99 protein-coding genes, 2 pseudogenes and 1 riboswitch (2 of these 102 only partly in view) are annotated in these 112,873 nt (G+C 75.1%); of the genes and pseudogenes, 62 read left to right on the top strand and 39 right to left on the bottom strand.

The window, feature by feature from the left end; translation table 11 throughout:
• Window positions 1-548 carry the 5' portion of an ArsR/SmtB family transcription factor gene (locus ACZ6PY_RS17975; RefSeq protein ID WP_466073482.1) on the bottom strand. Its footprint begins 442 nt before the window's first position, so only the first 548 of its 990 coding nucleotides appear in the window; it begins with the start codon at window positions 546-548; the stop codon falls past the left edge of the window.
• A gap of 74 nt (window positions 549-622) precedes the next feature.
• On the opposite strand from ACZ6PY_RS17975, the gene ACZ6PY_RS17970 reads away from it, so the two are divergent.
• A complete protein-coding gene (locus ACZ6PY_RS17970; protein WP_466073480.1) occupies window positions 623-1,129 on the top strand; it encodes a tetratricopeptide repeat protein in 507 nt (168 codons plus the stop codon).
• 53 nt (window positions 1,130-1,182) lie between these two features.
• On the opposite strand, the gene ACZ6PY_RS17965 is transcribed toward ACZ6PY_RS17970, so the two are convergent.
• On the bottom strand, window positions 1,183-2,556 hold the full coding sequence (locus tag ACZ6PY_RS17965; RefSeq protein ID WP_466073478.1) for an MFS transporter: 1,374 nt from the start codon (window positions 2,554-2,556) through the stop codon (window positions 1,183-1,185).
• Window positions 2,553-2,900, bottom strand: coding sequence for a nuclear transport factor 2 family protein (locus ACZ6PY_RS17960; protein ID WP_466073476.1), 348 nt, complete (start codon window positions 2,898-2,900; stop codon window positions 2,553-2,555). The genes ACZ6PY_RS17965 and ACZ6PY_RS17960 overlap by 4 nt, the downstream gene beginning before the upstream one ends.
• Before the next feature lie 77 nt (window positions 2,901-2,977).
• Here ACZ6PY_RS17960 and ACZ6PY_RS17955 point away from each other — a divergent pair, with 77 nt between their 5' ends.
• The 7 genes from ACZ6PY_RS17955 to ACZ6PY_RS17925 all read left to right on the top strand — a co-directional run bounded on the left by ACZ6PY_RS17955 (window position 2,978) and on the right by ACZ6PY_RS17925 (window position 14,771).
• Window positions 2,978-5,593, top strand: a complete 2,616-nt coding sequence (locus ACZ6PY_RS17955) for a helix-turn-helix transcriptional regulator (protein WP_466073474.1) — start codon at window positions 2,978-2,980, stop codon at window positions 5,591-5,593.
• Window positions 5,594-5,734: 141 nt separating this feature from the next.
• Entirely contained in the window at window positions 5,735-6,187 is a 453-nt protein-coding gene (locus tag ACZ6PY_RS17950; protein ID WP_466073472.1) for a Fur family transcriptional regulator, read from the top strand.
• Window positions 6,187-8,466: a catalase/peroxidase HPI gene (katG, locus tag ACZ6PY_RS17945; RefSeq protein WP_466073470.1), complete on the top strand. Its 2,280-nt coding sequence runs from the start codon at window positions 6,187-6,189 to the stop codon at window positions 8,464-8,466. Before ACZ6PY_RS17950 ends, katG begins: the two co-directional genes overlap by 1 nt.
• 217 nt (window positions 8,467-8,683) lie before the next feature.
• A complete protein-coding gene (locus tag ACZ6PY_RS17940; RefSeq protein ID WP_466073468.1) occupies window positions 8,684-9,136 on the top strand; it encodes an iron chaperone in 453 nt (150 codons plus the stop codon).
• 87 nt (window positions 9,137-9,223) lie between these two features.
• Window positions 9,224-12,043: an AfsR/SARP family transcriptional regulator gene (locus ACZ6PY_RS17935; protein ID WP_466073466.1), complete on the top strand. Its 2,820-nt coding sequence runs from the start codon at window positions 9,224-9,226 to the stop codon at window positions 12,041-12,043.
• 114 nt (window positions 12,044-12,157) lie between these two features.
• A complete protein-coding gene (locus ACZ6PY_RS17930; RefSeq protein ID WP_466073464.1) occupies window positions 12,158-12,682 on the top strand; it encodes a sigma-70 family RNA polymerase sigma factor in 525 nt (174 codons plus the stop codon).
• Window positions 12,683-12,770: 88 nt separating this feature from the next.
• Window positions 12,771-14,771: an AfsR/SARP family transcriptional regulator gene (locus ACZ6PY_RS17925; protein ID WP_466073462.1), complete on the top strand. Its 2,001-nt coding sequence runs from the start codon at window positions 12,771-12,773 to the stop codon at window positions 14,769-14,771.
• On the opposite strand, the gene ACZ6PY_RS17920 is transcribed toward ACZ6PY_RS17925, so the two are convergent.
• Complete coding sequence (locus ACZ6PY_RS17920; RefSeq protein WP_466073460.1) at window positions 14,759-18,097, bottom strand: S8 family serine peptidase; 3,339 nt, start codon at window positions 18,095-18,097, stop codon at window positions 14,759-14,761. The genes ACZ6PY_RS17925 and ACZ6PY_RS17920 overlap by 13 nt on opposite strands.
• 117 nt (window positions 18,098-18,214) lie before the next feature.
• Between ACZ6PY_RS17920 and ACZ6PY_RS17915 the strand changes: the two genes are divergently transcribed.
• Entirely contained in the window at window positions 18,215-19,309 is a 1,095-nt protein-coding gene (locus ACZ6PY_RS17915) for a nucleotide disphospho-sugar-binding domain-containing protein (protein WP_466073458.1), read from the top strand.
• Between the two features lie 40 nt (window positions 19,310-19,349).
• On the opposite strand, the gene ACZ6PY_RS17910 is transcribed toward ACZ6PY_RS17915, so the two are convergent.
• Together ACZ6PY_RS17910 and ACZ6PY_RS17905 are read right to left on the bottom strand one after the other, a co-directional pair.
• A complete protein-coding gene (locus tag ACZ6PY_RS17910) occupies window positions 19,350-20,084 on the bottom strand; it encodes an alpha/beta fold hydrolase (protein WP_466073456.1) in 735 nt (244 codons plus the stop codon).
• A gap of 26 nt (window positions 20,085-20,110) precedes the next feature.
• Entirely contained in the window at window positions 20,111-20,464 is a 354-nt protein-coding gene (locus ACZ6PY_RS17905; RefSeq protein ID WP_466073454.1) for a cupin domain-containing protein, read from the bottom strand.
• Between the two features lie 157 nt (window positions 20,465-20,621).
• Between ACZ6PY_RS17905 and ACZ6PY_RS17900 the strand changes: the two genes are divergently transcribed.
• Window positions 20,622-21,812, top strand: a complete 1,191-nt coding sequence (locus tag ACZ6PY_RS17900) for a spore photoproduct lyase family protein (RefSeq protein WP_466073452.1) — start codon at window positions 20,622-20,624, stop codon at window positions 21,810-21,812.
• A 62-nt stretch (window positions 21,813-21,874) separates the two neighbouring features.
• Here ACZ6PY_RS17900 and ACZ6PY_RS17895 read toward each other — a convergent pair whose 3' ends face one another.
• The 3 genes from ACZ6PY_RS17895 to ACZ6PY_RS17885 are packed head-to-tail and all read right to left on the bottom strand — an operon-like array spanning window position 21,875 to window position 23,176.
• A complete protein-coding gene (locus ACZ6PY_RS17895; protein ID WP_466073450.1) occupies window positions 21,875-22,354 on the bottom strand; it encodes an SRPBCC family protein in 480 nt (159 codons plus the stop codon).
• Window positions 22,351-22,674: an ArsR/SmtB family transcription factor gene (locus tag ACZ6PY_RS17890; RefSeq protein WP_466073448.1), complete on the bottom strand. Its 324-nt coding sequence runs from the start codon at window positions 22,672-22,674 to the stop codon at window positions 22,351-22,353. The genes ACZ6PY_RS17895 and ACZ6PY_RS17890 overlap by 4 nt, the downstream gene beginning before the upstream one ends.
• A 31-nt stretch (window positions 22,675-22,705) precedes the next feature.
• Window positions 22,706-23,176, bottom strand: a complete 471-nt coding sequence (locus ACZ6PY_RS17885; protein WP_466073446.1) for an RrF2 family transcriptional regulator — start codon at window positions 23,174-23,176, stop codon at window positions 22,706-22,708.
• 125 nt (window positions 23,177-23,301) lie between these two features.
• Here ACZ6PY_RS17885 and ACZ6PY_RS17880 point away from each other — a divergent pair, with 125 nt between their 5' ends.
• A complete protein-coding gene (locus ACZ6PY_RS17880; protein WP_466073444.1) occupies window positions 23,302-24,042 on the top strand; it encodes an SDR family oxidoreductase in 741 nt (246 codons plus the stop codon).
• A gap of 14 nt (window positions 24,043-24,056) precedes the next feature.
• Here ACZ6PY_RS17880 and ACZ6PY_RS17875 read toward each other — a convergent pair whose 3' ends face one another.
• The 3 genes from ACZ6PY_RS17875 to ACZ6PY_RS17865 form a co-directional block, all read right to left on the bottom strand.
• A complete protein-coding gene (locus ACZ6PY_RS17875) occupies window positions 24,057-26,306 on the bottom strand; it encodes a hypothetical protein (RefSeq protein WP_466073442.1) in 2,250 nt (749 codons plus the stop codon).
• Between the two features lie 126 nt (window positions 26,307-26,432).
• On the bottom strand, window positions 26,433-29,594 hold the full coding sequence (locus ACZ6PY_RS17870) for a hypothetical protein (RefSeq protein ID WP_466073440.1): 3,162 nt from the start codon (window positions 29,592-29,594) through the stop codon (window positions 26,433-26,435).
• Window positions 29,591-30,880, bottom strand: a complete 1,290-nt coding sequence (locus ACZ6PY_RS17865; RefSeq protein ID WP_466073438.1) for an MFS transporter — start codon at window positions 30,878-30,880, stop codon at window positions 29,591-29,593. The genes ACZ6PY_RS17870 and ACZ6PY_RS17865 overlap by 4 nt, the downstream gene beginning before the upstream one ends.
• A 131-nt stretch (window positions 30,881-31,011) precedes the next feature.
• Between ACZ6PY_RS17865 and ACZ6PY_RS17860 the strand changes: the two genes are divergently transcribed.
• From ACZ6PY_RS17860 to ACZ6PY_RS17835, 6 genes are all read left to right on the top strand, one after another.
• A complete protein-coding gene (locus ACZ6PY_RS17860; RefSeq protein ID WP_466073436.1) occupies window positions 31,012-33,804 on the top strand; it encodes an ATP-binding protein in 2,793 nt (930 codons plus the stop codon).
• An 80-nt stretch (window positions 33,805-33,884) separates the two neighbouring features.
• Window positions 33,885-34,346 (top strand): SRPBCC family protein, encoded by a 462-nt coding sequence (locus ACZ6PY_RS17855; RefSeq protein WP_466073434.1) that lies wholly within the window; start codon window positions 33,885-33,887, stop codon window positions 34,344-34,346.
• Window positions 34,343-34,693 (top strand): ArsR/SmtB family transcription factor, encoded by a 351-nt coding sequence (locus tag ACZ6PY_RS17850; RefSeq protein ID WP_466073432.1) that lies wholly within the window; start codon window positions 34,343-34,345, stop codon window positions 34,691-34,693. Before ACZ6PY_RS17855 ends, ACZ6PY_RS17850 begins: the two co-directional genes overlap by 4 nt.
• Window positions 34,694-34,716: 23 nt before the next feature.
• Window positions 34,717-35,160 (top strand): SRPBCC family protein, encoded by a 444-nt coding sequence (locus ACZ6PY_RS17845; RefSeq protein ID WP_466073430.1) that lies wholly within the window; start codon window positions 34,717-34,719, stop codon window positions 35,158-35,160.
• A 128-nt stretch (window positions 35,161-35,288) separates the two neighbouring features.
• The gene (locus ACZ6PY_RS17840; protein ID WP_466073428.1) at window positions 35,289-35,879 is read left to right on the top strand and encodes an NADPH-dependent FMN reductase; all 591 of its coding nucleotides are present in this window, start codon (window positions 35,289-35,291) and stop codon (window positions 35,877-35,879) included.
• A 94-nt stretch (window positions 35,880-35,973) separates the two neighbouring features.
• The gene (locus ACZ6PY_RS17835) at window positions 35,974-36,585 is read left to right on the top strand and encodes a dihydrofolate reductase family protein (protein WP_466073426.1); all 612 of its coding nucleotides are present in this window, start codon (window positions 35,974-35,976) and stop codon (window positions 36,583-36,585) included.
• A gap of 20 nt (window positions 36,586-36,605) precedes the next feature.
• Here the strand turns inward: ACZ6PY_RS17835 and ACZ6PY_RS17830 are convergent, their stop codons facing one another.
• Window positions 36,606-37,067 (bottom strand): VOC family protein, encoded by a 462-nt coding sequence (locus tag ACZ6PY_RS17830; RefSeq protein ID WP_466073424.1) that lies wholly within the window; start codon window positions 37,065-37,067, stop codon window positions 36,606-36,608.
• Between the two features lie 100 nt (window positions 37,068-37,167).
• Between ACZ6PY_RS17830 and ACZ6PY_RS17825 the strand changes: the two genes are divergently transcribed.
• Window positions 37,168-38,166, top strand: a complete 999-nt coding sequence (locus ACZ6PY_RS17825) for a helix-turn-helix transcriptional regulator (RefSeq protein WP_466073422.1) — start codon at window positions 37,168-37,170, stop codon at window positions 38,164-38,166.
• 30 nt (window positions 38,167-38,196) lie between these two features.
• Here ACZ6PY_RS17825 and ACZ6PY_RS17820 read toward each other — a convergent pair whose 3' ends face one another.
• Window positions 38,197-40,431, bottom strand: coding sequence for a hypothetical protein (locus ACZ6PY_RS17820; protein ID WP_466073420.1), 2,235 nt, complete (start codon window positions 40,429-40,431; stop codon window positions 38,197-38,199).
• A gap of 210 nt (window positions 40,432-40,641) precedes the next feature.
• Between ACZ6PY_RS17820 and ACZ6PY_RS17815 the strand changes: the two genes are divergently transcribed.
• A complete protein-coding gene (locus ACZ6PY_RS17815) occupies window positions 40,642-41,259 on the top strand; it encodes a VOC family protein (protein ID WP_466073418.1) in 618 nt (205 codons plus the stop codon).
• A gap of 10 nt (window positions 41,260-41,269) precedes the next feature.
• On the opposite strand, the gene ACZ6PY_RS17810 is transcribed toward ACZ6PY_RS17815, so the two are convergent.
• Complete coding sequence (locus ACZ6PY_RS17810) at window positions 41,270-42,844, bottom strand: FMN-binding glutamate synthase family protein (protein ID WP_466073416.1); 1,575 nt, start codon at window positions 42,842-42,844, stop codon at window positions 41,270-41,272.
• A gap of 182 nt (window positions 42,845-43,026) precedes the next feature.
• Between ACZ6PY_RS17810 and ACZ6PY_RS17805 the strand changes: the two genes are divergently transcribed.
• Window positions 43,027-43,191, top strand: a complete 165-nt coding sequence (locus ACZ6PY_RS17805) for a hypothetical protein (protein WP_466073414.1) — start codon at window positions 43,027-43,029, stop codon at window positions 43,189-43,191.
• Window positions 43,191-44,153, top strand: a complete 963-nt coding sequence (locus ACZ6PY_RS17800) for a golvesin C-terminal-like domain-containing protein (RefSeq protein WP_466073413.1) — start codon at window positions 43,191-43,193, stop codon at window positions 44,151-44,153. Before ACZ6PY_RS17805 ends, ACZ6PY_RS17800 begins: the two co-directional genes overlap by 1 nt.
• A gap of 39 nt (window positions 44,154-44,192) precedes the next feature.
• Here ACZ6PY_RS17800 and ACZ6PY_RS17795 read toward each other — a convergent pair whose 3' ends face one another.
• Window positions 44,193-44,642, bottom strand: coding sequence for a VOC family protein (locus ACZ6PY_RS17795; protein WP_466073411.1), 450 nt, complete (start codon window positions 44,640-44,642; stop codon window positions 44,193-44,195).
• 114 nt (window positions 44,643-44,756) lie between these two features.
• Here ACZ6PY_RS17795 and ACZ6PY_RS17790 point away from each other — a divergent pair, with 114 nt between their 5' ends.
• Window positions 44,757-45,650, top strand: coding sequence for a hypothetical protein (locus ACZ6PY_RS17790; RefSeq protein ID WP_466073409.1), 894 nt, complete (start codon window positions 44,757-44,759; stop codon window positions 45,648-45,650).
• Here ACZ6PY_RS17790 and ACZ6PY_RS17785 read toward each other — a convergent pair.
• The 6 genes from ACZ6PY_RS17785 to ACZ6PY_RS17760 form a co-directional block, all read right to left on the bottom strand.
• Window positions 45,640-46,329, bottom strand: a complete 690-nt coding sequence (locus ACZ6PY_RS17785; protein ID WP_466073408.1) for a hypothetical protein — start codon at window positions 46,327-46,329, stop codon at window positions 45,640-45,642. The genes ACZ6PY_RS17790 and ACZ6PY_RS17785 overlap by 11 nt on opposite strands.
• A 32-nt stretch (window positions 46,330-46,361) precedes the next feature.
• Complete coding sequence (locus tag ACZ6PY_RS17780) at window positions 46,362-47,198, bottom strand: hypothetical protein (RefSeq protein ID WP_466073406.1); 837 nt, start codon at window positions 47,196-47,198, stop codon at window positions 46,362-46,364.
• An 11-nt stretch (window positions 47,199-47,209) separates the two neighbouring features.
• On the bottom strand, window positions 47,210-47,911 hold the full coding sequence (locus tag ACZ6PY_RS17775) for a WXG100 family type VII secretion target (RefSeq protein WP_262286708.1): 702 nt from the start codon (window positions 47,909-47,911) through the stop codon (window positions 47,210-47,212).
• Window positions 47,908-48,234, bottom strand: a complete 327-nt coding sequence (locus ACZ6PY_RS17770; protein ID WP_262286709.1) for a type VII secretion target — start codon at window positions 48,232-48,234, stop codon at window positions 47,908-47,910. The genes ACZ6PY_RS17775 and ACZ6PY_RS17770 overlap by 4 nt, the downstream gene beginning before the upstream one ends.
• Window positions 48,231-48,674, bottom strand: coding sequence for a YbaB/EbfC family nucleoid-associated protein (locus tag ACZ6PY_RS17765; RefSeq protein ID WP_466073404.1), 444 nt, complete (start codon window positions 48,672-48,674; stop codon window positions 48,231-48,233). The genes ACZ6PY_RS17770 and ACZ6PY_RS17765 overlap by 4 nt, the downstream gene beginning before the upstream one ends.
• Window positions 48,675-48,809: 135 nt before the next feature.
• On the bottom strand, window positions 48,810-49,820 hold the full coding sequence (locus ACZ6PY_RS17760) for a LacI family DNA-binding transcriptional regulator (RefSeq protein WP_466073402.1): 1,011 nt from the start codon (window positions 49,818-49,820) through the stop codon (window positions 48,810-48,812).
• 127 nt (window positions 49,821-49,947) lie between these two features.
• Between ACZ6PY_RS17760 and ACZ6PY_RS17755 the strand changes: the two genes are divergently transcribed.
• Together ACZ6PY_RS17755 and ACZ6PY_RS17750 are read left to right on the top strand one after the other, a co-directional pair.
• Entirely contained in the window at window positions 49,948-50,532 is a 585-nt protein-coding gene (locus ACZ6PY_RS17755) for a CGNR zinc finger domain-containing protein (protein WP_466073400.1), read from the top strand.
• A gap of 74 nt (window positions 50,533-50,606) precedes the next feature.
• Window positions 50,607-51,158, top strand: coding sequence for a hypothetical protein (locus tag ACZ6PY_RS17750; protein WP_466073398.1), 552 nt, complete (start codon window positions 50,607-50,609; stop codon window positions 51,156-51,158).
• A 27-nt stretch (window positions 51,159-51,185) separates the two neighbouring features.
• Here ACZ6PY_RS17750 and ACZ6PY_RS17745 read toward each other — a convergent pair whose 3' ends face one another.
• Together ACZ6PY_RS17745 and ACZ6PY_RS17740 are read right to left on the bottom strand one after the other, a co-directional pair.
• Complete coding sequence (locus ACZ6PY_RS17745) at window positions 51,186-52,064, bottom strand: META domain-containing protein (RefSeq protein ID WP_466073396.1); 879 nt, start codon at window positions 52,062-52,064, stop codon at window positions 51,186-51,188.
• Between the two features lie 167 nt (window positions 52,065-52,231).
• On the bottom strand, window positions 52,232-53,575 hold the full coding sequence (locus ACZ6PY_RS17740; RefSeq protein ID WP_466073394.1) for a glycoside hydrolase family 18 protein: 1,344 nt from the start codon (window positions 53,573-53,575) through the stop codon (window positions 52,232-52,234).
• 270 nt (window positions 53,576-53,845) lie between these two features.
• Between ACZ6PY_RS17740 and abc-f the strand changes: the two genes are divergently transcribed.
• The 3 genes from abc-f to ACZ6PY_RS17725 all read left to right on the top strand — a co-directional run bounded on the left by abc-f (window position 53,846) and on the right by ACZ6PY_RS17725 (window position 58,324).
• Window positions 53,846-55,483 (top strand): ribosomal protection-like ABC-F family protein, encoded by a 1,638-nt coding sequence (gene abc-f / locus ACZ6PY_RS17735; RefSeq protein ID WP_466073392.1) that lies wholly within the window; start codon window positions 53,846-53,848, stop codon window positions 55,481-55,483.
• A gap of 43 nt (window positions 55,484-55,526) precedes the next feature.
• A complete protein-coding gene (locus ACZ6PY_RS17730) occupies window positions 55,527-56,675 on the top strand; it encodes an acyl-CoA dehydrogenase family protein (RefSeq protein ID WP_466073390.1) in 1,149 nt (382 codons plus the stop codon).
• Window positions 56,676-56,782: 107 nt separating this feature from the next.
• Complete coding sequence (locus ACZ6PY_RS17725; RefSeq protein WP_466073389.1) at window positions 56,783-58,324, top strand: long-chain-fatty-acid--CoA ligase; 1,542 nt, start codon at window positions 56,783-56,785, stop codon at window positions 58,322-58,324.
• Window positions 58,325-58,345: 21 nt separating this feature from the next.
• Here the strand turns inward: ACZ6PY_RS17725 and ACZ6PY_RS17720 are convergent, their stop codons facing one another.
• The gene (locus ACZ6PY_RS17720) at window positions 58,346-62,113 is read right to left on the bottom strand and encodes a CHAT domain-containing protein (protein WP_466073387.1); all 3,768 of its coding nucleotides are present in this window, start codon (window positions 62,111-62,113) and stop codon (window positions 58,346-58,348) included.
• Between the two features lie 160 nt (window positions 62,114-62,273).
• Here ACZ6PY_RS17720 and ACZ6PY_RS17715 point away from each other — a divergent pair, with 160 nt between their 5' ends.
• Together ACZ6PY_RS17715 and ACZ6PY_RS17710 are read left to right on the top strand one after the other, a co-directional pair.
• Window positions 62,274-62,654 (top strand): hypothetical protein, encoded by a 381-nt coding sequence (locus ACZ6PY_RS17715; RefSeq protein WP_466073385.1) that lies wholly within the window; start codon window positions 62,274-62,276, stop codon window positions 62,652-62,654.
• Complete coding sequence (locus ACZ6PY_RS17710) at window positions 62,651-63,598, top strand: hypothetical protein (RefSeq protein ID WP_466073383.1); 948 nt, start codon at window positions 62,651-62,653, stop codon at window positions 63,596-63,598. Before ACZ6PY_RS17715 ends, ACZ6PY_RS17710 begins: the two co-directional genes overlap by 4 nt.
• A gap of 4 nt (window positions 63,599-63,602) precedes the next feature.
• Here the strand turns inward: ACZ6PY_RS17710 and ACZ6PY_RS17705 are convergent, their stop codons facing one another.
• The 4 genes from ACZ6PY_RS17705 to ACZ6PY_RS17690 all read right to left on the bottom strand — a co-directional run bounded on the left by ACZ6PY_RS17705 (window position 63,603) and on the right by ACZ6PY_RS17690 (window position 68,441).
• Entirely contained in the window at window positions 63,603-64,628 is a 1,026-nt protein-coding gene (locus ACZ6PY_RS17705; RefSeq protein ID WP_466073381.1) for a tetratricopeptide repeat protein, read from the bottom strand.
• A gap of 77 nt (window positions 64,629-64,705) precedes the next feature.
• A complete protein-coding gene (locus ACZ6PY_RS17700; RefSeq protein WP_466073380.1) occupies window positions 64,706-66,292 on the bottom strand; it encodes an MDR family MFS transporter in 1,587 nt (528 codons plus the stop codon).
• 8 nt (window positions 66,293-66,300) lie between these two features.
• Window positions 66,301-66,948, bottom strand: a complete 648-nt coding sequence (locus ACZ6PY_RS17695; RefSeq protein WP_466073378.1) for an acyl-CoA-like ligand-binding transcription factor — start codon at window positions 66,946-66,948, stop codon at window positions 66,301-66,303.
• A 113-nt stretch (window positions 66,949-67,061) separates the two neighbouring features.
• The gene (locus tag ACZ6PY_RS17690; RefSeq protein ID WP_466073376.1) at window positions 67,062-68,441 is read right to left on the bottom strand and encodes a CBM96 family carbohydrate-binding protein; all 1,380 of its coding nucleotides are present in this window, start codon (window positions 68,439-68,441) and stop codon (window positions 67,062-67,064) included.
• A 226-nt stretch (window positions 68,442-68,667) separates the two neighbouring features.
• Between ACZ6PY_RS17690 and ACZ6PY_RS17685 the strand changes: the two genes are divergently transcribed.
• Window positions 68,668-69,948: an MFS transporter gene (locus tag ACZ6PY_RS17685; protein ID WP_466073375.1), complete on the top strand. Its 1,281-nt coding sequence runs from the start codon at window positions 68,668-68,670 to the stop codon at window positions 69,946-69,948.
• Window positions 69,945-70,925, top strand: a complete 981-nt coding sequence (locus ACZ6PY_RS17680) for a TolB family protein (protein ID WP_466073373.1) — start codon at window positions 69,945-69,947, stop codon at window positions 70,923-70,925. Before ACZ6PY_RS17685 ends, ACZ6PY_RS17680 begins: the two co-directional genes overlap by 4 nt.
• A 52-nt stretch (window positions 70,926-70,977) precedes the next feature.
• On the opposite strand, the gene ACZ6PY_RS17675 is transcribed toward ACZ6PY_RS17680, so the two are convergent.
• Window positions 70,978-72,144: an alcohol dehydrogenase catalytic domain-containing protein gene (locus ACZ6PY_RS17675; protein WP_466073372.1), complete on the bottom strand. Its 1,167-nt coding sequence runs from the start codon at window positions 72,142-72,144 to the stop codon at window positions 70,978-70,980.
• Window positions 72,145-72,519: 375 nt separating this feature from the next.
• Here ACZ6PY_RS17675 and ACZ6PY_RS17670 point away from each other — a divergent pair, with 375 nt between their 5' ends.
• From ACZ6PY_RS17670 to ACZ6PY_RS17650, 5 genes are all read left to right on the top strand, one after another.
• On the top strand, window positions 72,520-73,992 hold the full coding sequence (locus ACZ6PY_RS17670) for a glycosyltransferase family 39 protein (RefSeq protein WP_466073370.1): 1,473 nt from the start codon (window positions 72,520-72,522) through the stop codon (window positions 73,990-73,992).
• 134 nt (window positions 73,993-74,126) lie between these two features.
• The gene (locus ACZ6PY_RS17665; protein WP_466073369.1) at window positions 74,127-75,959 is read left to right on the top strand and encodes a glycosyltransferase family 2 protein; all 1,833 of its coding nucleotides are present in this window, start codon (window positions 74,127-74,129) and stop codon (window positions 75,957-75,959) included.
• On the top strand, window positions 75,956-77,062 hold the full coding sequence (locus tag ACZ6PY_RS17660) for a glycoside hydrolase family 26 protein (protein WP_466073368.1): 1,107 nt from the start codon (window positions 75,956-75,958) through the stop codon (window positions 77,060-77,062). The genes ACZ6PY_RS17665 and ACZ6PY_RS17660 overlap by 4 nt, the downstream gene beginning before the upstream one ends.
• A 2-nt stretch (window positions 77,063-77,064) precedes the next feature.
• Entirely contained in the window at window positions 77,065-78,198 is a 1,134-nt protein-coding gene (locus tag ACZ6PY_RS17655) for a glycoside hydrolase family 26 protein (protein ID WP_466073366.1), read from the top strand.
• 77 nt (window positions 78,199-78,275) lie between these two features.
• Window positions 78,276-79,436, top strand: coding sequence for a glycoside hydrolase family 26 protein (locus ACZ6PY_RS17650; protein WP_466073364.1), 1,161 nt, complete (start codon window positions 78,276-78,278; stop codon window positions 79,434-79,436).
• A 12-nt stretch (window positions 79,437-79,448) separates the two neighbouring features.
• Here ACZ6PY_RS17650 and ACZ6PY_RS17645 read toward each other — a convergent pair whose 3' ends face one another.
• Window positions 79,449-79,961, bottom strand: coding sequence for a hypothetical protein (locus tag ACZ6PY_RS17645; RefSeq protein WP_466073362.1), 513 nt, complete (start codon window positions 79,959-79,961; stop codon window positions 79,449-79,451).
• A 299-nt stretch (window positions 79,962-80,260) separates the two neighbouring features.
• Between ACZ6PY_RS17645 and ACZ6PY_RS17640 the strand changes: the two genes are divergently transcribed.
• The 9 genes and pseudogenes from ACZ6PY_RS17640 (at window position 80,261) to ACZ6PY_RS17600 (ending at window position 90,157) form a co-directional block, all read left to right on the top strand.
• Window positions 80,261-81,163, top strand: a complete 903-nt coding sequence (locus tag ACZ6PY_RS17640; protein ID WP_466073360.1) for an alpha/beta hydrolase family protein — start codon at window positions 80,261-80,263, stop codon at window positions 81,161-81,163.
• 89 nt (window positions 81,164-81,252) lie between these two features.
• On the top strand, window positions 81,253-81,891 hold the full coding sequence (locus ACZ6PY_RS17635) for a TetR/AcrR family transcriptional regulator (RefSeq protein ID WP_466073573.1): 639 nt from the start codon (window positions 81,253-81,255) through the stop codon (window positions 81,889-81,891).
• Window positions 81,892-81,931: 40 nt separating this feature from the next.
• Entirely contained in the window at window positions 81,932-84,622 is a 2,691-nt protein-coding gene (locus tag ACZ6PY_RS17630) for a LuxR C-terminal-related transcriptional regulator (protein WP_466073358.1), read from the top strand.
• 86 nt (window positions 84,623-84,708) lie between these two features.
• Window positions 84,709-84,927, top strand: a pseudogene (locus ACZ6PY_RS17625) (hypothetical protein); the annotation flags it as partial.
• An 83-nt stretch (window positions 84,928-85,010) separates the two neighbouring features.
• Window positions 85,011-85,364: a hypothetical protein gene (locus ACZ6PY_RS17620; protein ID WP_466073579.1), complete on the top strand. Its 354-nt coding sequence runs from the start codon at window positions 85,011-85,013 to the stop codon at window positions 85,362-85,364.
• A 267-nt stretch (window positions 85,365-85,631) separates the two neighbouring features.
• Complete coding sequence (locus ACZ6PY_RS17615) at window positions 85,632-87,911, top strand: FAD-dependent monooxygenase (protein ID WP_466073357.1); 2,280 nt, start codon at window positions 85,632-85,634, stop codon at window positions 87,909-87,911.
• Window positions 87,908-88,228: a putative quinol monooxygenase gene (locus ACZ6PY_RS17610; RefSeq protein ID WP_107077836.1), complete on the top strand. Its 321-nt coding sequence runs from the start codon at window positions 87,908-87,910 to the stop codon at window positions 88,226-88,228. Before ACZ6PY_RS17615 ends, ACZ6PY_RS17610 begins: the two co-directional genes overlap by 4 nt.
• Complete coding sequence (locus tag ACZ6PY_RS17605) at window positions 88,225-89,451, top strand: cytochrome P450 family protein (RefSeq protein ID WP_466073355.1); 1,227 nt, start codon at window positions 88,225-88,227, stop codon at window positions 89,449-89,451. Before ACZ6PY_RS17610 ends, ACZ6PY_RS17605 begins: the two co-directional genes overlap by 4 nt.
• 40 nt (window positions 89,452-89,491) lie before the next feature.
• A complete protein-coding gene (locus ACZ6PY_RS17600; protein WP_466073353.1) occupies window positions 89,492-90,157 on the top strand; it encodes a TcmI family type II polyketide cyclase in 666 nt (221 codons plus the stop codon).
• Between the two features lie 106 nt (window positions 90,158-90,263).
• Here ACZ6PY_RS17600 and ACZ6PY_RS17595 read toward each other — a convergent pair whose 3' ends face one another.
• A complete protein-coding gene (locus tag ACZ6PY_RS17595; RefSeq protein WP_466073351.1) occupies window positions 90,264-90,431 on the bottom strand; it encodes a hypothetical protein in 168 nt (55 codons plus the stop codon).
• Between the two features lie 228 nt (window positions 90,432-90,659).
• On the opposite strand from ACZ6PY_RS17595, the gene ACZ6PY_RS17590 reads away from it, so the two are divergent.
• The 7 genes from ACZ6PY_RS17590 to ACZ6PY_RS17560 all read left to right on the top strand — a co-directional run bounded on the left by ACZ6PY_RS17590 (window position 90,660) and on the right by ACZ6PY_RS17560 (window position 96,869).
• A complete protein-coding gene (locus ACZ6PY_RS17590) occupies window positions 90,660-91,043 on the top strand; it encodes a DUF1622 domain-containing protein (RefSeq protein WP_466073349.1) in 384 nt (127 codons plus the stop codon).
• A gap of 244 nt (window positions 91,044-91,287) precedes the next feature.
• Window positions 91,288-93,363, top strand: coding sequence for a heavy metal translocating P-type ATPase (locus ACZ6PY_RS17585; protein WP_466073348.1), 2,076 nt, complete (start codon window positions 91,288-91,290; stop codon window positions 93,361-93,363).
• Between the two features lie 98 nt (window positions 93,364-93,461).
• The gene (locus tag ACZ6PY_RS17580) at window positions 93,462-93,863 is read left to right on the top strand and encodes a TOBE domain-containing protein (protein WP_262285566.1); all 402 of its coding nucleotides are present in this window, start codon (window positions 93,462-93,464) and stop codon (window positions 93,861-93,863) included.
• The gene (gene modA, locus ACZ6PY_RS17575) at window positions 93,860-94,639 is read left to right on the top strand and encodes a molybdate ABC transporter substrate-binding protein (RefSeq protein WP_466073346.1); all 780 of its coding nucleotides are present in this window, start codon (window positions 93,860-93,862) and stop codon (window positions 94,637-94,639) included. The genes ACZ6PY_RS17580 and modA overlap by 4 nt, the downstream gene beginning before the upstream one ends.
• A complete protein-coding gene (locus tag ACZ6PY_RS17570) occupies window positions 94,636-95,436 on the top strand; it encodes an ABC transporter permease (protein WP_466073345.1) in 801 nt (266 codons plus the stop codon). The genes modA and ACZ6PY_RS17570 overlap by 4 nt, the downstream gene beginning before the upstream one ends.
• On the top strand, window positions 95,418-96,494 hold the full coding sequence (locus ACZ6PY_RS17565; protein ID WP_466073571.1) for an ABC transporter ATP-binding protein: 1,077 nt from the start codon (window positions 95,418-95,420) through the stop codon (window positions 96,492-96,494). Before ACZ6PY_RS17570 ends, ACZ6PY_RS17565 begins: the two co-directional genes overlap by 19 nt.
• Window positions 96,495-96,590: 96 nt before the next feature.
• A complete protein-coding gene (locus tag ACZ6PY_RS17560) occupies window positions 96,591-96,869 on the top strand; it encodes a hypothetical protein (protein WP_466073344.1) in 279 nt (92 codons plus the stop codon).
• 23 nt (window positions 96,870-96,892) lie between these two features.
• Here ACZ6PY_RS17560 and ACZ6PY_RS17555 read toward each other — a convergent pair whose 3' ends face one another.
• Both ACZ6PY_RS17555 and ACZ6PY_RS17550 read right to left on the bottom strand, forming a co-directional pair.
• A complete protein-coding gene (locus ACZ6PY_RS17555) occupies window positions 96,893-98,653 on the bottom strand; it encodes an alkaline phosphatase family protein (protein WP_466073342.1) in 1,761 nt (586 codons plus the stop codon).
• A gap of 335 nt (window positions 98,654-98,988) precedes the next feature.
• A pseudogene (locus tag ACZ6PY_RS17550) lies at window positions 98,989-99,687 on the bottom strand (CDP-alcohol phosphatidyltransferase family protein); the annotation flags it as partial.
• A gap of 93 nt (window positions 99,688-99,780) precedes the next feature.
• Between ACZ6PY_RS17550 and ACZ6PY_RS17545 the strand changes: the two are divergent.
• The 7 genes from ACZ6PY_RS17545 (at window position 99,781) to ACZ6PY_RS17515 (ending at window position 105,429) form a co-directional block, all read left to right on the top strand.
• Window positions 99,781-100,758: a zinc-dependent alcohol dehydrogenase gene (locus ACZ6PY_RS17545; RefSeq protein WP_466073340.1), complete on the top strand. Its 978-nt coding sequence runs from the start codon at window positions 99,781-99,783 to the stop codon at window positions 100,756-100,758.
• 2 nt (window positions 100,759-100,760) lie between these two features.
• Window positions 100,761-101,159, top strand: coding sequence for a 6-pyruvoyl trahydropterin synthase family protein (locus ACZ6PY_RS17540; RefSeq protein WP_466073338.1), 399 nt, complete (start codon window positions 100,761-100,763; stop codon window positions 101,157-101,159).
• 4 nt (window positions 101,160-101,163) lie between these two features.
• Complete coding sequence (locus ACZ6PY_RS17535) at window positions 101,164-102,201, top strand: glycosyltransferase family 4 protein (protein WP_466073336.1); 1,038 nt, start codon at window positions 101,164-101,166, stop codon at window positions 102,199-102,201.
• The gene (locus ACZ6PY_RS17530; protein WP_466073334.1) at window positions 102,198-103,010 is read left to right on the top strand and encodes an SAM-dependent methyltransferase; all 813 of its coding nucleotides are present in this window, start codon (window positions 102,198-102,200) and stop codon (window positions 103,008-103,010) included. The genes ACZ6PY_RS17535 and ACZ6PY_RS17530 overlap by 4 nt, the downstream gene beginning before the upstream one ends.
• Before the next feature lie 52 nt (window positions 103,011-103,062).
• On the top strand, window positions 103,063-104,040 hold the full coding sequence (locus ACZ6PY_RS17525) for a lysylphosphatidylglycerol synthase domain-containing protein (RefSeq protein ID WP_466073332.1): 978 nt from the start codon (window positions 103,063-103,065) through the stop codon (window positions 104,038-104,040).
• 67 nt (window positions 104,041-104,107) lie between these two features.
• Window positions 104,108-104,743: a GTP cyclohydrolase II gene (locus ACZ6PY_RS17520; RefSeq protein ID WP_466073330.1), complete on the top strand. Its 636-nt coding sequence runs from the start codon at window positions 104,108-104,110 to the stop codon at window positions 104,741-104,743.
• Window positions 104,740-105,429, top strand: coding sequence for a RibD family protein (locus ACZ6PY_RS17515; RefSeq protein WP_466073328.1), 690 nt, complete (start codon window positions 104,740-104,742; stop codon window positions 105,427-105,429). The genes ACZ6PY_RS17520 and ACZ6PY_RS17515 overlap by 4 nt, the downstream gene beginning before the upstream one ends.
• A gap of 11 nt (window positions 105,430-105,440) precedes the next feature.
• On the opposite strand, the gene ACZ6PY_RS17510 is transcribed toward ACZ6PY_RS17515, so the two are convergent.
• From ACZ6PY_RS17510 to ACZ6PY_RS17490, 5 genes are all read right to left on the bottom strand, one after another.
• Window positions 105,441-106,184 carry an amino acid ABC transporter ATP-binding protein gene (locus ACZ6PY_RS17510; protein ID WP_466073326.1) on the bottom strand — a complete coding sequence of 248 codons (744 nt, stop codon included), beginning with the start codon at window positions 106,182-106,184 and terminating at the stop codon, window positions 105,441-105,443.
• Window positions 106,181-106,960 carry an amino acid ABC transporter permease gene (locus tag ACZ6PY_RS17505; RefSeq protein ID WP_466073324.1) on the bottom strand — a complete coding sequence of 260 codons (780 nt, stop codon included), beginning with the start codon at window positions 106,958-106,960 and terminating at the stop codon, window positions 106,181-106,183. Before ACZ6PY_RS17505 ends, ACZ6PY_RS17510 begins: the two co-directional genes overlap by 4 nt.
• A gap of 37 nt (window positions 106,961-106,997) precedes the next feature.
• Window positions 106,998-107,855: an ABC transporter substrate-binding protein gene (locus tag ACZ6PY_RS17500; protein ID WP_466073322.1), complete on the bottom strand. Its 858-nt coding sequence runs from the start codon at window positions 107,853-107,855 to the stop codon at window positions 106,998-107,000.
• A 100-nt stretch (window positions 107,856-107,955) separates the two neighbouring features.
• Window positions 107,956-108,087: a hypothetical protein gene (locus ACZ6PY_RS17495; protein WP_255474577.1), complete on the bottom strand. Its 132-nt coding sequence runs from the start codon at window positions 108,085-108,087 to the stop codon at window positions 107,956-107,958.
• Window positions 108,088-108,119: 32 nt separating this feature from the next.
• A riboswitch (SAM riboswitch) is annotated at window positions 108,120-108,230 on the bottom strand.
• A gap of 68 nt (window positions 108,231-108,298) precedes the next feature.
• Complete coding sequence (locus tag ACZ6PY_RS17490; RefSeq protein WP_466073320.1) at window positions 108,299-109,774, bottom strand: NAD(P)/FAD-dependent oxidoreductase; 1,476 nt, start codon at window positions 109,772-109,774, stop codon at window positions 108,299-108,301.
• 200 nt (window positions 109,775-109,974) lie between these two features.
• Here ACZ6PY_RS17490 and ACZ6PY_RS17485 point away from each other — a divergent pair, with 200 nt between their 5' ends.
• The 3 genes in view from ACZ6PY_RS17485 to hflX are tightly spaced (at most 43 nt apart) and all read left to right on the top strand, a layout consistent with a single transcriptional unit that may run on beyond the window.
• Complete coding sequence (locus ACZ6PY_RS17485; protein WP_466073318.1) at window positions 109,975-111,246, top strand: hypothetical protein; 1,272 nt, start codon at window positions 109,975-109,977, stop codon at window positions 111,244-111,246.
• Between the two features lie 43 nt (window positions 111,247-111,289).
• Entirely contained in the window at window positions 111,290-111,754 is a 465-nt protein-coding gene (locus tag ACZ6PY_RS17480; RefSeq protein WP_466073316.1) for an EVE domain-containing protein, read from the top strand.
• 31 nt (window positions 111,755-111,785) lie between these two features.
• Window positions 111,786-112,873: the 5' portion of a GTPase HflX gene (gene hflX, locus ACZ6PY_RS17475; RefSeq protein WP_466073314.1), read on the top strand. It continues 61 nt past the right edge of the window; only the first 1,088 of its 1,149 coding nucleotides appear in the window; the start codon lies at window positions 111,786-111,788; its stop codon lies off the right edge, out of view.

The raw sequence follows: 112,873 nt of genomic DNA, 5'->3' as shown, positions 1-112,873 counted from the left end.
TGGGGGTGCAGTTCGGCGAAGAGGCGGTCCAGGCCGCCCTCGGTGAGCCGGCGGCTCTGATGGGTCACGTCGGCGTCGAGCAGGGCGCGGACGTTCGGCCACACCGGCCGGATCACCTCGTCCCACACGTTCCGGATCAGCCCGGTGAGCAGGCGCAGCGCGTCGGCCGGGTCGGCCAGCAGCCGGCGGCCCAGCGCGGTGCGCGCCGCGCCGGGGGTGTCGTGCAGCGAGCGGGCGATCTCCTCGGCCACCCGGTCGAGAGAGGTCGCCTCGATGCGGGCCAGCTCCTCCTCGAAGCGGGGCCGCGCCGTGATCGGCGGCGGGGACAGGAAGTCCGGGCTGTAACCGCGGCGGGGTTGCAGCAGCGTGACCGGGCGCAGGTCCAGTGCCGCCAGGCGGTCCCGCATCGCGTGGAGGAAGCCCTGGTGGTAGCCGGGGGTGTCCTCGGGCGTGGTCAGCCGGATGGCCTCGATCGTCTCCAGCGCCGGCGACACGGCGAACCGGCAGCGCATGAGATCGGCCGGGCTGAACCGCAGCGTGATCGCCATGTCCGTCCCTCCGGTGATTCGCTCCTCGCCGAATCACTGGCGACACCCTACCCGTGCCGGCCACCATCGCCGCCATGACGACATCACCGGACTGGGAACGACGCAGCGCCGAACTGTGGGCCGCCATCGACGACCACGAACCCGAGGAGTTCCGCAGACGCGTCGACGCGCTCGCCGCCGAGCTGCCCGACGGCGACCCCGTGGCCGCGTTCGAGCGCGCCTGCGCCTTCGACTCCACCGGCCACTCCGACCGGGCCGTGCCGCTGTACCGGGCCGCGCTGGCCGGCGGGATCTCCGGCATCCGCCGCCGGCGGTCCGTGATCCAGTTGGCCAGCTCGCTGCGCAACGTGGGCCGGGCCGAGGAGTCGGTCGACCTGCTGACGGCCGAGCGGCAGCAGCCCGCCGACGAGCTCGACGACGCGGTCAGCGCCACGCTGGCCCTGGCGCTGACCAGCGTGGGCCGTGAACGGGAGGCCGTCGCCGTCGCGGTTGCCGCGCTGGCCCCGCACCTGCCCCGCTACCAGCGTTCCATGGCCAACTACGCCCGCCTGCTGGTCGAGCCCGAGGAGGCGGAGAGCTAGGCGGCACCGGCGCACCGGCCGCCGTCGCGTGGACGGCGGCCGGTGGGTCGGCGTCATCGCCTCGGCAGCAGTTGGATGACCGCGGCCAGCGCGAGTTCCAACACGATGAGCGCGACCAGCCCGGCGCGGAACCCGCCGGTCAGGTCGGCGGCCTGGTAGAAGACGATGCCGATCAGGGCCACCCCGACCGCGTTGCCGGTCTGGTTGACCGTGGCGAGCACGCCGGCGGCGGCGCCGGTGTGCGCCGGGCTGACCCGGGCGAGCACCGTGGTGGTGAGCGGCGCGAGCGCGATGCCCATCCCGATGCCGTCCACGGCGAGCCCGGGCACGAGCCAACCGGTCCCGCGCCCGGCCGCCTCCCACATGCCGTACAGGCCCACCACCATCACCAGCGCGCCGACCGTGACCACCTGACGGCCGAGCCGGTCGGCGATCCGGTGGGCGTAGGTCGAGGTGGCCAGGTAGCCGGCGCCGATCGCGGTGAAGACGACGCCGGACTCCAGCGCCGACAGGCCCCGCTCGACCTGCAGGTAGAGGGCCAGGATGAGGAAGAAGGACGCCTGCCCCATCCAGAACACCTGGGTCGCCACCAACCCCACCGAGAACGCCCGCTCGCGGAACAGCGCCGGGTGCACCAGGGGTTGCCCGCTGCGCCGCTGGGTCGCCACGAACAGCGCGAACAGCAGCACCGAGGCGGCCAGGCTCAGCCACGTCCACAGCGGCCAGCCCTGCTCACGCCCCTCCACCAGCGGGAGCACCAGCGCCACCAGCGCCGCGCTGACCAGGACCACGCCCGCCAGGTCGAGCCGGGCCGCCGGGTGGCGGGACTCGGGCACCCGGCGGAGGAGGGCCAGCGCGGCCACGCCGATCGGCAGGTTGATCAGGAAGCACAGTCGCCAGTCCAGGCCGAACAGGTCGGCCTGGATGAGCAGGCCGCCGATCAACTGCCCGAAGACGGCGCCCAGGCCCATCGTGAGGCCGTACCGGGCGAACGCCTTCGGCTGCTCGGCGGGCGCCACGCTGGTCCGCACGATGGCCAGCACCTGCGGCATGAGCAGCGCCGCCGCGAGCCCCTGCAGCACCCGGGCGCCGAGCAGGACGCCCGCGGTGGGCGCCAGCCCGCAGAGCACCGAGGCGGCGGTGAACAGTGCGAGGCCGAGCCCGAAGATCCGGCGGCGGCCGTACCGGTCACCCAGCCGGCCGCCGGTGATCAGGCCGGCGGCCACCGCGAGGACGTAGCCGGCGACCACCCACTCCAGGGCGGCCGGGCCGGCGTGCAGGTCGCGTTGCATCGCCGGCAGTGCCACGTTGACGATGAACGCGTCGATCGCCGTCATGAACGTGGCGGTCAGCAGCACCGGCAGGAAGCCGCCGGCGCGGGCGGCCGGGGCGGTGACCGCCGCCGGCCGCGCGGCCAGGACGGTCATGCCGGCACCCGGTCCAGGAAGCCGTGCACGGTGGCGATCCGGCCGTCGGCGATCACCGCCACGTCGAAGCCGATCACGATCGGCTCGGCGCCGCGCGGGCCGAGGTGCCAGGTGAACCGGGCCAGGTCGTGGTGCGCGTCGACCGGGCCGGCGAGGCGGAACTCCAGGCCGGGGAACTGCTGCTGCACGGCGGCGATCAGCGCGTCGATCTGGTCGCGCCCGGCGACGGCGGCCAGCGGGTCGGTGTACGTCGCGTCGGCGGTCCAGACCTCGTCGACGAGGGCTCGGCGGGCGGCGGGGTCGGTGGTGTTCCAGGCGGTGAGGTACTTCTCGATCAGTTCCATGGCCACGACGCTAGGGACGATCCGGCGCCCGGGAATCGGTAGCGCTTAGGTACTGCGTACCTGTGTAGGGTGCGGGAATGTTGCACGGCCGCGGCGCAGAGCAGGACCGGATCGCGGCCCTGGTGGCGGGGGCCCGGACCGGGCGCAGCGCGGCGCTGGTGCTGCGGGGCGGCCCGGGCATCGGCAAGACGGCGCTGCTGGACTGGGCGGCCGAGTTGCCGTCACCGGCCGCCAACCCGACGCGCGTGCTGCGCGCCAGCGCCGCCGAGTTCGAGGCCGAGCTGCCGTTCGCCGGGCTGAGCCAGCTCGTGCGGCCCGCGCTCGACCGCCTCAACCGGCTGCCCGGGCCGCAGCGGCAGGTGCTCGCTGCCGCGTTCGGCCTGGGCGGCGGCGCCCCGGCCGACCGGCTGCTCGTGGGGCTCGCCGTGCTGTCGCTCCTGGCGGACCTCGCCGAGGACGGTCCACTGCTCTGCCTCGTCGACGACGCGCACTGGCTGGACACCGTCTCCGCCGAGGCGCTGCTCTTCGCCGCGCGCCGGCTGCACGCCGAGGGCGTCGTCATGATCTTCGCGGCCCGGGACGGCAGCTTCCCCGCTCCCGGCCTGCCCGAGCTGACCGTCGGCGCGCTCGCGCCGGCCGACGCCGCCCGGCTGCTCGACCCGCGGCTCGCGCCGGAGGTGCGGATGCGGGTGCTCGGCGAGGCGCAGGGCAACCCGCTCGCGCTGATCGAGCTGCCCGCAGTCCTCGCCGCCGGCGGGGCCGACGGTCCGCTGCCGCTGACCGACCGGCTGCTCGCGGCGTTCCACGGCCAGGTCGACCGGCTGCCCGCCGGCACCCGGGCGCTGCTGCGCGTCGCCGCCGTCGAGGACACCGGTGACCTCGACGTGCTGCTGCGTGCCGCCGCGCCGCTCGGCGGCGGCCCCGCCGACCTGCGCGCGGCCGAGGAGGCCCGGCTCGTCGAGGTCACCGGACGGCGGCTGCGGTTCCGCCACCCGCTGGTCCGCGCCGCGGTGCACGCCGCCGCACCGTACCCGGAGCGGCTCGCCGCGCACCGGGCGCTCGCGGGCGTGCTCACCGCGCCGGACACGGCCGACCGGCGGGCCTGGCACCTCGCCGCGGCCACCATGGGGCCGGACGAGGGGGTGGCCACCGCGCTGGAACGCACCGCCGAGCAGGCCCGCGGGCGCAACGGCTACGGCGCCGCCCTGGCCGCGTTCGAGCGCGCCGCGGAGCTGAGCGGGGACGAGGCCGCGAAGGCGCGCCGGCTGCTGCTGGCCGCGGAGAGCGGCCTGCAGTCCGGGGACCTCGCCGACGCCGTCCGGCTCGCCGAGCGGGCGGCCGGCCTCGTGGACGACAGGACCTTCCACGCCCGCGTTGCCGGGGTCGAGGGGCACGCCTGGTTCTGGCAGGGCGGCCACCAGACCGCGTACGACCTCATGACCCAGGGCGCGACGCTCGACCCGGACCAGCGGGACGCGTTGCTGGTGGCCGCGTTCCACCCGGCCTGGTACCTCGGTGAGCCGCAGCTGGGCGCCTGCCTCGACCAGCTCGCCACGCTCGATCATCCGGTGGCCCGCTACCAGGTCGCCGCCGTGCGCGGCCGGCCGCTGCCGTTGGCCGCGACCGCCGCCCAGGTGGGCGGCGACCCCCGCGACCGGCTGCAACTCTGCGGGCTCGGCTTCGTCGCCGGGCAGGACGCCGAGACGTACGAGCTGGCCGGCGCCCTGGTCGCCCGCTGCCGGGCCGACGGCGTCCTCGGCCTGCTGCCCACCCTGCTGTTCTTCCTCGCCGAGGCGGAGTTCTTCCACGGCCGGCACCGGGACGCGGCCGTCAGCCTCGACGAGGCGGTGCGGGTGGCCCGGGACGGCGGTCAACCGCTCTGGGTCAGCCAGTTGCGTGCCGTCCAGGCGGTGCTCGCCGCGGTGGCCGGCGACGAGGCGAGCTGCCGGGACCTGGTGGCCTCGGCGCTGGACGGCGCCCCGGCGGGGGCGGAGGCGGGCGGTCGGGCGTGGACGCTGTGGGCGCTGGGCCTGCTCGACCTCGGCCAGGGCCGGGCCGAGTCCGCCGTGGCCCGGCTCGCCGCCCTGCAGGAGAACCCGTACGCCCACCAGGTGTGCGCGTACCGGAGCGTGCCCGACCTGGTCGAGGCGGCCGTCCGGGCCGGCGTGCCCGAGCGGGCCGGGGAGGCGTACGCCCGCTTCCGGGCCTGGGCGGAGCGGGTGGACCAGCCGTGGGCGATGTCCCTGGCGTACCGGTGCCGGGCGCTGCTCACCGGCGACGAGCAGGATCACCTGCTCGCCCTGAAGGCCGGCGGCCGCCCGTTCGAGCAGGCCCGCACCGAGCTGCTGTACGGGGAGTGGTTGCGCCGCGCCCGCCGCAAGGCCGAGGCTCGCGGCCAGTTGCAGCGCGCCCTGCACACGTTCGACGGGTTGGGGGCGGCGCCGTGGGCGGCACGGGCGCGCGGCGAGCTGGAGGCCACCGGGCTGCGCGCCCCGCGGCCCGCCGCGTCGGCCGGCGCCGACCTCACCCCGCAGGAGCTGCAGATCGTCCGGCTGGCCGCGACGGGACTGTCCAACCGGGACATCGCCGCGCAGCTCTTCCTCAGCCCGAAGACGGTCGCGTACCACCTGTACAAGGCCTACCCGAAGCTCGGCGTGGCCGGCCGCGCGGAGCTGAGCGCCCTGGCCCTGTGAGAACGGCGGGGGTCAGGCTCCGGTCGCCTCGTACCGGAACGGGGCGTTGGGCCTCGTTCGTCCCAGATGACGGGTATCTTTTGGGCGATCGGATCGCGGCAAAACTTGATTGATTCCAAAAGAGTGAGCTATGTTCGTCGCATGGCGCCCGACTTCGAGACCCAGCTCCGCGCGGTCTCGCTGCGGGTCACCCGGCCCCGGTTGGCGGTGCTCGCCGCGCTGCGCGACCACCCGCACGTCGACACCGACACCGTGATCGCCCTGGTCCGGGCCGATCAACCCACGGTCTCCCACCAGACGGTGTACGACGTGCTGCGTGCCCTCACCGACGCCGGTCTGGTGCGGCGCATCCAGCCGGCGGGCGCCACGGCCCGGTACGAGTCGCGGGTGGGGGACAACCACCACCACGTCGTGTGCCGCTCCTGCGGGGCGATCGCCGACGTCGACTGCGCCGTGGGCGAGGCCCCCTGTCTCACCGCCTCCGACGACCAGGGGTTCCTGGTCGACGAGGCGGAGGTCGTCTACTGGGGCATCTGCCCCGACTGCGCGACCGACCGCACCTCCCAGCGATCCGCCAGTTCGGAAGGACATTGATGAGCGACACCCAGGACAACGCCCCCTCCAGCGCCCAGGGCGTGGACAAGAAGGCGGCGGCCGGCTGCCCGGTCGCGCACGACTCCGTGACCGCGCACGGCAGCGAGAGCGAGAACCCGGCGATCGACTCGCCGACCCCGAAGACCGGCGGTCGTCCGCGCACCAACCGGGACTGGTGGCCCAACCAGCTCGACCTGTCGGTGCTGCACGCGCACTCGCCGAAGGGCAACCCGCTGGGTCCGGACTTCAGCTACGCCAGGGAGTTCGCCAAGCTCGACGTCGAGGCCCTCAAGCAGGACATCGTCACCGCCCTCACCACCTCGCAGGACTGGTGGCCGGCCGACTTCGGCCACTACGGCGGCCTGATGATCCGGATGAGCTGGCACTCCGCCGGCACCTACCGGATCGAGGACGGCCGCGGCGGCGCCGGCGACGGCGGTCAGCGGTTCGCCCCGCTCAACAGCTGGCCGGACAACGCCAACCTGGACAAGGCCCGCCGGCTGCTCTGGCCGGTCAAGCAGAAGTACGGCCAGAAGATCTCGTGGGCCGACCTGCTCGTGCTGGCCGGCAACGTCGCCCTGGAGTCGATGGGCTTCAAGACCTTCGGCTTCGGCTTCGGCCGCGAGGACGTCTGGGAGCCCGAGGAGATCTTCTGGGGTCCGGAGGACACCTGGCTCGGTGACGAGCGCTACGCCTCCGAGAAGGAGATGGTGGCCGGCGTCGGCGCGACCGAGATGGGCCTCATCTACGTCAACCCGGAGGGCCCCCGCGGCAACGCGGACCCGCTCGCGGCGGCGCACTTCATCCGCGAGACCTTCGCCCGGATGGCGATGAACGACGAGGAGACCGTCGCCCTCATCGCCGGTGGCCACACCTTCGGCAAGACCCACGGCGCCGCCGTCGCCGACAACCACGTCGGCCCCGAGCCCGAGGGCGCCCCGCTGGAGGCGCAGGGCCTGGGCTGGCTGAGCACCCACGGCACCGGCAAGGGCCCGGACACCATCACCAGCGGTCTCGAGGTGACCTGGACCGACCGGCCGACCGAGTGGAGCAACCGCTTCTTCGAGATCCTCTTCGGCTTCGAGTGGGAACTCACCACGAGCCCGGGCGGCGCCAAGCAGTGGGTCGCCAAGGACGCCCCCGAGATCATCCCGGACCCGTTCGACCCGGCGAAGAAGTACAAGCCGACGATGCTGACGACCGACCTGGCGCTGCGCGTCGACCCGGCGTACGAGAAGGTCTCCCGCCGGTTCCTGGAGAACCCGGACGAGTTCGCGCTCGCGTTCGCCAAGGCCTGGTACAAGCTGCTGCACCGCGACATGGGTCCGATCGAGCGCTTCCTCGGGCCGTGGGTGCCGGAGCCCCAGCTGTGGCAGGACCCGGTGCCGGCCGTCGACCACGAGCTCGTGGACGACGCCGACGTCGCCGCGCTCAAGGCCAAGGTCCTGGCGTCCGGTCTCACGACCGCCCAGCTGATCTCCACCGCCTGGGCGTCCGCCGCGAGCTTCCGGTCCACCGACAAGCGCGGCGGCGCCAACGGCGCGCGGATCCGCCTCGAGCCGCAGCGCAGCTGGGAGGTCAACCAGCCCGAGCAGCTCGCGACGGTCCTGTCGACCCTGGAGGGCATCCAGCAGGAGTTCAACTCCGCCGGCGGCGCCAAGAAGATCTCGCTCGCGGACCTGATCGTGCTGGCCGGCTCGGCCGCGGTCGAGAAGGCGGCGCGCGACGCCGGCTTCGACGTGACCGTGCCGTTCCGTCCGGGCCGCACGGACGCCTCGCAGGAGCAGACCGACGTCGAGTCCTTCCGGGTCCTCGAGCCGCGCGCCGACGGGTTCCGCAACTACCTGCGCCCGGGTGAGAAGACCCAGCCGGAGGTGCTGCTCGTCGACCGTGCCTACATGCTCAACCTGACCGCCCCGGAGATGACCGTCCTCGTCGGCGGCCTGCGCTCCCTCGGTGCCAACGTCGGCGGGGCGCGCCACGGCGTCCTCACCGACCGGCCCGGCGTGCTCACCAACGACTTCTTCACCAACCTGCTGTCCCCGGGCACCCGGTGGAAGGCGTCGGAGTCCGAGGAGCACGTGTACGAGATCCGGGACCTGGCCACCGACCAGGTGAAGTGGACCGCCACGGCGGTCGACCTCATCTTCGGCTCCAACTCCCAGCTGCGGGCCCTCGCCGAGGTCTACGCCAGCGAGGACGCGCGCGAGAAGTTCGTGACGGACTTCGTGGCCGCCTGGACCAAGGTCATGGAGCTGGACCGGTTCGACATCCGCTGATCCGGCGCTCACCGAGCCCCGGTCGATCCTGGTGGATCGACCGGGGCTCGGTCGTCGTCGGCGCCGGTCCGCCGGTCGCGGGCGGCGCACCGACCCGGGTGTCCGTGGTGGTTTCCGTGGTCAGCACGGAGGCGGCCCGTGCCCCGGCCGGGAGAGGCTGTGACCACAGCGATCGGGCCGGGGAGGACACGCCCGGCCCACGAGCACAGGGGGAACCATGGCCAGCACCAGGACCAGCGGGTACGAGGGATTCACGGCCGAGGAGCGGGCCGCCATGAAGGAGCACGCGCAGGAGCTCAGGACGGCGGCGCGCCGGGGGTCGCGCGCGGACAAGGAGGCCGAGGCGGAGCGGAGCGTGCTCGCGAAGATCGCCGAGATGGCGGACTCGGACCGGGTCATGGCCGAGCGCGTCCACGCCGTCGTCACGGCCGCCGCGCCGGTCCTCGCGCCGAAGCTCTGGTACGGGATGCCCGCCTACGCGCGGGACGGCAAGGTGGTGTGCTTCTTCCAGAGCGCGCAGAAGTTCACGGCGCGCTACGCCACGCTCGGCTTCAGCGACCAGGCGAAGCTGGACGAGGGCACGATGTGGGCGAACGCCTTCGCCCTGACCGAGGTGACGCCCGAGGTGGAGGCGCGCATCGCCGCGCTCGTGAAGCGTGCGGTGAGCTGAGCTGCGCGACCCGCCGGCCCCGGCCACGAGGCCGGGGCCGGGGGCGGCGACGCACCGGACCCGAGCGCGCCGGTTACCGTGGCCGCTGTGCGAGCGGAGGCGGGCGACACGGTCGGTTTCTCGGTGCTCGGCTCGATCCGGGTCGTCCGCGCCGGCGCCGAGCTGCGTCTGGGCGCCCGCCAGCAGCGCCTGGTTCTCGCGTTGCTGCTGGTCCGGGGCGGGCTGCCGGTCACCCTGGCCGAGCTGGTCGACCTGCTGTGGGACGAGGAGGCCCCGGCCAGCGCCGCGAACGTGGTGCACCGGCACGTCGGGATGCTCCGGAGGCTGTTCGAGCCCGACCTGCCCACCCGGGCGGCGGGCCGGCACATCCACCGGGAGCTGTCGGGCTACCGGCTGCGCGCCGACGAGGAGTCCCTCGACCTGCTGAGGTTCCGGTCGCTGAGCCGGCAGGCGGCCCGCAGCCTGCGCGACGGCGACCCGGAGTCGGCGCTGCGGCATTCCCTCGACGGGCTGCGGCTGTGGCGCGGCCGGTGTGCCGCCGGTCTGGAACCGGCCTCCCGCCTGCACCCCGCGTTCCTCGCCGTGGAGGCCGAACGCGCCGAGGCCGTGCGCGGGGCCGCCGACGCCGCCGAGCGCTGCGGCCGGCTGGGCGCGGTGCTGGCGCCGCTGCGGCAGGCCGCCGAGCAGCACCCGTTCGACGAGTCGCTGCAGAGCCGGCTGCTGCTGGCGCTCGCCGCCGACGGTCGGCAGGCGGAGGCCGTCGAGGTGTACCGGGCGGTGCGCCACCGGCTCGCCGAGGACCTGGGCGTCGACCCGGGCGAGGAGCTGCGGGAGGCGTACGACCGGGTGCTGCACCAGCGCACCCGGCCGGCCCGTACCGGCTCGCCGGCGCCGCTCCCGCGGCCCGCGCAGCTGCCACCGGACCTGCCGTTCTTCAGCGGCCGGGACGACCTCATCGCGGAGGCCCGCGCGGCGGTCGCGCGCCCGGGCGGGCCGGCGGTGCTCGCCATCGACGGCATGCCCGGGATCGGCAAGACCGCCCTCGCCGTCCACCTCGCCCACGGGTTCGCCGCCGGCTACCCGGACGGGCAGCTCTACGTCGACCTGCGCGGATACGACGGGCACGAGCCGGCGATGAGCCCGGCCGAGGCGCTGCGCGGCTTTCTCGGCTCGCTCGGGGTGCCCCAGGACGGCATCCCCGGCGAGCTGCACGCCCAGGCCGGCCTGTACCGCAGCAGCCTCGCCGGCCGGCGGTTGCTCATCCTGCTCGACAACTGCCGCGACGCCGAGCAGATCCGGCACCTGCTGCCCGGCACCCCCGGCTGCCTGGTGATCGTCACCAGCCGCAGCCGGCTCGGCGGCCTGTTGACCACGGCCGGCGCCCACCCGTTGCCGGTCGGCCTGCCGAGCGTCGAGGAGGCCCGCGCGGCGCTGTCCCGGCCGCTGGGCGCGGCCCGCGTCGCGGCGGACCCGGCCGCGATCGACGCCATCATCGCCAGCTGCGGGCGGCTGCCGCTCGCGCTGGCCGTGGTGGCCGCCCGCGCGGCGGGCCTGCCGGGGACGCCGCCGGCGCAGATCGCCGCCGAGCTGGCCCGGGCGCCCGGAAGTCTGGACGGCTTCGACGGCGACGACCCGCAGACCGGGCTCCGGGCCGTCTTCTCCTGGTCCTACCGGGCGCTGTCCGCGCCGGCCGCCCGGCTGTTCCGGCTGCTGCCGATCCATCCCGGCCCGGACATCTCGATCGCCGGCGCGGCGGGACTGGCCGGCGTCGCGCTGCGGAGCGCGCGGGCACTGCTCGGCGAGCTGAGCCGCGCGCACCTGGTCACCGAGGACCTGCCGGGCCGCTACCGCACCCACGACCTGCTGCTGGCCTACGCCACCGAGCTGGGCGAGGAGATCGACGGCCCGGCCGAGCGCGCGGCCGCGGAGCTGCGCTGCCTCCGGTTCTACCGGGCCACCGGCTATCAGGCGCACCGGTGGCTGCTGGCCTCCGAGTACCAACCGCTGATCGAGCCGGGGCCGGGCGAGACCCCGCTGCGCTTCGACGGGCACGGCGACGCCATGCGCTGGTTCACCGCCGAGCGGCAGGTCCTCATCGCGCTGGTCGGCCGGGCCGCCCGGCAGGGCCGGCACACCGAGGCCTGGCAGCTCGCCCTGGGGATGCAGCACTTCTTCGAACGCAGCGGCCGGTGGGCCGACTGGACGACGACCGGCGAGGTGGCCCTCGCGGCGGCCCGCGCGGGGGGCGACCTGGTCGGGCAGGCCCGGATGCACCGCAGCCTGGCCGGGGCGGCCTACTTCCGGCACAAGCACGAGACCGCGCTCGGGCATCTCGACCGGGCGGTCGAGCTGCTCGCCCGGCTCGGCCTGTACGGGGAGATGACCCGGGCCGGGTTCAACCGGGCGATGATCCTGAGCGCGCAGGGGCGCCACGAGGAGGTCGTCCGGGCGCTCTCCGCGGCGCTGGGGCCGTGGGTGGCCGGTGACGACAAGCTGCTGGCGGACGTCCTGGTCATCATGGGCGCGAGCCACGCCGAACTGGGCCGGGCGGACGAGGCCGTGCGCTGCGCCGAGCGCGCGATGGCGCTGTCGCGCGGCGCGCGGTACCGGCTGGGCATCGCCGAGGCATGGGAGGTGCTCGGCCGGGGGCGTTCCGCCCGCGGGGAGCTCGACGGGGCGGTCGACTGCTGGCGCGAGGCGGCCGTCGCCTACCAGGAGGCCTCGGCGCCGGCGGCGGCAGCGGAGGTGCTCGCGCTGCTCGGCGACGCCCTCGCCGCCGCCGGCGACCGGGACGCCGCGGTGCGGGCGTGGCAGGAGGCGCTGGCCTTGATCCCGCACGCGCACACGCACACGCCGACCGGCCGGCGACTGGCCGGCCTGCTCGCGGCCGTCACGTCCGGTCCGTGACCGGTCGCGATCGGCGACGGCACTCGATTCGCACTCGCGCGTCAGTCCATTCGCATCCGCCGTCCCTAGGCTCCTGCCTCATTCACCGTTGCTGCGGCGGAGGGGGGAGCGACCGTGCTGTGGGCGTCCGACGGATCACCGGCCGGCCGGGCCGAGCGCATGACCGCGCTGCACGCGGAGCACGCCCGCGCCGTGCTGCGCCTCCTGCTCCTGCTGACCCGCGACCAGCGGCAGACCGCCGAGGACCTGCTCCAGGAGACGATGCTGCGGGCCTGGCGGCACCTCGACTCGGTGCCGGCCGAGCCCGAGGCCGCCCGCCGGTGGCTCCTCACCGTCGCCCGGCGGCTCGTCATCGACGGGGTCCGGCGCCGGCAGGGCCGCCCCGCCGAGGTCCATCTCGTCGACATGACCTGGATTCCGGCCGGTGACGACACGACCGGCAGCGCGCTGGCGTCGTACGCCGTCCGGCGCGCGCTGCGCCGGCTGAGCCCGGCGCAGCGCAGCCTGCTCTCCGAGGTGTTCCTGGTCGGGCGGTCGACGGAGGAGGTCGCGGGCCGGCTGGGGGTGCCGATCGGTACGGTGAAGTCCCGGACCCACCACGCCCTGCGCGCCCTGCGCACCGGCCTCCAGGCGGCCTGAGCAGGGAACACCCCCGCCGCCGGTCTCGCGGCGGCCCCTGCCATGCTGTGCCGGTCGTGGCAAGCAGCTCTGTACGGATCACGTCCGGATGACCACCCCGCTCTCCTTCGCCGTTCTCGGCCCGGTACGGGGCTGGCGCGGCCGGTCCGAGCTCGACCTGGGCCCCCGGCAGCAGCGGCTGATCCTGGCGCTCCTGCTGGTCCGGTCGGGCGCCGCGGTCAGCGTCGCCGAGCTCGTCGACCTGCTGTGGGAGTCCGACCCCCCGCCCAGCGCGGTCAACGTGGTGCACCGGCACGTCGGGGCGCTCCGGCGGCGCTTCGAGCCGGGACTGCCGACGCGGGCGTCGGGCTCGGTGCTGATCCGCGACGGCGCCGGGTACCGGCTGCTGATCGAGAGGGATTCGCTCGACCTGCTGCGCTTCCGGCGCCTGGTCGGCCGGGCCGGTGGCAACCCCGGCGCAGTGGGCGTCGAGCTCTACCGGGAGGCGCTGGCGCTGTGGCGCGACCGGTGCGCCGCGAACCTGCGGGCGGACGCCCGTGCCCATCCGGAGTTCGTCGCTGTCGACGGCGAGTGGTTCGCCGCCGTCCGGGCGGCGACCGACGCCGCGCTGCGGGCCGGCCGCGTTCCCGCGGTGCTGCCCGCGATCCGGCTGGCCGCCGAGCGGGAGCCGCTGGACGAGGGACTCCAGGCGCGGCTGCTGCTCGCGCTCGCCGCGGACGGCCGGCGGGCCGAGGCCCTCGCGGCGTACGCCGACATCGAGCACCGGCTCGCCGACGAGCTCGGCATCCGGCCGGGCGCCGACCTGCGAGCGGCCCGGGACAGCCTGCTCGGCCCCGACGCTGCGGCCGGCGGTTCCCGGCCGTGGCCCGGCGCCGGGCCGGCCTCCATCCGGTCCGGAGCGCCGCCCGGCGTGACGGCGGCCGGATCCGCGCCGCCAGCCGCGCCGGAGGCGTCGCCGCCGGCCGGGCGGCCGGCGCAGTTGCCGGCCGACCATCCGTACTTCAGCGGCCGCCGTGACCTGCTGGCCGCCGCGGAGGAACTGCTGGCCGGCGAGCGCCCGCCCGCCGCGCTGGTGATCGACGGCATGCCCGGGGTGGGGAAGACCACCCTGGCGGTGCATCTGGCCCACCGGCTCGCCGCCCGCTACCCCGACGGACAGCTGCACGCCGACCTGCGTGGCTTCGACTCCGGCGACTCGGTGCTCACACCGGCGGAGGCGCTGCGCGGCTTCCTGTGGTCGCTGGGGGTCGCGCCGGCCGCCATCCCGGCCGAGCTGCACGCGCAGGCCGGCCTCTACCGCAGCATCCTGGCCGAGCGCCGGGTGCTGGTCCTGCTCGACAACTGCCGCGACTGGGACCAGGTCCGGCACCTGCTGCCCGGCACCGGCGGGAGTCTCGTCATCGCCACCGGCCGCCGCCGGATCACCGGCTCGGCCGGCCCGGCGGGCGCGCACCCCGTGCACCTCGACCTGCTGACCGACGCCGAGGCCCGGGAACTGCTCACCCGCTGGCTCGGCGACGCGACGGCCGCGGACCCGGCCGCGGTCGACGAGATCGTCGCCCGGTGCGGCGGGCTGCCGCTGGCCCTGGCGCTGGTCGCCACCCGCGCCGTCGGCCGGCCCGCGCTCAGCCTGCCGGCGGTCGCCGGTGAGCTGGCCGGGGCCGACGGCCGGCTGGCCGGCTTCGGCGACGCGCACGCCGATCTGGAGGCGGTCTTCTCCTGGTCCTACCGGGCCCTGACCCCCGGGGCGGCCCGGCTCTTCCGGCTGCTGCCCCTGCACCCGGCCGGGGAGGTGAGCACGGAGGCGGCGGCGGCCCTGGCCGGCCTGTCCCCGCGCACCGCCCGCGGCCTGCTCGCCGAGCTGGCGGCGTACCTGTTGGTGCGGCCCGGCGACGGGCGGTGGCGGATGCACGACCTGCTGCGGGCCTACGCCGCGGAGCTGGGGGAGGAGCACGACGACACCGCGGAGCGGGACGCCGCCGTCGAGCGGATGCACGAACACCTCGGCGTGCACGCGCGCGCACCCGCCGGTGAACCCGGACGCGACGCCGGTCGGCGCCGCGTCCGGGGCCGTTGTCAGTACCGGTAGGCGCGGATGATGGTCTGCTTGACCGTGTTGCCGCTGGTGTCCGTCGCGGCCGCCCGCAGCGAGACGAAGCCGCTGCCCGCCGGGTTGCGCACCCAGGCGATCCCCTTCTCGCCGGAACGCTGCAGGGTCAGCTGCCGCCAGGTCCTGCCGTCGTCGAAGGACGCCTCGACGGTCAGGGTCCGGGTCCGGCCCGGCGCCGCCCCGACCTGACGGTCGAGCGAGAACGGGATCGCGAACAGGCGGCCGGCCGGCGCCCGGTTGTCGATGTCGAGCGCCGGGCTGTACCGGATCGCCGTCATCGGCAGCTTCACGAGCTTGCCGTCGGGCACGTGGGCGGACCTGAAGGTCCACTCCGCGTCGACCACCGTGGACAGGGTGAAGGCCGGGTCGCTGCGGAAGGTCGCGGCCAGCCGGTAGGCACCCGCCTCCGCCGGCACGTCCCAGGTCCACGGCGTCTGGTTCGCGTCGCCGATCTTCACCCCGTTGCGGTAGAGGTTCACCTCCACGCTGCCGCCGACGACGTGCCGGAAGCCCATGTGCCCGGAGCCGTCGCCGTGCAGCGGCCCCGGCCCGCCGATCGTGTCACCCCAGTAACGCGTGGCGTACTGCTGGCCGAAGTTCGGCGCCGGGAAGACCGGCCCGGCCACCCCGTTGGCCCACGCCACCGTGTACGTGCGCCCCGGCTTGAAGCTGGTCCAGGGCGACTCGTAGTACGTGTACCGCAGCTGGGCCGAGGTCGACTGCCACACCGCACGCTTGTCCTGGTTGTAGTACTCGGTGATGGTGCCCGGCGCGTCGTAGGTGAAGCTCGGCGGGATGGTGCGCTCGTCCCGGTAGACCGGCGAGTTGCCGGGGGCGTGCGCCACCGCGGTCCGCGCCACCGGCACGCCGGCCACGTCCGCGCTGATCCGGGAGCGGACGGTGGCGAAGTCGCCCGCCCGCAGCCGGCGGGTCAGGCCGGTCATCATCCGCTGCGGCTCGTAGAGGTAGACCCGGTAGACGTACGGGCTGTTGTGCAGGCTGCCGTCCTCGGCCACCCGACCCCACATCCCGTTGACGTAGGAGACGAAGCCGGGCGTGGTGCCGGCCCCGATCTGCGCGGTCCGCACGAGGTCGAGGGGGATGCCCATGACCACGCCGAACGGGTCGTTGCTGCCCCAGATCTGCGGCTGCTCGGTCCGGATCGTCCAGCCGAACTCCTGGTGGACCGCGGTGGCCTTCGGGTTCGGCACGGACACCGCGATCGGCTTCGCCCGGCGGGCGTCCACGGTCAGCGCCTGGTCGGTGGTGAGGTCGAGGCTCGGGCGCACCAGCGACGTGACGTTCGGGACGTACGGGTCGCCGGTCAGCAGGTAGGTCTGGACCAGGTAGCGGCCCGCGCGGACCCGGTAGGTGGTGACCGCGGGGTTGTCGAGCACCAGGACGGTCTGCCGCTCCAGGTCGGTCAGGAGGGTCACCCAGCCCTGCTCGGGGGTGGGCGCACCGCCGTCCGGCCCGACGAGCTTGAGGCTGAGCTGGTGGCGGGCGATGTCGAGGGCGACCGGGGTCTGCACCTGCACGCCGCCGCCGGTGGCGGTCACCTCACCGCCGAAGTAGTGGTCCGGCAGGTCGGTGCCGGCCTGCACGGTGACGGTCACGGTGGCCGTGCCGCCGGCCGGGACCGTCACGGAGGAGGCGCCGAGGCGGAACAGGCCGGCCGGTGCGGGTGCCCCGTCGGCGTCCTTCGCGTCGAGGGAGACGGCCAGGGTCAGCGGGGTGGAGCCGCTGTTCGCGTACGTGATCGTGCGCTGCTGCGCGGCGCCGGTGCGCGCGAAGGCGACGCTGACCGGGCTCGCCGTGACACCCTGCCGGATCGCCCGGGCGACGTCGAGGAAGCCCGCACCCTGCTCGTAGACGCCGATGGCGGCGTTCGGCCGGGCGGCCGCCATGAGCGTGGACTTGATCCGCTCGGGCGACCAGTCCGGGTGCTGCTGGGTCAGGATCGCCGCGGCGCCGGCCACGTGCGGGGTCGCCATGGACGTGCCGTTGAGGCTGGTGTACTGCGGGTTCCCGTCGTCCGGCGGCAGGTCGGAGGTCGAGCTGCGGGCGGCGAGGATGCCGACGCCGGGCGCGGTGACGTCCGGCTTGATGCCGGCGTCCCCCGCACGCGGACCCCGGCTGGAGAAGCCGGCCAGCTCACCGGTCTTGCTCACGGCGCCGACGGTCAGCGCCTCGGTCACGCTGCCGGGCGAGTTCACGGTGGACTCGCCGGCCTCGCCGCTGTTGCCGGCGGCGACGACGAACAGCACGCCGTAGCGGTGGGTGAGGTCGGCCACGGCGGCCTCGATCGGGTCGGTCTCCGGGCTGTCCGGGCCGCCGAGGCTCATGTTGGCGACCTTGACGCCCTGCTGCGCCGCCCAGGTCATGCCGGCCAGGATCGCCGACTCCGGGCAGCCCTCCTCGACGCAGACCTTGGCGCTGTAGAGGGTCGCGCCGGGCGCCATGCCCTGGTAGCGGCCCTGCGACGCGGCCGCGGTGCCGGCGATGGTGGAGGCGACGTGGGTGCCGTGGCCGACCCGGTCGAGGGTGTCCGGGTCGGAGGTGAAGTTCGCCGCGGCGGCGACGCGGCCGGCCAGGTCGGGGTGGGTCTGGTCGACGCCGGTGTCGATCACGCCGACCTTCACCCCCGTTCCGGTCCAGCCGGCCCGCCAGGCCTCCGGCGCGCCGGTGAGCGGGACGCTCACGTCGAGGGTGGGGTGACGCAGCCCGTCGAGCCAGACCTTGTCGAACCCGGCCCGCAGCCGCCGCTCGGCGCCGCCGGAGGCGGACGTGAGGGTGTTCCAGAAGGCCACGGCGTCCGCCCGGCTCTCCGCGACGGCGCTCGCCCCGGACAGCTCCCGGGTGGTCCGGGCGCCGGTCAGGCCGGCGGGGGCGGCGCCGGTGTGCTGGACGATCAGCGGCAGCGTGGCCCGGGTGTCGTCGTAGCCGAAGCCGACAAGCGTCGTGATGTCGAAGAGCCGCTGGTCGAGCTTGCCCCGGTTGAGCAGCCCGACGGCGTCGGCGGGGATGACCCGCACCTCCTTGCCGGCGCTCTGGGTGAGGAACGGGATCCGCTCCCGTCCCTTGCCCGGCACGACGCTCACGGCGGTCTGGCCGTTCACGGTGCTGACGTGGACGGTGTCGCCGGTGAGCAGGGTGACCGCCCGGGGCTGGGACGCGACCGGGGGTGTGGTCGCCGGCGTGGCGGCTCGGGGCTGCGCCGACACCGGCGTACCGCCCGGAGCCACCACCGAGACGCCCAGCGCGAGCAGCGCCAGCGCCGATAACTTGCGAGTTGAACGCATCATGCTCCCTGGATGAACGCGAGAGGTATCCAGGTGATCCGGACGTGGCCGGCGGGCGACAGTTCATTGAAAGTGACCTGGGTCACAATGGGCGGCGGCCGCTCCGGGTTTCAATGGGGCATGCGTGTCCTGGTCGTCTCCGCGCCGCTGCAGGGGCATCTGCTGCCGCTGCTCCCGCTGGCCCTCGCCTGGCGGGACGCCGGCCACGACGTGCTGGTCGCGAGTGGCGGCGACGCCCTCGACGTCGACCTCGGCGGCCTGCCGGCGCACGACGTCGCGCCGGGGTTCGCCTTCGGCCGGATCGCCGGCCGGGTGCTGCTGCGCCATCCGCTGCTGGCCCGCCGGGAACTGGTTGGGCGTGCCGGCACCGCGGTCGTCGGTGAGCTGTTCGGTGCCGCCAACGCCACGTTCGCGGACGCGGTGGTCGCGCTGGCCCGGCGCGAACGGCCCGACCTGGTCGTCTACGAGCCGCTGGGCGTGGCCGGCGGCATCGCCGCCGAGCAGGTCGGGGCTCCCGCCGTCCTGCAGGAGAACAACCTGTTCCCCGCCGCCGATCTCGTCGCGGCCGTGGCGGCGAGCGAGCCGATGCGGCGGTACCGGATCGGCACGCCGGCCGCCACGATCACGGTGTCACCGCCGAGCCTCACCGGACCGAGACCGGGCTCGCCCATGCGGGCGGTGCCGTGCTCGGGCGGCGGAGAGGTGCCGGCCTGGCTCCTGAGCGCCGGGGAGCGGCCGCGGATCATCGTGAGCCGCAGCACCGTCGCGGGCCCGGGCGGCGGTGACCCGACCGCGGCGATCATCGCGGCCGCGCCCACGGTGGACGCCGACATCGTGCTCGTCCGGCCGCCCGGCCGGCTGCCGCGGCTGCCGGAGAACGTCCGGACCGTCGGCCGCGTGCCGCTGGACCGGGTGCTCCCGTACGCGACGGCGTGCGTGCACCACGGCGGGGCGGGCAGCGTGCTCGGCGCACTGGCCGCCGGCGTGCCGCAGCTCGTCGTGCCCGGCCCGGGCGACCGGCGGCACAACGCCGAGGTGGTCGCGCGGCGCGGCGCCGGTCTCACGGTGGCCGCCCGGGCCATCGCGCCGGACGTCCTGACCCGGCTCGTCACCGACGCGGAACTCAGGACGGCGGCGGGCGAGGTACGCGACGAGATGGCGGCCATGCCACCGCCCTCCGACGTGGTGACCGCGCTGACCGCGCTCCTCCGGTGACCCGGCCCCGGCGCGAGCCACCGTGCCGTGCCGGGCGCGGTCAGCGGGACACGCCGTCGAGCGCCTGCATGATCACGTCGGTGACCGCCTGGGCCTGGGTGACCATGACGACGTGGGAGGCCTCGACCCGGGTGATCGTGGCGCCGGCGCGCTCGGCCATCCGGAGCAGCACGTCGCTGCCGGCGGCCCGGTCGCCGGTGGCGACGACGGCCCAGGAGGGCAGCTTCTTCCAGGCCGGGTTCGTCGTCGGCGTGGAGAAGGCCAGGGAGGAGGCCGGGCGCTGGGTGACCGCCATGACCGCGGCGTCCTTCTCGGTGAGGTCGGCGGCGAACGCGTCGTGGAACTTCGCCGGGTCGATGAGGAACTCCGTCTCGGCGCCCGAGGCGGTCGGATACTGCACCGGCACCAGCGCCGAGGTCAGCACGCTGTCCTTGGAGCTGCCCTCGATGTCCATCAGCGTCTCGCCGTCCTCGGGGGCGAACGCGGCGACGTAGACCAGGCCCACGACGTTGTCGACCCGCGAGGCGGCGTTGGTGATGACCGCCCCGCCGTAGGAGTGGCCGACCGCGAGGACCGGGCCCGGCGTCTGCTGCAGGGCGCTCGCCACGTACGCGGCGTCCTCGGCGATGCCGCGCAGCGGGTTGGGCACCGCCTTCACGGCGACGCCCGCGGCGGTCAGCCGCTCCACCACCCCGTTCCAGCTGGAACTGTCGGCGAAGGCGCCGTGCACCAGGACGACGGTGGGCCGGCCGGGACGCGCGGAGGTGCTGGTCATGATCGGTCCTTTCGATCGACGGTCCGTCAGTCACACGGCGTCACGAGGGGCTGCGTCTCGTCGACCAGGTAGGTCGAGAGCATCATGGTGGTGACGTCGGCCGTGATGTTCCGGGCGTTGTGGACGACTCCGGGCGGGATCAGGAACGGCTCCCCGGCGTGGACCGTCAGGGTGGGCCGGTCGTCGAACTCCATGGCGATCACCCCGTGGATGAGGAATCCCACCTCCTCGCCGGGGTGCCGGTGCCGCCCGGACGCCAGCCCGACCGGGATCTCGAACAGGGTCTGCACGATCAGCCGACCCGGTACGGAGGCCGGGTGCCGCTGGAGTTCGGTACGCCGGACGGTGGGCGGCTCGGCGACGCCGGGATGGTGCGACATGCCCGTCTCCTGTCCAGTCGATCCCCACGCTCTCCTGCGGTTCCGGGAGGTGCGCGGCACCGGGGTCGTGGCGTTACCCGCCCCGGGTCGAGACATGCCCGACCCCGGCCGGATCAGCTCCGCGGTTGACGGAAGGGGAAGCGGGTAGGCGGGCCGGATGAGGCCGGACAGCAACGCCGTCGACGTCGACGAGCCGCTCGCCGTGGACGTGCCTCTGGCTTCGCACGACGCCAGCGGTGAGGGGGTGCCGACACGCGACCTGACCGGTCTGGCGCCGGCGGCCCGGCCGGCCCGGCGCTGGACGCCGCGCCGGGTGGTGGCGACTCCGGCGGCCCTCGACCACCCGCACGGGCGGCGGGTGGTCGACCGGGTCGAGGCGCTGGGCATCGAGGTGGAGCGGTTGCGCGCCAACCGGCTGACCGGCGTGCGCGGAGAGACCGAGCGGGAGACGTACGCGCGGGCCAAGGCCACCCTGGCGATCGTGGTCAGCCCGCCGTCGCGGCGGGCGCTGCAGCCGATCGCGCCGAGCGCGGACTGGCGGGTCGACCTGGCCGAGGGCTGCCCGGCGCACTGCCAGTACTGCTACCTCGCCGGGTCGCTGTCCGGCCCGCCGGTGACCCGGGTGTACGCGGACCTCGACGACATCCTCGCCGGGCTGGCCGCGTACGCCGGGCGGGGAACCGTGACCAGCCGCAGCGCCGCGCGGGCCGGCGAGGGGACCACGTTCGAGGCGTCCTGCTACACCGACCCGCTGGCCCTGGAGCACCTGACCGGGAGCTGGCGACGCGCGGTGGAGCACTTCGCCGCGTGGGACGCGCCGGTGCAACTGCGCTGGACCACCAAGTACGCCGATGTGGACACCTTCGTCGGGCTGCCGCACGCGGGGCGTACCCGGGTGCGGTTCAGCGTCAACGCCGCGCCGGTCAGCGAGCGCCTGGAGGGCGGGACCGCGACGGTGCCGGACCGGCTCGCGGCCCTGCGCCGGCTGGCCCTGGCCGGCTACCCGGTGGGGCTGACCATCGCGCCGATCATCCCGGTGCCGGACTGGCGGCGGCACTACGGCGCGCTCCTGGACGGGGTGGCGGCGGCCGTGGCCGGGCTGGCCGGGCTGGACCTGACCGCCGAGCTGATCACCCACCGGTTCACGCCGGGCAGCAAGGAGGTGCTGCTCGGCTGGTATCCGCGGACCCGCCTGGAGATGGACGAGGAGTCCCGCCGCCGGAAGTACGGACGGTTCGGCGCGGTGAAGTACGTCTACCCGCGGGAGACGATGACGGAGCTGCGCACCTGGTTCGAGCGGGAACTGGCCGCCCGGGTGCCGGCCTGCCGGGTGCTCTACTGGACCTGACTCCGGACCGGCCCGGTGACGTGCGGGGACGCTCCCGTCCGGTCGCGTCCCCGCACCGGCGGTCAGCGGTCGGTGAGGAGGGCGGCGTACCGGGTGAGGTAGAGCGGCCAGCCCTCGTCGTGCCCCACGCCGTCGCGGACGGACTGCCAGCCCGGGCCGTGCCGGTCGAGGTGGCGGTGTTCCAGCTCGACGCGGGTGCGGTGCGGGGTCTCGGCCACGAAGCGGACCTCGACCTCGCTGGTGTTGTCCGGGTCGGTCTCGACCTGCCACCGGGGGCTGATGTCCCAGCTGAACACCACCCGGTCGGGCGGCTCGTACGCGAGCACGCGCGCCCAGCGGCACTCGCTGCCGTCGACACCCCGGTCGTAGATGTGGCCGCCGACCTTGGGCTCGAACACGGTTTCTGCGATCGCCGCGCCGAGCAGGTTGTGCTCCGGCGGCTTGAAGTCACCGAACCGCTCGGTGAACACGGTGAACGCCCGTTCCAGCGGCGCCTCGACGACGATCTGCCGGCGGACCACAGGGACTTCTGTCTCGGTCATGGGGTCTCCTCGGTTGGTTGTTCGACGGCGCTCTGGTAGCTGTCCAACGCGCGGTGCCAGAACGTGTCGAGCTGGTCCCGTAGCGCGGCCACGCCGGCCGGGTTGAGCCGGTAGACCCGCCGGGTGCCGGCCGCCTGGTCGGTGACCAGTCCGGCGTCCTTCAGGACCTTGAGGTGCTGGGACACCGCCGGTCGGCTGATCGGCAGCTCGTCGGCGAGTTCGCCGACCGCACGGGGTCGCTCGGCCAGGCAGGCGACGATGGCGCGCCGGGTGGGGTCGCCCAGGGCGTCCCAGCCGTCGCCCGTTCGGTAAGTAGCCACGAACGTAAGCTACGACTTACCGAGACTGGAGTCAAGACAGCCAGTCGCGGATGCCGGCGAGCGCGGTGGGGCCGTAGTCCGCGTCGACGTCCCGGGCGAGGTCGGCGATGGAGACGGCCCGGAGGGCGGCGCGCCAGGCGGCGTCGGCGCCGGCCATCGCGCGGGCGATCGGGCACGGCCCGGTGCAGGCCTCGGCCGGGGTGGCGAGCGGGCCGCGCTGGCGGATCTCGGTGCACACGAACGCGGGCTGGTCGCCGTCGACGGCGGCGACGACGTCGAGGACCGTGATCAGTTCAGGCGCTCTGGTCAGGACGTAGCCGCCCGCCTTGCCCTGGACGGAGGTCACGAGGCCGGCGCGGGAGAGCGCCTGCAACTGCTTGGCCAGGTAGCTGCCGGAGACGTCATGCAGCTCCGCCAGCCGGGCCGCCGGCACGGGTGCCGTCGCCGTGGTCAGCACCACGCAGCAGTGCAGTGCCCACTCGACCCCGCCGGACAGCTTCATGGGACCCCCTCTTGACTCGGACAAAGACTATCCGATTAGAGTCTCGGACAGAAGTTATCCGAGTTCGAGGCGGCGCCTCGACGAAGCCGGCGTGCCCTTCGGCGCGCCGTGGAAGGGTGAGTGCCATGAAGCTCACAGTCATCGGTGGCACCGGACTGATCGGCTCGCAGGTGGTCCGGAAGCTGACCGCCGCCGGGCACGAGGCCGTCCCCGCGGCGCTGTCCACCGGGGTCGACCTGCTCACGGGTGGCGGGCTGGACACGGCGCTGGAGGGCGCCGAGGTGGTCGTCAACGTGGCGAACTCGCCGACCTTCGACGAGGCCTCGCTCGACTTCTTCCGCACCTCGATGACCAACCTGCTGGCCGCCGGGGAGCGTGCCGGCGTCCGGCACCAGGTGGTCCTCTCGATCGTCGGGGTGGACCAGGTGCCCCAGCTCGACTACTACCGCGCCAAGACCCTCCAGGAGGACCTGCTCCGGCAGGGGCCCACGCCGTACTCGATCGTGCGGGCCACCCAGTTCTTCGAGTTCATGAACGCGGTCCTGTCCTGGACCTCCGACGACACCACGGTTCGCCTGCCCGCCACCCCCATCCAGCCGATGGCCGCCGCGGACGTGGTCGACGCGGTCGTCGACGTCGCCACCGGAGCGCCGCTGAACGGCATCCGCAACGTCGCGGGCCCGGACGTCTTCGCCCTCGACGAGCTCGGCCGGCTCACCCTGGCCGCACAGGGGGACGACCGGACCGTCGTCACCGACGACGGGGCCGGCATGTTCGCGGTGGTCGACGGCGACGTGCTGACCGGGGGCCCGGACGCACGCCTGGCGCCCACGCACTACCGGGACTGGATGCGGTCCGCCCACTGACCCCGGTCGGGCCGTCAGCCGACGGCGTCCGGCGCGTCCGGCGGCTCGCGGAGGCGCGCGACCAGCTCGCGCGCCTCCGCGATGAACGGCGGGTCGGACTCGCCGGGCCGGTGCCCCTGGATCGGCGGCGGGACGCTGTCGCCCGGTGGGGCCACCACGGCGGCCGGGTCCCGCAGCCGGCGGTCCACTGCCGCGGCCGGATCCCCGGCCGGATCCGGCGCCTCCGGCGGGTGGGCGGAGAAGATCCAGCCGCCGACGGGGTCGGTCGCGCGCCACAGGTTCCGCCACCGCCAGCCGACCCGCGCGCCGATCTCGCGCAGCGCCTCGTCGTCGACGTAGGCGGGGAAGAGTCGGGCGTAGAGGCGGCGCAGCGGCGACCCGTAGGTGAGCAGCGCGACCCGGCGACTGATCCGGGGCGGCAACTGGAGCACCGTCGCGGCGGCCAGGACCGAGCCGTGGCTGTGGCCGGTGAGCAGGACGGCGTTGCCGGACTCGACCAGGAAGGTGATGCGCCGGGCCAGCTCCGGCACGGCGCGCTCGGCGTAGCAGGGCGGCGCGAACGGGTGGGCGGCCCGCGGCCAGAACGTGCCGAGGTCCCACAGGATGCCGACGTGACGCCTGAACTCGGCGGTCCGGTAGGCGAAGATCGCGCCGAGCACCAGGCCGAGGATGATCGCCGCGATCACCCAGCTGCCGAACGCGATGAGGAAGGTGACCAGGTCGGCCGGCACCCCCGCGAACCGCTCGATGACGTCACCCGGCCACACCTCCATCCGGCCGAGGGTGGTGGTGGCCGTGCCGATCCCGGCGAGGCAGGCGTAGACCACGGCCAGCGGTATGAGGATCTCGGTGAACCGCGCCCGGGCCACCGCCTGCCGCACCTGCCGCAGTCGCGGTTCGGCGCCGGGCGGCGGGTCGGGATGGTCACGCGCGACGATCGCCGCCGCGGCGCGGAGCCGACCCGGCCGGGAGAGCACGGTCACCAGGCCCGCCACGACCAGCGTGATCAGCACGGCCCGGAAGAAGCCGAAGATCGCCCAGGTGTACGCCCGCGGCGGTCCGGCGGTGATGGCCGCCCCCGTCGGCGCGTCGCGGTCGAGGAAGTCGGCCACCCGGTAGACCAGTTCGGCGGAGTACGCCACCGCCAGGCTGATCGCCGCGGCCGCCGTCGCCAGCGCGCCCAGCCCGAGCAGCGGGGTGCCGCCCGGCCCGCGGTCCCGGCGGGACAGCAGCACGACGCCCAGCGTGGCCAGCAGCGTCGTCTGGGTGACGAACAGCCAGGTGAGGATCGCGTCGTAGCCGGGCAGCCCACCCTCCTCGCGCCACGCCGCCGGGCCGGCCAGGACGTGTGCCGTGACGACGACCGTGAGGACCAGGGCGACCGTCCGCAGCGTGCTGGTGACCCGGTCGAGCCGCCGGTCGGTGGCGGCCCGGTCGATCAGCGGCGGCGTGCAGAGCAGGACGCCGCAGGCGAGCAGGACCGCCCCGGTGACGACCGCCAGCGCCACGGTGCCGGCCGAGGCGCCGGGTGCGGCCCGGGCGGCGAGCAGCGTGACGTCGAGCGTCGCGAACGCCGCCGCGACGTGGATGGAGCGCAGCCGGCCCACCAGCGGCTCGGAGTCCCACCGGCCGACGGTGCCGAGCTGATGGGCGGACACCTCGGCCTCGGGAGCGCGGAACGCCTCGAACACCCGCCCCGGGCGGGTACTGGCGCGCCAGAGCAGGCCGATGGCGGCGGCCGGCGCCAGCGCCAGCACCGCCAGCCGCAGCCCGACCGGCCGCCCACCCAGCCAGGACAGCCAACTGCGCCCGGTCAGGCAGTGCGGCGACGCCGTGCACTTCCAGGCGATCAGGTCCAGTGCCACGCCGGCGCACGCGAGCACGTAGAGCGCGGTGAGCGTGAGCCCCAGCAACCGGCACAGCGACCGGACCGTCACGTCGGAGCCGCGGCCCGGCGGACGCATCCAGATCGCCACGTTGACGAGCATGAACGGCAGCAGGAACACCAGCGAGAGGGTCCGGGTGACGGTCCCGGCGGGCAGGTCGCCCCAGCGGTACGCCTCCAGCGTCACCCGCCCGGCTCCGCCGACGCCCGGCTTGCGGCGGGCGGGCCGGTAGAAGCCCCCGCTGCGGTCGCCCGCGACCTGCTCGATCTGCGGCAGGTCCAGGACCTGGCCGGCGCTCGCCCGGGAGGCCCCGTGCACCCGCAGCTCGACCACGTCGCCACACGCCGCCGGTCCGCCCCGCGCTGCCGCGTCAGACATGGGCCCCCCGAGCCGTCTCTGGGGGCCGGACCGGATGAACCCGGCCGAGGAGGGCCCCGCCGCTCGGGGCGGTCTACCCCGCCCGGCCGGGCCCAACCGCTTCCCGGCGTCGGCAGCCCGGCAGGCTCACCCGCGGACCCTCCCGGACCCGTCGGGCGCGGCTCCGGTCACCGCTGCGGCGGGTCGTGGCGCGCCGCCGGCGCCGGTCCGGCCGTCCGCTGTCCCCCGACCGGCGGACAGCAGCACGCCGACGCCGGCCAGGACCGCTCCGACGGCGGCGGCGTGTCCCGCGAGGTCGGCGGGAATGCCCAGGTAGACCGTGATGCCGAGGATGCGGGACAGGCCCCACGGCAGCAGCGCCAGCTGGTCGTTCCACACCGTCAGCGCGCGTTCCAGGCCGACCACCGCCACCAGACCGGCCAGCACGCCGAGCGGGACGCCCGCGGCGGTCAGGCTCAGCCCGACGACCCGGCGTCGCCGCACGGCGTACCGGTCGCGGAGGACGACGGCGGTGGCCACGAACAGCCAGCCGAACGCGGCGAACGCGGCCGTCAGGTAGGCGGCGCGCAGGGCCGGCGCGGTCCAGAAGGCGAACCAGTAGCCGCCCGGTCCGCGGCCGGCGAGCGCCGCCAGGAGCAGCACGCTGCGCAGCAGCGCGACGCCGCCCACCACGGCCCACAGGTGGAACGGGTCCCGCCGGCCGACCGCGACGCGGACGACGAGGGCGAACAGCGCCCACCCGCCGAGGCTGACCAGCAGGTGCGCGGGGGCGGCGAACCACGTGAACACGAGCCGGCTCGCCACCAGGACCAGGGCCGGGACCAGCCACACGAGGAGCCGGTCCGCCCGGGACCGGGGCACCGGCAGCGCGGCCACCCGCCACGGCCGGACCGCCCCCAGCAGCAGCCCGCGCGCGGCGGCCGCGCCGAGCCCCCGCCCGCGCAGGCCGAGCAGCACCACCACGAGGATCAGCGCGAGCAGCGCCCGGGCCGCCCAGGCCATGGCCGGGTCCCGGTCCGCGCGTTCCGCCCCGAGGTCGGCGGCCGTGAAGTTGTACGCGGGCAGGTCCGGGTCGGCGCCGTAGCGCTGCCGGTGCGCGTCCCGCGCCTGCTGGTACGCGGCCGCGGCGGCCCGCCAGCCGTCGCGGGCGGCCGGGGCGCCGGTGTCCAGCCACTGCGCGTGCCGCAGCACCATGGTCCGGTAGGCGGCCAGCGCCTCGAACAGGTTCACCTGGTAGTCCAGCGTGCCGGTGAAGTGCTCGCGGAGCGCCGCGTCCCGCCAGGTCGCCGGGTCGGTGGCGGCCACCAGGTCCCGCATGCGCCGGGCCAGCGCGACGGCCTGTCCGCCCTCGTCGACCGCCTCGTCGACGCGGCCGTCGGTGACCGCGTAGATGCTGTCCAGGGCCGCCGAGTCGCCGGTCGGGATGTCCCACTCGAAGATCCACATCATCGGCGGCGGCTCCAGCCCGAGCGCCCGCACCGACCGGTCGGCGTACGGGCCGATGTAGAGCCCGAGGGTGACCGCCGGCCGGGACAGCGCCATGGCCTGCCCGATCGCCGCCACGGTGTCCGGGTCGGCGGAGAACGTGCGGTACGCCCAGTCCGCCGTGACCTGCGCCGGATCGGTGTCCGGGTCCCAGGCCAGCCGCGCCACGGCGTAGGTGTTGAGGTCGTAGAGCTGCCAGAACCCGGCGCGGAGGTAGAGCGACATCGGTCCGGCGCGCAGCGGGCCGCCGTCCTGGGTCCAGTTCCAGACGCCCTCGACCCTCGGGTTGGCGGCGAGGAACGCCCGCAGCGCCTCGCGGTGCAGCGGTCCGAGGTCGTTGGGCAGCGCGCCGAACCCCTCGAACTCGCGCCGGGCCTGGAACTCCACGATGCGGCGGTGCGCACCGGCCAGCAGGGTGGTGTTCAGCGGCAGGTGGCTGTAGAAGTCGCCGAGGGTGTACTTGGTGGACACGATCAGGTGCGGATCGTCGATGCCGCCCAGCACCCGCGCGTACGACTCCGGGTTGGTGTGCAGGTCGCCGACCGCGCCCACGCCGACCGTCCAGCTCCGGAAGATGACCTCCCGGCCGGCCCGTCCGGCGGTGTCCAGCAGCGCGCGCAGCATCGCCCGCACGGACGCCTCCGTGGTGACGGCCAGCTTCGAGGAGTAGTCCCAGCCGTCCTGGGCGTACACCTCGCCGCCCTCGCCGACGCGGACCATCAGCCCGTCGACGAACGGCATGCTCTCGAACAGTTCGGCCAGCCCGGCCTGGTAGACGGCCCAGAGCCGGGGGTCGGCCACGTCGAGCCCGCCGGCGGTCCTCGTCAGGTACGCCTCCAGCGGCGGTGACACGGCGAGCATGTCGGTGAGCAGGAAGACCTTCACGCCCATCTGCTCGGCGTACCCGAAGACCGGGCCGAACGCCGCGACCATGGCCCGCGCGCGGTCGACGTGGGTGTCGCCCGGCGGGTACACCGCGTGCCCGTCGCCGATCTTCGCGAAGGTGACGTACTCCAGGAAACCCGGCACCACGACGGCGTTGTAGCCCTGGGCCACCGAATGGTCGACGAACTGCCGGAACTGCGCGCCGACGCGGGCCACCGCGTCGGCGTCCACCCACGGCGCCCGTGGCAGGAGCGCCGGCCCGACCACGTCGGTGTTCAGGCGGTAGTCGTCACCCGCCGCGAACGCGGCCGGGTCCGGCTCGCGGCCCACCGAGCCGGCGTCGGTGAGCCGCAGGCCGAGCCGGGGCGTGACCAGCCGGCCCGCCTCGGCGGCGGGCAGCACCTCGGCGCCGGAGCGGATCCGGTCGGCGAGCCGGTACAGCCCGGCCGCGGCGCCGGCGACGTCGGTCCCGTCGACGGCCAGTTCGGTCCCGCGGACGCGGAGCCGGTAGGACTCCGCCGCCGCGCCCGGCGTGGGGAGCACGGCCGCCCGCAGCGTGGTCACCGCCGACGGGTCCGGTGCGGCGGGGCCCGCCGGCGGCGCGGTCTCCGGCGGCGCCGGCGTGGCCGGGGTGACGGCCGGGCGGGGCAGCCCGCGCGCCGCGAGGGCGTCGGCGACCGCGGCTGCGGCCTTGCGGGTGCGCGGCTCGTCGGGCACGACCACGGACGACAGCGGCGGCGCCGGCGCGGCGACCCGCCGGGGCGCGGCGGCGACGTCCTCGTGCGGCACGGCCGCGGGGGCGTGGCTCAGCCCGAGCGCGTCGTCGACGCCCCAGGCCACACCCGCGCCGAGCACCAGCAGGACGAGCGCGGCGGCGAGCAGCGTGTACGGCCTCCGGGCCGGAGTGACGTGAATCACGCTCGCATCGTAGAGGTGCTCCCGCCGCTGCCCGCGTGCGCGGGCTGCCGGTCGGACCGGGCGGGTCGCAGGGCGGCGGCGACACCGGCGCCCAGGGCGATCGTGAGTACGGCGGAGATCAGCAGGGTGTGCCGGCCGCCGACCGCCGCGACGACCGGACCGCCCAGCAGCGTGCCCAGTGCGGTGGCCGGAGTGGTCAGCGCGGTGCGGGCGGCGAGCACCCGGCTCAGGGCCCGCGGTGGGGTGTCCCGCTGGAACAGCGCCGTGGAGATGGCGGTGAACGGACCGTAGACCAGGCCGCCGAGGGCGAGCCCGACCAGCCCGGGCACCACGGCGTCGGTGAGCCCGAGGGGGAGCAGGGCGGCGCCCCAGCCCACGATGATGCCCACCACGACCGGCCAGGGCGGGCGGCGCCGCAGCAGCGGAGCCCCGAGCGCGCCCGCCGTCGCCCCGACGCCGAACACCGTCCAGTAGAGACCCAGCAGGCCCGGTGACCCGTGCAACCCCTGGGCCACGTGGACCGGCAGGGCCACCTCGACCGGGCCGTAGAGGAAGAAGAACGCGCAGGTGACCGCGATCAGCCCGAGCAGCCGCGGCCGGTCCGCGATGGTGCGCCAGCCACCCGCCGCCGGCTCGGCCGCCGTCACGCCGACGGCGGCGGCCCGCCGGGCCGGGACCGTCCAGCCGGCCACGGCCAGCACCGCGAAGCTCGCCGCGTCGACCCCGATCACCCAGCCCGGGCCGACCAGCGCGGTCAGCGCGCCGGCCAGGGCCGGGCCGACCACGAAGGCGGCCTGCGCGAACGTGGACAGCAGCGCGTTGCCGGTGAGGCGGTCCTCCTCCTCCGGCAGCACCTCCGCCACGAGCGTGTACGCCCCGGCGTTCCCCCACGCGTGCAGCAGGGAGGACACCGCCAGCAACGCCACGTACGCCACCGGCTCCAGCAGCCCCGACACCGCCAGGATCGCGACCGCGCCGAGGGCCACCGCCCGTACCGAGGCGTCGGCCGCCACGAGGTGCGCGGCGCGCATCCGCCGCACCAGCCGGGCGAGCACGGCCGCGCCGATCGGGGCCGGCAGCGCGTACGCGGCCACCGCCAGCCCGGTCCAGACACCGGCCTGGCCGGCCGGCGCGATCTGGACCGCGAGCCATGCCACGGCGACCATGCTCATGCCGTCGCCGAGGGAGGAGACCAGCATTCCGGGCAGGATCCGGCGAAGCACCGGCTGTCTCAGCAGCCGCCCGACCGAGCCGGCCCACGACCGCACACCAGACCCTGAGTTCATCTCCGCCGCTCCGTCCGCCGTCACCGATCCGCCTGCGCCTGAGCCTCGCCCGCGGGAGGCGGGACGGGCATCGGTGCCGACCACGGAAACCACCACGGATCGGCGGCACGGGGGTGGGCGAGAATGGGCCCGTGACGGCGACGGGGGAGGTCTCGGCCCGCGAGGCCGAGGTGTGGGCGCTGGTGGGGGAGCACCTCAGCAACGCCGAGATCGGGGCACGGTTGTTCATCTCGGTGCGCACCGTGGAGAGTCATGTCTCCTCGCTGCTGCGCAAGCTGGCGCTGCCGGACCGGCGGGCGCTCGCCCAGCGCGCGTCCGCGCCGGGTCGCGCCGACCGGTCCCACCCGGCGCCGGCCCTGCCGACGCCGCTGACCTCGTTCGTCGGCCGGGCCCGGGAGCGGGCCGAGCTGGCCGAGATCGTCAAGGCCCACCGGCAGGTGACCGCGGTCGGCCCCGGCGGCGTGGGCAAGACCCGGCTCGCGTTGACGCTGGCCGCCGAGGCGGCCGGCGAGTACGCCGACGGGGTGTGGTTCGTCGACCTGGTCCCGGTCACCGACCCGGGGGCGTCCGTGGTCGCGGCCGCGGTCGCCGCGGCGCTCGGCCTCGGCGAGCAGCCCGGGGCCGCCATCGACGAGTCGGTGGTCGCCGCGCTGGCCGACCGGCACGCCCTGCTGGTGCTGGACAACTGCGAACAGGTGCGGGACGGGGTGGCGCCGTTCGTCGAGCGGCTGCTCGCGGGCTGCCCCCGGGTGACGGTGCTGGCGACCAGCCGGGCCCGGCTCATGGTGCCGTTCGAGCGGGTGTACCCGGTGCCGCCGCTGTCCCTGGCCGGCGACGGGGAGTCCGACGCCGTCGCGCTGTTCCTGGAGCGGGCGGCGGCGGTGGGCCGGCCGCCGGATCCCGCCCAGCGCGACCACGTCGCCGCGGTCTGCGCGCGGCTCGACGGGGTGGCGCTGGCCATCGAGCTGGCCGCCGCCCGGTGGTCCACGCTCGGGCTCGACGGCCTCACCGCGGGCCTGTCCGACCAGCTCCGGATGCTCGCCGGCGGGTCCCGCGCCGACGACCGGCACCGCTCGGTGCGGGCGGCGCTGGACTGGAGCCACGCCCTGCTGGAGCCGGCCGACCGGGCGCTGCTGCGCCGGGTGTCGGTGTTCGTGGCGCCGTTCACCGTCGCGGCGGCGGCGGAGGTCGCCGGGTCCGACGCGGGAGTGGTCGCCGACGGGCTGGCCCGGCTCGCCGAGCAGAGCCTGCTGGTGGTGACGGCCTCCCTCGGCGGCACCGAGTACCGGGCGCTGGAGACCATCCGCCAGTACGGGACGGAGCGGCTCACCGAGGCCGGTGAGCTGGACGACGCACGCGCCCGGCACCTGCGCTGGTGTCTGGCCGAGGCCGCCGGCCTGGCGGTGGTCGGCGCGGACTGGCGGGCGCGCTTCGACGCGGTGGCGGACGACCTCCGGTCCGCCCTGGCGTGGGCTGCCGACCGGCCCGGGCAGCGCGCGGACGCGTACCGCCTCGCCCGGCGCCTGGCGGAGCTGACCTTCACCCGCAACCTGGTCGGCGAGTCGCAGCTGCGTTTCGCGCAGGCGGCCGCGCTCGCGGACGACCCGGCCGACACCGCGTCGATGCTCCGGGAGGCCGCGGCCGTGGCCGGCTGCCGGATGCGCGGCGACGACATGTACCGCTTCCAGCGCGCCGCCGCGGACGCCGCGCGCCGGGCGGGGGACACCGCCGGTGCCGCCGTCGACCTGGCGACCGCCGCCACCAACGCCTACCGGTTCTGGAGCAAGTTCGCCCGGCTCACGCCGGAGGCCGAGGCGGTCGCGCTCATCGCCGAGGCGCGGGAGCTGGCCGGCGACGACCCCGCCGCCGCGGCCGCGCTGGCACTGGCCGAGGCCGGGGTGCTCACCGACGCGTTCGGCGCCGCCCAGGGGCCGGCCGAGAACGCGGTGCCGGAGACGGTGGCCCGCGCCGAACGGGCCGTGGAGCTGGCGCACCGCACGGGCGACCCGCTCGCCGAGTCCGCCGCGCTCGACGCGCTCACCGGGGCCCGGAGCTGGGCCGGTGACGCGTTCGCCGCCGCGGCCACGGCGCGGCGCCGGATCACGCTGCTCTCGGCCGCGCCGGACACTCCGGCCGGCACCCACGAGCTGATCGACGCTCTCGGCATGGCCACCGAGGCCGGCCTCGGCGCCGGGGACCTGCCGGGCGCCCGCCGGTGGGGCCGGCGGCTCGCGGATCATCCGTTGCTCGCCGAGGTCGGCCACCGCGCCACGAGCTGGCTGCTGGTGGCCGACGCGTTCGCGGGCAACGTCGACGAGGTCCTCACCGGCGGCGCCCGGTTCCTGGAGGCGTGGCAGCGGGCCGGCAGCCCCGCACGGTCGGTCCTCGGCCCGGCCGTGGCCGGTGTGGCGATGATCCACGGCCTGCGCGACGACGACGACGCCCGGCGCGAGTGGGACGCGGTCCTGCGCCGCCTGGGGGCCCCGCCGGAGCATGTCTACGGCTACGGCGCGGTCTTCGACGCCATTCTCCTGCTGCACCAGGGGCGGGCCGGGGAGGCGTGGGAGCGGCTGGCGCCCGAGCCGGCCGACGTGTGGAAGTGGGTCACCTGGATCTGGCTCCACTGGTACGTGGCCCTGCGCGCCGAGGCGAGCGTGCTCGCCGGGAACCCCGACGCCGCCGATCGGCTGGCCGAGGCGCGGGCCGTCGTTGCTGGCAACCCGGTCGCCGCCGCCATCGTGGAGCGGGCCGCCGCGTTGTTCGACGGCGACCGGCAGCGGCTGCTCGCCACGGCTGCCGCGTTCGACGCGAGCGGTTGCCGCTACCAGGCGGCCCGGACCCTGGTGCTCGCCGGCGGCGATGACGCCCTTCGCGGGTCCGCGGTGCTCGCCGGGCTCGGCCTCACCCCCATGGCGCCCCGCTGACACCAGAACGCAACCAGTGGTTGCGTCATGCCGGACATCCGCGTAGCGTCATGCGCAACCAAACGTTGCAGGAGGTCGTCATGGAGTTCGGGACCATCGAGCGCGAGATCTACGTCGAGGCGTCGCCCGAGATCGTCTTCGAGGTGGTGAGCAGCCCCGACCATCTCAGGCAGTGGTGGCCGGACGACGCCCGGTACGACCCCACACCCGGGTCGACGGGAGAGATCGTCTTCGGCGACCGCGACGCCGGCGGGACGGCCGTGCCGTTCACCGTCGTCGACGCGCGACCGCCGCGGACGTTCTCGTTCCGGTGGACGCACCCGGCCGGCGAGGTCGCGGCGGAGGGCAACTCGCTGCTGGTCACCTTCGACCTCACCCCGTCGGGCGCCGGGACGCTGCTCAGGATGACCGAGAGCGGCTTCCGGGAGATGGGCTGGGAGATCGCCGTGCTGGAGCAGCAGTACCGGGAGCACGTCACCGGCTGGGACTTCTTCCTGCCGCGACTGGCGCCGTACGCCGCGACGCTGCCGGTGCGGGCATGAGCACCGAGGTCATGGAGCAGGTCGACGACGACCTCTGGTCCGCGATCGGGGACCCGACCCGGCGCCGGATGCTCGACCTGCTGCTCGTCGAGGGCGACGGCACCGCGACCACCCTCAGCCAGCAGATGCCGGTCACCCGGCAGGCGGTGGCCAAACACCTCGGCGTCCTCGACCGGGTCGGCCTGGTCCGGGCGACGCCGGCCGGCCGCGAGAAGCGCTACCGGGTGGACGACGCCCAGCTTGCCCGCGCGGTGGCCCAGCTGTCGTCGGTCGGGTCGGCGTGGGACGCCCGGCTGCGGCGGATCAAGCGCATCGCCGAGACCATCCAGCGCAATCAGACGGACTGACACGAGGATCAGGGAGAGTCGAGATGGTGGACATTCTGCACCGCGTCGGGGTCAAGACCCCGACGCCGGACAAGGTGTACTACGCACTGACGACCGTCGAGGGCCTCGCCGGCTGGTGGACCGACGACACGAAGGGCAGTGGCGAGGTCGGCGGCGTCCTCGAGTTCCGGTTCCCGCCGGGTGGCTTCGACATGGAGGTCGTCGAGCTCCGGCCCGCCGAGCGGGTGTCCTGGCGGGTGGTCGACGGCCCCGAGGAGTGGGTGGGAACCACTGTCGACTGGGACCTCCGCCAGGACGGCGACTGGACGATCGTGCTCTTCTCGCACCGGGGCTGGCGGGAGCCGGTGGAGTTCATGCACCACTGCAGCACCAAGTGGGGCTCGTACCTGCTGAGCCTCAAGTCGCTGGTGGAGACCGGCGAGGGCGCCCCGTCGCCGCGGGACGTGCAGATCAGCGACTGGCACTGAGGCCGGGTCACGGTCGTCCCTGGCCGCCCAGGGACGACCGTGCGCGGTGCCACCGTTCGAAACCGTGCCGACCGGGTACACGCCGGCCGCGCCCGCTGTCGCCGGGCGGACGGACGGAAGGAACCGCGATGACCAGGATCGGCATCATCATCGGCAGCACGCGTCCCGGGCGTAACGGGGAGACCGTGGCCCGGTGGGTCCACGAGATCGCCGCCCAGCGCGACGACGCCCAGTACGAACTCGTCGACATCAAGGAGTTCAACCTGCCCCACCTCGACGAGATGGCGCCCCCGTCGCTCGGCCAGTACACCCAGCCGCACACCCTGCGGTGGGCCGAGAAGATCGCCTCGTTCGACGGCTACGTCTTCGTCACACCGGAGTACAACCACTCCACCTCCGGCGCGCTGAAGAACGCGATCGACTTCCTCTACGCGGAGTGGAACAACAAGGCGGCCGGGTTCGTCAGTTACGGCAGCGTCGGCGGCACCCGGGCGGTCGAGCACCTCCGCCTGGTGGTCGCCGAGCTGCAGATGGCGGACGTGCGGGCCCAGGTCGCGCTCTCCCTCTTCACCGACTTCGAGAACTTCAGCGTGTTCAAGCCCAGCGAGCACCAGGTCGGCGCGGTGAACATGATGCTCGACCAGCTGGTGGCCTGGAGCGGCGCCCTGGCGACCCTGCGCTCCGGCACGACGATGGCCACCCCGCAGTCCCACGCGTAGCGGCCGGCCGGATCCACGAGCGCAGACCGATGAGTTCCGGCCGACGCCGCGGTCTGCCGAGGGACGGATCACGGAGTGAGAGGGGACGCGGCACATGGGCAAGCTGGTCGTGACGGAGTTCGTGACGCTGGACGGGGTGGCGCAGGCGCCGGGGGAGCCCGACGAGGACCGCGCCGATGGCTTCACCCACGGCGGCTGGCAGGCGCCGCTGGTGGACCACGAGACCGGCCAGGCCATGTTCGCCCAGGCCAGCAGCATGGACGCGCTGCTGCTGGGTCGCCGGACCTACGACATCTTCGCCGGCTACTGGCCGACGGCGCCCGCGGAGATCCCGTTCACCGGGCTGCTCAACCACGTGCCCAAGTACGTGGCGAGCCGCACGTTGCACGAGCCCCTCGACTGGGCGAACTCGACGCTGCTCGGCGGCGACCTCGCCGACGCCGTCGCCGAGTTGACCGACCGGCACGACGCGCTCCACGTGATCGGCAGCCTCGACCTGGTGCAGTCGTTGCTGCGCCTGCGCGTCGTGGACCGGCTGCACCTCTGGCTCTACCCGCTGACGCTGGGGTCCGGCAAGCGGCTGTTCGCGGACGGCACGATGCCGGCGGCGTTCCGGCTCACCGAGTCGGTCGGCCACCCCAACGGCACGCTGCAACTGACCTACGAGGCCGCGGGACGGCCGACCTACGGCAACCTCGCCGCCTAGGCCGCCGCGCCGAGGGGCGCTCAGTCGAGGCAGAACTCGTTGCCCTCGGGGTCGGTCAGCACGATGTGGCCGGCGCTCAGCGGGGGCTCGGGCTCGTAGCGGCGCACCCGCTTCGCGCCCAGCGCCACGAGCCGGTCGCACTCGGCCTCCAACGCCGCCATCCGCTCCTCTCCCCGCAGCCCGGGAGCGGCGCGGACGTCGAGGTGGACGCGGTTCTTGGCGACCTTGTCCTCCGGCACCTGCTGGAAGAACACCCGGGGGCCGTGCCCGTCCGGGTCCTCGATGGCCGACCGCGTGTTGCGCTGCTCCTCCGGTACGCCGATCCGGGCCAGGAAGTCGTCCCACGCGGCGAGGGGGTCGGCGCCCTCGGGCAGGTCGACTCCGGGCGGGCCGGGGTGGACGTAGCCCAGCGCGTCCCGCCAGAAGGACGACAGCGCCCGCGGGTCGTGGGCGTCGAAGGTGACCTGGAAGTGGCGGCTCATCGGGTTGCTCCGTTCATCGCGGTGTGCCGGTGCGGATGTCACCTACTCTGACACCCCTGGCGGACAGGATCGGTCCGCTATCTCGGGCAGGGTGGGTGACATGGGCGTGGCGGGCGGCGACGAGCGGGGCACGACGGAACGGGTGCTCACCCTGCTCGGGCTGCTCCAGCAGCGCCAGGTCTGGACCGGCCCGGAGCTCGCCGACCGGCTCGGGGTCACGCCGCGCACGATCCGGCGTGACGTCGAGCGGCTGCGCGCGCTCGGCTACCCGGTGCACGCCGGCCAGGGCGTCGGCGGCGGCTACCGGCTCGGCCCGGGGCGGGCCCTGCCGCCGCTGCTCCTCGACGACGAGGAGGCGATCGCCACCGCGGTCTCGCTGCTCGCCGGCGCGGGCGGCGCGATCGCCGGGGCGGCCGACGCCGCGCTCCGGGCGCTGGCGAAGCTCGACCGGGTGCTGCCCACCCGCCTGCGGCACGACGTGCGCGCGCTCGCCGGCTCGGTGGAGTCCTTCGGCGGAGGCCGCCCACCGGTCGACCCCGAGGCGCTCATGACGCTGGCCCGGGCCTGCCGGGACGAGGTCGAGGCCGGCTTCGACTACCCGTCCCGCGGCGAGGTGCGACCGCGGCGGGTGGAGCCCTACCGCCTGGTCGCCTCCGACCGGCGCTGGTACCTCCTCGCCTACGACCTCGACCGCGACGACTGGCGCAGCTTCCGGGTCGACCGGATGACCGACGTGGCCGCACGCAGCTGGCGCTTCCACCCGCGTACGGCGCCCGACGCGGCGAGCCACGTGCAGGAGGGGGTGGCGAGCCGGGTCTACCCCCACCGGGCGCGCTTCCTGGTGCACGCGCCGGCCGACACGGTACGCGCGCAGATCCCGGCGTCGGCTGCCGTGGTGCGGCGTCGCGACGGGGAGCGCTGCGAGGTGCTCAGCGGCGCGGGCAGCCTCGACGTCGTGCTCGTGCACGTGCTGCTGCTGGGCCACCACTTCGAGGTGCTCGACCCGCCGGAGCTGCGGAGGCGCTGTCGCGTGCTGGCGGAGCGGCTGCTGGCGGCCGGCACGGCGGCCGCTGCGGAGCCGGACCCGGCGCGGCCCTGAGCCGGTACGCCGACCCGGTCCGGCGCGGGGTCAACCGGTCGGCGGGCCGGGGGCGGCGTCCCGCAGCCGGTCGGCCAGTTCGCGGACGGCCGCGTTGTGCCGCGGATCCGACGCGCCGGGCAGGTGCCGGACGAGCGGCGGTGGAACGGTGTCACTGGGCGGCGCGACCACGTCCATGGGGTCCCGAAGCCGCCGGTCCACCGACCCCGCCGGCCCGCCGACCGCCGGCGGTTCCCCCGGCCGGTGGGGGGAGAACACCCATCCGCCGATCGAATCGGTGTCCCGCCACAGGTTGATCCACCGCCAGCCGACCCGCCGGCCGATCTCCTGAAGCACCTCGGGGTGGACATAGGCGGGGAACCAGTGGGCGTACAGCCGGGACAGCGGCGACCCGGACGTCAGCAGCGCCACCCGCGCGCAGACCTCCGGCGGCAGTTGCAGCACCGTCGCGGCGAGCAGGACCGAACCGTGGCTGTGCCCGGCGAGCAGCACGGTCCGCCCCTGCCCGGTCAGGTAGCTGATCCGGCGGCTGAGCTCGGGCACCGCCCGCTCGGCGTAACAGGGCGGCGCGAACGGGTGCGCGGCGCGGGGCCAGAAGGTGCCCAGGTCCCACAGCACGCCGACGTAGCGGCGGAACTCGGGGGTGCGGTAGGCGAACAGGCCGCCCAGGACCAGCGCCAGGATCGCCGCGGCGATCACGTAGCTGCCCAGGCCGATACCGAAGTTCACCAGGTCGGCGGGGATCGGCGTCCACCGGTCGATCACGGTCCCGGGATACCAGCGGGCCAGCCCGAGGGTGCTGGTGGCCAGGCCGAGCCCGGCGAGAGCGGCGTAGGTGAGGACCAGCGGGGTCACCCGCTCGGTGAACCGGGCCCGCGCGATGACCTGTTCGACCTGACGCAGCCGCTCGGCGGCCTCGGCCGGCGCGTCCGGGTGGTCGCGGGCCACGATGCCGGCGGCGGCGCGCCGGCGGGCGGGCCCCGAGGCCAGCGCCGTGACCACGCCGGTCACCGAGGCGACAGTCACCGCCAGGAAAAACCCGAAGATCGCCCACTTGTACGCCAGCGGCGGGCTGGTGGCCAGCCGCTCGGCGGTGGGCGCGTTCCGGTCCAGCAGGTCCGCCACCCGGTAGACCAGCTCGGCGGAGTAGGCCACCCCGAGGCCGGCGGCGACGGCGTCGATGACCGGGGAGCCGAGCGCACGCAGGCGCGACCGGCCCGGCAGCCGGGTGCGCGCCCACAGCACGGCCGCCCCGAGGACGACCAGGAGGCCGGTCTGCGTCGCGAAGAGGATGGTGACGATCTCCCCGTACCGGGGCAGTCCCGTCCGGGCGGCCCAGGGGGCGGGCTCGGCCGCCACGACGACCACCGTGGCGACGGTGAGCAGGCAGGCGGCGGTCCGCAGGCGGCGCAGGCTCCGCTCGACGCCCGGGGCCGGCGTGGTGCGGTCCAGCAGCGGATGGGCGCAGACCAGCACCGCGCACGTGGCCAGCATCATCGCGGTCAGCACCACCAGCGCGGTGGTCACGACGGACGCCCGCCCCCCGGCGGAGCGCGCGGCGAGCAGGACGGCGTCCAGCGTGGCGAAGGCCGCCGCGACGTGGATCGCCCGCAGCCGGGACACCAGCGGCGCGGCGTCCCACTGGCCGACCGCCGTGAGCTGGTGTTCGCCGGCCGCCGTGGCCGGGCCGCGGAACGTCGAGTACGTCCATCCGGGCCGGCTGCTCAGCCGCCAGACCAGCGCCACCGCCGCGACCGGTACCAGGGCGAGCACCGCCAGACGCAGCCCGGCCGGCCGCTCGCCGAGCCAGGACAGCCAGCTCCGCCCGGTGAGGCACCGCGGCGAGCCCATGCACTTCCAGGCGATCAGATCCAGCGTCACCCCGGCCACCGCGAGCACGTAGACGGCGGTGAACGTCAGGGCGAGCAGCCGGCAGAGCGCCTTCACGGTGGCGGCGGGCAACCCGGCGCCGGGCGGGCGCATCCAGATCGCCATGTTGCCGAGCATGAACGGCAGCAGGAACACCAGGGACAGCGTGCGGACCGCCTTGCCGGAGGGAAGGTCCCGCCACAGGTACGCCTCCATCAGCACGCCGCCCGACCCGGTCGTGTCCGGGTAGCCGGCCCGCGGCCGGTAGAAGCCGCCGCTGCGGTCGCCGGCCACCTGGTGCACGTTCGGCCGGTCCAGCACCTGCTCCGCGGCGGCGCCCGAGACGCCGTGCACCCGCAACTCCACGACCTCGACCGGCCGTTCGTCCGAGCTCATCGGCGTGTCCGACATTGATCTCCCGTGGCAGTGGCCGGCGCCGGGCGCCCGCGCGCCCGTACCCGGGGGTCCGGTCTACCCGTTCCGCGCCGGTTCAAGGCGGCCGCGGACGGGCGGCGGGATGCCGGGAAACCGGGCGGTCGGCGGCTGCCGGAGCAGTAACGTGGCGGGCGGAGGCCCTGCCGCCCGACCGAGTCCAGGGAGGCCGCGATGAGCGCGACGGACGTCCGGAGCGACGACGCGAGCCGGAGCACGGATGTGAAGCTCGAGGTGGTCGTCCTCCCGGTGGCGGACGTCGACCGCGCGAAGGAGTTCTACGGGCGCCTCGGGTGGCGGCTCGACCGGACCCCGCCGGGCGTCGTCCAGTTCACGCCGCCGGGCTCGGGGTGCTCGATCCAGTTCGGCCCGACCCTCACGGCCGCCGCACCCGGCTCGGCGAAGGGGTACCTCGTGGTCTCCGACATCGAGGCCGCCCGCGGCGAGCTGATCGCCGTCGGCGTCGACGTGAGCGGTGTCTTCCACGTGGGTCCGGCCGGCCCGGTCGGCGGCCGGGACCCGGAGCGCCGCAGCTACGTCTCCCGCGCCTCGTTCACCGATCCCGACGGCAACGAGTGGCTGCTCCAGGAGATCACGACCCGGCTGCCCGGGCGGATGGCGGCCGACGTGACCTCGTACACCTCGGCCACGGACCTGGCCGGTGCGCTCCGCCGTGCCGCCGCCGCGCACGGCGAGCACGAGAAGCGCATCGGCGCGACGGACGAGAACTGGCCCGACTGGTACGCGGCCTACCTGGTGCGCGAGCAGACGGGCGAGGAACTGCCCACGTGACCGCTCCTGATCAGCCGACGGCGGTCGGGGAGGGTGGCGCGCTGCCGCCCTGCGGCGCCTCGGCGGTCATCAGCCGGATGATCTCGGCCCGGTCGGCGCCGGACGGCAGCCCCCAGCCGGGGCGGTACCCGTACACCTGGTCCAGCGGGGTCGAGGCGGTGCGGCCGTCGAGGATCTCGATGGCACCGGTGTCGATCAGGCCGGGATGCTCGACGCCGCACGCCTCAGCGACCTTGACCAGGTCGCGCCGCAGCGTCCGGACGTAGTTGGCGGCCCGTACCGACTTGCGGGCCGGGTCGAGGCCCCGGGCCAGCCAGGGGTTCTGGGTGGCCACGCCGGTGGGGCAGGTGTCGGTGTGGCACTTCTGCGCCTGGACGCAGCCGATCGCCAGCATGGCCTCCCGGCCGACGTTCACCAGGTCGGCGCCGAGGGCGAAGGCCACCACGGCGTTGTCCGGCAGCCCGAGCTTGCCGCCGCCGACGAAGACCACCCGCTCGTGCAGGTCCCGTTCGGCGAAGACCCGGTAGACCCGCGAGAAGCCCTGCTGGAACGGCAGCGACACCGAGTCGGTGAAGATCAGTGGCGCCGCCCCCGTGCCGCCCTCGCCGCCGTCGACGGTCACGAAGTCCACGCCGCGGCCGGTGTCGCGCATCAGCGTGGTCAGCTCCTCCCAGAAGCCGAGGTCGCCGACGGCGGACTTGATGCCGACCGGCAGGCCGGTCTCGGCGGCGAGCAGCTCCACCCAGTCCAGCAGGCTGTCGCAGTCGGAGAACTCGGCGTGGCGCGACGGGCTGACGCAGTCACGGCCCATCGGGACCCCGCGGGTGGCGGCGATCTCGGCGGAGACCTTCGCGGCCGGCAGCAGCCCGCCCAAACTCGGCTTCGCGCCCTGGCTGAGCTTGATCTCCAGCGCCCGGACCGGTGCGCCGGCCACCAGGTCCTTCAGCCGGGCGAGGTCGAACCGGCCGCGCTCGTCCCGGCAGCCGAAGTACGCGGTGCCGATCTGGAAGATCAGGTCGCCGCCGTTGCGGTGGTACGGCGACAGCCCGCCCTCGCCGGTGTTCTGGAGGCAGCCGGCCAGTGCGGCGCCCCGGTTGAGCGCCTCGACGGCGTTGCCGGAGAGCGAGCCGAAGCTCATGCCGGAGATGTTGACCACCGACTCCGGGCGGAACGCGCGCGCCCGCCCCCGGGCGCCGCCGAGCACCTTCGCGCAGGGGAGGGTCACGTCGTGCGCCGCGCCGGGGGAGGACGGCGGCACGGCCCGCCCGAAGGTGCGGTGCTTGATGATCGGGTAGCCGGGGGTGTACTCGATGTCGTTGTCCGTGCCGAACCCGAAGTAGTTGTTCTCCTGCTTCGCCGACGCGTACACCCAGCGCCGCTGGTCGCGGGTGAACGGCCGTTCCTCGTTGTTGCCGGCCACGATGTACTGGCGCAGCTCGGGCCCGATCGACTCCAGCAGGTAGCGGGCGCGACCGAGGACGGGGAAGTTGCGCAGCAGCGCGTGGTCGCGTTGCAGCAGGTCGCGTGCGGCGAGGGCCGCGACGGCGGCCACGGCGGCGGGTACGGCTCTACGGGCCCAGCTCATGCCGCCACTCTTTCCGGGATCGCCGCCGGCCAAACGGGGAGCGTCCCCGCCCCGGGCGCCGGTGGCCCGCCGGCTGCCAATTTCCTTCACCAACGGGAACGCCCTTGAAGGGTATCGACATAGACGTTCGTGACGGTATAGCGTCCGCCCAACGTTCCCCGACCGGTCGCTGAAGGAGTGCCATGCCCACGCCACGAACCGTCCGCCTGCGCCGCCGAGGACTGCTCGGCATCCCCGCCCTGGTGACCGCCGCGCTGGCCGTCGTCAGCCGGCCCGGCGCGGCGGCCGCCGCCCCGGCCACCGCACCTGGGCCGGAGTGCCTGGCCGACCTGCTCGGTCGGTCCTGATGGCCACCATCCCCTGGCTGGTGGACGTGCTGCGGGGCGCCGGGGTGCAGGTCGTCGTCGAGGGCGACTGGCTCAACCGGATGCGCCCCGGCTCCTTCGACCCGATCGGCGTGCTGTGGCACCACACGGCGTCCACCTCCAGCGCCACCAACCCGCATCCGGCGCTCAACATCTGCATCAACGGCCGGCCCGACCTGGCCGGCCCGCTCTGCCAGGCGCTCGTCGACTACCACGGCGTGTTCCACGTGATCTCGGCCGGACGCTGCAACCACGCCGGCACCAGCGGCGGCAGCGGACCCATCCCGGCCGGCGACGGCAACACCATGCTGATCGGCTGGGAGATCGACTACAACGGGGTCGACCAGGAGATGACGGCCGCCCAGTACGACGCCTCCGTCGCCGCCACGGCGGCCGTCCTCACCCGGCTCGGCCGGGACGCCAGCTACGCGCGCGGGCACCGGGAGACCAGCACCACCGGCAAGATCGACCCGTCCTTCATCGACCTGAACGTCATGCGCGCCGACGTCGCCGCCAAGATGGGCGGCGCCCCGGCCTGGTCCTCGATCGTGGACAACGCCACCGCCGGGCGCTTCACCGCCGGCGCGAGCTGGGGCGTCTCGTCCTACTCCGGGCAGCGCTACGGCGCGGACTACCGCTACGCGGACCCGGTCGCCGCCAGCGACCCGGCCTGGTACCGGTTCAACGTCCCGGCCGCCGGCAACTACCGCGTGGACGCCTGGTGGCCGGCCAACGCCGGCTACAACGGCGCGACGCCGTACATCGTCGCCACCACGACCGGCAACCGGACCGTCACCGTCGACCAGCGGGCCACCGGCGGCCAGTGGCGTACCCTCGGCACCTTCGCCCTGCCGGCGGGGGACGCCAACCGGGTGGCGGTGAGCCGGTGGACCACGGCCAGCGGCCTCGTCATCGCCGACGCCGTCCGGCTCACCCGGGTCTGACCGCCCAGCGGGCCCCGGCCGGCAGCCGCCCGGCCGGGGTCAACCCGGCACGGGCCGGCCCATCTCGGCCAGGATCCCGGTGCCCTGGCCCAGCTCGATCAGGTACCCGTCGGGGTCGCGCAGGTAGCACCGGATCTCCACCCCGTGGTCCTTCGGCTCGGTCAGGAACTCCCCGCCCCGGGAACGCCACAGCTCGTAGACGGCCCGGACGTCGGTGACCCGGATGTTGAGCGCGCCGCTGAGCGTGTCCGGATCGGCCGGCGCCCGCGCCGTCACGGTCGGCTTGTCGTCGGTCGGGCCACCCTCGTCGTTCAGCACGAGGTAGCTGTTGTGCAGGCGGAGCACCGCGGGCCGCCGGTCGCGCACCACCGTGGCGCCCAGGACATGGCGGTAGAACTCCCGCGAGCGGTCCACGTCCCGCACGATCAGCAGGTGGGTGACGACCAGGCCGTGTTCGGGCTGGAAGTAGTCCGGTGCCTCATCCGTCACGACGCCCCCTCCCTCGGCCCGCCGGTTACCCGGGTGCACGGCGGCCACACCCCGCCGGAGCGGTGCCGGTTCCGGGGTTCGCCGCGGTTCGCGGGCCGATGGTATGAATGCAGCGTGGCGTCGGCGCAGAACATGGACCTGATGGGCAACGTCCGCACCCTGGTCGAGGACGCGCTGCCGGCTCGACTGCCGGGCGCCCGCGTCGCGGCGGACCGCGACGAGATCGTCGTCGCCGTCCCCGGCGGCCGGGCCCGGGTCTCCCTGGTCCCGCTGCTGCGCAGCTGCCTCGACCAGCCCCGGCAGGCGTGGCCGGAGCTGGTGGCCGACTGGGTCGCGGCGGTGCGCCGGGAGCTGCCGGACAGCGTCTCCGCCGACCTCGGGCCGGTCGACGTCGAGCAGCTCCGGCTCCGTCTCACCCCGGCGGCCGCGACCACGGAGGCCGACAGTTATCTGGCCATGCCGTTCGGCGACCACTTCACCGCGGTGGTGGTGGTGAACCGGCCCGAGCGGCTGGACCTGCTGACCCTCGCCCAGGCCGCGCGACTGGACCGCGAGCCCGCGGAACTGGTGCGCATCGCCGTGCGGCAGACCGTGGAGCGGGAACTGACCACTCTCGACGTGCGGGACCACGAGCTGCCGACCGGTGGCTCGGTGCGCCTGCTCGCCGCCGACGGCAACCCCTTCGTGACGACCGCGCTCATGTCGGTCAAGCGGTTCCTGCCCGAGGGCGCCGAGCACGGCGCGCTGGTCGCGGCGCCACAGTACGGCGCCGTGCTGCTGCACCCGGTGGACGGCCGGGTGCGGGAGGCCGCCGTGGCGGTGCACCGCCTGACCGGCTCCCTGTTCGCGTCCGCCGCCGATCCCTGTTCCGACCAGGTCTTCTGGTGGTACGCCGGGGAGTTCCACCCGGTCCGCGTCCGGCCGGCGGAGGACGGCGGGGTCGTGCCGGTGCGGCTGCCGGAGGCACTGGCGCCGGTCGTGGCGCGGCTGGACGGGCCTACGGGGTGAGCGACGTGTCGAGCTTCCGGGCGGCCAGCGCCTGATCCCGTTGCGCGGTCAGGAAACCCAGCGCGGCGTCGCGCTCCCCGTCGTGCCAGGCGCGCACGAGCCCCTCGTAGAACGCGGCCTGCTCGGCCAGCTGCCGGGCGCCCGTGCCGGAGGACCCGGCGGCCCGGTCGCGGCACAGCTCGGCGAGCTGGGTGGCCGGCTCCACGGGGGACGCCGTGCCGTTCACCACCCGCCAGCCGGGCAGCTGGTGCCAGTGCGTCCGGCGCCGGCGCGGGTCCTGGGCGAAGTCCCGCTCGGCCACGTCGGCGAGCCGCTCGGCCGGCCACTTGTCGATCTTCTCCAGGCCGGCGTCCAGCACGAACCGCCGCGCCTGGTCCACCGCCTCGTCGGCGGACAGGTCGACCGTCGGCGGCCCGGAGCGGGCCTCGTCCATCCGGACGCCGTACGTCATGATCCAGCTGGTGAAGGGCGCCACGAGCGGCTGCACCCCGGCGGCCACCCAGCCCACGGGTCGGGTGGGCGAACCGGACCAGCCGATCCACGCCAGCGACCAGCCCAGCGGCTCCCGTGCCAGCACCGTGTCGAGGCCGTCGCCCCGCAGTGACCACTCGCCGGGCAGGTCGGGGCGCAGCTCGGAGAGGATCCGCCGCCACCGCCGCGCCGCGTCGACAGAGGACATACGCACCTTTCGCCGTCGGTGGCCGGGCCCGGTCAGTCTACGCTCAGCGGTCGCTGCGTCGGCCGTAGCTCCTCCGGGGGCTCGGGCAGGTCCAGCACCCGCTGGACCTTGTTGGCCCAGCTCGGCTCGATGCCGGTCTTCAGACCGGTCTTGAGGTCGTAGGCGTGCGCGACCTCCCATTCCAGCTCGTCGGTCGCCGAGTCACGGTACTGCCGCTCCAGGATGACGTCCGGCCGGAAGTCCTGGTCGGTCACCTTCGGCGTCTCGACGCCCTGGGCGTCGTACCCGACCTCGGTACGCAGCCGGAAGCCCGTCTCCGGGTCGAGCATGGTGGTCGCTTCGCTGTCGATCGCGTTGGCCAGCCCACGGTGTGCCTCCGTGCCCATCGCCGTCCGCTCGACGATGAGGTCCGCCACGTCCTCGGGATAGCCCTTCTCGATGAGCTTCTCCCGCTGCCGCTGGTAGCCCTCCCGCTGGAGGATCGAGTCACGGTTCTGGTCGACGTGGTCCCAGGCGTCGTCGACCATCTCCTGGAGCTGGCCGGCGATCTGCCGGCGTGCCTTGCCGATCTCCTCGAGGCTCTTCTCGTCGTGCTTGTCCAGCTCCGGGTCGTTCTGCGGGCGCTGCGCGTCGGCATCCCCCTCGGTGGACCTGCCGTCGGTCGACCGCGGGCCGCCGGGCCGGCCGCTCTCCGCCGCCTCGGTGACCGCCCGGTGGGTCTCGGCGACGGTGGTGGGCCGGCCGTGCGACCCGCCGCCCCGTTGCCGCGGCACACCGCCGTCGTTGACATCCCCGCCGTCGCCGTCGCGGACGCCCCCGCCGTCGCCGCCGTCGCCGGTGCCGCCGTGCGGTCCCCTGGGCTTCGCCACGATCCCCCCGGTCAGCCGTTGACGAGCTTGGACAGGTTGGTGAGGCTGGTGACGAGTGCCGTGGTGTAGCTGAGGATCCGGCCCGCCCACTTGAGCACGGCGGCGGTGATCTGCGCGGCGATCACCGGAATGGTCACCACGAAGATCGCCTCGACCGCCCACACGACGACGCGCGCGACGAGGTCCGCGATGAGGTCACGGACGATGTCGCGGGTGAACGAGACGAGGTTCCCGGCGGCCTGCGTCGCGGCCGCCATCGCCGCCGAGGCCCCGCCGAGACCGGCGATCGCGTCGACGTTGTTCTTCATCAGCGACTGGTACGCCTCGGCGGCGTGCCCCCGCCAGTCGGGCAGGTCGCCGGCCAGGTGCGCCTGCAGGTCGGCGGCCATCCGCTGCAGGTGGCCGGCCATGTTGTCCCAGGTGGCCGCGTGCGACGCGACGACGTCGGGCATGCCGGTGAGCCAGTCGAGCATCTCCCGCAGCGGCTCGAAGTATTCCATCGCCCAGCCGATGCCGTTGGCCAGCAGCGCGCTGAACGGGTCCAGCACCGTCGCGGCGACGTCCAGCCCGAAGGCCGCCCCGGCGAGCAGGTCGTCCACCCAGCCCTCGCTGCGGATGGCGTCCACCAGGCCCTCGACGCCGTCGGCCAGCGAGGAACCCGTCCACACCTCCCGGGTGGACCGGACGTCCGCGACCAGCGAGTTGTCGGTCATGCCCGCAACCGCCGGCTGATCGCCTCCATCGAGCTCGCCGCGTCACCGTCCACACCGTCGTAGCTGTCGGCGGTGCGGCGCAGGCCGTCGGCGACCAGCCTGAGGTTCTCGTCGACGTAGGCGACCAGCTCGTCCTGGCGGGTGTGCCGGTCCTCCAGGATCGCGGAGATCCACCCGCAGAGCAGCCCGTACGCCTGGTCGTCCCGCGCGATGTGCGCGCTCGCGCCGCGGACCGCGTCGAACCGGGCGCGCAACCCCTCGACGTACGCGGCGTGCGCGCGGATCTGCTCGGGGTCGGCCGTCCAGCCGGCCGGGCCGCTCACCGCTGCCAGCCGTGGCCGTCGTAGGAGCCGGGCTCGCCCGAACCGGGTTCCGGGTCGGGGCGCAGTTGCCGGCCCACCCGCTCGGCGATGGCCCGGGCGGCCGCCGACTCGGTGCCGACGGTCTCGGCGATGATTTCCTGCGACCGCTCGGCGAGCTGCCCCTTCGCCCGCCGGATCGCGTCCAGGACCGCCTGGGCGACCACCTCGGGGGAGACCCGCTGGATCTGCCGGCCGAGGCGCAGGTCCAGCAGCGCGCCGCTGGAGTCGACGGTGACCTCGGCCAGGCCGTTGTCGTCCTCGGCCATGACCCGCAGCTCCTGGAGGCGGTCGCTCATCGCCTTCGTGTCGGCCGCGAGCTTGTCGATGCGGCCCTTCCAGGCGCGCATCTGGTCCATGGCGCCGTCCGGGTCCAGCACGCCGCCGCTCAGAGCCCCGCTCACCATGTGCCTCCCCCGAGTAGGCCCGGATCCCGTGAGGACTGCTGATCCCCAGCGCCTCGCGGGGCGGCGTCGATTGTAGAACACCCCTTCACATTCGGATGGCACGACAAAGCCACAGTGGACCGGGGTGGGTGCTCAGCGGGCCGGACGGGTGCTCTCGCGGGGCAGGACCGTGTGCGGCGCGGTGATCCGGGTGGGCGGGGCGTCCGGGCGGTCCAGCCGGGCGGTGGCCAGGGCGACCGCCTTCCGGGCGAGGAACGCGGGGTCGACCGAGACGGAGGTCAGCGACGGTCGGGAGTAGCGGCCCTCCTCGCTGTCACCGAACCCGATCACCGCCACGTCGGCGGGCACCCGCAGCCCGGCGTCGGCGGCGGCCCGCAGGGCGCCGATGGCGAGCCGGTCGGAGTAGCAGAGGACGGCGTCCGGGCGGTGCTCGTGTGCGAACAGCCACCGGGCCGCCCGATAGCCGTCCTCGTACCGGTGCTGGGCGGTGGCCCGCAGGTAGCCGGCGGGTGGGTCGAGTCCGGCCCGGCGGACCGCCCGCCGGTAGCCGAGGGTGCGGGGTTGCTCCGGCCCGGTGGCCTCGTCCGGCCGGGCGCCGATGGCGGCGATCCGCCGTCGCCCCGTGCGCAGCAGGTGCTCGGTGGCGTCCGCGGCGGCGCGGGCGCCGTCGAGGGCAACCTGGTCGCAGCGGGGATCGCGGCTCTCGCCGAGCAGGACGAGGGGAGTGCCGGTGCCGAGGTGGGCGTCGATCAGGCCCGGCGGCACCGTGTCCGCGCCGAGCAGGACGGCGTCGACGCCCGGCGGCGCCCCGGCGTGCGCCGGGGGTGCGGGGCGGTCGGTCTCGGGACCGAGGTGCTCGACGACGACCCGGAAGCCCTGGCCGCTCGCCGCGCGGACGACCTCACGCGCCAACCCGTGCAGGCCGGGCGCCTCGACGTCGGGAACGACAAGCGCGAGCAGCCCGGTGCGGCCGGTGCGCAGCGTGCGGGCCGCGAGATTCGGCCGGTAGCCCAGCGCGCCGACGGCCTCCCGCACCCGGCGGCGGACGTCGTCGCTGACGTGCGGGTGGTCGTTGATGACGTTCGACACCGTCTTCACCGACACGCGGGCGTGCCGCGCCACGTCCCTGAGCGTGGTGGCCACGATCGTCCTCCCGCCTCGGCGCTCCTGACACCAGCCAACCGCCTTCGCTGGTGTACACACCGGACGATCCCAGAGCGGACTACACCGGTCAAGGCATTACGCTGGTGTGGACGAGAGGAGCGCCACGGTGCCTGACGAGCCATCGGTGCCGGCCGCCGTGCGGCTGGTGCGCGACTTCGTCAACACCTTCGAGCCGCAGGTCGACGAGGAGTCGCTGACCACGCCGGTCGCCCTGCGGGACTGGCTCGCCGAGCGGGCGCTGATCCCCGCCGGCGCGCGGCTGGGCCCGGCGGACCTCGCCGTGGCCCGCACGGTCCGCGAGGGCCTGCGGGCGGTGCTGCTCGGCCACGCCGGCCACCCCGCCGACCCCGCCGCGCTGCGCCGCCTCGACGAGGCCCTGGCCGCCGCGCCCGTGCGGATGACACTCGGGGACGGCGCCCCCCGGCTCGCTCCCGCCGGGACCGGCCCGCTCGACGTGGCGTTGGCCGCACTGGTCGACGCCATCCGGCAGTGCGCGCAGGACCAGGTGTGGACCCGGCTCAAGGTGTGCGACCGGGACACCTGCCGGTGGGCCTACTACGACGCCTCCCGCAACCAGGCGCGCCGCTGGTGCTCCATGGCCGGCTGCGGCAACTACGTCAAGATGCGCCGGGCCTACGCCGCCCGCCGCGACCGCCGGTCCCGCACACCGGGCACCGGCCGGGACGGCTGATTCGGCGGCCGGCCGTACCGCCGATCCGGCCGGCCGGACGCATACGACCCGCCGTCGCTGGGAACGCCACCCGCATGGCCAGGTACACGAAGCCGGAACTCCGTGCACAGCTCAAGGAGGAGATCCAGGCGTCCGACAAGGGCGGCCGGCCGGGTCAGTGGTCGGCGCGCAAGTCGCAACTGCTCACCAACGAGTACAAAAAGCAAGGTGGGGGCTTCGAGGGGCCCCGGGACCAGCGGCAGCGGTCCCTGCAGCGCTGGGGCGCCGAGAAGTGGCAGACCCGGTCGGGCTCCACCCGCGCGCGCCACGACGGCGAGACCGAGCGTTACCTGCCCAAACGGGCGTGGGAACAGCTTTCGGACGAGCAGCGGCGCGACACCGACACGAAGAAGCGGCAGGCGTCGCGGTCCGGGCGGCAGTTCGTGCCCAACACCGGACCGGCGAAGCGTGCCCGCCGGGAGGCCACCTCGGCGGGGCAGCTGTCGGACCTGCCGGTCACCGAGGCGGTCAAGCTGGTCCGGGGCCTCGACACCCGCCAGCTCCGGGCCGCGCTGCGGCGCGAGCGCGGCGGCAAGGACCGCAAGACGCTCGTCCAGCGGCTGGAGTCGGAGCTGGCCCGGCGCTGACGGCGCCCGCCCGGCGCGCCGCGCCCGTCACCCGTCCCGCCGCAACCGGCCCGTCTCGCCGCCCCGGGCGTCCACGAGCACCAGCACGTCGCCGTCCAGCCCCGCCCGGGACGCCCCGGACAGCCACCGCGCCACCGGGACGCTCGCGCAGCCGATCAGCGTGCTGGGCCCGGCGGTGGCGAGCAGGGCGCCCTCCGCCCCGGCGACCCACCGCCCACCCTGGCCGTTGCAGCCGTCGGAGCCGCGCCATCCGCCGTCGTCACGCAACTCCACGTACGCCGGCGCCCGCCCTGGGCCGGCGGGCACCCAGCGGCCGAGCAGCGCGGCCCGGCCGGCCGGCGTCAGGCCCGCCGGCAGCGCGGCGGCCGGCGCGAGGGCCCGCCGGACCTCGGGGGTGACCACGGGCGGCTCGGCCAGCGCCGGCAGCAGGTGGCGACCGGGGTCGGGCGTCGCGCCGGGCGCCAGCCGGGCGACCTGCCGGCCCTGGTCGTCGAGGAGGACCGCGGTCTTCCCGGTCACCCGGAATCCGGTGGCCCGGGGCAGCCAGGCCGGTCCGGGCCGCGGGTCGGTGGGACAGCCCGAGCGGCCGGACGGCGACAGCCCGGAGAGCTCGGCCACGAACAGGCCGCCGGCGCCCGCTCGCCACGCTCCGGTCGACACCCCGCAGCTGTCGAACCACAGCAGGCCGCCCTGGTCGGGCGGAGCGAGCCGGAGCACGCCGGCGCCGCCGTCAGCGGCGGTCACCGTCCAGTTGCCGATCAGCGCGACCGGGTCGGGGGACGGTCCGGCGCCCGGGGGAGCCGCGCTCGGGTCCGGTGGGCCGGTGGTCGCCCCCGGGCCGGCGGCGCAGCCCGCCAGCAGGGTGCCCACCGCGACGGTCACCACGAGGTGCCTGCTGCACCGCATCGTCCCGCTCCCTCCGCCGGCCCGATCGTCTCCGGGCGTCCGGTGTTCGGACGAGGCGGCGGGACCGCCGGTTCCACCGGCGCGGTCCGGCGGCGGGACGATCCACGGGACCCACCGCCTCCGCCGTCGCCGGGAGGGGCGGCGGGCGGCGGAGGCGGCACGCCGCGCTACCGCGTCGTGAGTCCCAGGCTGATCGTCCTGGTCAGCGTCGCGTTGTCGTCGTCGCCGTCGAGGGACCAGACCATCGCCCCGGCCAGGCCGGCACGGCGGATGTAGAGCGTCTTCTGGAGCACCACCACCGGATCGTCGTACGTCCAGAGGGTCGTGCCGTCGAACAACCAGGCGTGCCCGGCGCGCAGGTCGCGGTGGACGGAGTAGCCCTTGGCGGGGAGGGTCTTGAGCTGCTTGTAGTCCTCGTAGCCGGCCTCGAAGGTGGCCGGTGCCGGCCCGGCCGCGGGCTGGAAAAGGCCGTCCCCGCCCCCGGTCACGCCGGTCCAGCCGCGGCCGTAGTAGGGGATGCCCAGGACCAGCTTGCCGCGCGGCGCGCCGCGGGCAAGCCAGCCGTCGATCGCCACCTCGGCGGAGAAGTCCGGGTCGTCCGGCGCCCCCGCCGGCACGCGCAGCGCCGACTGCTGGTTGGTCACCGCATCCCAGGATCCGTGGAAGTCGTAACCCTGCACGGTGGCGAAGTCGAGGTACCGGAAAATCTTCCGGCCCTCGTATCCGGCGTCCATGGTGGCCGGGTTGGCCGGCAGGAACGCGGTCAGCGCGTAGTGCTTGTGGACCTGCCGCCCGTAGGCGTCGAGCTGCCGGCGGAACTCGGCGAGCAGCCTGGTGAAGTTCTCCCGGTCCTCGGGGCGGACCACGTTGCCCGGTTCGCCGGGCCAGTTCGGCCACTCCCAGTCCAGGTCGACGCCGTCGAAGACGCCGGCGGCCGCGCCCGGGCCGCCGCTGCCGCCGTCCAGGACCGGCAGGTTCCCCTTGAGGTAGAGGTCGATGCAGGACGCGACGAACGCCCGGCGGGAGGCGTCGGTGCGGGCGGCGTCGGAGAGGTACGTCGACCAGCTCCAGCCGCCCAGCGAGATCAGCACCTTCAGGTCGGGGTGCCGGGCCTTGAGCTTGGCCAGCTGGCCGAAGTTGCCGTTGAGCGGCTCGCCCCAGGCGTCGGCGACACCGTCGACGCTCTCCTCCGCCGGCACGGTGCGCTGGTAGTCGGCCCAGGCGTCGCCCTCGCCCGGCCCGCCGTCCACATAGCAGCGCCCGTCGGCGCTGATGTTGCCGAACGCGTAGTTGACGTGGGTGAGGCGGCTGGCCGCCCCGGAGGTGTCGAGCTTCTTGACCGGGAAGGCCCGGCCGTAGATGCCCCACTGGGTGAAGTAGCCGACCCGGTGGTAGCCGGTCCGGCGGGCCGCGGCGTCGGCCGCGCTCGCGGCGCCCGGTGGTGCGGCGGTGGCCAGCAGGGTGGACAGGGCGACGAGGGCGGTGAGGCGGCGGTGGCGGAACTGTCGCATCGGCACTCCCACGGGGGGACGGAGCGGGATTAGTTAAGACACCTTTCTGATCGATGAAGCTAAGCCGGTCGTGATTCGAGGTCAAGAGCGCCGCGCGGAGTTGCTAGGCTGGTGGGTGCGCGCGCCGAGAGACCGCGCGCCGACTCGAAGGAGACAGACATGACGGGCGACGACGACATCTCCGGGTGATCCCGGCCCACCTCGTCGCATCCCCGTCTCGTCATCCGGGCGGCCGTGCCCTGCCCGGCTCACACCCCGAGGGTCTCTTCGATGTCCGACACCTGTGTCGTGTGCACCAACCTCTCCTTCTCCTGGCCGGACGACACTCCGGTCTTCCAGGACCTGTCCTTCACCGTGCCGCCCGGCCGCACCGGCCTGGTCGCGCCGAACGGCGCCGGCAAGACCACCCTGCTGCGGCTGATCGCCGGCGACCTCACCCCCACCGGCGGCGCCGTGACGGTGGACGGCGTGCTCGGCTACCTGCCGCAGAACCTGCCACTGGCCGGCGACCTGACCGTGGCCCAGGTGCTCGGGGTCGACGCGGTGCTCCGGGCGCTGCGCGCCATCGAGTCCGGTGACGCCGCCGAGGAGCACTTCACCACCGTCGGCGACGACTGGGACGTGGAGGAGCGCAGCAGGGCCGAACTCGACCGGCTGGGTCTCGGGGACGTCCCGCTCGACCGGCGGCTGGCCACCCTCAGCGGCGGGCAGGTCGTCTCCCTCGGCCTGGCCGCGCAACTGCTCCGCCGCCCCGACGTGCTGCTGCTCGACGAGCCGACGAACAACCTCGACCTCGACGCGCGGCACCGCCTGTACGCGGTGCTCCAGGAGTGGTCCGGCTGCCTGCTGCTGGTCAGCCACGACCGGGCCCTGCTGGACCGGATGGACCGCATCGCCGAACTGGACCGCGGGGAGGTGCGCCTGTTCGGCGGCAACTTCACCGCGTACGAGGAGGCCGCCCGGGCGGCCCGGGAGGCGGCCGAGCGCACCGTGCGCGGCGCCGAGCAGGAGGTGAAGCGGGAGAAACGGGAGATGCAGCAGGCGCGGGAGCGGGCCGAACGGCGGGCCGGCAACGCCGCCCGCAACCTCGACAGCGCCGGCCTGGCCCGGATCGTCGCCGGCGGGCTCAAGCGCAGCGCCCAGGAGTCGGCGGGCCGGTCCCGCCAGACGCACGCCAACCGGGTGAGCGAGGCCCAGTCCCGGCTCGACGAGGCCAGTGCGGCGCTGCGGGAGGACCAGACGCTGACCCTGGACCTGCCGGAGACGACCGTCCCGGCCGGCCGGACGGTCGTGGCGGGGGAGCGGATGCAGGTCCACCACGACGGGCGGGCCGTCTTCGCCGGGGACGGGGTGGACCTCACCATCCGGGGGCCCGAGCGGATCGCCCTGACCGGGCCCAACGGCGCCGGCAAGTCCACCCTGCTGCGGCTGCTGCAGGGGGACCTCGACCCGGAGGGCGGGCAGGTGCGCCGCGGCGAGGGTCGGGTCGCGTACCTGTCGCAGCGGCTGGACCTGCTCGACCCGGACCGCACCGTGGCGGAGAACTTCGCCGCGTACGCCCCGGACCGGCCCACGGCCGAGCGGATGAACCTGCTCGCCCGGTTCCTCTTCCGCGGCGCGCGGGCCCACCTGCCGGCCGGCGTGCTCTCCGGCGGCGAACGCCTGCGGGCGACCCTCGCCTGTGTCCTGTACGCGCAGCCGGCACCCCACCTGCTGCTGCTGGACGAGCCGACGAACAACCTCGACCTGGTGAGCGCGGGCCAGTTGGAGAACGCCCTGGGCGCGTACCGGGGAGCGTTCGTGGTGGTGAGCCACGACGAGCGGTTCCTCGCCGAGATCGGCGTGCGGCGGTGGCTCCGGCTCGACGCCGGCGGGCTCCGGGAGGTGCCGGCACCGGATCCGACCTGAGCGGGTCTGGACGGACTTAAACTTGCGCCGCTAGTTTAAGCCGATGGACCTTCAGCTCTCCGCCGAGCAGGTGGCGGCTCGCCGGCTCGCCGCCGAGTTCGTGGACCGGGAGGTGGCGCCGCACGCGGCGGCCTGGGACCGGCGGGAGGAGGTGGACCCCGACATCGTCGGGAAGCTGGGGCAACTCGGCTTCCTGGGGCTCACCGTCCCCGAGGAGGACGGCGGGTCCGGCGGCGACCACCTCACCTACTGCCTGGTGCTGGAGGAGCTCGGCCGGGGCGACTCCGCCGTCCGGGGCATCGTCTCGGTGTCGCTCGGACTGGTCGCCAAGTCCGTCGCCGCGCACGGGTCGGCCGCCCAGAAGGAGGAGTGGCTGCCCCGGCTCTGCTCCGGCGCGGCGCTGGGCTGCTTCGCGCTGACCGAACCGGACAGCGGCTCGGACGCGGCCGCGCTGCGCACCCGCGCGGTCCGCGACGGCGGCGACTGGCTGATCACCGGCACGAAGACGTTCATCACCAACGGCACCACCGCCGACGTGGCACTGGTCTTCGCCCGGACCGGCGGCCCGGGGCACCGGGGCATCAGCGCGTTCCTGGTGCCCACCGGGGCCCCGGGGCTCACCCGCCGGCCGATCCACGGCAAGCTCGGCCTGCGCGGCCAGGCCACCGGTGAACTCGGGTTCGACGCCGTCCGGGTGCCCGACTCGGCGCGCCTCGGCCCGGAAGGTGGCGGGTTCCGGCTCGCCCTGGCCACCCTGGCCAAGGGCCGGATGTCGGTGGCCGCCGGCTGCGTCGGCATCGCGCAGGGCTGCCTGGACGCCGCGGTCGGCTACGCCGGGCAGCGCAGCCAGTTCGGCAAGCCCATCGCCGGCCACCAGCTCGTGCAGCAGCTCATCGCCGGCATCGCCGTCGACACCGCCGCCGCCCGGCTGCTCGTGTGGCGGGTGGCCGACCTCGTCGACCGCGGCGAGCCGTTCGCCACCGAGGCCTCGATGGCCAAGCTGTTCGCCAGCGAGGCCGCCGTGCGGGCCGCCAACAACGCCGTGCAGGTCTTCGGCGGGTACGGCTACATCGACGAGTTCCCGGCCGGCAAGTACCTGCGGGACGCCCGCGTCATGACCCTCTACGAGGGCACCAGCCAGATCCAGCAACTGCTCATCGGGCGCGCGCTCACCGGCGTCAACGCCTTCTGACCACCTGACGAACCGACGACCCCCGGGAGGGCATCCGGCATGAGGAGCAACGCCCGCATCGAGAAGCCGGCCGCGGCGAGCGGCCGCCCGCTCCGGAGCGCGGCCCGGTGACCGCGCTGTCGCTGGCCATGGTGCTGGCCGAGGCGGCCCGGCGGCACCCGGACACCGTGGCCGTGGTCGACGGCGACCTCCGGGTCAGCTATGCCGAGCTGTGGCGGCAGGCCCGCGGGTACGCCGCCGGCCTGCGAGAGCTGGGCGTCGCCCCGGGCGACCCGGTGGCCCTGCTGGCCCCGAACGTGGTCGACTTCCCCCGGGTCTACTACGGCGCCCTGGCCGCCGGCGCGGTGCTCGTGCCGGTGCACCTGCTGCTGACCGTGGACGAGGCGGTGCACGTGCTCCGCGACAGCGGCGCGAAGCTGCTGGTCTGCCACGGCTCGCAGCTCGCCCTGGGTGCCGCGGCCGCCGCGGCGGCGGGCGTCCCGCTGGTGACCGTCGGGCCGGGCGGGACGGGCGTGTCCCGGCTGGAGGAGGTGAGCGAGCCGCTGCCGGCGCAGCCGTCGTACGTCACCCGCCAGGCGGAGGACACCGCCGTGGTGCTCTACACCAGCGGCACCACCGGCGTGCCCAAGGGCGCGCTGCTCACCCACCTCAACCTGGTCATGAACGCGACGGTCAACGTCTTCGACGCCAACGACGCGCGCCACACCGACGTGGTGCTCGGCTGCCTGCCGCTGTTCCACAGCTTCGGCCAGACCGTGGCCATGAACGGCACCTTCCGCGTCGGCGGGACCCTGGTGCTGCTGAGCCGGTTCAGCGGGCCGGCCGCCATCGACCTCATGCTGGCCGAGGGGGTGAACGTCTTCCACGGCGTGCCCACCATGTACGTGGCGCTGCTCGACGCCGCCCGGGACCGGGCCACGCTGCCCCGGCTGCGGCTGTGCGTCTCCGGCGGGGCGTCGCTGCCGGTGGCCGTGCTGGAACGGTTCCACGCCGCCTTCCACACCACGATCTTCGAGGGCTACGGGCTCTCCGAGACCTCGCCGACGGCCACCACCAACCAACCGCACTTCGGCACCCGCCCCGGCACCATCGGGCACCCGGTCTGGGGCGTCGAGGTGGAGATCGCCCGCGCCGACCTGGACGACCGGATCGAGCTGCTGCCGACCGGCGAGCTCGGCGAGATCGTCATCCGCGGGCACAACGTCTTCGCCGGTTACCTCGGACGGCCCGAGGCGACCGCGGAGGCGGTGGTCGACGGCTGGTTCCGCAGCGGCGACCTGGGGCGCAAGGACGCCGACGGGTTCATCACCATCGTGGACCGCAAGAAGGACCTGATCATCCGGGGTGGCTTCAACGTCTACCCGCGCGAGGTCGAGGAGGTCCTGGCCCGCCACCCCGCCGTCGGCCAGGTGGCCGTGATCGGCGTGCCCGACCCGCGGCACGGCGAGGAGGTCTGCGCGGTGGTGGTCGCCGACCCGGCCGGCCCCGGCCTGCCGGCCGAGCAGGAGCTGATCGACTGGTCCCGCGCGCACCTGGGCCGCCACAAGTACCCGCGCCAGGTCCGCTACGTCGACGCGCTGCCGATCGGGCCGAGCCACAAGGTGCTCAAGCGGGAGCTGCGCCGCACCGTCGCGCCGCCGGCGGACTGACCGCCACCGGCGCCCGGGCGCTCACAGCGGCCGGTTCAGTCCGACGTGGAGGTGGCCGGCCCACCGGGTCGGCGTCGCCGGGAACTCGTCGCGGACGGCCCGTACCGTCTCGGCGAGCACCCGGGCCGCCGCCGCGGTGTCCGGCGGGCGGGTGCCGCCGTCGGTCAGTCCGGAGTAGAACGCCGCGGCGATCCGCGCGCTGTCCGGGGTCCGCCAGGTCGTGCCGATCACCCCCCGGAAGCCGGCGAGCTGGAAGGCCGCCGCCAGGTGCAGCGGTTCGTCGGTCGACCGGGGGTGCGTCGCGGCGGAGCCGCACGCGGACAGGAAGGCCAGCTCGGCCCGCTCCAGGTGGTAGGCGCCCACCATGTGCGGGCTGAGCGAGCGCCCGCCGCCGAGGCGCAGCCCGCCGGTCAGCATCGAGACGACCCGCGTGTCGGCCTCGGCGTGGCAGGCGAAGTGCGCGATCGGGTGCTCCCGCAGCGCGTCCTCGACCGCGTCCTGCGCCACCTCGGTCCCGGTCAGCACCGTGGAGCCGGGCATCAGCCGGGCGACCTGCTCGACCTCCGCGCGTACCTGGGACAGCGCCGGCAGGTCCCGCGGGGTCGGCACGCCGACGACGGCGGCCGTGGCGGTCGTCGGCCGGGGCGGCCGGTCCGCCCCGGCGTGGGCCAGGGCCGTGAGGGTCGGCGTCCAGGACGACACCGCACGGTCGAGCACGGTACGCCGGCCGCCCGGCTCGCGGTGGTGACCGGCCGCGTGCAGCGGGAGCCGGGCCAGCGGGCCGACCGGGCACCACCAGAGCCGCGGCGGCGGGCCGCCCGCCGGGGCCAGGAGGTCGAGCACCGGCCCGGCGACGGCGTCCCACAACCAGGCCAGGATGCCGTGCAGCTCCTCCTGGGCAGCGGCGCGCCGGTCGAACGGCACGGTCGGGTCGGTCGCGTCGGCCACCGCCGCGTACCAGGTCGCGACGTGCCGCTGGACCGTGGCCGCGCGCAGGTCGGGCAGGCGCACCGCACGAACGGGCCGCTCCGGGTCCGCCGGGACGAGCAGGGCGTCGCCCCGGTCGCCGTGGGTGGTGACGACGGCGACCGGCATCCCGGCCAGCCGCTGGCGCAGCAGCGGCATCGACGGCGGCCGCAGGAAATCGGCGAACCCCGGCAGCCGCCGGATCCGCTCGACCACCCGGCCCCGTTCGGCGGCCAGCTGCCGGGTCTGGGCGAGCCAGACCGGCCGGGGGTCCCAGTCCGTGGTGGAGCTGGACTCCACCTCGCCGGACGCGGTCCGGAGCTCCACCTCGATGGTGAACTTCCGGATCTGCGTGTAGGCGTCCGCCTCGGCCAGCTTCCGGTCGATCCGGTCGAGTTCCGCGGCGAGCCGTGCGTCGACCGCACGCAGGTCCACGCGACCGCCGCGGATGCCCAGGGCCTCGTGGAACAGCAGGCCCCGGCCGCGTTCCAGGAGTTCGACGGCGCCGTCGGCGTCGCCGGCCGCGATCGCCGCGACGGCGGCCTCGGTGGCCACCCCGCCGAGCGCCGCGACCGTGCCGAGCCGGCGGTGCCCGGACGCCGACCGGTCGACCGAGGCGGGCAGCTGCCGCACCGCCCGCTCCAGGGCGGCCAGCCGGGCCGCCGGGTCGCCGGCCTCCCGGGCCAGCTCGGCCTGCTTCCGTTCCGCGTCGATCGCGGTCTCCGCGTCCACCACGGACGACGCGGCGATGGCGGCGTACGTGGCGATGGCCTCGGTCCTCGCCTCGTCGGCGTCCGGGCCGCCCGTCCGGGCCAGCGCGGCCGCGGCCCGGGCCAGGAGCCCGGCCCGCAGCGCCCACCAGTGGTGCCCGGTCGGGGTCTGCGCCACCGCCTGCCGGGCCAGTCGCACGGCGTCGGCCAGGACGTCGCGGTCACCGGTCACCAGGTACCGCTGGTACCGGGTGTCCGCGATCGAGCTGCCCATGCGGGGCTGGTCCGGGTGGTCCGCCGGCAGCAGGGCGAGGGCGTCGCGGAACGTGCGTTCGGCCGCCAGCAGGCCGGCCTCGTCGGCCCGGCGCCCCGAGAGCAGGGCCAGGCTGCTCGCGTGGTTGTACAGGAAACCGACCCGTCGGGGGTCGTCGGCGGGCAGCGCCTCGGCCGCCCGCCGGCTGACGTCCACGGCCTCGGCGAGCAGTGCGTCGTCGGGTACCAGCGCCGCCCGGCGGGACAGGATGTCGGCGAGCCGCATCAGCCGCAGCGGGTACGCCTCGTGCTGCGCCGGCGTCTGCTCCAGCGCCTCCCGCTGGTGGCGCAGCGCCTCGTCCAGCAGCTCCGGATCCTTGGCGAGCCAGCCGGCGTCGGACAGGGTGCCGGCGAGGACCACGAGCTGCTGTCCACGCACGTCCGGCTGCCCGTCGGCCAGGTCCAGTGCCGCGCGCGCGGCGGAGACGGCGACCTCGACCAGGTGCTCGACCTGCCCGTGCACCCCTGCCCGGGACGTCGCGGCCGCCAGCAGGTTGAGGGCCTCCCGCCGCAACGGGTGCGCCGGCCCGGCGGCGTCCAGGGCGAGCTGCGCCCAGGACGCCGCCCGCCCCGCGCCCTCCAGCTCGCCGCCGTGTTCCCAGCGGGCCAGCTCCGCCTCGCCGAGCAGGAGCAGGGCCCGCGGCCGCCCCGGATGGAAGCCGGGCACCGCGGCGGCCAGCACGACGGCCGCCTCGTACCGCTCGGCCAGGGCCGGCGGTGCGGCGTCCACCGCGACCCGATCGGCCGTCTCCTCGGCCCGCCACAGCAGCCGGTCGAGCACCTCCGGCTGGTCGGCCGCGGTGACGATCGTGCTGGCCGGGTCCGCGCCGATCTCGCTGACCAGCAGGTTGGCGACGGTGTTCAGCCGCTCCAGGGCCGGCGCCGCGCCCGGCTGGTCCGGCGGCGTGGTGAGCACGGCGTCGCGCCAGGCGGCGGTCGCCTCCAGCAGGAGCTCCACCGACGCGTGCTCCGGAACGTCGTGCAGCCGGCCCAGCGCCGTGCCGAGCCACGCCACCACCCGCGGATCGGTGGGCCGGCGCCCCCAGGCGAGCTGCGCGGCCCGGCGGTAGTCGCCCACGGCCAGCTCCAGGGCCCGCGGGCCGGCGCCCCGGTCGAAGTAGAGCGTGAACAGGTGGCCGCGGCGGAGCAGCCGGTGCAGCCGGTGCGGGTCGCGCGCCGAGGTGGACTCCAGGGCCTGCGTCAGGGCGTCCAGCGCCTCGTCGTAGGTCCGGGCGTCGCCACCGTCCTCGGCCAGCGTCGCCAGTGCCTCGGCGAGGTCGGTCAGCAGCGCGGCGCGGAGCAGGCCGGCGGACTCGTCGCGGTCGCGGGCGAGCTGCGGCAACCAGTCCCGGTAGAGCGTGACGAGCATCCGGAGGGCCGTGCCGGAACCGTCCTGGTACCGCTGCCGCAGCCCCGCGACCCGGTCGGCCTGCTGCGGGCTGAGCAGGACGTCGGACAGGCGCGGGGCGCCGGGTCGGCCGGTCTCGGGTTGCTCGTCCCGGATCAGCTCCGGTACCCCGTCCGGGTCGTCGCGGCACCCCTGCCGGAACAGCACGACGGCCGCCCGGCGCTCCCGCACACCGTCCAGCCCGGGCTGGTCGAGGTAGCGGTACCAGTGGAGGCGGGCCAGCTCCCGCGCCGCCGCCCGACCGGTGCCGCGGGCACCGGCCGCGGCGGCGAGGAGCTCCGCGTCGGCCGACAGGTCCGGTCCGGTGAGGACGGACGGGTCACCGGTGCGCTCGTATTCGGCGAGCACCGCCGCCACCCGCTGTACTGCGGCACTCGTGGTCCGTCTCGACATCGCCACTCGATCCCCGCGTCGGCCTGCGATCTCCGGTGCCCATCCTGCCCGCCCCGGCCGGCGGGCGGAAGTGCGTCCGCGACACACCTGTGGGGACGGTGGCGGTGTCCCCGGCTCGATAGGGTGGCGGCGGAAGCCAACCGGTGCCCGGGGAGCAGCCTTGGAACTCGTCGCGGAGCGCGTGGCCCGGCTGTGCCGCCAGGCCGTCGGTGAGCAGTTGCGCCAGCACGCCGAGCGGTACGGCGCCGCCGACGTGCTGGACCGGATCGCGGAGGCCGTCACCCAGGGCCGCCTGGACCACCACCTGGAGGAGGACCTCGACCGCCTCGACGACGCCTTCGCCCGGCACGGCATCGACGGGCTGACCACCGGCGTGCGCGGGTTCGAGGCGTGGCTCGGCGGGGGCGGGCATCCCACCGTCGTCGCCTGGGCCTGCCCGAGCCCGCTGCCGTGTCCCCGCGCGGTCCCCGAGGGCGACGGCGACCGGCCGGTGTGCGGGCTGACCGGCGCCCCGTTCGGGCAGCGCCGGATCGTGTTGTGAACGCCCTCCTCGCCGAGCTGGGCAAGCAGCTGGTGACCCGGTGGGCGGCGGCGCTGCTGCTGCCCGGCGCGCTGTTCGCCGCCGCGGTCGTCCTGGCCGACGTCCTGGGCCAGCGGCACGCGCTGGACCGGCCCGCCCTGGCGGCGTGGTGGGACGGGCTGGCCGCCGGGCCGGCCGGTGGATCGGGAGCGGGTCTGCTGATCGGGGCGGTCGCGTTCCTGCTCGGCGCGGCGGCGGCCGGGCTCGTCGCGCAGGCGGTGGGCGCGCTCGTCTCCTGGACGTGGGGCCGGCCCGGCTCCGGGCCGGTGCCGGGCCGGCTGGCCGCCCGGCGCCGCCGCCGCTGGGAGCGGGCGGACGCCGCCGTGCTGGCCGCGGAACGCGCGCTGCTGACCGATCCCGGCGACACCGCGCTGCGCGACCGCACGCGCCGGGCCATCGCCCGCCGGTCGGCGATCTGCCTCGTGGAGCCGGCGCGGCCCACCTGGATCGGCGACCGGCTGCACGCGACAGACGTCCGGGTGCACCGCGGCTACGGCATCGACCTGGCCAGCGGCTGGCCGCGCCTGTGGTTGGTGCTGCCGGACGAGGCGCGGGGCGAGCTGGCGGCCGCGCGGGACCGGTGCGGGGCGGCCGCCCGGCTGGTCGGCTGGGGCCTGCTGTACGCCGCCCTCGGGGCGTTCTGGTGGCCGGCCCTGGTGGTCGGTCTGGTGGCGCTGCCCACCGCGCGCTACCGCGCCCGGCTGGCCGTGGCGGTCTACGCGGAGCTGGCCGAGGCCGCCGTCGACCTGTACGGGCGGGACCTGGCGGTCCGGCTCGGACTGCCGTGCCCGGACCGGCTCACCCGCGAGATCGGCGAGCAGGTCACCGCCATCGTCCGCAAGGACGACGTGGTGCCGCGCGCCCGCCGGGCCGGCTCGGCCGAGGTGTCGTCGCCTTTGCCCTGAGCGGTCACGGTCGCCAGGACGGGTTGTGCAGGATGGCGAGGTTCTGCCGGGCGGTGACCGCCAGGGTGTCGTCGCGGGCGCCGTCCGGCAGCGCGTCGAGGATCTCCCAGTAGAGCCCGATCGCCCGCCGCCGGTAGCCGGCCAGCGCCAGGGTGGCGGCCAGGTTGTTGCGGCGGCCGACCGTCTGCCGGCTCAGCTGCCCGTGCTTGCGCTCGCTGTGCCGGATGTTCTGTTCGTGCAGCTCGATGGCCTGCGCGTACTGGCCGGCCTGCTGGTAGCCGACCGCCAGGTTGTTGCGGATGACGAGGGTGAGCTCGCCGTCGGCGCCCTGCCCGTGCTCGGCGGCCGTCACCGCCTCCCGCAGCACGTCCAGGCCGTCGTCGACCTGCCCGGCGGCCAGGTAGGCCTGACCGAGAGCGTTGCGGACGGTCAGGGCGTCGGTGTCGAACGGCCCGAACGCCGTCGCCGCCCCGGCGGCCAGGGGTTCGAGCAGGGCGACGGCCTCGGTGAACCGGCCGCCGAGGCGGTGGTCCTCGGCCACGCTGAGCCGGTAGGCCAGGGTGTTCCGGTCGGGGACGGACTCCCGGCCGACGCCGGCGGCCCGCCAGATGTCGAGCGACACGCGGACCACGTCGGCCGGACCGCGCACCTGGCGCGGCGGCGGCGGGGGAGTGGCGGGCAGCGGCTCGGGCGGCCCCGCCTCCTCCGCCGCCCACGCCGCGAGCCGGTCCCGCAGCTCCGCCGCCGGCGTGCCCTCGACGTGCAACCGGCACACCCCCTGGTCCAGGTGCAGGTCCAGGTGGACGCCGCCGGACCGCAGGCCGCGACCCTCGAGCGCCATGGCGAGCAGGCTCGGGGTGCGGATGTCCAGGCCGCGAAGGGTGGGCCAGGGCAGGCGGAGGAACCGCCGGATCGACCGCCGCAGGTCGATGCCGGAGCGGTCGAGGACGGCGGTCAGCCCGGTCGTCTCGCCCGTGTGACGCGGATGTCCACCGAGGAAGGTCACGTGGGGTATCGCGAGCGATGACACGCGGTCATCCTGCCATCCGACACGGGTCCGCGCAGCCCCGGAACCGGTGGCTGCGCGGACCCGTGCCGGACCGCCCGTCAGTGGGTGAGGGTCACCGCCTGCGCCGCATCCTCCTGTGCCCGCCGCTCGTCGCCGCTCAACGTGTGCAGCGGCTTCTCCCTGATGAAAAGCACCACGACCATCGCGAGCAGGGCCAGCGGCGCGCCGACCAGGAACAGCTCGGCGGTGGCCGTGCCGTAGACGTCCTGCACGATCCGCAGCAACGGCTCGGGCAGCGTGGACAGGTCCGGCACGGCGGCGGAGGAGCCGCCACCGGCCGCGGCCGGGCCCAGGCGCTCGGTCATCAGGGTGGTGACCCGGTTGGCCAGGACGGCGCCGAGGGCGCTGACCCCGATGGCGCCACCCATGCTGCGGAAGAAGGTCAGCACGGAGGTGGCCGCGCCCAGTTCGCTGGCGGGCACGTCGTTCTGGGCGGCCAGCACCAGGTTCTGCATCAGCATGCCGACACCGATGCCGAGCACCGCCATGTAGATCGAGACCACGACGACGCCCGTGCCCGCGCCGATGGTGCCGAGCAGCAGCATGCCGGCGGTCATGACGGCGGCACCGGCGACCAGGAAGATCTTCCAGCGCCCGTACCGGGTGATGAGCTGACCGGCGACCGTCGAGGACACCAGCAGGCCGAAGATCATCGGCAGGCTCATGAGGCCGGCCACGGTGGGCGACTTGCCCAGCGAGATCTGGAAGTACTGCGACAGGAAGACGGTGCCGCCGAACATCGCCACGCCGACCAGGACGCTGGCCACGGTGGCCAGGGAGACCGTCCGGTTGCGGAAGATGTCCAGCGGCACGATCGGCTCGGCGGCACGCGACTCGACGAACACGGCCACCGCCAGCACCGCGACGCCGCCGGCGACCATGAGGGCGGTCCAGCCCGAGGCCCAGGCGAACTTGTGCCCGGCCAGCGACGACCAGACCAGCAGCAGCGAGACGCCGGTCGTGATGAGGGCCGCGCCCAGCCAGTCGATCCGGACCTCGCGGCGGACGACCGGCAGGTGCAGCGTCCGCTGGAGCAGGAAGATCGACAGGAGGGTGAACGGGACGCCGATCAGGAAGCACCAGCGCCAGCCGAGCCAGGAGGTGTCGACCAGGACGCCGCCGATGAGCGGCCCGGCGATGGTGCCGACGCCGAAGACGGCGCCGAAGATGCCCGCGTACCGGCCGAGTTCGCGCGGCGGGATCATGGCGGCCATCACGATGGTGGCCAGCGCGGTCATGCCGCCGGCGCCGACGCCCTGCACGATCCGGCTGAGCAGCAGCACCTCGACGTTCGGGGTGAGACCGGCGATCAGCGAGCCGATCACGAACAGGCCCAGGGACGACTGGATGAGCAGTTTCTTGCTGTAGAGATCGGCCAGCTTGCCCCAGATCGGCACGGTCGCCGTCATGGCCAGCAGTTCGGTGGTGACGATCCAGGTGTAGACGGTCTGGCTGCCGTCCAGGTCGGCGATGATGCGCGGCAGCGCGTTCGCCACGACCGTGGACGCCAGGATCGACACGAACATGCCCACCATGAGGCCGGAGAGGGCCTGGAGTACCTCGCGGCGGGACATGCGGGCCGGGCCGACCTCGGCGGCGTCGGCGGGTGCGGTGGGTGCGGACATGCGGTTCCTCAGCTCGGAGTGCGGTACGGGTGGGGATCCGGCGTGCCGGGATCCGGCAGGCCGGCGGCGAGGGTGTCGAACGCCTCGTCGACCAGGTCGGCGAGGGACCGGGCGCCGGCGGTGGCGGCCCAGCGGAGCGCGGCGGTGCGGAACGCGGCGCCGGTGACGGAGGTGAGCAGGGCCGGGAACCCGTGGTCGGCGGGTACGCCCACCCGGGCGGCGACGACCTCGGTCATCGACCGCTCCGCCTCGGCGCCCGCCGCGACCAGGCGGGGGAGCAGGGCGGGGTTCCGCATGACCACGTCCATCCGGAGCAACCACAGCTCGCGGTCCTCCTGCAACTCCTCGATCACCTCGCCGAGCGCCGTTCGGATCGCGGCGAGGGCGGGCACCGCCGGCGGCACCTCGGCGAGCCGCGCCACGAACCGGGCGTTGAGCGCGGCCTGGTCGCCGACCAGCGCGTCGTCCTTGCTCGGGAAGTAGTTGAAGAAGGTCCGGGAGGAGACGTCCGCCGCCGCACTGATCTCCTCGACGGTCACCTGGTCGAGGCCGTGCTCGGCGACCAGGCGCAGCGCCGCGGTGGCCAGCGCCGTGCGGGTCCGGCGCTTCTTGCGGTCGCGGAGGCCGCCGTCGGCGGGAGGGCTGTCCGGAGTCACCGCGCGACCCTACCGGCGATCTTGCACGCTCTGCAAACTTTCCTGGACTGAAGTGAGCCGCGCGACAGGCCGGCCGTGGGCAGTCGCCACGGCCGGCCCGGTCGAGCGGACGGTCAGTGGCAGGCGCCGCTGCCGCTGTCGCGGTACGTCTGCCCGGCGACCGGAACGAACTGCCAGTCGTAGCCGCCGGAGTGCAGGGTGAACTTCAGCAGGCCGTACGCCGAGGCGTTGCGCGCCTCACTGTTGGGCTGGATGGTGCCGAAGCTGTAGTGGCTGGCCCCGCCCATCCCGGCGACGAAGCTGCGCAGCCCCCGGGCGGCGTCGGAGCCACCGTTCGGGTTCATCGGCCCGAACCGCTCGTAGACGTGGTTGTGGCCCCACACCACCACGTCGGCGTTGTGGTCGTACAGCGCCTGGTAGAGCGGGCGCGTCGAGGTCGACGGTGCGTGGTTGGCGCTCGACGTGAACAGCGGGTGGTGCCAGTAGGCCAGGGTGCAGGGCTTCGTGCTGGCCGTCAGGTCCGCCCGCAGCCACTGCTCCTGCGCCGACCCGGCGGACATCGCGATGTTCGAGTTCAGCGACACGATGTGCCAGTTGCCCAGGTCGTAGGAGTAGTAGCCGCGACCGCTCGGGCCGGCCTGCGCGCCGAAGTAGCCGTAGTACGGTGCCGCGCCCGAGGTGTTGTAGTCGTGGTTGCCCGGCGACGGGCGGGTGCGCGCCCTGTGCCGGCCCCAGGTGGGCTCGTACCAGCTGGTGAACTCCGCGGCCGTGCCGTTGTCGTAGACGTTGTCGCCGGTGGTGAAGACCGTGCCGGAGATGCCGTCCAGCAGGGCGGCGGTCGCGCTGTCGCCGGAGCCGGAGTTGGCGATGTCGCCCACCCCGACCAGGACCGGGTCGCCGGAGGCGGGCGGCGTCGTGGTCCCGGTCGTGATCACCAGTTGCGGCGCGTCGGCCCCGCTCTCCCGCGAGTCGTAGTACGCGCCGTCGCTGCTGGTCGAGGTCGCGCCGAAGCTGTACGTGCCGTTGCCGGTGACCCGGGAGGTCACGTCGACCTCGTACCAGCCGTCGCTGCCCACCGCGCCGATCGAGCCGAGCGTGGCGCCGTCGATGGCCGGCTGGTTGTTCCAGGTGGTGCCGGTCTCCGACCAGGTCGTGTCGGACATCGCCCGGAAGGTGCCGCCGGCGTCGCTGCCGCTGTTGCCGCTGATCGTACGCAGCCGCAGTTTGGCGCCGGTGACCGTGCCGCCGAGTCCGCTCACGGTGAAGCGCAGGAACAGCCGGCGGGCGGGGGAGTTGTCCACCACGACCTGCGGGGCGGTGCCGTAGTTGGTGCCGGTGGTGTCGCTCTGCACGTACGTGTCGGCGACCGGCGTCACGGTGACGGTGGCCGCCGCCGCGGGGCTCGCGCCGGTCACCACGACCGTCGCGGTGGCGGCGACCAGCACCGCGACCACGCCGATCGGCATCGGCGGCCGGGGGAGTCGAATGCCCATCCGGGAACCCTTCTCTGTGGGGGTGGGTAGGGAGCGGATGGAATGTAGGAAGGTCGATGGACCGGCCGGCGACACCCGGGTGAACAGCCGGTCGCACCAGGCGAACGCCTCGTTGTTGCCGTGACGTTCACCGGCCGCACGCCCAACCGGCATGTCCGGTCCGTTGTGGCCGGTCCGGCGAGGCCGCACGATGGCTGACCGTCAGCCGCCGTCCGAAGGAGACGCCGTGTATCTCTCGACCGTCTCGCGACCGGTGACGGACCCGCCCGATCCGGCGGGCCGGCCCGGCCGCCGGCTGGCGGTGGTCAGCGGCAACGTCGTCGCCCTCGGCACGGTCAGCCTCATCACCGACGTCTCCGCCGAGATGGTCACCGCCGTGCTGCCGCTCTACCTGGTGCTCGGGCTGCACCTCAGCCCGGTCGCCTTCGGGGTCGTCGACGGCGTCCACACCGGCGCGACCGCGCTGCTGCGGATGGTGGGTGGCTTCGTCGCCGACCGGTTCCGCCGTCGCAAGCTGGTGGCTGGGCTGGGATACGGGCTCTCGGCCGTCGCCAAGCTCGGCCTGCTCCTCGCCGGCCGCTCGGTGCCCGCGATCGGCGCGGTCGTCGCGGTCGACCGGCTCGGCAAGGGCGTACGCACCGCGCCGCGCGACGCGCTGATCACGCTCTCCACCCCGCCGGAGTCGCTGGGCCGGGCGTTCGGTGTGCACCGGACGATGGACAGCGTCGGGGCGTTCCTCGGGCCGCTTGTCGCGATCGCCGTCCTGGCGGTGGTCGGCCGCAACTACGACGCGGTCTTCGTAGCCAGTTTCTGCGTCGCGGCCCTGGCCGTCGTGGTGTTCGTGCTGTTCGTCCGCGAGCGACCGGCCGGGGGAGCGCCGGACGGGCCGGCCGGGGCCAGGGTCTCCGTCCGCGAGGCGGCCGGCCTGCTGCGCCACCGGCCGGTACGCCGGCTGGTGCTGGCCGCGCTGCTGCTCGGACTGGCCACCATCGGCGACGGCTTCGTCTACCTGCTGCTGCAGCAGCGGCAGCGGGTGGAGCTCGTGTGGTTCCCGCTGCTCGCGGTCGGCACCAGCCTCGCGTACCTGCTGCTCGCGGCCCCGCTCGGCCTGCTCGCCGACCGGATCGGCCGGCTCCCGGTGGTGCTCGGTGGCTACGCCGCGCTCGGCGCCACCTACCTGCTGCTCGGCGGTCCGGTCGGCGGCTGGCCGCTGCTCGCGCTGGCGCTCGCCCTCTACGGCCTTTTCTACGCCGCCACGGACGGGGTGCTGATCGCGCTGGCCGGACCGCTGCTCCCGCCGCGGCTGCGCACCACCGGCATCGCGCTGGTGCAGACCGGTCAGGCGCTGGCCTACCTGGTCTCCTCGGTCCTGTTCGGACTGGCCTGGCAGGCCTGGGGGCCGCAGGCCGCGATCCGGACCGCGGCCCTGGCCGTCGCGGGTGTCCTCGCCGGCACGGTGCTCCTGCTCGTCCCCGTCTCGCGTCCCGCCCGGAAGGTGGCCCCATGACCGCGATGTCGACCCGCGTGAAGGTCGCGGTGGCGGCCGGCTCGGCCGTGCTGCTCGGTGCGGTCGCGGCCGGCTACGCCGCCGTCGCCGCCGACCCGGCCCGGTCGCCGGCCCCGGCGGGCGCGGCGACGGTCACCCTCGACGCGGGGCCCCGGCTGCTCACGATCACCGATCGGCACGTCGCCGCCGTGTCCCTGGCCGACCCGGCCGGGCCGCGGGCCGTCTCGACCGTGGAGTGCCTGCGGGTGTACGCCGCGGGCGGCGCGGGCGTCTGCCTCGCCCCGGAGAACGCCTGGTCGTACCAGGTCGTGGTGCTCGACCGGGCGCTGCGCCGGACCCGGGCGATCAGCGTCCCCGGCCTGCCCAACCGGGCCCGGGTGTCCGCCTCCGGCCGGATGGTCTCCTGGACGACGTTCGTCGGCGGGGACTCCTACACGTCCAGCGGCTTCTCCACCCGCACCGGCATCCTCGACACCCGCACCGGGGCCACCGTGCTGTCGCTGGAGGAGTTCGCGGTCACCCGCGACGGCCGGCCCCACCGCAGCGCGGACGTCAACTACTGGGGCGTCACCTTCGCCGCCGACGACCGGACCTTCTACGCGACCATGTCCACCGGTGGGAAGCGGTACCTCGTCCGGGGTGACCTGGCCGCACGTACCGTCACGACGCTCGCCGAGAACGTCGAGTGCCCGTCGCTGTCCCCGGACGGCCGGCGGATCGCGTTCAAGCAGGCGATCGACGCCGACCCGGCCCGGGGCTGGCGGCTGTCGGTGCTGGAGCTGGCCAGCATGCGGGTGCGCGCCACCACCGAGCCGGCCAGCGTGGACGACCAGGCGGCCTGGCTGGACGACGCGACGCTGGCCTACACGCTGCGCGGGGACGACGGCCGCCCCGACGTGTGGGCGGTGCCCGCCGACGGGACCGGGCGGCCCCGGCTGCTGGTGCCCGGCGCCGAGTCCCCGTCGCCACTCACCTGACCGGGCCGCCGGGCCCCGGCCCGCCGGAGCGACTCCGGCGCCGGCCGGTGGCTCACGGCCCGGGCGCGAAGACGGCGCGGACGCAGCCGTCGCGCCGGTGGCGGAACGTGTCGTAGCCGAGCGGCGCCCGGTCGAGCGGCATCGTGTGGGTGGCGAGGTGTTCGGTGACCAGCTCGCCACGCGCCATCCGGTCCAGCAGCATGGGGATGTAGCGGTGGCCGTGCTGCCGGGCGCCGCGCAGGGTCAGGCCCTTGGCGAGGACAGCGTCGAGCGGGAACCGGTCGACGGCGCCCGGATACGTCCCGAGCAGGAAGACGCTGCCGCCCTTGCGGCAGTGGTGGACGGCCTCGCGGGCCGCGACGGGCCGGTCCGGCGCCGTCCGGAACCGCCGTCCGAGCCGGGCGCGCCGACCGCCGCCGGGTTCCGCCGCGCCGGCCGCGTCGATGCACACGTCCGGGCCCCGCCCGCCGCTGCGTTCCCGCAGCTCCCCGCCGATGTCCTGGGTCCCGTGGTCGAGGGTCTCGACGCCGAGGTGCCGCTCGGCCATCCGGAGCCGGTCGGCGAGGCGGTCGATCACGACGACCCGCTCCGCGCCCAGCAGCACGGCGGCCCGCGCCGCCAGCTGACCGACCGCGCCGGCGCCCCACACCGCGACCACGTCCCCGGGCCGGACGCCAGCCAGGTCGGCGGCCATCCAACCGCTCGGGGCGGCGTCGGAGGCGAACAGCGCCCGCTCGTCGGTGACCCCGTCCGGCACGGTGAAGGCGCCGTGGTCGGCGTACGGGACCCGGACGTACTCGGCGTGGCTGCCGGCGAACCCGCCGAGGGCGGGCGAGGAGCCGTAGCAGCCGCCGGGGGAGAGGTCCCCCGCCTGCCCGCCGAGGGCCGGACCGGTGCCGCCGTTGTCGCACAGGGAGAACTGCCGCCGCCGGCACGGCCCGCACCGGCCGCAGGAGACGACGGAGCAGACCACCACCCGGTCACCCACCCGGTGCCGGCGCACCCGGGGCCCGACCTCGACCACCTCGCCGAGGAACTCGTGCCCCAGCACGTCGCCGCGCGCCGGGAAGGGCAGGTGGCCGCCGAGCAGGTGCAGGTCGGAACCGCAGGTGGCGCTCTTGCGCACCCGGACGATCATGTCCTGCTCGTTGCGCAGCTCCGGGTCGGGGACGTGGGTCACGACCAGTTGGTTCACGCCCCGCCAGACCAGTGCCCTCACGTCGCCCCCCGGCGTCCCTGGCGCGTGGCCAGCTGGAGCAGCCGGTCGGTCGCCGTGGTCCGTCCGGGACAGATGCTCGCATGAAACCCCCGGCCCGGCGGCGGTTCGGAGCAGGTCCCGCCTTCCGCGACGGGACGCGGAGGACGCCCTGCCGGCGACCTCCCCCGTCCGGGGTATCGGCTCGTCCGGTTAGTCGTATATGAGCGTTATGTCGGAGTGGGTCATTAAGCTCCACGGTGTCATCCAGTCCTCGACCCGGGGACTCCCGGTGCCGGCCGCGCCACGCGGTCGCACCGTCGCGAGCACGCCGAACCGGCGTCGCCCCGGGGCGGCTGGAACCATGTCGCCGGCACCCACAGGGATGCGTGAGTCACGATGATGGACGCGGACACCATGGTCCTGCCCCGGCTCGGGTCGCGAGAGATCCGGGTCGAGGACCCGTGGGGCGAGGACCGTGCGGTCGGTTCCCGGGCCGGCGGCCACCGTCCACCGGCCGACACCGCCCGCTGGCGGCTCGCCGCATGGCTGCTGCCGGCGCTGCTGGCCGGCGCGCTCGGCGTCGTGGGGGCCGGCGCACCCGGCCTGCGCCTCGCGGAGCTGGCGACCTGGCGGGCCGCCACCTCTCCCTGGCCGGACGGGATGCCCGGCGGTGACACCACGCTCGTGCCGTACCACCTGCTGATGCGCGCCTGGGCGGCGGCCTTCGGCACCACCGACCTGACGCTGCGCGTACCGTCCCTGCTCGCCGTGGCGGCGACCGCCGCGCTCGTCGGCGCGCTGGCCGCCCGGATGTTCGCGCCGGGCACGGGGCTCCTCGCCGGGGTGATCTTCGCGCTGCTGCCGAGCGTCACCCGGTACGCCCAGGAGGCCCAGCCGTACGCGCTGGCCCTGTTCGCCGCCGTGCTCGCCACCTGGTTCCTGCTGCCCGCACTGGACCGGCCGAGCCTGCGCCGCCTCGCCCCGTACGCCGCCGCGGTGGCCCTGCTGGGTCTGTGCCACGCGATGGCGCTCCTGTTGCTCGTCGGGCACGGCTGGGTCGTGCTTGCGTTCCGGCGCGGGATGACCGGCCGGTGGCTGGCCGCCGCCCTCCTCGGCGCGCTCCCCGCCGCCGGGCTGCTCTGGTCCGGGGTACGCGCCGGCGGACAGGTCGCGCCGGCGGCCCGCCCCGACCTGGCGGCCCTCGCCGCGACCCCCCGGGAGTTGTTCGGCGTCGCCGCGCTGGGCGCCGTGCTGCTCGGACTGGCGCTGTTCAGCCTCCCGCTGCGGCGCGCCGCGGCGATCTGCACCGCGTGGGCGGTGCTGCCGCCGCTCGGCCTGCTGCTCATCGCACAGGCGACGCCGGTCTGGTCACCGTCGAGCCTGATCTTCACGCTGCCGGCCTGGACGACCCTGGCCGCGGCCGCCCTGTCCCGGGTTCGCCCCCGCTGGTGGGTGGTGGCGGTGGCCGTGCTGGCCGTGATCGTCGCGCCGGCCCAGGCGGCCGTCCGCGCGCCCGACGGGGGCGGGCAGGCCACCCGCGAGGTCGCCGAGATCGTCGGCGCCCGGCGGCTGCCCGCCGACGGCGTGGTCTACGGCGACGCGGACGCGCGGACCCTCGTGGCCCGCTACCTTCCCGCCGACCGGCGGCCGACGGACCTGTTCGCCGCGGCGCCGCCGCGCGGCTGTGCCGGTTGCCTGTGGGGCGTCCGGCGACTGTGGGTGATCCGCCCCGGCGAACGGTCGGATCCCGTGCCGCCCGTCGGCGGCGCGGCGGAGCGGCTGCTGCGCAGCGGATACCAGGTGGCGCAGGTCTGGCACCGGGCCGGGTTCACGCTGGCCCTCCTCGTGGACGACCGCACCGCCCGCTGACCGAGCACGACCTTTCAACCCCACTGCCCGCTCAGGGTTCGTGGCGAGATCACTATGGGGGAAACGTGGCCATCGCCGCTGATACACGCCCGTCCCGGGCCAGCACGCCGGGCAGCTCAGGCAACCGTCCGCCGGTGATCGCCCCGGCCGGCCCGCCCGCCCGGAAGGGACCGGACCGCCGCCAGCTGAACATCCGGGCCCGCCTGGCGTACGCCAGGTGCGGCGCCACCGCCGGACCGCTGGCCGCGCCACGACACCCGGGGGCGGCGGTGGAGTTCCGGCACGCCGCCTCGCCCGCGGCGCGGCTGGTGCTGACCCTGCTCGTGCTGGTCAACAGCGCCGCCGGGTTGCTGTTCGTGGGCTGGCTGCTGCTGCCCCAGCACGTGCCCGGCGTCGGCGCGGTCGGGTCCGGCGGCTGGCAGACGATCGCGGCCCGGCTGGGCTTCTGCGTGGTCGTCGGCGTCGAGTTGATCCGCCTGGCGCAGAACGTGGTGGTGTGGGTGTTCGCGTTCCATGCCCGGGACCCGGTGCCGGTCGACCCGCCGGTCGGCCTGCGGGTGGCCCTGCTCACCACGATCGTGCCCAGCAAGGAGCCGCTCGACGTGGCGGAGCGGACGCTGCGCCGGCTGCGGCAGCTCGTCTACTGCGGCCAGGTGGACGTCTGGATCCTCGACGAAGGGGACGACCCGGCGGTGAAGGAGATGGCCGCGCGGCTCGGCGTCCACCACTTCAGCCGCAAGGGCCGGCCGGAGTACAACCAGCCCGGCGGGGAGTTCCGGGCCCGGACCAAGTCCGGCAACCACAACGCCTGGCGGGCCGACCACGAGGACCGGTACGACGTGGTGGCCAACGTCGACCCGGACCACGTGCCGTTGCCGAACTTCCTCGAACGCACCCTCGGCTACTTCCGCGACCCGGACGTCGCCTTCGTGGTGACCCCGCAGGTGTACGGCAACATGCACCAGAACTTCGTCGCCCACGGCGCCTCGGTGCAGCAGTACCTCTACAACGGCCTCATCGCGCGCGGCGGCAACGGGCTGGACGCGCCGCTGCTCACCGGCACGGGTCACCTCTACCGGCCGGCGGCCTGGCGCACCATCGGCGGCTACCAGGACTCCATCATCGAGGACCACCTGACGAGCATCCGGATCCACGCCGCGACCAATCCGGCGACGGGCAACAAGTGGAAGGGCGTCTACACGCCCGACGTGGTGGCCATCGGCGAGGGCCCGACCTCGTGGGCGGACTACTTCAACCAGCAGAAGCGCTGGGCGGCCGGGATCTGCGAGATCCTCGTCCGACCCGAGTTGCGCGCGCCGCGCGAGCTGCCGTCGCGGCGCCGCTGGCAGTACCGCCTGCTCCAGTTCTACTACCCGAGCGTCGCGGTCAGCCTGCTGCTCGGCAACCTCGCCACCGCGATGTACCTGCTCACCGGGGTCGGTTCGGCGCAGCTCGACGTCACCGTGTGGTCGGTGCTGTGGGGCTCGACCTTCGGCACCTGGTTCCTGCTGTGGCTCTGGCTCCGCCGGTTCAACATCGCCCCGCACGAACGGGAGGAGATCGGCATGGCCGGCATGGCGCTGGCCCTGTTCGCCGGACCCGTCTACGTGGCCGCCGGGTTCACCGCGCTGCTGCGCCGCAAACTCGGGTTCGTGGTGACGGCCAAGGGGAGGCTGCGCACCGTCGAGTCGTTCCGCACGTTCCGGCTGCACCTCTGCTGGGCGGGCGTCTCCGCGGGTCTGCTCGGCGCGAGTTTCGTGCTGGACAACAGCTCACCCCTGCTGCGGGTGTGGCCCGTCCTGACCCTCCTGACCGGCCTCGGTCCGCCACTGATCGCGCTCGCGTCGAACCTGCGCGCCGAAGGGGATCAGGAGGACGAGGTGGTCGTGCCCGCCCCCGCTCGCGCGGAGCCCGAGGAGGTCCATCCGCCGAGGTCACGGGTCGCGGCTGAGGGAGTCCTGCGATGATCAGGTTCACCTTTCCGCGGGTCGTGATGGTGTTGACCGGCGCGCTGCTGCTGACGTACGCCTTCGCCATCGCGCCCACCGCCGGCTCCGGGGGCCGGGGCGGGGCGGTGACGGCCGAAGCGAAGGCGCCCCGACCGGCGGGCCCGTTCCCGCCGGTGGGAAAGACGTTCATCGGTGTCATGACCGACAAGGGTCCCCACGACTTCACGCCGGTGGACCGGTTCACGGCGGCCGCCAGGCACCAGCCGCAGGTCATGCTCTTCAGCGAGGGGTGGGCGTCCGCCCCGTTCGACCGGACGCTCTTCGACCGGATCCGCGACCGCGGCATGATGCCGATGCTGGGCTGGGAACCCTGGGACTACCGCCTGGACGAACGGGCCCGGCAGCAGAAGCTGACCGCCCAGGAGATCGACCGGGTCCGGTCGGACCAACCCAGCTACCGGCTGTCCCGGATAGCCGGCGGGGACTTCGACAGCTACGTGCGGTCCTGGGCGGAGGGCATCAAGTCCCTCGGCTACCCGGTGGCCCTGCGCTTCGCCCACGAGATGAACGGCTACTGGTACCCGTGGTGCGAGCTGGTCAACGGCAACCGGCCCGGTGACTACGTGAAGGCCTGGCGCCACGTCCACGACGTGTTCCGGGAGGTCGGGGCCACGAACGTCACCTGGGTGTGGAGCGCGAACGTCCGGTACACCGACCTGACCCCCCCGATCTCCACCTACTACCCGGGCGACGACTACGTGGACTGGGTGGGCATCACGGGCTACTACGGCAAGTACGACTACGCGCCGTACCTCTCCTTCGACGGGGTCTTCGAGAAGACCGTCACCGAGCTCCGCACGATCAGCCGGAAACCGATGGTCGTCACCGAGACCGGTGCATCCGACCACATCGGACGCAAGGCCGAATGGATCAAGGAAGCCTTCCGGGCCCTGCCCCGGTATCCGTTCATCATCGGGCTGATCTGGTTCGAGGTGAACAAGGAACTCGACTGGCGCGTCGTCAGTTCCCCGGCCGTGTCCGCGGCCTTCGCCGACGCGGTCGCCGCCCCCCGCTACCAGGTCACCTGGTCGCCCGACATGCTCCCGCGCACGAAGGACTAGCGGTGCGAAGGGTGACCGCCGCCCGGATGGTGCTGCTCCTGACCGGCGCGCTGCTGCTGACCTACGCGGTCGCCGTGGCGCCGGCCGCCCTGTTCGGGGGCCGGGAGGACGGCCGGGCCGACCGGCCCGCGAAGGCCGGGCCGCAATCCCCGTCCCGGCCCGCCGCGGAACCCTTTCCGCCGGCCGGCAAGGCGTTCGTCGGTGTCATGACCGACAAGGGACCACACGACTTCGCGGCGTCGGACTCGTTCGCGGTGGCGGCGAGACACCGGCCGCAGGTGATGCTCTTCAGCGCGTCGTGGAACCTGGACACGTTCGACCGGACGCTCTTCGACCGCGTCAGCGGTCGGGGGATGATGCCGATGCTGGGCTGGGAGCCGTGGGACCACCGCGTGGACCGGGCGGCCCGCGAGAAGAAGCTGCCGACCCGGCAGATCGACGAAATCCGGTCCGACCAGCCCGCCTACCGGTTGTCCCGCATCACGGCCGGGGAGTTCGATCCCTACCTGCGGTCCTGGGCCGAAGGGATCAGGTCCCTCGGCTACCCGGTCGCCATCCGGTTGGCACACGAGATGAACGGTGACTGGTACCCGTGGTCGGAGGCGAGCAACGGCAACCGGGCGGGCGAGTACGTCCAGGCCTGGCGGCACGTGCACGACCTCTTCCGCGCGGCGGGGGTCACCAACGTGACCTGGGTCTGGAGCCCGAACGCCAAGTGGGACGAGTCGCTCCCGGCGTTGTCCGGGCTGTACCCGGGCGACGACTACGTCGACTGGGTGGGTGTCACGGGTTACTACGGCATCGGGGCCTACACGGACTACCGGTCCTTCGACTCGATCTTCGGCCCGACCATCACCGAGATCCGTACCTTCACCAGGAAACCCTTGGTCATCACCGAGACCGCTGCCTCCGACGCCGCGGGGCGCAAGGCCGAGTGGATCACGGACGCGTTCCGAGCGCTGCGGTGGCACAAGGACATCCTCGGTCTCATCTGGTTCGAGGTGGACAAGGAGCGGGACTGGCGCATCGTCAGTTCGCCGGCCGTGGCCCAGGCCTTCGCCACAGCGGTCGCCGATCCTCGTTACCGGTTCGGCTGGTCGCCCGAGATGGTCCCGCGAACGAAGCCGGAAAATTAGCTTTCCGGACACAAAGGGACAACAAGCTTAAACTTGGCCAAGTCGGAACGAGTGGTGGTGGGGAAGGTGGTGACGCGGTGCGGCTGACGGGGCTCCGGGTCCTCTCGGTGGCGATCGCCGCCCTGCTGCTGGCCTACGCCCTCGCCCTGGCGCCGATCACCACGAGCGGGGGCGGGCAGGGCGACGCGCCCCGCCGGCCGGCGACCGCCGAATCGGGTGCGGTGGTGCCGGCCGATGCCGACGGCCCGCCACTCCAACCGGCGGCGGCCGTCTTCCCGCCGGCCGGCAAGGCCTTCATCGGTGTGATGACTGACAAGGGCCCGTACGACTTCGCGGCGGTGGACCGCTTCGCCGCCGCCGCCCGGCGCGAGCCGCAGGTGATGCTCTTCGGCGTGGGCTGGGAGTCGGGCACGTTCGACCGGGGGCTCTTCGACCGGATCAAGGACCGCGGCATGCTGCCCATGCTCGGCTGGGAGCCCTGGGACTACCACGTGGACCAGGCGGCCCGGAAGCGGAAGAAACTCACCGTCCGCCAGATCGACAAGCTCCGGGCCACCCAGCCGGACTACCGGCTGTCGCGGATCGTGGGCGGCGAGTTCGACGGCTACCTGCGCTCGTGGGCCGAGGGTGTGAGGTCGCTCGGCTACCCGGTCGCCATCCGGTTCGCCCACGAGATGAACGGCGACTGGTACCCGTGGTGCGAGAAGGCCAACGGCAACCGGCCCGGCGAGTACATCGCGGCGTGGCGGCACGTGCACGAGGTCTTCGAGCGGGCCGGCGCCACCAACGTCATCTGGGTGTGGAGCCCCAACGCCCGGTGGAGCAAGACGACCGCGCACCTCGCCGAGCTCTACCCCGGCGACGACTACGTCGACTGGGTGGGCACCACCGGTTACTACGGCACCGGGGCCTGGTCGCGGTACTCGTCCTTCGACGCCATCTTCGGCCCCACCATCGCGGAGATCCGCGCCTTCAGTCGGCGGCCGCTGGTCGTCACCGAGACCGGCGCCTCCGACGCCGGAGGGCACAAGGCCCAGTGGATCCGGGAGACCTTCCGGACGCTGCCGAAGCACCGGGACGTCATCGGCCTCATCTGGTTCGAGGTGGACAAGGAGAAGGACTGGCGGATCGTCAGCTCCCGCGCCGCGTCGACCGCCTTCGCCCAGTCCGTCGCCGCGCCCCACTACGACGTCCGCTGGTCACCGGAGCTGATCCCGCGTACCGACCTGGACGGGTAGGCCGCACGCCGGTCACCGGTCGCGTCCCGGCTCCGGTCCGGTGCCCGGCAGCAGCCGGGCCGCGGCCCGCCGCAGCGGCCGGCCGTCCTTGGCGATCTTCTTCATCCGCCGCCACGCCGTGCGCCCCGGCGGGCCGGTCGCCCCGCCCTCGGCGTCGGCCGGCGGCGCCGGCGTCCGGGGCGGCGGGCCCGGCACCGGCGGCGCCGTCCGGCCCACCCGGTCGGCCGTGGTGTCGGCGGTGCGGACCACCGCCTCGATGATCTGCGGGTTGCGGTCGATGGTGCTCAACGCGCGGTCGAGGATGCCGTTCAGCTCGTCGAGCCGGACCTCCAGCATCGCCTCGGTCGTCACGCCCCGGATGTCGATCCGGACCGTCCCGAGCCGGGCCTGCATCCCGATGTCCAGGTGGAGCAGGCCACCCAGGCGGGCGCGCAGGGACACGTGGGCGTCCAGGTCGTCGACCTCGATGCAGATGTCGTCGACCTGGAGGTGGGGGATCTGGAGGACCACGTCCGGGTCGGACATGGTGGGGCCGCTGTGGTGCCCACCGGCGGGCGGACACTCCCCGTCCTGCCCGGCCGGGCGCCGCGGATCGGCGGCTCCCGTCCCGGGCTCACCCGGATCCTGCCTCCCGTTGCCCACCTGACCTCCGTCGCCCGCGCCGGCCCGTCGGTGGCCGGCCGGCGTGCCATTCCCGGAAACCGGGGCGGCACACCTGGGCGCGGCGCGCGAGGACCGGTGATTTCGCCGATGCGGTGGCCGGGGGAGCGCTCCAATACTGACGCATGTCGATGGATCTCCCTACCCGACTAGGAGCGACCGACGTGCGATCAGCCACCACCACTCCCCGTCCCCGTACCCGCCTCCAGGCCCTGGGCCGGCTCACCGCGGCGGCCGTCCTGGCCCTCGGCGGCGCCCTGGCCGTCCCCGCCGGCGCGCAGGCCGCCGACAACCCCTACGAGCGCGGCCCCGCGCCGACCAGCGCCATCCTGGAGGCCAGCCGCGGTCCCTTCGCCACCTCGTCCTACAGCGTCTCCTCGCTGAGCGTCACCGGCTTCGGCGGCGGGGTCGTCTACTACCCGACCAGCACCAGCGAGGGCACCTTCGGCGCCATCGCCATCTCCCCCGGCTTCACGGCCACCTGGTCGAGCCTCAGCTGGCTCGGACCGCGGATCGCCTCGCACGGCTTCGTGGTCATCGGCATCGAGACCAACACCCTCTACGACCAGCCGGACAGCCGTGGTCGCCAGCTCCTGGCCGCGCTGGACTACCTGGTCCAGCGCAGCACGGTCCGGAGCCGGATCGACGCCAGCCGGCTCGCCGTGGCCGGGCACTCGATGGGCGGGGGCGGCACCCTGGAGGCCGCCGCTTCCCGGCCGTCCCTGCAGGCCGCCGTCCCGCTGGCCCCCTGGAACCTGGACAAGACCTGGTCCGGGGTGACGGTGCCGACGCTCATCGTCGGTGGGGAGAGCGACAGCGTGGCGCCGGTCGCCAGCCACTCGGAGCCCTTCTACAGCAGCATCCCGGCCTCGTCCGAGAAGGCGTACCTGGAGTTGAACGGCGCGAGCCACTTCTTCCCGCAGACGGTGAACACGCCGATGGCCAAGCAGATGGTGGCCTGGCTGAAGCGCTTCGTGGACAACGACACCCGCTACGAGCAGTTCCTCTGCCCGGGCCCGAGCGGTCTGGCCATCGAGGAGTACCGGAACACCTGCCCCAGCTCCTGAGCCTCGCCCACCGGGGGGCGGCCGCCACGGCGGCCGCCCCGCTGTGCGCGGCGGCCCTAGACTCGGCCAGCGTGGAGGAGGCGGGCGGGATGGGCGGCACCGGTTCCCCGGGCCGGGTCGACGGACGGGCCGCGCGGGCCACCCGCACCCGGGCCGCCATCGTCGAGGCCCACCTCGCCCTCGTCGCCGAGGGGGACCTGCGCCCGACGGGCGACCGGATCGCCGAGCGGGCCGGTGTCTCGCTGCGCACGCTGTGGACCAACTTCAAGGACATGGAGACGCTGTTCGAGGCCAGCGGCGAGGAGCTGCTGCGCCGCCAGGACGCCGCCTGGCGGCCGATCTCCCCGGCGCTGCCGCTGGCGAAGCGGGTCGAGGCCTACTGCCGGCAGCGGGCCCGGTTGCTGCAGCTCATCGCGCCGTCCGCCCGGGCGGCGCAGTTGCGCGAGCCGCTCTCCCCGCAGTTGCACCGCAACCGCCGCAAGCACATCGACCGGGTCCGTGACGAGGTCGAGCAGCTGTTCGCCGCCGAGCTGGACCGGGCCGGTCCGGGGCGGGAGCAGCTCGTGCAGGCCCTGGTGGCGGCCAGCATGTGGTCGACCTGGTCGATGCTGCGCGACGGGCTGGGGCTCGGCGTGGGCCCGGCCCGGGCGGTGATGGCCCGCACCGTGGCGGCGTTGCTGGCGGATCCCGAGGGACAAAGTCTTTTCCGACTGGTTACCGATAGGTGAAACTGGATGCATGGTTACTGCATTCAGAGTGCAAATAACCTTGCGGGGTCGGGACGACGAGTGCCAGGCCGTGCGCGGCCTGCTCGACCGGGCGGCCGGCGGCGCGCTGCTGTTCCACGGCGAGCCCGGCTCGGGCCGCAGCACCCTGCTGGCGTACGCCCGGCGGCACGCCGGTGCGCGGGCGGTCCTCGCCGGCGCCGGGCTCGCCGACGAGGCGGCCCTGCCGTACGCGGGCCTGCAACGCCTCCTCGACCCGTTGCTCGACCGGGCCGCGGCGCTGCCCGAACGGCAACGGCGGGTGCTGCGGCGCGTGCTGACCGGCGGCGGCTGCCCGGAGGCCCAGCGGCTGACCCTGGCCACCGCCGTGCTCGGCCTGCTCGCCGTCGTCGCCCGCGACCGCCCGCTGCTGTGCACGATGGACGACGTCGACGCCGGCGACCCGCAGACCGCCGCGACCCTCGCCGTCGTGGCCCGCCGGCTGAGCCGGCTGCCGGTCGCCCTCGTGCTCACCGCGGCCGGCGCGGCGGCGGCCGGTGACCTGCCCGCCCACCGGCTGTCCCCGCTGGACGAGCAGCAGTGCCGTGCCCTGCTCGCCGACCGGCGGTCCGCCCCGCCGCCGGCCGCGGTGGCCGCCGGACTGGCCGCGGTCAGCGGCGGCAACCCGCTGGCGCTTGCCGACCTCGCCGACACGCTCACCCCCGGCCAGTGGAACGGGGACGAGCCGCTGCCCGCCGCCCCACCGGCCGACGGCGCGCTGGGCGCCGCCTACCGCGCCCGCCTCGACCGGCTGCCGCCGGACACCCGGCGGGTGCTGCTGCTCGCCGCGCTCGACCGCGACGGGGATCCCGCCGCCCTGGACCGTGCGGCGCGCGCCGCCGGCGTGGACGTCGAGGCGCTCGCACCGGCCGAGGCCGCCGGCCTGCTGCGCTCCGGCCCGGCGGGCGTGACCTTCGCCCACCCGCTGACCCGGACCATGGTCGAGGCCGTCGCACCGCCGGCCGACCGGCGGGCGGCCCACCTGCTGCTGGCCCGGGCGCCGGGCGGCCGGCCGCTGCGCCGGGCCCTGCACCGCGCCGCCGCCACCGACGGTCCCGATCCGGCGCTGGCCGCGGAGCTGGAGGCGGCCGCCGCCGGTGCGGACGACCGGACCGAGGCCGCCGCCGCGCTGCGTCGCGCCGCCGAACTCAGCGACGACCCCGCCCGCGCCGCCGCCCGGACGGTCGCCGCGGCCCGCTGCGCCTGGACCGCCGGCCACCCCGACCAGGCCCGGCGCCTACTCGCCGGGCCGCCCGCCGGTCCGGCCGCGACCGGCCCGGCCGACCTGCTGCGCGGCGAGATCCAACTCCGCTGCGACGCGCCGTCCACCGCGGTGGCCACCCTCCTCTCCGCCGCCGAGGCGGTCGCGCCGGCCGACCGCGGGGCCGCCCTGCTCGGCCTGGTCCGGGCCGGCGAGGCCATCTGCCTCACCGGCGACCACTACCGGTACGCCGAGGTGGCGCGCCGGGCGTGGGCGCTGCGCCGGCCCGGGGACCCGCCGGACGTCGAACTGCTGACCACGTTCGCGGCCGGCGTCGGGGCGACCCTGCGCGGCGACCACGAGCAGGGCGGGCCGGCGCTGCGCCGGGTCGTCGTCCTGGGCGGCCGCCTGACCGGGCCGGCGCTCACCCCGGCCGCGCTGGTCTGCGCCGCGGTGGCCGGGCTGCTGGTGGCCGTCGACGGCGCGGCGCACCGGCTGGCCGACCGCGCCGTCGAGCTGTCCCGGGCCCGCGGCGAACGGTCCGTGCTGCCCCGGGCGCTGGAGCTGCGCGCCGTCGCCGAGTACTGGCTGGGCCGGCACGCCACGGCGGCGGAGACCGCCCACGAGGGGCTGCGCGTGGCCCGTGCCACCGGCCAGCGGACCTGCGCCCAGGTCCACCTCGGCATCCTCGCCGTGCTGGCCGCGGTACGGGCCGACCGGGCCACCAGCCTCGCCCGGATCGCGGAGATCGGCGACGGCGCCACCCCGGGCAGCCGCCCCTACGCGTACGCCCAGTGGGCGCTCGGCGTGCTCGACCTGGTCGACGGCCGGCACGCCGACGCGGCCACCCGGCTGGCCTCGCTCGCCCGCACCGGCACCGGCCGGGGCCAGGTCCTCGTGCAGGTGATGGCCACGCCGTACCTGGTGGAGGCCGCCGCCCACGACGGCCGGCGGCCCACCGCGGCGCTCGCCGTCTTCGACCGCTGGGCCAGCAGCACGGCGAGCCCGTCGCGCCGGGCCCTCTCCGCCCGCTGCCACGCCCTGCTCGCGCCCCGCGGCAGCGCCGAGGCCGAGCGGGAGTTCCGCACGGCGCTGCGGCTGCACCCCACCGACACCGACCGGTTCGAGCGGGCCCGCACCGAGCTGCTGTTCGGCCGGGAACTGCGCCGGGCCCGCCGGCCGCGGGACGCCCGGGCGTACCTGCACCGGGCACGGGAGACGTTCACCCTGCTCGGCGCGACCGTCTGGGCCGAGCGGGCCGGCGCGGAGCTGCGCGCGGCGGGGGAGTCGGTCGGGTCCGCGCAGCAGCCGCCGGCGCAGCTGCTGACCGGCCAGCAGCTGCACATCGCGCAGCTGGTCGCCGAGGGGGCCACCAACCGGGAGATCGCCACCCGGATGTCGCTCTCCACCCGGACGATCGACCACCACCTGCGCAACATCTTCCACCGGCTCGGGGTCCGCTCCCGCACCGAACTGGCCCGCCTCTTCGCCTAGTCGTCGGCGGCCCGCACCGGCCGGAGGCGCGGTAGGGTGCGGGTCGAGACCGCAGTTCCCGCCGCGCTGGTCGTCCAGGGGGTCAGGTGAACGCACGCGACGTCGAGGCGCACCGCGACGAGCCCGTCCATGGTGGCCACGACTACGACGAGGTCTACCGGGACACGGCCGACTCGGGCGGGCCGCCCTGGGACATCGGCGGTCCCCAACCGGCGCTCGCCGAGGTGCTCGACCACGGGGTCCGGGGCCCGGCGGTGCTCGACATCGGCTGCGGCAACGGCGATCTCGCGATCGCCCTCGCCCGGCGCGGCCACCGGGTGACGGGGGTCGACATCTCCGCGTCGCCATCGACCAGGCCCGCGCCAAGGCCGCCGCCGAGGGACTGTCGGTGCACTTCGAGGTCCAGGACGCCACGAACCTGTCGCTGCCCTCGGCGCCGTTCGACTCGGTGTTCGACTCCGGCCTGCTGCACAGCATCCACCGCAACGGCGGCGCGGTGGACCGCTACCTCGCGTCGCTGCCGGGCCTCGCCGCGCCGGGCGCTGCCGTCTTCGTGCTGGCCGTGTCGCCGGAGGCGGGCCACGGCTGGGGCCTGACCGAGCAGGAGCTGCGGGCGGCCTTCGCCGGGCCGGAGTGGGTCGACACCGAGGTCACGGACATCGACGTGGTCGCGCAGACCGGCGGCTCGACGCTCCACCTGGCCGGTCACCTGCTCCGCACGGTCCGCGCACTCGACGCCTGACCCGCCGGCCAGCCGCTTTCCACCCCCCCTGCGCCACCCAGCGGGCGAGCACGGGCTCCACCGGTGACGGCCCGCACCCGTCCGTCCCCGCATCCCCGTAGCGGCGTCCCGTCCCCACGGCGTCAACGGGCGGGGACGTCGCGGGGGTCGCTCGTGACGGCGGGTTGACGCGACCTCCGGCAGGGTCGCAGCGCGACGACGTGGTGGCTCGGGCAGCACCGGCCGCGACAGCTCCACCGTCTCCCGCAGGCCGTCGAAGGGGACTTCATGATCAGGACGATGCTCCGGCTGCGCGCGCGTCAGGGCTGCGAGCCCGCCCTGCGGTCCGCGTGGGGGACGGTCGCGGAGCAGGTCGGCGGGCTGGCCGGCAACCTCCGGCACGAGCTGCTGCTCGACGCCCTGGACCCGCGCGGGTTCGTCCTCGTCACCGAGTGGGCCGACGAGGAGGCGCTGCGGGCGTACCGGGACGGGCCGGTGGCCGCGCGGCTGGCCGAGCTGGTCCGGCCGCTGACCGAGCCGGGGGGCCCGGTCGACTACCCCGTGCTGCGGGAGCACGGAACGGGCGACTCGACGGTCTACGTGGACGTCGAGCTGACCGTGCCGGCGCCCCGGCTCGCCGAGTTCCACCGCGGCTACCCGGAGGTCCGGGCGCGGATGGCCGGGATACCCGGGTACCGGCGCGAGCAGTTGCTGCGCGAACCCGGGTCGGACGTGCACCACATCTTCGCCGAGTGGAACAGCGCGGGGGAGTTCCTCCGCTGGATCGCCGACCCGGCCCACGCCTCCGCGCAGGCCGGGCCGATCGCGCCGTTCCTTCTCGACATCCGGCGCCGCCTGTTCCACGTCGTGCCCGACGGGGACGGCCGGCGCCACGCCACCACGGGCAGGGAGGCCGACGTGCATAGGACAACGGACGTACTCGTCGTCGGGGCGGGGCCCGCCGGGCTGACCGCCGCCGTCGAGCTGGCCCGGCGGGGCGTCGACTGCCGGGTGATCGACAAGCTGGCCGCCCCGGCCGGCCAGGCCGACAAGGCGATCGGCGTGCACTGCCGCACCATGGAGATCTGGGAGGAGCAGGGCGTCGTCCGGGAGGCCATGGACGCCGGCATCTGGCTCACCGGCAACATGGTCTTCGTCAACGGGGCGGAGACCCACCGGATGAGCTGGGAGCTGCCCGGCCTGCCGTACGCGCACCTCGGCCTGCCCCAGTACGAGACCGAGCGCATCCTCACCGCCCGCCTGGCCACCCTCGGGGTGCGCCCCCGGCGCGGCGCCGAGCTTGTCGACTTCGCGCAGGACGACGACGGGGTGACGGCCACCGTCACCACGGCCGACGGCGGCACCGAGACCGTGCGCGCGAAGTACCTGGTCGGCTGCGACGGCGCGCACAGCCGGGTCCGGGAGCTGCTCGGGCTGACCTTCACCGGCGGGCTGGGCCGGTTCCCCCAGCTGTTCATGCTCGGCGACGTCGACGTGGACTGGGACATGCCCGACGGGCACCTGCTGCGGTTCCTGCACGAGACCGACGGCCGCATGGACGGGATGCTGGTCTGCGTCCCGCTGCGCGGCGAGCGCCGGTACCGGATCGCCACGCTGGCCCCGCCCCGGTTCTTCGCGCAGACCGGCGGGCAGGACGCCCCGCCCGGGTTCAGCGCGGAACTGGGCGCGCCGACCCTGGCCGACGTCCAGGCCGCCCTCGACCACCTCGCCCCGCCCGGCACCCGCGCCTCGAACCTGCGCTGGTCGTCCGTGTTCCGGATCAGCCACGGCATCGTGGACCGCTACCGCGACGGCCGGGTGTTCGTGGTCGGCGACGCGGCCCACCTGCACCCGCCCGCCGGCGGCCAGGGCATGAACACCGGGATCCAGGACGCCTGGAACCTGGCCTGGAAGCTGGCCCTGGCGGTACGCGGGATCGCCGCGCCCGGCCTGCTCGACAGCTACGAGACCGAGCGCCGGCCGGAGGGCGAGGAGATCGTCGGTCGTGCCGTGCGGATGGCGTTCACCGACGAGCTGGACCGCGAGGACCTGAAGCGGCAGTTCCTCCAGGAGATGTCCATGCTGCTCAGCTACGCGGGCAGCCCGCTGGTCGGCGAGTGCGTGTCCGATCCGGACGCGTTGGGCGAGGCCCCCCGTCCGGGTGACCGCGCCCCCGACGTGGCCGGGCTGCTGCGGCGCGGCGTCGGCCACCCGCTGCGGCTGCGCGACCTGACCCGCGGCACCCGCCACACCCTGCTGCTCTACGCCGACGCGTCGGCCGACGAGGCGGCGCTGGGCGCCATCGCCGAGCTCTGCGCCGACGTGCGGCGGCAGACGGCCGGGGAGGTCGACGCGTACCTGCTGCTCAGTCCGGACGCCACCGAGCCGCGGCTGCTCGACCCGCCGACGGTGTGCGACGCCGACGGCCGGTTCCGCGCCGCGTACGGACTGACCGGCACCGGGCTGTACCTGGTCCGCCCGGACGGGCACGTCGGCTTCCGCAGCCAGCCGGTCGACGCCGACGCGCTCCGCAAACACCTGCACCTGGTGTTCGGGGGTGCCCGGTGACCCGGGTGCGGACCGTGCTCGCCATGCGGACCCGGGAGGGCTGCGAGGAGCGCTTCGAGTCGGAGTGGCGCAGCGCGGCCGAGGAGATCCGCACGCTGGACGGCTGCCTGCACCAGGACCTGGTCCGCGACGCCGACGACCCGCGCAGCTACCTGATCATCAGCGACTGGGCGGACCGTGAGCGCCTGGACGCCTTCGGCCGCAGCGAGCACCGGGACCGGCTGCTGCGCATCATCCGCGAGCTGCGTGAGTCCGCGCAGCGGCACACCTACCAGGTGCTGCACAGCGTGGGCAGCGCACCAGAGGAGGACCGATGACCGAGGACGCCGTTCCGGCGAGCGAGCTCTACACCGACGGGTTCGCCGCCGACCCCTACCCGACCTTCGCCCGGCTGCGCACCGACCGGCCGGTGTGCCCGGTCAGCTCCCCGCGCTTCGACTCCTGGCTGATCACCCGCTTCGACGACGCCCGGGCGGCGCTCACCGACCCGCGGCTGTCCAAGGACCTCTACGGTCCCGGCCAGCACTACCTGCGGATCTTCGGGCCGAACTCCGAGGGCTTGAACCGCAACATGCTCAACTCCGACCCGCCGGAACACACCCGGCTGCGCCGGGTCGTCTCCCAGGCGTTCGCGCCGCGGCGGATCGAGGCGCTCCGGCCGCGGGTGGCGCAGGTCGTCGACCACCTGATCGACAAGATGCTCCCGCAGGGCCAGGCCGAGCTGATGCACGACTTCGCCATCCCGCTGCCCATGACGGTCATCTGCGAGCTGCTCGGGGTGCCGCCGGAGGACCACGACCGGGTGCTCGAGTGGACCCAGGTGATCCGCACCTCCGGCTCGACCCGGCGGCCGCCGCAGGAGGAGCGGGCGGCCGTGCAGGAGGCCCAGCTGCGCCTGCACCACTACTTCGCCGACCTGGTACGGGCCAAACGCGACGACCCGGCCGACGACATCATCGGCGCGCTGATCGACGCGGTCGACCGCGACGGGACGCTGTCCGAGGCGGAGCTGGTCACCACCACGTTCCTGCTGGTGTTCGCCGGGCACCAGACCACCGCGGACTTCCTCGGCAACGCGGTGCTCGCCCTGCTCACCCATCCCGAGCAGCTCGAGATGCTGCGTGCCACGCCCCAGCTGCTGCCGGCGGCGATCGAGGAGCTGCTCCGGTTCGACGGCCCGCTGCCGGTGGCCAGCCCGCGGATCGCCACCGAGGACGTCGAGTACGAGGGGGTGTGCATCCCGCGCGGCGCGATCGTCGGCGTGGCGATCAACGCGGCGAACCACGACCCCGCGCACTTCACCGACCCCGACCGGCTGGACCTGCGCCGGGTCCGCGGCCCGCACCTGGGCTTCGGGCACGGCGTGCACTACTGCCTCGGCGTCTCGCTGGCCCGGATGGAGGCGCAGATCGCGCTCGCCGCGCTGCTGCGCCGGCTGCCCGGTCTGCGGCTCGGCGTGCCCCTCGACGAGGTGCGCCGGCTGCCCGCCGCGTCGCCGTTCCGCGGCCTGCTGGAGCTGCCGATCACCTTCGCCGCCTGAGCCGCCCGTCCGCCCACCCGAACCCAACCAAGGAGCAGCCATGGTCTTCCGGAACGTGATCGTCTGCCACATGGTCCCCGGCAGCGACAAGATCGTCGGGGACGTCTTCGGCCACTACGACCAGGCCACCCGACCCCAGGACCTCGGGGTCATCGGGCGCATCCTGCTGTCCCACCACGACCTCTACATCCACGTCATCGAGCGCGAGCAGGACCCGCGGATCTCCGGCCAGACCCGTGGGCTGCCCGCGTTCCAGAAGATCGCCGAGGCCATCGGCCCGTACGTGACGCCGTACCCGCGCTACTGGAAGAACCCGTCCGACTCGGTGGCCAAGGAGTTCTACCACTGGGCCCCGGAGGGGGAGCCGCCCGCGGACACCACGCTGACCGTGATCGTCGGGCGGATCAAGCCCGGCGCCGAACCGGACGTGGCCCGGGTCTTCGCCGAGTCCGACGCCGGCTCGCTGCCGACCGAGCTGGGCGTCACGGGGCGCTGGCTCTACTCGATCGACGACGTCTACGTGCACCTGCTCGAACAGGAGGCGTCGGCGGCCGAGGCGACCCGGAACAACCACGACGCGAAGCCGGTCTTCGCGAAGGTGATGCAGGACCTGGCGCCCTACGTGAGCCCGTACCGGCCGGAGGAGTGGCACGGTCCGCAGGACTCGGTGGCCACCGTGTTCTACCGCTGGCAGGCCGAGGACTGAGCGGCGCGGCGGGGGCGTCCGGCGGCGCCCCCGCCGCGCGCTGTCGTCGGCCTCTCCGGACGGCGCCGGGCCGCGCCGGGCGTTCAGCGCCCTCCTGAGCGCGGCCTCACTCGTCGCCGACGGGTTCCGTCTCGCCGTCGTGCTCGTACCGGGGCGTCAGGTGCTCGTCGGGCTGCGGAGCCTCGGCCAGGTTGTGGTGCGGGTCCCCGTCCGCGGAGTACAGGACGTCGTCGGTCTTCTTGGTCTTGCTCCGGTCCTCTTCCGGCTCCGTCACGTCCGCTCCTCGCCAGGCCGTCGGTGACCACCCTGCCGGGCGGCCCTGTCCAAGCTCCCACCCTAGGCCCGGTGAACCGCGGTCGCAGGCGGATGAGAGCGCGCGCCCGCCTGCGGGTGGGCCCCGGGGCGAACGCCCCCGCGCGGCACCTGTGATGGGACATGGTGGTGCTGGGGACGGCTCGGCGACGGGCCGTTCCGGGGGGAACCGGCGGCGCGGGGGTGACGGGTGCCGACGAAGGAGATCATCCAGCACATCGGGACGCTCCTGGACCTGGCCGGGGTGCTGGTCATCGCGGTCGGCGTCGCGGTCGCCACGGTCGTCTTCGCCGTGCGCTGGTGGCGCACCCGGCAGGTCGTCGAGCACTACCGGTCGTACCGGCAGGGGGTAGGGCGGGCCATCCTGCTCGGCCTGGAACTCCTCGTCGCCGGGGACATCATCCGGACCGTGGCGGTGTCGCCCACCTTCACCAGCGTCGGGGTGCTGGCGCTGATCGTGCTGGTCCGGACGTTCCTCAGCGTCTCGCTTCAGGTGGAGCTGGACGGTCGCTGGCCGTGGCAGGGCAGGGGGCCGGTCGGCGGCGCCCCGGTGTCGGCCCGGCCGGAGCGCTGAGGGGCGAACCGGAGGTCGGGTGTCGGCGGGGTCCGCGGGCGGCGACGGCGCGCCCGGCCGAACTTTCGCCAGGCGCCGGCGGCACGGTCCGGGTGTTCTGCTCGCTCATCCCGCTCCCGCGGCTCGACCGCGTCCCGCGTCAACCCGCGGGCCCTTCGCGTGTCCGGAGACCGGGCCGGCCCGGACCGGGGAGTTGGCGCATACCCCCTAGGGGTATATGGTGGCGGGCGGAGGTGGAGTTCCGATGGACCACGAACACGGGCACCACGGCGCGGGCCACGACACGCACGGGGGGCACCACACGCACGGGGGACACGACAAGCACGCCGGGCACGACCCCGAGCGGTTCCGCCGCACGTTCTGGCTGAGCCTGGCGCTGACCGTGCCGATCGTGCTGACCAGCCACATGGTCATGGACTGGCTCGGCTACTCGCTCGACCTCCCGGGCGTGCGCTGGGTCGGCCCGGTCCTGGGCACGGTCGTCTTCTTCTACGGCGGCTGGCCGTTCCTGGTCGGCGGCGTCCGGGAGGTGCGCGACCGGGCGCCGGGCATGATGCTGCTGATCTCGATGGCGATCACCGTCGCGTACCTGGCGTCGGTGGCCACCAGCCTCGGCCTGTTCGACCTGGACTTCTGGTGGGAGCTGGCCGCCCTGGTCACCATCATGCTGCTCGGTCACTGGCAGGAGATGAAGGCGATCGGGCAGGCCCAGGGTGCGCTCGCCGCGCTCGCCGCCCTGCTGCCCGACGACGCCGAACGCCTCGACGACTCCGGCGCCGCGCACCGGGTGCCGGTGGCCGACCTGCGGGTCGGCGACCTGGTGCTGGTGCGCTCCGGCGGCCGGGTCCCCGCCGACGGCCGGATCGTCGACGGGGCCGCCGAGCTGGACGAGTCGATGATCACCGGGGAGTCCCGTCCGGTGCCGCGCGCCGCCGGCGACCGGGTGGTCGCCGGGACCGTGGCCACCGACTCGGCCCTGCGGGTACGCGTCGACGCCGTCGGCGAGGACACCGCGCTCGCCGGCATCGGCCGCCTCGTCGCCCAGGCGCAGTCCTCCGGCGGCCGCGCCCAGGCGCTCGCCGACCGGTTCGCCGCGCTGCTGTTCTACGTCGCGGCCCTCGCCGGCCTGGCCACCTTCGCGGCCTGGCTGCTGCTCGGCGACACCGACCAGGCCGTGGTCCGGACCGTGACGGTGCTGGTGATCGCCTGCCCGCACGCCCTCGGCCTGGCCATCCCGCTGGTCGTGGCGCTCTCCACGGCGCTCTCCGCCCGCGCCGGCATCCTGGTGAAGGACCGGCTCGCCCTGGAACGGATGCGCACCGTCGACGCGGTGCTGTTCGACAAGACCGGCACCCTCACCAAGGGACGGCACACCCTGACCGGGGTGGCCGCCACCGGCGGGCTGGCCGACGACGACGCGCTGCGCCTCGCCGGCGCGGTCGAGGCGGACAGCGAGCACCCGCTCGCCCGGGCCCTGGTCACCGCCGCGCAGGACCGGGGCCTGCGGGCGTCCGCCCGGGACTTCCGCTCGCTGACCGGCCGGGGCGTACGCGCCACGGTGGACGGCGCCGACTGGGCGGTGGGCGGTCCGGCCCTGCTGCGTGAGCTGGACACCGGCGCGCCCGCCGAGCTGGCCCGGGCGGCGGAGGGCTGGTCCCGGCGGGGCGCCGCGGTGCTGCACCTGGTCCGGCTGCCCGGGGCCGGCCGCCCGGAGGTGGTCGGCGCGTTCGCGCTCGAGGACGAGGTGCGCCCCGAGGCCCGCGCGGCCATCGCCGAACTGCGCGAGCAGGGGGTCAAGAAGATCGTGATGATCACCGGGGACGCCCGGCCGGTCGCCGAGGCGGTCGCCGCCGACCTGGGCTTCCGCCCCGGCGTGGACGAGGTCTTCGCCGAGGTCCTCCCGGCCGACAAGGACAAGGCGGTCACCGAACTCCAGTCCCGCGGGCTCACCGTGGCGATGGTCGGCGACGGGGTCAACGACGCCCCGGCCCTGGCCCGCGCCGACGTGGGCGTGGCCATCGGCGCCGGCACCGACGTGGCGATCGAGTCCGCCGGGGTGGTGCTGGCCGGCTCCGACCCGCGCGGGGTCACCGGCGTGATCCGGCTGTCCCGGGCGTCGTACCGGAAGATGCGCCAGAACCTGGCCTGGGCGGCCGGCTACAACGTGGTGGCCATCCCGCTCGCCGCCGGGGTGCTGGCCTGGGCCGGGGTGGCGCTCAGCCCGGCGGTGGCCGCGGTGCTGATGTCCGCGTCCACCATCGTGGTGGCGCTCAACGCCCAGCTGCTCCGCCGGGTCCGGCTCACCCCGACGGACGACTAGCTCCACCGCGGCTGCGGCCGGCACGACCCCTTGCTCCTGGTGATTGCGGGGGGTCGTGCCGCTTCACGCCCGCACCTGCGAACCGCTAGGGTGGCCGCGTGACGGTGTTCCGGATCGGCGAGGCCGCCGAACTGCTCGGGGTCAGCGCGGACACGGTCCGCCGCTGGATCGACGCCGGGCGGCTGCCCGCCATCCGCGACGAGCACGGCCACCGGGTGCTCGACGGCGCCGACCTGGCCGCGTTCGTCCGCGCCCCGGGCCACCCCGAGCTCTCCTCGGCCCGCAATCGGCTGCGCGGCATCGTCACCGCCGTCGTCAAGGACACCGTGATGGCCCAGGTCGACATCCAGGCCGGGCCGTTCCGGATCGTGTCGCTGATGAGCCGTGAGGCCGTCGACGACCTCGACCTCCAGGTCGGCTCGGTGGCCGTCGCCGTGATCAAGTCGACCACCGTCGTGGTGGAGCGCGCGCCCGCGCCGAAGGGGAGAACGAACCCGTGACCACCCGGTGGATCCGCGCCGCTCTGGCCGGGCTGGCCGCGCTGGCCCTGTCCGTCACCGGCTGCGGTGGCGGCGCCGACGACGGGGCGACCGGCGGCACGGTGACCGTCTTCGCCGCCGCCTCGCTCACCGAGCCCTTCACGAAGCTCGGCCGGGACTACGAGGCGGCACACCCCGGCACCCGGGTCGTCTTCAACTTCGCCGGCAGCTCGGCGCTCGCCACGCAGCTCACCCAGGGCGCGCCGGCCGACGTGTTCGCGGCCGCCTCGCCGGCCACCATGAAGACCGTGACCGACGCGGGGGACGCCGCCGGGACACCGGCCGTCCTGGTCCGCAACCAGCTCGTCATCGCCGTGGCGAAGGGCAATCCGGACCGGGTCGCGGGCCTGGCCGACCTGGCCCGGCCCGGGGTGAAGGTGGCGCTCTGCGCCGAGCAGGTGCCGTGCGGCGCGGCGGCGAAGGCCGCTCTCGCCGCGGCCGGCGTGCGGCTCACCCCGGCCACCCTGGAGCAGGACGTCAAGGGTGCCCTCGCGAAGGTGCGGCTGGGTGAGGTCGACGCGGCGCTGGTCTACCGCACCGACGTGCGGGCCGCCGCCGAGCTGGACGCCGTCGAGTTCCCCGAGTCCGCCCGGGCGGTCAACGACTACCCGATCGTGGTCCTGAAACACGCCGGCAACCCGGCCGGGGCCCGCGCCTTCGTCGACCACGTCCGCTCCGACGCCGGCCTGGCCGTGCTCACCGCCGCCGGGTTCCAGGCCCCGCCGAGCAGCCGGTGAGCCGACCTCCCCGCCGCCGGCAGCGGGTGCCGCTGGCGCTGCTGCTCCCCGCCGGGCTCGGGCTGCTCTTCCTCGTCCTGCCGCTGGCCGGGCTGCTGGTCCGGGCGCCCTGGACCACGCTGCCCCGGCGGCTGGCCCAGCCCGGCGTGCTCACCGCGCTGCGGCTGTCCCTGGAGACCGCGACCGCCGCCACGCTGCTCTGCGTCGCGCTCGGCGTACCCCTGGCCTGGCTGCTGGCCCGCGTCCAGTTCCCCGGCCGGCGGCTGGTCCGCGCCCTGGTCACCGTGCCGCTGGTGCTGCCGCCGGTGGTCGGCGGGGTGGCGCTGCTGCTGGTCTTCGGCCGGCGCGGGCTGCTCGGGTCCTGGCTGGACGCGACCTTCGGGGTGACCCTGCCGTTCACCACCGCCGGCGTGGTGCTGGCCGAGGCGTTCGTGGCCATGCCCTTCCTCGTCATCGCCGTCGAGGGTGCGCTGCGCGGCGCCGACCACCGCTACGAGGAGGCCGCGGCCACCCTGGGCGCCGGGCGCTGGACCACCTTCACCCGCGTGACCCTGCCGCTGGTCGCCCCCGGGGTGGCGGCCGGCGCGGTGCTCTGCTGGGCCCGCGCGCTCGGCGAGTTCGGCGCCACCATCACCTTCGCCGGCAACTATCCGGGGCGGACCCAGACCATGCCGCTCGCCGTCTACCTGGCGTTGGAGACCGACGTGCAGGCCGCCATCGTGCTGAGCCTCATCCTGCTGACCGTCTCCGTGGCCATCCTGGCCGGGTTGCGGGACCGCTGGGTCGGTACGGCGTGACCGGCACGCCCCTGCTCGACGCGCACCTGGTCGCCGACCGGGGCGCGTTCCACCTCGACGTGCGGCTGGCCATCGGCGCCGGGGAGGTGGTGGCGCTGCTCGGCCCGAACGGGGCCGGCAAGACCACCGCGCTGCGGGCCCTCGCCGGGCTGCACCCGCTCACCGCCGGGCACCTCACCCTCGGCGGCGCCGATCTCGACCGCCCCGACCGGCGGGTGTGGACCCCGCCGGAGCGGCGCCCGGTCGGCGTGGTGTTCCAGGACTACCTGCTCTTCCCGCACCTCAGCGCCCTGGACAACGTGGCGTTCGGTCCGCGCCGCCGGGGCGCCGACCGGCGGGCCGCCCGGGCCCGCGCGCAGGGCTGGCTGGACCGGGTCGGCCTGGGCGGGCAGGCCCGGCACCGGCCGCGCCAGCTCTCCGGAGGGCAGGCCCAGCGGGTCGCCCTGGCCCGCGCCCTGGCCGTCGAGCCCACGCTGCTGCTGCTCGACGAGCCGCTCGCCGCGCTCGACGCCCGGACCCGGCTGGACACCCGCGCCGAACTCCAGCACCACCTCGGCGCGCACCCCGGCGCCACCCTGCTGGTCACCCACGACCCGCTGGACGCCCTCGTGCTCGCCGACCGGCTCGTCATCGTCGAGCAGGGGCGGGTGGTCCAGGAGGGCGACGCGGCGACCGTCACGGCCCACCCGCGCACCGACTACGTGGCCCGGCTCGTCGGGCTCAACCTGCACCGCGGGCACGCCGACGGGCACGCCGTCACGGTCGGCGGACTCACCCTCACCACGGCGGACAGCGTGTGGGGTGAGGCGTTCGTGGCCTTCCCGCCGGCCGCCGTCGCGCTGCACCCGGCGCGCCCGGACGGCAGCCCGCGCAACGTCTGGCCGGCCACCGTGACCGGTGTGCAGCGCCACGGAGACAACCTGCGGGTCCAGCTCGCCGGGCCGGTCGACGTGGCCGCCGACGTCACCCCCGCCGCGGCGGCCCACCTCGGGCTGCGCCCCGGCCAGCCGGTCTGGGCGGCGGTCAAGGCCGCGGAGACCAGGGCGTACCCGGCGTGACGTACACCGCTGGCCGGTCAACCGGGGTCGGTGGAAGGTTTGACGTCGACCCGCCCGGTCACTGAACAGGGGGAGCGATCACGAAGGGGGAGCGTGGTGCCTGAGACGACACGGTTCCGGTCCAGTCAGGACGTCGTCCTGCCGGACGACGTCACCGACCCGCTGCTGTGGCGGGCCGCGTACGACGTGGCCGCCGCGCACCAGCCCGACCCGGCGGGACGCTGCACCAGCCTGCTGTGCGGCGGGCGGAGCGCGCCCTGCGAGCCGCTGGACAACGCCCGCCGGGCCATGCGGCTGGCGCGCGGCGGGGCGCGGCGCGCCGAGTTCCGCGAGACGCCCGCCCGCAGCGCCCGCGACCGGCGCCGGGCGGCCTGAGCCGGCCGGCGGCGCGGCCGGCCTCAGTGCTCGGGGGAGAAGGCGGCGAGGAAGCGGTCGCGGAAGCTGTCCATCCGCCACACCGGGGCCTGCGGGCCGGGGCGTAGCCCGTCCTGCCAGCCCCAGTCGGCGACCCGGTCCAGCACGGCCGGGTCCTTCGCCACGATGGTGATCGGCACGTCGCGGCCGGCGCCCTCGCCGGTCACCGAGGCCGCCGGCTGGTGGTCGCCGAGGATGACAAGCACCAGGTCGTCCCCGCCGTGGGTCAGCACGTACGACACCAGGGTGCCGAGGCTGTACTCGATGGAGTGCGCGTAGTCCGCGCGGATCAGGCCGGCGTCCCGCTGCAGCACGTCCTGGCTGCCGCCGGTCCTGACGGATTCCGTGTGGAAGATGGTGCCGTCGCCGACCGCGGCCCAGGGCACCGGCTTGGGGATGGCCGACCAGGGGGAGTGGCTGGACACCAGCGGGATCTCCGCCATCAGCGGGGCGTGCGTCCGGTCCCGCTCCAGCCGCTGGAAGGTGGCAAGCGTGTACTGGTCGGGCATCGGCGCGTAGCTGAACTTCGGGCCCCGGTAGGCCAGCTTCTCGGCGTCGTAGTACCTGTCGTAGCCGAAGAACCTCCCCTCCGGCCAGGGCTCGGTGGCGGCCGGGAACACGCCGACGGTCTGCCACCCGGCCCGGTGGAACACGCCGTTCAGGGTGAGCCGGTTCCCGGCCAGCAGGTCCCGGTGCCGCTGGTCGTTGTCGATCCACAGCCCGGAGAGCAGGGTGGCGTGGGCCAGCCAGCTGCCCCCGCCGAAGGTCGGCGAGGTGAGGAAGCCGCTGCGGGCGTCGTAGCCGGCCGCCCGCAGCCGGCGGTAGCCGTCGTCGAGCACCGCGTTCACCCCCGGCGCGAGCGCCGGGTCCTCCACGGCGTCCCGGCCGTAGCTCTCCACGAACGTGACGAGCACGTCCTTGCCGCGCAGCCCGGTCAGCAGCCGGTCGCCGGGCACGTCCTGGTAGGCGTCGGTCGTCATCTCCCCGGCGAACGCCGCCCGGTCGCGCAGGCCGGCCCGCACCTGGCCGACGTGCGACGCCACCAGGGTGGTCGCCGTCCGGTCGGCGACCGGCACGCCGGCGGTGAGGCGCACCCCGAACAGGGCGCAGCCCAGCCACAGCACGGCCAGCGCGGCGAGCACCCGTGCCGCGCCGGTGCGGTGCCGGGCCACGCGCCGGGCCAGCCGCCGCGCCGCGAGCGCCAGGAGCACCGGCAGTCCGGCCACCAGCAGCCCCACCCCGACCGCCGCGGCGACGGCGGCGGCCCGACCGTTCGAGTCGGCCAGGTAGCCGTAGCCGTCGTCGAACAGCCGCCAGTCGAGCAGCACGTCGAACGGCCGGTCCCGGGCCACGAAGAACCCCGTGTCCAGCAGCTTGACCACGGTCAGCAGGCCCAGCACGAGTCCGAGCGCCACGGCGACCGGCCGGCGGGCCCGGTCCGGCAGGACGAGCAGCAGCGCCACCGCGACCAGCGCCTCCACCGGGATCCGCAGCACCGCGCCCGGCCCGACCCCGGCCAGCCGGTCCGGCGCGACCAGCGCCGCCACCACCAGCAGCGCGGCCAGCCCGGTGAGGATCCCGGCGGCGACCCGACGGGTACGCGAGGCCGGCCGCCCCGGACCGGCGGGCAGCACCGCGGCGCCGGGCGGGGTGGTGTCGTCGCCCGGCGCCGGCGGGGACGCCGCGGGGTTCCGGGCGGGGGTGGCCGGTCCGACCGGCCGGCGGAGACGGATACGCAGTGACACGGGGGCTTCCTTCGGGGAGGGGAGGGTCAGGCCGGCTGGTGGGCGACGACGCGGACGGCCACCGGCACCGGGCGCGCCGGCGGGTCCGCCGGCCGTTCGCCGACCGGATCGTGGGCGTGGACGGTCGTGCGCCGGACCGCACCGGCCGGGGCGGGGCCGGCCACCCACGCGGGAAGGTCGGCCGGACCGGTGCCGGCGGCCCAGGACGGGACGGCGTCCGCGCCGGACCGAACCGGGAGCGCGGCCGCGGTGGGCCGGAGGCCCGGCGCGGGGAGCGCGGTCGCGACGGGTGGGGCGGCGGGTCCGGCCGCCCGGACGACCTCGACGACCGGGGTGGGCCGGGCCGCCGGGGCGACGGGACGGCGCCGCCACAGCCAGGTGACGTCGCGGGCGAACGACTCGACAAGCAGGACCAGCGCCCCGGCGACCAGCGCACCGGTGGCCGCCGGCGGCAGCAGGCCGCTCGCCGCCACCGCGAGCACCACGCCCTGCGCCGCCGCGACCACCTTGCGCCAGAACCGGGGCGGCAGCGTGCCGCCCATCCAGCGCAGCGGCCAGCCCGCCGCCACGAAGGCGTACCGCATCCCGCCGATGACCAGCACCCACGCCCCGACCGACGGGGCCAGGTGCACGCTGAGCACCAGGAGCAGGAAGGAGTCGACCTCCATGTCGAAGCGGGCGCCCAGCGCGCTCACCGTGCCGGTCCGCCGGGCCACCTGGCCGTCCACCGCGTCCAGCGCCAGCGCCACCGCGGTGAGCGGGACCAGCACGGCCACCGGCGCCGGACCGCCGACGACCAGGGCGAGCACCCCGCCCACCAGCAGCGCGCGGGCCAGCGTCACCCGGTCGGCCGGGCCGAGCCGGTCCGCGCCGGCCGCCCGCAGGCCGCGCCGGAGCAGCCCGCAGAGCACCCCGGCGTACGCCAGGCCGGCCAGCCAGCCCGCCACGCCGAGACCCACCGTGCCGGCGAGCCCGGCCAGCAGGACGAACTGCACGATCAGCCCGACCAAGGGGCCATTCCGAACCGTGGACACCCTGCCTCCGTGTCTATGATCGACAACCCATGTCAGTCATCACGGGAAATTCGGCCGTCCGGTTCGGTCCGGATGCGGAAAAGAGGAGAATTCGTGACCGGTGAGGCCCGCGCCTTCTGGCTCCGCGCCCCCGGCGAGGGTGAGCTGCGCCCGGTCGCGCTCCACCCGCCCGGCCCCGGCGAGGTGCTGGTCCGCGCCCGCTACTCCGGGGTCAGCCGGGGCACCGAGACCCTGGTCTTCACCGGCCGGGTCCCCGCCGACCAGCACGCCGCCATGCGCGCCCCGTTCCAGGAGGGCGACTTCCCGGCCCCGGTGAAGTACGGCTACCTGAGCGTCGGCACCGTCGAGGCGGGCCCGGCGGAGCTGCGCGGGCGCACCGTCTTCTGCCTGCACCCGCACCAGACCGCGTACGTGGTGCCGGCGGACGCCGTGGTGGTCGTACCCGATCAGGTGCCGGCGGCCCGCGCGGTGCTGGCCGGCACCGTGGAGACCGCCGTGAACGCCCTGTGGGACGCCGCGCCGCTGGTCGGCGACCGGGTCTCCGTGGTCGGCGGCGGCATGGTCGGCTGCTGCGTGGCCGCCGTGCTGGCCCGCTTCCCCGGGGTCCGCGTCGAGCTGGTCGACGCCGACCCGGCGCGGGCGGCGGTGGCCGCGGCGCTCGGCGTCGACTTCGCGCTGCCCGCCGACGCGACCGGCGACCGGGACCTGGTGGTGCACGCCAGCGCCACCGCCGAGGGGCTGCAACGCGCCCTGGAGCTGCTCCGCCCGGACCGCATCGTGCTGGAGCTGAGCTGGTACGGCGACCGCCCGGTCACCCTCGCCCTGGGCGGGGCGTTCCACTCGAAGCGGCTCGGCATCCGCAGCAGCCAGGTGGGCACCGTGTCGCCCCGGCGCGCCGACCGCAGCTACGCCGACCGGCTGGCGGTGGCTCTGGACCTGCTCGCCGACCCCGCGTTCGACGCCCTGCTCACCGGCCGGTCCCGCTTCGCCGACCTGCCCGACGTGCTGGACCGGCTCGCCTCGGGCCGGCTCCCCGCGCTCTGCCACCTCATCACCTACGACGAGGAGTGACCATGTTCAGCGTCACCGTCCGGGACCACATGATGGTCGCCCACAGCTTCCGCGGCGAGGTGTTCGGCCCGGCCCAGCGGCTGCACGGCGCGACCTTCGTCGTCGACGCCACCTTCCGCCGGCCGGAGCTGGACGCCGACGGGATCGTGGTCGACATCGGCCTGGCCACCGAGCAGCTCAAGGCGGTCCTCGGCGCGCTCACCTACCGCAACCTGGACGACGAGCCGGACTTCGCCGGGATGAACACCACCACCGAGGTGCTGGCCCGGACGGTGGCCGACCGGCTGGCCGAGGCGGTGCACGCCGGGCTGCTCGGCGAGGGGGCGCGCGGTCTCGCCGGGATCACCGTCACCCTGCACGAGTCGCACGTGGCCTGGGCCAGCTACGAGCGGTCACTGTGACCGGATGACGGCCGTGCACGTGGTGCTGCCGGGCGACATCGACGACCCGGCGAGCCCCAGCGGCGGCAACGGATACGACCGCCGCGCCTGCCGCGAGCTGGCCGCGCTCGGCTGGACGGTGCGGGAACACCCGGTGCCGGGCGGCTGGCCGCGGCCGGCGCCGGCGGACCGGGCCGCGTTGGCCGGCGTGCTCGGCGCGCTGCCCGACGGCGCGGCCGTGCTGCTCGACGGCCTGGTCGCGTCGACAGTGCCCGAGGTGCTGGCCCCGCACGCCCGGCGGCTGCGCCTCGTGGTGCTCGTGCACCTGCCGCTGGAGGACGAGGTCGAGGGCCGGGCCCTGGCCGCGGCGACGGCCGTGGTCACCACCAGCGAGTGGACCCGCCGCCGGCTGCTCGACCGCTACCGGCTCGCCGCCGACCGGGTGTCGGTCGCCCCGCCCGGGGTGGACCCGGCGCCGGTCACGCCCGGCTCGCCGGAGGGCGGCCGGCTGCTCTGCGTCGCGGCGGTCACGCCGCTCAAGGGGCACGACGTGCTCGCCGGTGCCCTGCACCGGGCCGCCGACCTGCCCTGGACCTGCGACTGGGTCGGCCCGCTCACCCGCGACCCGGACTTTGTGGCGCGGCTGCGCCGGCAGCTCACCGGCACCGGCCTGGCCGGCCGGGTCCGGCTGGCCGGCCCGCTGACCGGGGCCGACCTGGCTGCCGCGTACGCCGCCGCCGACCTGCTGGTGCTGCCGTCCCGCCGGGAGACCTACGGGATGGTGGTCACCGAGGCGCTCGCCCGGGGGGTACCGGTGCTGGCCAGCGACACCGGCGGCCTGCCCGGGACGCTCGGGCGCACCCCGGACGGCGACCGGCCCGGCCTGCTGGTGCCCCCGGCGGACCCGGCCGCGCTGGCCGGCGCGCTGCGCCAGTGGCTCACCGACCCGGACCTGCGGGACCGGCTGCGCCGCGCCGCCCGGCGGCGGCGGGACACCCTCAGCGGCTGGCCGCTCACCGCGGACCGGCTGGCCACCGCGCTCAAGGAGGCCACGGCGGCATGACCACCTCGCTACTTCCCCCCGACTTCGCGGACTGGCTGCGGCTGCGCGAACCCGCCGACGCGGCCGCCCGCTCCGCCGAACTGGTCGACGTGGTCCGCCGCCGGCTGCCCGCCGACCGGCCGCTGGTCGTGCACGACCTGGGCAGCGGCACCGGTTCGATGGCCCGCTGGCTCGCCCCGCGGCTGCCCGGCCCGCAGCGCTGGGTGCTGCACGAACGCGACGCGGACCTGCTGGCGCTGGCCGCCGCCGGGGAGCCCGTGGCCGCCGACGGCGACCCGGTCACCGTGCTGACCCGCGGCTCCGACATCACCCGGCTGGGCGCGGCCGACCTGGCCGACGCCCACCTGGTCACCGCCTCGGCGCTGCTGGACATGCTCACCGCCGGGGAGGTCGAGCGGATCGTGGCGGCCTGCGCCGGCCACCCCACCCTGCTCGCCATCACCGTCCTGGGCCGGGTGGGCTTCACCCCCGCCGACCCGCTCGACGCCGATTTCGAGGCCGCGTTCAACGCCCACCAGCGGCGGACCGCCGCCGGCCGCGCCCTGCTCGGCCCGGACGCCGTGGACGTCACTGTGGCGGCCTTCCGCCGCCGGGGCGTACCGGTGCGGGTCCGGCCCAGCCCGTGGCGCCTCGGCCCGGAGCAGGCCGCGCTGACCGCCGAGTGGCTGGTGGGCTGGCTCGACGCGGCCGTCGAGGAGCGTCCGGAGCTGGGCGGCGTGGTCGAGGCGTACCGGGAGCGGCGGCTCGCCCAGGTGGCGGACGGCCGGCTGCGGGTGGTGCTGCACCACGCCGACCTGCTCGCCGGGTGAACCGGACCGGCCGGCGGCACGTGACAACAGATGGACCGAGGGAGGACCACTCTTGTCACACGCCGCCGTCGCCGGGCCCGTCCCGGCCGCCGCGTCCGCGCCGGCCCGGTCGTTCTGGGCCTGGGCCCGGCCGCTCGCCGGGATCGCCGTGCTCGCCGCGCTGGTCTGGTCGGTAGGCACCGGCCCGTTCCTGGCCGGGCTGAGGCTGATCGACGCGCCGGCGCTCGCCGCCGCCCTCGGCATCGGCGCGGTCACCACGGTCTGCTGCGCCTGGCGCTGGTCGCTGGTCGCCGGCGGGCTGGGCGTCCGGTTGCCGCTGCGGGCCGCCGTCGCCCACTGCTACCGGGCGGTCTTCCTCAACTCCACACTGCCCGGAGGGGTGCTCGGCGACGTGCACCGGGCGGTCCGGCACGGCCGGGACGCCGGGGACGTGGCCCGGGGCGTCCGCGCCGTGGTCTGGGAGCGCACCGCCGGTCAGGTGGTCCAGCTGGTCATCGCGGTGGCGGTGCTGGCGGCGCTGCCGTCCCCGGTCCGGCCGTACCTGCCGGCGGTGGCCGCCGGCCTGGCGGCCGTCGCGCTGGCGCTGGCGCTGGCCGCCCGGGCGGTGCCCCGCTCCGGGGCGTCCCGCTGGGCCCGCGCGGCGCGTACCGCCGTCGCCGACGTCCGGGCCGGACTGCTCGCCCGGCGGACCTGGCTGGGCGTGGTGACGGCCTCGGCCGTGGTGGTCGCCGGTCACCTGGCCACCTTCGTGGTGGCGGCACGCACGGCCGGCGCCGACGCGCCGCTGTCCCGGCTGGTGCCGCTGACCCTGCTGGCCCTGCTCGCCATGGGACTGCCGACCAATGTGGGCGGCTTCGGCCCGCGCGAGGGGGTCGCTGCCTGGGCGTTCGCCGCGGCCGGCCTCACCGCCGCGCAGGGCGTGGCCACCGGCACGGTGTACGGGGCGCTGGTCCTGGTGGCCAGCCTGCCGGGCGCCGCGGCGCTGTTGGTCCACCGGCGTCCGGCCGCCGAGCCCGGCGACTGTCGGTGATCCCGCCTACGGTGGGGGCGAGGTGTGCGCTGCCGGTGCGACCCGGCAGCCCGGACTGAGGAGAAGCATGGACGACGCTCTGCCCCCCGCGACGGTCCGGACCCAGGTCACGGTCCCTCTGCGGTTTCCGGACGGCTACGTGACCACCGCCCGGGTGCACTCCTTCCACGGGCTGGTGGACGGCCGCGAGCACCTCGCCATCGGGCTCGGTGAGCGGCGGGACGCGGGCACCGCGCCGCCGCTGGTCCGCCCGCACAGCGAGTGCCTCACCGGGGACGTGTTCGGCAGCCAGCGCTGCGACTGCGGCCCGCAGCTGCGCGAGGCGGTCGAGCGGATCGCCGAGGCCGGCGGCTACCTGCTCTACCTGCGCCAGGAGGGCCGGGGCATCGGCCTCTACGCCAAGCTCGACGCGTACGCCCTGCAGGACGGCGGCCTGGACACCTACGAGGCCAACGTGGCGCTCGGCCGGGGCCCCGACGAGCGCGACTACACGGTGGCCGCCCAGATGCTCGCCGCGCTGGGCGTGACCCGGGTGGCCCTGCTCAGCAACAACCCGGACAAGGCCGCCCAGCTGGAGCGGCTGGGCGTCACGGTGGTCGACCGGGTGCTCACCGGCGTGCACCTGTCCCCGGCGAACGCGGGCTACCTGGCGGCCAAGGTGACCCGCGCCGACCATGCCCTCGACCTGCCGTTCGTGCCGTGAGCAGCCGGCCGTACGTGCTGCTCAGCTGCGCGATGTCGATCGACGGCTACATCGACGACGCGACGGCCGAGCGGCTGCTGCTCTCCAACGACGCCGACCTGGACCGGATCGACGCGGTCCGGGCCGGCTGCGACGCGATCATGGTGGGCGCCGCGACGGTCCGCCGCGACGACCCCCGGCTGCTGGTGCGCAGCGCGCGGCGGCGGGCCGAGCGGGTGGCGCGCGGCCTGCCGCCGTGCCCCGTGAAGGTCACCGTCACGGCCAGCGGCGATCTCGACCCGACGGCCCGGTTCTTCACGATGGGCGACGGGCCGAAGCTGGTCTACTGCCCGGGCGGCGTGGCGGAGAAGACCCGGGAGCGGGTGGGCGCGGTGGCCACCGTGGTCGACATGGCCGACCCGGTCACCCCCGGGGCGATCATCGCCGACCTGGCCGGGCGCGGCGTGGGCCGGTTGATGGTGGAGGGCGGTGGCACGCTGCACTGTCAGTTCCTCACCGCCGGTGTCGCCGACGAGCTGCACCTGGTGGTCGCGCCGTTCTTCGTGGGCGACCGCCGGGCGCCCCGGTTCGTCGGGGACGGCCACTTCCCGTGGCACCCCGGCCGCCGGGCCCGGGTGGTCGAGGTCCGCCAGATCGGCGACGTGGTGCTCACCCGCTACGCCCTCTCCGACCGCTGCCCCGGCTGACGGTGCCCCGGTCAGAGCACCTGGGACAGGAAGCGACGCAGCCGCGGGTGTTCCGGCGCCTCGAAGACGGCGGCCGGCGGGCCCGCCTCCAGCACGACGCCGGCGTCCATGAAGGCCACCGTGTCGGCCACCTCCCGGGCGAAGCCCATCTCGTGGGTGACCACCACCATCGTCATGCCGGCGGCCGAGAGGTCGGCCATCACCCCGAGCACCCCCTTGACCAGCTCGGGGTCGAGCGCCGAGGTGGCCTCGTCGAAGAGCATCACCTGCGGCCGCAGCGCGAGGGCCCGGGCGATGGCCACCCGCTGCTGCTGACCGCCGGAGAGCTGCGCCGGCCGGGCCTCGGCCTTGTGGGCCAGGCCGACCAGGTCGAGCTGGGCCCGGGCGACCTGCACGGCCTCGTCCTCGGGGAGCTTCTTGAGCTTGCGCAGGGCGAGGGTGAGGTTGCGCAGCACGGTCATGTGCGGGAACAGGTTGAACTGCTGGAACACCATGCCGATCCGCTGGCGCAGCGCGTCCGGGTCGTCGCCCAGCACGCTGCGCCCGTCGAGCAGCACGTCACCGCGGTCCGGCTCGATGAGCCGGTTGATCGTCCGCAGCAGTGTCGACTTGCCGGAGCCGGACGGGCCGATCACGCAGGCCGTCCCGCCCCGGGCCACGTCCAGGTCGGCGCCGCGCAGCACCTGGTGCTGCCCGAAGGCCAGGTGCACGTCGCGGACGGCCAGGCTGACCGAGGTGGCGGTGGCGGTGCTCATCGCGGGTCCTTTCCGGTCGGCGCGGGCGCGCCGGCGGGGTCGAGTTCGACGTCGAGGTCGGGGGCGGCCACCAGCCGGCCCTGCCGCAGCCGCCGGTCGATCCAGTTGACCGCGTGGGTCAGCGGCACGGTCAGCAGCAGGTAGAACAGGCCGGCCAGCAGCAGCGCGGACTCGTTGCCGGTGGTGGCCGCGTAGTCCTGCCCGATCCGGAACAGCTCCCGCTGGCTGGCCACCAGGCCGAGGAAGTAGACCAGGCTGGAGTCCTTGATCAGCGCGATGAGCTGGTTGACCCAGGCCGGCAGCACCCGGCGTACGCCCTGCGGGACGATGACCAGCCGCATGGCCTCACCCCAGGAGAAGCCGAGCGCCCGGGCCCCCTCCAGCTGGGCGGCCTCCACGCTCTGGATGCCGGCCCGGAAGATCTCTCCGATGTAGGCGGCGGCGATCAGCGACAGCGCCAGCACGCCCAGCGGGTAGGGGTTCGGACCCCAGACCTGCATGCCCAGCGGCGCCAGGCCGACGCCGATGAGCAGGATGGTCGCCGCCGCCGGCAGGCCGCGGAACACGTCGGTGTAGACCCGGGCGGGCCACCGCAACCAGCGGGTACGCGAGATGCCCGCGACGGCCAGCAGCATGCCCAGCACCGAGCCGAGCAGGGCGGCGGAGACCGCCAGGATCAGCGTGTTGGGCAGCCCGACGGTCAGCATCTCGGGCAGCGCCTCGCGCATGGCGTCCCAGTCGAAGAAGGTCTCCCACAGGGTGCTCAGTGGATCCATGTGTCGCCTCCGCCCCGCTCGTCCGTGTCGTTCCGGGTCAGGAAGCCGCCGACGGCGACGGCACGGCGACCGTGCCGCTGCCCGGCGTGAAGTCGGCCGGGATGGGCCGGCCCGGGTAGTACTGCGCCTGGAGCCGGCTCCAGGTGCCGTCGGCGATCACCTCGTCGAGGCCCTTGTTCAGCGCCTCGCGCAGCCTGTCGTTGCCCTTGGCCACCGCGTACGCGGTCGGGGCCGGGCTGAGCTGCTTCGCGGCCACCTTGATCTTGCCCTTGCTGTCCGCGGCGGACGTGTCGCCGATCTCGGCCGGGGCGATCCAGGCGTCGGCCGTGCCGGCCTTGAGCTGGTTGATCGCGCCGTTGTAGTCGGGCACCCGGACCGGGTTCAGGTTCTCCCGGGTGGCGTAGTCGTCCTGCACGGTGCCCTGCACGACGACCACCCGCTTGCCGGCGAGCTGGTCGAAGCCGCTGATCGGGGAGCCGGCGGGCACGTCCAGTCCGAAGTAGCCGAAGTCGTAGCCGTTGCCGAAGTCCACGGTCTTCTTCCGGGCCTCGGTGATGGTGATGGAGGAGCTGCCCACGTCGAACTTGTGGTTGTTGACCTGGGCGAGCAGGGCGGAGAAGTCGGTGCCGACGAACTCCACCTTCAGGCCGATCTTCCCGGCGACCGCGGTGAGCAGGTCGTTGTCGAAGCCGGTGAACGTGCCGTCCTTCAGGTACACGTTCGGCGGGGCGTCGGTGAGCGTGCCGGCCCGCAGCACGCCGGCCTGCAGCAGGCCGTACGGGTTGGCGGCCTCGCTGGTGGAGCCGTCGTCGCCGCAGGCGGTGAGGGCGGTGGCGGCGAGCACGGCGGCGGCGCCGAGCGCGGCGGCGCGGGTCAGGGCGGAACGGAATCGCACAGGTGTCTCCAGGGTCCGGGGCGGCGTGGGCGCACGCCGCCGACGGCGCGCCCGGGGCGGGCGAGCCGGAGGGATGGTGCGGAAGGTGGGGGAGTGGCGCTCAGCGCGCGTCGGGGCGGCGACAGGCGTCGCTGCACACCCGCATCAGGTCGACGTGCCGCCGCTTGACCAGCGCGAAACGCGCCGGGTAGGCGATGCCGTCGGCGGGCGGGGTGCGGAGCTGAGCAGACATGGTTCCCTCGGGTCGGTGATGACCTGGGTACCAGGCCACGCTTGCACCGGCGGCTGCCGGTGCCTGGTCCTCACCCGGGGCACCCCACCGCGGAGGAGGGTTGCCGGCCAGCGAGCCGGGGCTTGGCGCTGGCGCTCATGACCTGCCGAGAAGGCTAGCAGGCGGGCGGCCCGGGCCGTCCAGCCGTTATGACCACCCTCACGCCCGCGCCTTACCGGCGGGCCGGCATGACCGGGGCGTCCCGGCCGGTGCCGTGCCGCGACGGCGTGCGCTGCTCGTGGTAGTCCTGCTCGACGTTGACCGTCCAGACGTCGTGGCCGGCGTCGAGGGCGATGTTCTCGGCGGTCAGCATCGCGGTGAGCATCGAGTGGTCGGCGTTGTTGTAGCGGTGCATCCCGTTGCGCCCCACCGGGTGCACGTTCGGCACCTCGCGGGCCAGCCAGCCGCGGATCACGTCGACGTTGTGCTGGTAGCGCTCGTCGTAGACCGGGTACGCCTTCGGCATCCGGACCACGTAGCCGGCCTCCACGCAGCCGGGCCGGACCAGGCCCAGCCGTTCCAGCTCGGCGGTGGCGAAGGCCACCAGGTCCTCGTCCGGGGTCCGCCACATCTCGTCGTCCTCGAACACGAAGTACTCCAGCCCGAGGCAGGTCCGCCCGTCCTTCACCAGGTACGGCGACCAGGAGCCGAAGTTCTGGATCCGGCCCACCCGGGCGGCCGGGTCGTGCACGTAGATCCAGTTGTCCGGGAAGGAGAACTCCTCCGGGACCACCAGCGCGACGGTCAGGAAGTCCCGGTACCGCAGGTCGTCGGCGGCGGCCCGGACCTCCGGCGGGGCCTCCGGGCGCATGGCCCGCACCAGCGCGGAGATGGGCATCGAGGAGATCACGTGGTCGGCCGGCTCGGTGCGCTCGCCGTCGGCGCCGACCACCGTGACGGCGGTGGCGCGCCGTTCCGCCGGGTCCCGGTGCACCTCGGTCACCCAGGTGTTGGTGCGTACCGTGGCGCCGCGCTTCTCCACCTCCTCGGTGCAGCGCTCCCACATCATCCCGGGGCCGTGCTTCGGGTACTGGAACTCCTCGATGAGGCTTGTCACGTCCTTGCGGTTGCGCTTGGGCAGCAGCGCGTTGAGCACCGCGGTGGACAGCGACAGGTTCTTGATCCGCTGGGCGGCCCAGTCGGCCTGCAACTGGTCGGCCGGCATCCCCCAGACCTTCTCGGTGTAGGTCTTGAAGAACTTCGAGTAGAGCCGCCAGCCGAACCGGGCCGACACCCACCCCTCGAAGTGCGACTGGTCCTTCGGCGGGCGCAGCCGGGCCCGCCCGTACGACCCGACGCAGCGCAGCGCCTCCACCAGGCCGAGGTTGCGCAGCGCGTTGCCGGCGTTGAGCGGGTAGTCGTAGAGGGCGCCCCGGTAGTAGATCCGGCTCATCCGGGGCCGGAGCAGGAAGTCCTCGTCGGGCAGGATCTCGTGCCAGAAGTCCTCGACCCGGGAGACCTTGGTGAAGAACCGGTGCCCGCCGATGTCGAACCGCCAGCCGTCCCGCTGCACCGTGCGGCTGATCCCGCCGACGACTGCGTCGGCCTCGTAGACCCGGACCGGCTCGCCGTGCCGCAGCAGCTCGTACGCGGCGGTCAGCCCCGCGGGCCCCGCCCCGATGACCACGGTCCCGTTGCCGTCACCCATGCCGTCCGTGCCCCCCGCCGCCAGCCTGTCGATGCGGCAGCGCCCTTACCCGTCCTGCCGCCCGACTCACCTGCACCCGCGATCCGCGAGCCCGGGGTCACCCGTTCGGGGTCCGGCGGGTGTGAACCGGGGCGGAACGGGGATGCGGGGCCGGTTTCCCGGTCCGGGGGTCGGTCGCGGGGGCGACCGGTGGGAGCGGGATGGCGGACGAGCGGCGGGCCGGGACGGCGGAGGTGCCCGGCCCCGACCTGCGGCCCGGCGCACGCGCCCGGCTGGCGTCGGCGGCCGGGCGGCTGGCCGCGCGGATTCCCGCGCCCTGGGGCTTCGTGCTCGCCGTCTTCGTCGGCTCGAAGGTCGTGCTGAGCCTGGTCGGCGTGCTGGTCCTGACCGCCTGGGACGGGGTGCCCGGCGCGCCGCCCGCCGACGAGGCGATGATGCGGACCCAGCAGAACGAGGTGTCGTCGCACCGCTGGTTCTCGCTCTGGTTCGCCTGGGACTCGTTCCTCTACGACCACCTGGCCCGGGTGCCGCTGGACCGGCCGTGGCACGACTTCGGCTTCCCGCTGCTCTACCCGTTCCTGGCCCGGCCCTTCGCGCCGCTGCTCGGCGGGCACACGGCCTGGGCGCTGCTGGTGGTCGCCAACGTGGCGCTGCTGTTGCAGCTCTGGTTCGCGTACCGGCTGGGGGCCCGGCTGCTCGGCGCCGGTGACCCGGACGCGGCCGGCGCGGACGGCCGGCGGGGGGTGCGGTACCTGCTGCTCCTGCCGACGGCGTTCCTGTTCCAGGCGGCGCTGACCGAGTCGCTCTTCGTCTGCCTCGCGCTGGCCGCCTTCTGGTACGCCGAGCAGCGCCGCTGGCTGGTGGTCGGGATCGTCGGCTACTTCCTGGCGATGAGCCGCTCGGTCGGCTTCGTGGTGGTGCTCCCGCTGGCCATGGTGCTGCTGCGCCAGCACGACTGGCGCCTCGACCCGCGCAGCCTCGCGCGCTACCTGCGGCGGGGCTGGCCGCTGCTGCTGGTGCCGGCCGGCTGGTTGACCTTCATGGCGTTCTGCCGGTGGCAGGGCGGCGACTGGTTCGCCTACCAGCACGCCCAGGAGAAGGGCTGGGGGATCCGGGTGCAGAACCCGCTCGGGGTGGCCGGGTCGGCGCTGGTCGGCGACAACTCGGCCAACGCGTTCCGGGTCTGGATCGCGGTGGCCATGCTGCTCGTGGCGGTCGTCGGGCTGCGCCGGCGGGCCGACTGGCCGTACCTGGTCTACACGGTGATCGTGGTGCTCGTGCCGCTGTCGATGGGCCCGCCGGTGTACAAGAGCCTGCTGCGCTACCTGCTGGCCGCGTTCCCGGTGGCGTTCGTGCTGGCCCGCTGGGCCCGCAGGCGCGAACTCGACGGCTGGCTCACCGCCGGGCTGGCGCTGCTCCAGGGTGCGCTGTTCGCCGTGTGGCTGACCTACTGGACCCACCTCATCATCTGACCGCGGCCCGGCACGGCGGCCAACCGGGCCGCAGAATGGCCGGATGAGCGACCGGCGGGTGACCCTCGACGACCTCGGCGCCTGGCTGATCAAGGGCAACGCGGACGCGGTGGACCTGACCGGCCGCTTCGCCGCCGACCCGGCGGTGGCGGCCTGGTGCGTCCGGCCGGGCTACCGGGTCCGGCTGATGCGGGCCGGGCAGCCCGTGGTGTTCTGGGCCAGCGGCAGCCGCGGCCGGGCGCCGTACGGGGTGTGGGGGCTGGGCCGCGTCGCCGCCGCGCCCCGCCCCGGCCCGCCGGGCGAGCCGTGGACCCTCCCGCTGGACCTGACGATCCTCGACGAGCCGCTGCGGGTGCGCCGGGAGCTGCTGCGGGCCGACCCGCGGCTGGCCGGGGCCGAGGTGCTCCGGCAGCCGCAGGCGGCGAACCCCTCGTACCTGACGGTGGCGCAGTTCGCCGCGCTGTCCGACCACCTCCCCGCACCGCATGGTCCGGCCCGACCCGGGTAGATCGGACCGGACCGGAGGAGCGAGGTGGGCGATGGCGGGTACCTGGTTGATGGGCGCGGGCGCCACGACGACGGGTCGCCGGCCGACCGCCGTCCTGGTGGCGGTGCATCCCGAGGACGGGGACGGCAGCGGCCCGGGGAGCGCCACCTCGCTGGCCGAGCTGAGCCGGCTGGCCGACACCGACGGGCTGGCCGTCGCCGAGTCGGTGGTGCAGAACCGGGCCCGGCCCGACCCGGCCACCTACGTCGGCTCCGGCAAGGTGGACGAGCTGGCCGCGGTGGCCGAGCGGACCCACGCCGACGTGGTGATCGCCGACGGCGAGCTGAGCCCCGGTCAGGTGCGCAACCTCGAGGAACGCACGGGGGTGCGGGTGGTCGACCGGACCGCCCTGATCCTGGACATCTTCGCCGAGCACGCCCGTACCAGCGAGGGTCGGGTGCAGGTGGAGCTGGCGCAGATCGCGTACCAGCTGCCCCGGCTGCGCGGCGACGGCCGCGCGCTGTCCCGGGTGGGTGGTGGCCGGATGGCCGGCGGCGCCGGCATGGGCGTCCGTGGCCCCGGTGAGATGAAGCTGGAGACCCAGCGCCGCCGGCTGCGGCAGCGGGCCACGCGGCTGCGGGGCAACGTCCGCGAGCTGGCCCGGCGGCGGGAGCGCAACCGCGGCCGGCGGGCGCGCAACCGGGTGCCCTCGGTGGCGATCACGGGCTACACCAACGCGGGCAAGTCGGCCCTGCTCAACCGCCTCACCGGGGCGGACGCGCAGGTCCGGGACGTGCTCTTCGCGACGCTCGACCCGACGGTGCGGCGGATCTCCACGGGCGACCTCACCTACACGGTCACCGACACGGTCGGGTTCGTCCGGCACCTGCCCCACCAGCTTGTCGACGCGTTCCGCTCGACCCTGGAGGAGGTGAGCGGCAGCGACCTGGTGCTGCACGTGGTGGACGCCGCCGCGCCGGACGCGCTGGAGCAGATCACCACCGTGCACGGCGTGCTGCACGAGATCGGCGCGGGGGACGTGCCCGAGCTGCTGGTGCTCAACAAGATCGACGTGGCGCCGCCGAAGTGGGTGGACGCCCTCTGCCGCGCCTGCCCGGAGGCCGTGCCGGTGTCGGCGCT

Source organism: Micromonospora sp. NPDC048907 (genome assembly GCF_055586885.1).
Note: the sequence above shows the minus strand (reverse complement) of the source record. Positions and strands in the feature narration are given on the sequence as shown.

Coding starts and splice junctions, on each gene's coding strand:
- ACZ6PY_RS17970 (WP_466073480.1), top strand. CDS start 623: ATGACGACATCACCGGACTGGGAACGACGCAGCGCCGAACTGTGGGCC.
- ACZ6PY_RS17965 (WP_466073478.1), bottom strand. CDS start 2,556: ATGACCGTCCTGGCCGCGCGGCCGGCGGCGGTCACCGCCCCGGCCGCC.
- ACZ6PY_RS17960 (WP_466073476.1), bottom strand. CDS start 2,900: ATGGAACTGATCGAGAAGTACCTCACCGCCTGGAACACCACCGACCCC.
- ACZ6PY_RS17955 (WP_466073474.1), top strand. CDS start 2,978: ATGTTGCACGGCCGCGGCGCAGAGCAGGACCGGATCGCGGCCCTGGTG.
- ACZ6PY_RS17950 (WP_466073472.1), top strand. CDS start 5,735: ATGGCGCCCGACTTCGAGACCCAGCTCCGCGCGGTCTCGCTGCGGGTC.
- katG (WP_466073470.1), top strand. CDS start 6,187: ATGAGCGACACCCAGGACAACGCCCCCTCCAGCGCCCAGGGCGTGGAC.
- ACZ6PY_RS17940 (WP_466073468.1), top strand. CDS start 8,684: ATGGCCAGCACCAGGACCAGCGGGTACGAGGGATTCACGGCCGAGGAG.
- ACZ6PY_RS17925 (WP_466073462.1), top strand. CDS start 12,771: ATGACCACCCCGCTCTCCTTCGCCGTTCTCGGCCCGGTACGGGGCTGG.
- ACZ6PY_RS17920 (WP_466073460.1), bottom strand. CDS start 18,097: ATGATGCGTTCAACTCGCAAGTTATCGGCGCTGGCGCTGCTCGCGCTG.
- ACZ6PY_RS17915 (WP_466073458.1), top strand. CDS start 18,215: ATGCGTGTCCTGGTCGTCTCCGCGCCGCTGCAGGGGCATCTGCTGCCG.
- ACZ6PY_RS17910 (WP_466073456.1), bottom strand. CDS start 20,084: ATGACCAGCACCTCCGCGCGTCCCGGCCGGCCCACCGTCGTCCTGGTG.
- ACZ6PY_RS17905 (WP_466073454.1), bottom strand. CDS start 20,464: ATGTCGCACCATCCCGGCGTCGCCGAGCCGCCCACCGTCCGGCGTACC.
- ACZ6PY_RS17900 (WP_466073452.1), top strand. CDS start 20,622: ATGAGGCCGGACAGCAACGCCGTCGACGTCGACGAGCCGCTCGCCGTG.
- ACZ6PY_RS17895 (WP_466073450.1), bottom strand. CDS start 22,354: ATGACCGAGACAGAAGTCCCTGTGGTCCGCCGGCAGATCGTCGTCGAG.
- ACZ6PY_RS17885 (WP_466073446.1), bottom strand. CDS start 23,176: ATGAAGCTGTCCGGCGGGGTCGAGTGGGCACTGCACTGCTGCGTGGTG.
- ACZ6PY_RS17880 (WP_466073444.1), top strand. CDS start 23,302: ATGAAGCTCACAGTCATCGGTGGCACCGGACTGATCGGCTCGCAGGTG.
- ACZ6PY_RS17875 (WP_466073442.1), bottom strand. CDS start 26,306: ATGTCTGACGCGGCAGCGCGGGGCGGACCGGCGGCGTGTGGCGACGTG.
- ACZ6PY_RS17865 (WP_466073438.1), bottom strand. CDS start 30,880: ATGAACTCAGGGTCTGGTGTGCGGTCGTGGGCCGGCTCGGTCGGGCGG.
- ACZ6PY_RS17855 (WP_466073434.1), top strand. CDS start 33,885: ATGGAGTTCGGGACCATCGAGCGCGAGATCTACGTCGAGGCGTCGCCC.
- ACZ6PY_RS17850 (WP_466073432.1), top strand. CDS start 34,343: ATGAGCACCGAGGTCATGGAGCAGGTCGACGACGACCTCTGGTCCGCG.
- ACZ6PY_RS17845 (WP_466073430.1), top strand. CDS start 34,717: ATGGTGGACATTCTGCACCGCGTCGGGGTCAAGACCCCGACGCCGGAC.
- ACZ6PY_RS17840 (WP_466073428.1), top strand. CDS start 35,289: ATGACCAGGATCGGCATCATCATCGGCAGCACGCGTCCCGGGCGTAAC.
- ACZ6PY_RS17835 (WP_466073426.1), top strand. CDS start 35,974: ATGGGCAAGCTGGTCGTGACGGAGTTCGTGACGCTGGACGGGGTGGCG.
- ACZ6PY_RS17830 (WP_466073424.1), bottom strand. CDS start 37,067: ATGAGCCGCCACTTCCAGGTCACCTTCGACGCCCACGACCCGCGGGCG.
- ACZ6PY_RS17825 (WP_466073422.1), top strand. CDS start 37,168: ATGGGCGTGGCGGGCGGCGACGAGCGGGGCACGACGGAACGGGTGCTC.
- ACZ6PY_RS17820 (WP_466073420.1), bottom strand. CDS start 40,431: ATGAGCTCGGACGAACGGCCGGTCGAGGTCGTGGAGTTGCGGGTGCAC.
- ACZ6PY_RS17815 (WP_466073418.1), top strand. CDS start 40,642: ATGAGCGCGACGGACGTCCGGAGCGACGACGCGAGCCGGAGCACGGAT.
- ACZ6PY_RS17810 (WP_466073416.1), bottom strand. CDS start 42,844: ATGAGCTGGGCCCGTAGAGCCGTACCCGCCGCCGTGGCCGCCGTCGCG.
- ACZ6PY_RS17805 (WP_466073414.1), top strand. CDS start 43,027: ATGCCCACGCCACGAACCGTCCGCCTGCGCCGCCGAGGACTGCTCGGC.
- ACZ6PY_RS17800 (WP_466073413.1), top strand. CDS start 43,191: ATGGCCACCATCCCCTGGCTGGTGGACGTGCTGCGGGGCGCCGGGGTG.
- ACZ6PY_RS17785 (WP_466073408.1), bottom strand. CDS start 46,329: ATGTCCTCTGTCGACGCGGCGCGGCGGTGGCGGCGGATCCTCTCCGAG.
- ACZ6PY_RS17775 (WP_262286708.1), bottom strand. CDS start 47,911: ATGACCGACAACTCGCTGGTCGCGGACGTCCGGTCCACCCGGGAGGTG.
- ACZ6PY_RS17750 (WP_466073398.1), top strand. CDS start 50,607: ATGGCCAGGTACACGAAGCCGGAACTCCGTGCACAGCTCAAGGAGGAG.
- ACZ6PY_RS17745 (WP_466073396.1), bottom strand. CDS start 52,064: ATGCGGTGCAGCAGGCACCTCGTGGTGACCGTCGCGGTGGGCACCCTG.
- ACZ6PY_RS17740 (WP_466073394.1), bottom strand. CDS start 53,575: ATGCGACAGTTCCGCCACCGCCGCCTCACCGCCCTCGTCGCCCTGTCC.
- abc-f (WP_466073392.1), top strand. CDS start 53,846: ATGTCCGACACCTGTGTCGTGTGCACCAACCTCTCCTTCTCCTGGCCG.
- ACZ6PY_RS17730 (WP_466073390.1), top strand. CDS start 55,527: ATGGACCTTCAGCTCTCCGCCGAGCAGGTGGCGGCTCGCCGGCTCGCC.
- ACZ6PY_RS17720 (WP_466073387.1), bottom strand. CDS start 62,113: ATGTCGAGACGGACCACGAGTGCCGCAGTACAGCGGGTGGCGGCGGTG.
- ACZ6PY_RS17700 (WP_466073380.1), bottom strand. CDS start 66,292: ATGTCCGCACCCACCGCACCCGCCGACGCCGCCGAGGTCGGCCCGGCC.
- ACZ6PY_RS17690 (WP_466073376.1), bottom strand. CDS start 68,441: ATGGGCATTCGACTCCCCCGGCCGCCGATGCCGATCGGCGTGGTCGCG.
- ACZ6PY_RS17680 (WP_466073373.1), top strand. CDS start 69,945: ATGACCGCGATGTCGACCCGCGTGAAGGTCGCGGTGGCGGCCGGCTCG.
- ACZ6PY_RS17670 (WP_466073370.1), top strand. CDS start 72,520: ATGATGGACGCGGACACCATGGTCCTGCCCCGGCTCGGGTCGCGAGAG.
- ACZ6PY_RS17660 (WP_466073368.1), top strand. CDS start 75,956: ATGATCAGGTTCACCTTTCCGCGGGTCGTGATGGTGTTGACCGGCGCG.
- ACZ6PY_RS17645 (WP_466073362.1), bottom strand. CDS start 79,961: ATGTCCGACCCGGACGTGGTCCTCCAGATCCCCCACCTCCAGGTCGAC.
- ACZ6PY_RS17635 (WP_466073573.1), top strand. CDS start 81,253: ATGGGCGGCACCGGTTCCCCGGGCCGGGTCGACGGACGGGCCGCGCGG.
- ACZ6PY_RS17615 (WP_466073357.1), top strand. CDS start 85,632: ATGATCAGGACGATGCTCCGGCTGCGCGCGCGTCAGGGCTGCGAGCCC.
- ACZ6PY_RS17605 (WP_466073355.1), top strand. CDS start 88,225: ATGACCGAGGACGCCGTTCCGGCGAGCGAGCTCTACACCGACGGGTTC.
- ACZ6PY_RS17600 (WP_466073353.1), top strand. CDS start 89,492: ATGGTCTTCCGGAACGTGATCGTCTGCCACATGGTCCCCGGCAGCGAC.
- ACZ6PY_RS17585 (WP_466073348.1), top strand. CDS start 91,288: ATGGACCACGAACACGGGCACCACGGCGCGGGCCACGACACGCACGGG.
- ACZ6PY_RS17540 (WP_466073338.1), top strand. CDS start 100,761: ATGTTCAGCGTCACCGTCCGGGACCACATGATGGTCGCCCACAGCTTC.
- ACZ6PY_RS17535 (WP_466073336.1), top strand. CDS start 101,164: ATGACGGCCGTGCACGTGGTGCTGCCGGGCGACATCGACGACCCGGCG.
- ACZ6PY_RS17530 (WP_466073334.1), top strand. CDS start 102,198: ATGACCACCTCGCTACTTCCCCCCGACTTCGCGGACTGGCTGCGGCTG.
- ACZ6PY_RS17520 (WP_466073330.1), top strand. CDS start 104,108: ATGGACGACGCTCTGCCCCCCGCGACGGTCCGGACCCAGGTCACGGTC.
- ACZ6PY_RS17510 (WP_466073326.1), bottom strand. CDS start 106,184: ATGAGCACCGCCACCGCCACCTCGGTCAGCCTGGCCGTCCGCGACGTG.
- ACZ6PY_RS17505 (WP_466073324.1), bottom strand. CDS start 106,960: ATGGATCCACTGAGCACCCTGTGGGAGACCTTCTTCGACTGGGACGCC.
- ACZ6PY_RS17495 (WP_255474577.1), bottom strand. CDS start 108,087: ATGTCTGCTCAGCTCCGCACCCCGCCCGCCGACGGCATCGCCTACCCG.
- ACZ6PY_RS17490 (WP_466073320.1), bottom strand. CDS start 109,774: ATGGGTGACGGCAACGGGACCGTGGTCATCGGGGCGGGGCCCGCGGGG.
- ACZ6PY_RS17485 (WP_466073318.1), top strand. CDS start 109,975: ATGGCGGACGAGCGGCGGGCCGGGACGGCGGAGGTGCCCGGCCCCGAC.
- ACZ6PY_RS17480 (WP_466073316.1), top strand. CDS start 111,290: ATGAGCGACCGGCGGGTGACCCTCGACGACCTCGGCGCCTGGCTGATC.